Raw genomic sequence first — 114515 nt, forward strand, 5'->3', positions numbered from 1 at the left:
CTGAGCTTCGCGGCGAAGGCGTGGCCGGCGGGGGTGACAGTGGTGGAGCCGGCCGCGGCGGGTGCCGCCGCGGTGGCGGGGGCGGTAACGGCCAGGCACAGCGCGCCCGTGGCCGCGATGCCGGTGCCGGCGGCGAGCAGGGTGCGGGCGGAGGTGCGGCGGGGCGTGCCGGGTCTGAGGTGGTGTCTCATCGGGGGAGCTCCTTCACGGGTGCCGTTGCGGGTGAACGTGCGGTTACCGGTGCGGAGGTGCGGGGGGTGGGTCGGGGGCCGCGTCAGCGGCGGCGGGCAGCGGCTGCCACGCGAACATCAGGGCGCCGCCGAGGATGCCGAGCACGGTGCCGATCAGGAAGCCGCCGAGGTTGGACATGACCAGCGCGGCGGCCGCCAGCAGGACGGTCAGTACGCCTGCCAGCCCGCGGTACTGCGGCGCGATCCAGACGGCCAGGCCCAGCACGATCATCACCAGCCCCAGCAGCACGGACGGGATGCCGGCGATGCCCTGCTGCAGCATGATCTTCAGCGGGGCGAGCGGGATCACGCAGATCTCGGCGCCCGCCAGGACGGTGGCCAGGCCGCCCCAGAAGGGGCGCCCCTTGCGCCAGCGCCACCAGGCGGACCGCGGGCGTGCCGGGTCGTCGGCCGACTGCCGGGCCGGCGACCGCCGGGCCGCCGGTCGCCGGGTCAGAAGCATTCCTTCTTGCCCTTGCTGATCTTCATGCTCAGGCCGGAGAGCTTGAAGGTGCCCGCGTTGGTCGCCCACGCGGTCTGCTTCAGATCGGTGATGTGCACGTCATCGGCCTGCTGGGAGAAGGCGTCCTGCATGCCCTGCGCGTCGGCCGGCCCCTTGTCCAGCGTCGAGGCGTCGCGGCCGATCTCGATGTTGTGGAAGGCCGCGTTGCCGGAGAGCTGGGTGGCGTCCACGTAGAGGTTCTCGGCCTCGACGGGCTTGCCGCCTGTGCCTGCGGTCAGATTGAGCGAGATGTTGCCCAGTACGGGCAGCTTGGTGACCACCGACTGGCAGAGGTTGTTCAGTTCCGCCTTCTTGATGGCGGTCACCGCGACCGGCAGCAGCTCGCCGCGGGCGTTCGCGTCCACGCCGCCGTACTGGGCGAAGCCGTCCCCGTCGAGGCTGCTCGCCGAGACCTTGAACTGCTGGCCCGATACGGCGAAGGACGCCGCCAGCGCCCCGTTGGCCAGGGCGATGGCCAGGGCCGCCGTGCCCGCGAAGGCCGGGACGGCGAGCACGGCGAACTTCCGCGCGCTGACGCGTCCCGTGACCGGTCTGCCGTGTGCGTCTTTCATGGCATATATCCCCTTCGATGCGTGCGTGATCGATGAGTGGGGGGAGAGAAGAACGAGGCGCGTGGGGAGGAAGGCGGTCGCGGCGGGTCAGGCCGCGAGCCTGGTGTTACCGCCGGTGTTACCGGCGAGTTGAGTTGAATGTAAGTGCGCCAGTAAGCGTTGGCAAGGTTGCGCGGCAGACGGTTTTCCGCCAAAAGGCAGCATCAATGAGCACCGGAAGAAAAAGCGGTGGCCACCGGGCTCCGGTGGCCACCGCCCTTACAGGGGAAGGGAGTTGCTTGTACCGACAGGGCGCGGGAGTCACCCGTAACTGACCCGCAGCTCCTTGACGCCGTTCAGCCATGCCGAGCGCAGCCGCCGCGGGTCACCGGTCAGCGCGATGTCCGGCAGGGCGTCGGCGATGGCGCGGAAGATCAGGTCGATCTCCAGGACCGCGAGGGACTTGCCGAGGCAGAAGTGCGGGCCGCCGCCACCGAAGCCCAGGTGCGGATTGGGGTCGCGGGTGATGTCGAAGACCTCCGGCCGGTCGAACACCTCGGGGTCGTTGTTGGCCGACGCGTAGAAGATGCCGACCCGCTGGCCCTCCTTGATGTCCGCGCCGCCCAGCTCGGTGTCCTGGGTGGCGGTGCGCTGGAAGGAGACCACCGGGGTCGCCCAGCGCACGATCTCCTCGGCGGTGGTCGACGGCCGCTCCCTCTTGTACAGCTCCCACTGCTCGGGATGGGTGAGGAAGGCGTGCATGCCGTGGGTGATGGCGTTGCGGGTGGTCTCATTGCCGGCCACGGCCAGCAGCAGCACGAAGAAGCCGAACTCGTCGCTGCCGAGATTGCCCTCGTCCTCCGCCGCGACCAGTTGGCTGACGATGTCCTTCGCCGGGCACTCCTTGCGCGCCGCCGCGAGGTTCATCGCGTACGAGATCAGCTCCATCGCCGCGTTGGTGCCGACCTCTTCGGTGATCGCCAGCTCGGGATCGTCGTACGCGATCATCTTGTTCGACCAGTCGAAGATGCGGGAGCGGTCCTCCTGGGGAATGCCGATCAGCTCGGCGATGGCCTGGAGCGGCAGCTCGCAGGCGATGTCGGTGACGAAGTCGCCGCGGCCGCCCTTCTTCGCCTCCGCGACGATCCGGGTGGCGCGCTCGCGCAGCGCGTCCTCCAGGGCGCGGATGGAGCGGGGGGTGAAGCCGCGCTGGACGATCTGCCGGACCCGGGTGTGCTCGGGCGGGTCCATGTTCAGCATGATCAGCTTCTGGACGTCGATCTGGTCGCGGGTCATCGACTCGTTGAAGCGGATGATCGAGGTATTGCGGTTCGCCGAGAAGACGTCCGGCCGGGTGGAGACCTCCTTGACGTCCGCGTGCCGGGTCACCACCCAGTAGCCGTCGTCCTCGAAGCCCGCGATGTTGTGCGGCTGGGCGTTCCACCACACGGGCGCGGTCCGCCGCAGCCGGGCGAATTCGGGGAGGGGCACGCGTTCCTCGTAGACGTCGGGATCGGTGAAGTCGAACCCGTCGGGCAGCGCGGGGCAGGGCATCGGCGACTCCAGGTCCGGGTTGGGTCCGGCTTGCCTGCTTATTCTGATGGGCTCACCGGCTCACGAGCTCGTCCTGACGAGCCATCAGAATCTGCCGCGAAGGTAGTAACGAGTTCTACAACTGGCAAGGCTCATACGGGAAATGCTCGCGAGTGCGGCCGACGCGGCACCCTTGCGCGGGCGCGTGTGGCTCGTGAGACTGGGCGCGGAACTAGAACGCGTACTAGTTCTGCCCGGGTGCCGGGCCGCCCGGACAGCCAGGAGAGGACGAGTCATGGCCGCTGAACCCGTCATCGTCGAAGCCGTCCGCACGCCGATCGGCAAGCGCGGGGGCGCGCTCGCCAATCTCCACCCCGCCTACCTACTGGGCGAAACGTACCGCGAAGTCCTGGAGAGAACGGCCATCCAGCCGGACTGCGTCGAGCAGATCGTCGGCGGGACGGTCACCCACGCCGGCGAGCAGTCCATGAACCCGGCCCGGAACGCCTGGCTGGCCGTGGGCCTGCCGTACGAGACCGCCGCGACCACCGTGGACTGCCAGTGCGGCTCCTCCCAGCAGGCCAACCACATGGTCGCCAACATGATCGCGGCGGGCGTCATCGACGTGGGCATCGGCTGCGGCGTCGAGGCGATGTCCCGGGTGCCGCTCGGCAGCGGCTCCAAGCACGGCCCCGGCAAGCCCTTCCCCGACGAGTGGCACGTCGACCTGCCCAACCAGTTCGAGGCGGCCGAACGCATCGCCCGTAAGCGCGGCCTCACCCGGGAGAACGTCGACGCGCTCGGGCTGATGTCGCAGGAACGGGCCGCCCGGGCATGGGCCGAGGAGCGCTTCAAACGCGAGACGTACGCGGTCCAGGTGCCCACCACCGAGGAGGAGCAGGCGGCCGGGCAGGGCATGTGGCGGCTGGTCGACCACGACGAAGGGCTGCGCGATACGAGCATGGAGGCGCTCGCCGGGCTCAAGCCCGTCATGCCCACGGCTGTCCATACGGCGGGCAACTCCTCGCAGATCTCCGACGGGGCCGCCGCCGTGATGTGGGCGTCCAAGCGGATGGCCCGGGCGCTCAAGCTGAGGCCCCGGGCACGCATCGTCGCCCAGGCGCTGGTCGGCGCCGACCCGCACTTCCATCTGGACGGTCCGGTCGACGCGACCCGGGCCGTCCTGGGCAAGGCCGGCATGTCCCTCAAGGACATCGACCTCGTCGAGATCAACGAGGCGTTCGCGTCCGTCGTCCTGTCCTGGGCGCAGGTCTTCGAACAGGACCTGGAGAAGGTGAACGTCAACGGCGGAGCGATCGCCCTCGGCCATCCGGTGGGCGCGACCGGGGCCCGCCTCATCGCCACCGCACTGCACGAACTGGAGCGCGCCGACAAGGAATTCGCCCTGATCACGATGTGCGCGGGCGGCGCGCTGGCGACCGGGACGATCATCCAGCGGCTGTGACGATCGGCCGGCGGCTGTGCCGTCGGCGCCCCGCGCTCGCGGCCCGGCGGCCATTGTCAGTGGCGCTGTCAGTGGCGCCTGTCACACTCCTGGCATGACGACAGAACCGACGGGTTCGGCAGACCCGACAGGACCACCGAAGATCCCCACGGACAACATGCCGCCGGTCTGGGCGGGGGAGGAGGAGCGCCCGGCCCCGCCCCTCGTCGGTGACGAGCGCGAGATCCTCACCTCGTTCCTCGACTGGCATCGCAGGACCTTCGAGCTGAAGTGCACCGGGCTGCCGCCCGAGCGCCTCTCCGACAAGAGCGTCCCGCCGTCCGGGCTGAGCCTGCACGGCCTGATCCGGCACCTCGCCGGCGTCGAGCACTGGTGGCTGCGCGTGCAGTTCGCGGGCGAGCGGGACGACTTCCCGTACTACTCCGACGACCATCCCGACCAGGACTTCGAGATGCTCGAGGGGGATGTCGAGGAAGAGCTGGCGTTCTGGCGCGCCGAGTGCGCGCACTCCCGCAAGCTCGTCGCCGCCGCGCCCTCGCTGGACGCGACGGGCACCCATGCGGCGAGCGGACAGCCGGTCTCGCTCCGCCGCATCCTGGTGCACCTCATCGCCGAGTACGCCCGGCACAACGGCCACGCGGACCTGCTGCGCGAACGCCTCGACGGCGCGACCGGGGTCTAGGACCCGGGTCGCGCCGTCGGAGGGAAAAGGGGGAAGCGGTTCAGGGGGAGCCGCTCGTGCTCAGTACCAGTTGTGGGACTGCCAGAAGGACCAGGCGCCGCAGGGGCTGCCATAGCGCTCGTTCATGTAGTTCAGGCCCCACTTGACCTGGGTGGCGGGGTTGGTCTTCCAGTCCGTGCCGGCCGAGGCCATCTTCGAGCCGGGCAGCGCCTGGACGAGGCCGTACGCGCCGGAGGAGGCGTTGGTGGCCTGCGGGTTCCAGCCGCTCTCGCGCTCCACGATGTTGCTGAAGCACTGGAACTGCCGCGCGTCCGGGATCTGCTGGTGCGCCGCGGCCTGCGCCTCGCTCGCGCCCGCCCGCTCGGCGGCCTGCGCCGGGGTCGTGGCGAAGGCGGCCGTGGCGGCGCCGAGCGCCACGGCACCGACGGCGGCGGCGCCTGCGACCCGCTTGCGGGAGACGGTGGGGGAAGCGGTGCGGCCGGCGGGCGAGGACACGGGGGACAGCACGGAGGAAAGACCTTCCGACGGGGTACGGGGGAGGCGTCGCCGGGCGCGGTGAGGTTTGCGGACCCGGCGACCACTTCACCGTGGGAGATGGCTCGGGGTGCGGGCAAGCACCGTTGTTACGTAGCTGCCTCGTACCCGGCTGTGGGAACAGGGCCGGAAGCCGGGGCCGGGCCCGCGCCGGCTCCTGCTACCGGGCCTCGTATGTGACCAAGGTCCTTGTGCGGGGCTTCACAAGGGGAGCCCGCCCCGGCCGCCGTTCTCCGGAGCCGGAGCCGGCGCCGGCTCCGGCGACGTAGCCGTCGGGGCCGGGGCGAAGGCCACCGGGGCGTCGAAGGCCGCGCGGCGGGTGGCGCGACGGAGGGCCTTCAGGACGGTGGGGCCGACGGTGAGGGTGAGGACGATCGTGATCAGGGCGCGGGGGAGGTCCCAGCCGAGGGAGGTGGCCAGGCAGTAAGCGAGGAAGCGGGCGAGGTTGTCGGGGAGCGGGTCGCCCGGGACGAAGGAGACGCCGGAGGCGAGGCCCGCGATGTACGGCCAGCCCTGGAGGTTCATGACCAGGCCGTAGAGGAGGGAGGAGAGCGTGCCGTAGACCGCCAGCAGCAGCATCTCGCGGCGGCCGCGGAGCCGGTCGGGCCCCGGGAGCAGGCCCGCGCCCATCGACACCCAGCCCATCGACAGCATCTGGAACGGCATCCAGGGGCCGACACCGCCGGTGAGCAGGGCGGAGGCGAACATCGAGACCGCGCCGAGCACGAAGCCGAAGCCGGGGCCCAGGACCCGGCCGGACAGGACCATCAGGAAGAACATCGGCTCGATACCGGCCGTGCCCGCGCCGAGAGGGCGCAGCGCCGCGCCGGCCGCGGCGAGTACGCCGAGCATCGCGATGGCCTTGGCATCCAGGCCGACGTCGGCGATGGTCGCCACGACCACGGCGAGGAGGAGGGGGAGCAGGGCGGCGAAGAGCCAGGGGGCGTCCTTGGAGTGCGCGAGGCCGGACGCCGAGTCGGCCAGCAGGGGCCAGCCGAAGGCCATCACGCCGACGGCCGAGACCAGCACGAGCGCGGCCACCGACCGCGGCCCGAGCCGGACGGCCCGCACCCGCCTGCCCGTCCATGGGCTCATGCAGTGTGCCCTGGTCATGCCGTGTGCTCCAGCTCGGCCAGGGCGTGGGTGACCTGAGGGACGGTGAGCCAGGGGAGCGGCGCGAGGACTTTGGCGACCTGCGGGGCGAAGGCCGGGGAGGCGACCACGACCTCGGCGGTCGGGCCGTCCGCGACGATCTCGCCGTCGGCGAGGATGACGACGCGGTGGGCGAGCTCCGCGGCCAGTTCGACGTCGTGGGTGGCGAGGACGATCGCGTGGCCCTCGGCGGCGAGGCCGCGCAACACCTCCACCAGGCGGGCCTTGGCCGCGTAGTCCAGGCCGCGGGTCGGCTCGTCGAGGAGGAGCAGCGGCGGCCGCGCGGTGAGGACCACGGCGAGCGCGAGGGCGAGGCGCTGGCCCTCGGAGAGGTCGCGCGGGTGGGTGCCGTCCGGGACGTCCGGCAGCAGCCGGGTGACCAGCGCCCGGCAACTGCCCGGCGCCGCGCCCGCGTCGGCGTCCGCCGCCGCGCACTCGGCGCCGACGGTGTCCGCGTACAGCAGGTCGCGCGGCTCCTGCGGTACGAGCCCGACCCGGCGCAGCAGGTCGCGCGGCCCGGTGCGGTGCGGCACCGCGCCGCTCACCCGTACCGAGCCGGCGGCCGGCTCGTGCATTCCGACCAGCGTGTTCAGCAGCGTGGATTTGCCCGCGCCGTTGCGGCCCATCAGGGCCACGGTCTCGCCGGGGCGTACGGCCAGGCCGACGCGGTGCAGCGCGTCGATGCGGCCGCGGCGTACGGAGAGGCCGGTGGCCTCGGCGACCGGAGCGGCGGCTTCCCCGGGAGCGGGCGGCGCGCCGGCCGCGGCGTCCGGTGCGGCCGGGGACCGCCCCGCCAGCCGCTCGCGCAGCGCACCGGCCTTGCGGCGGGCGTCCCGTACGGTCAGCGGCAGTGGCGACCAGCCCGCCGCGCGGCCGAGGGCGACGACCGGCGGGTGGACCGGGGAGATGGCCATGATCTCGGCGGGCTCGCCGATGACGGGCGCGGCGCCGGGCGCCGGCAGCAGGATGACCTGGTCCGCGTACTGGACGACGCGTTCCAGCCGGTGCTCGGCCAGCAGGACCGTCGTGCCGAGGTCGTGGACCAGGCGCTGGAGCATGGCCAGTACCTCTTCGGCGGCGGCCGGGTCCAGCGCGGAGGTCGGCTCGTCCAGGACGAGGACCTTGGGGTGCGTGGTGAGGACGGACCCGATGGCGACGCGCTGCTGCTGGCCGCCGGAGAGGGTGGTGATGGCGCGGTCGCGGAGGCCCGCGAGGCCGAGGAGGTCGAGGGTCTCCTCGACGCGGCGGCGCATCACGTCGGGGGCGAGGCCGAGCGATTCCATGCCGTACGCCAGCTCGTCCTCGACGGTGTCGGTGACGAAGTGGGAGAGCGGGTCCTGGCCCACCGTGCCGACCACGTCGGCCAGTTCGCGCGGCCGGTGGGTGCGGGTGTCGCGGCCGTCGACGGTGACCCGGCCGTGCAGGGTGCCGCCGGTGAAGTGCGGTACCAGGCCGGAGATGGCGTTCAGCACGGTCGACTTGCCGACGCCGGACGGGCCGACCAGCAGGCAGAGTTCGCCCTCGGGGACGGTCAGGTCGACCCCTTGGACGGCGGGCGCGCCGGCGTCCCCGTAGGTGACCGACACCTGCTCGAACCGGATCACGTCGTCCTCTCCTTCGGGTTCTTCGTACGCCGCTCGGCGGTTGCCGCCGGGGCACTCGCCGGTACTGGAGCGACGAACGCCGGCACCAGCCCGATCAGCACCGAGAGCGCGGGCCAGAGCGGGAGCTCCGGTGCCGTCAGCGGTACGGCCGGCGGGTGCAGGGCCGCGGGCGCGTACGAGCCCGCCCAGATCATCAGTGCCGCCACCGCCACGCCGGAGCCCGCGACCAGCCAGGCGCGCGGGCCCCAGCGGTCGGGCCGGTAGCGGGTGCGGACCGAGCGGCGGCCGCCCAGCCACAGCCCGGCGAGCGCCGCGGCGAGTCCGGCGGCCAGCACCGGCAGCCCGTACCCGGCGCCCTGGGCCGCGAGCAGTCCGTACGTACCGGCGCAGATGCCGAGGAGGCCGCCGAGCGTGAGGGCCGTGGTGGTGTGGCGGACGGCGCGCGGCACCTGCGCGGTGCGCCCGTACCCGCGGGCGTCCATCGCCGCGGCGAGCGCCACCGAACGCTCCAACGCGCCTTCCAGCACCGGCAGTCCGACCTGGAGCAGCGCCTTGACGCCGCAGTCGGGGCGGCCGCGCAGCCGGCGTGCGGCGCGCAGCCGCTGGACGTCCGCGACCAGGTTCGGGGCGAAGGTCATCGCCACGACGACGGCCACGCCCGCTTCGTAGAGCGCGCCCGGCAGGGACTTCAGCAGGCGGGCCGGGTTGGCGAGCGCGTTGGCGGCGCCCACGCAGATCAGCAGCGTGGCCAGCTTCAGCCCGTCGTACAGCGCGAAGAGCATGCCCTCGGCGGTGACCCGGCCGCCGATCCGCACGCCACGAGCCCAGTCGGGCAGCGGCACTTCGGGGAGCGTGACCAGGATGTGCGTACCGGGGACGGGCGAGCCGAGCACGAAGGCGAAGACCAGCCGGATGGCGAGCACGACCAGACCGAGCTTGACGAACGCACCGTAGGAACGGGCCCAGGGCGCGTCCGAGCGGCGGGCCGCGACGACGTATCCGGCGACGCCGATGAGCAGGCCGAGGAGGAGCGGGTTGGTGGTACGGGACGCGGCCGTCGCCAGGCCCAGCGCCCACAGCCACCACGCGCCGGCGTGCAGCGCGCGCCCCCGCGTGGCGAGGGGAGCACGCAGCCGGGCGGGGGCGCCCAGCCGGTCAGGGGCGCGGGTGCCGGTCATCCGCGCCGGCGCCGGGCCTGCCACACCGCGGCGGCGCCGAGGACGGCGACCGCGGCGATGCCGCCGATCAGTCCGGCGGAGGGCCCGCCGGCACCAGTGTGCTCGTCGGACGCGCCGACATCAGGCGCCGCGGACTCGGTGGAGCGCTCGCGTTCCGACGCGCCGCCCGCCTGCTCCGCGCACCCCGTCTTCGGATAGCCCGATATCGCGCACAGCAGCGCACTGGAGTCGTACCGCAGCGGCGCCGCGACCGCGGCTAGCGCATCGCCCGCGCTCGCGTCCTCAGGGACCCGCGCGCACTCCGTACGGGCCGCGGGCGGCGTCTCGCCCTTCGGGGCGTCCGCCGCCGTGCCGAAGTCGAGGACGACGGCGACCCGTTTGCGGCCGTCCGCCGCCTTCGTACCGCCGCAGACCGCGTCGAAATCGGCGGCCGCGCGCGGCTTCGCGGCGCGCGCGGAATCGGCGCTGACGGTGAAGCGGAAGCCGGCCACGCCGCCGTCGGCGGGGCGCGCCGTCGACGGCCCCTCGGTGGCGTACGTCCAGCCGCCGCCCCCGTGGGTCGCCGTGTCCGCGGTCCAGAAGGACCAGTAGCGGTACTCCTCGGCGTGCGCGGGCGCGGCGGCCAGGCCCGTGGCCGCCCCGGCCAGGGCCAGCGCGCCGAGGCCGCGCGCGATACGGACGGCGCTGCTCACAGCTCGTTCTGCTTCCTGCGGCCGCTCAGCAGGAAGCCGATGCCGGCGCCCGCCGCCAGGCCGACGACCACGACCCACCACACGGAGATGCCGCCCTCGTCCTGCTGCTCCTTGTCGGCCCGCTGGTCCGAGGCGGCGGACGCGGGCTTCGGGCCGGTCGCGTTCAGCTTCGTCACCAGGTCCGTGCCGCCGAAGTCGCGCGGGTCGCCGCCGGTGGCGTGCGCGGCGAGGATGAGCTGCGCGTACGCGGCCGGGCCGCTCTGCTTCGCCCAGGCCGCCGAGTGCCCGCGCAGCCAGCCCAGCGACTGCTTCGCCGCGTCGGCACGCCCCGCGGCGGCCAGCGCGACGACGGCGTCGGCGGTGTTGCCGACGTCCGGCTGCGACTCGGCGCCGGGCATGGCGGACATCAGGTGGTGGCCGTGCGCGTCCAGGACGGAGACGAGCTGGTCAGCGGCGTCGCCGGCGGCGCCGCGCGCGTCCTTGGCCGCTTCCCCGCACGACGTCTTCGCCGGGGCGTGCGCGCCCGGCTCGACGACGAAGCCCTTGCCGAGCGCCCCCGGCACCGCGGCGGCCGTCGCGTCCTCGTTGGCGGCGAGCTTCCCCTCCTTGGCCTGGAAGGCGAACGCGCCGCGGTCCTTCTCCTCGACGTCGCAGCCGAGGCGGAAGGCGAGCAGCCCCTCGTACGGCGTCTTGCCGCCCTTCTTGGCGGTCACCGACTCCGGTTTCGTGCCTGTGGCGGCCAGCGCACCGATCACCACCGAGGTGGAGTTGGCGTCGCTCGGGGCGCCGGCGGCGGAGCCCCAGCCGCCGTCGTCGTTCTGCGCGGACTTCAGCCAGGAGACGCCCTCGCGCACCGCGTCCGCGTGCCCGCCGACCGCGGCCAGCGCCTGCACGGCGGCGGCCGTCTGGTTGGTGTCCCGCATCGTCTTCGCGTCGCACGGCTGCTTCGGGTCGGCGCGGTACGCGGTGAACGCGCCGTCGGCGCACTGCTGTCCGGCGAGCCAGTCCACCGCCGAGTCCGCCGGGCGCACGCCCGCGGTGTCCTGCGCCAGCAGCGCCAGCGACTGCCGCCAGACGCCGTCGTACTTCGGGTCCGTGCTGCCGTACAAGCCCTTCGGGAGCTTCGGGGACGCGGCGGGCGCGGGGTCGTCGGCGAACGCGGCGGGGGCAGCGGCCGCGCACAGCACGACGGCGGCCAGGGCCGCGGCGCAGCGGCGCGCCGGGGCGGCGAGGGAGCGGGCCGTGATGGCCATGGGGTCGGTGCCTCTCGGTCGGTTCGCGGGGTGCGCGAGGTGGGAGGTCACGCAGCCGTACTCCGCCGCACCACGGCCGCGGGGCGCGCGGGCGCGGTGGCACCGGGCTCAGCTCCGTATACCTCGACGGTGCCGCGCGCCGGGCGGCCGATGAAGGGCGGCCGTACGGTACGCGGGAGCCTTGGGTGTGCCCCGCCGGGCGTTCCGGCTCGCTCCGGCGCACGGGTGCGCGCCAGCGCTCACGGCTGCGGGTCAGCGCCGGTTTTCCACCGGCTTCCCCCGGTCGGGCACGAATGAACTTGTCCGGACCACTTTAACCGGCGGGTAGCGACCGGTCCCCGGCACGTACGCCGTCGCCCACGGGCAGGAAGTACCTCACACCGCCCGGTACGCCACCGGCTCCGAGCCCGGCACCGGCTCCACCAGTCCCGTCTTCACCAGGCGCCGCAGATGTGCCTCGGCCTCCGAGACGGCGATGGTGCGCGAGCCGTACGGAATCTCCGCCCACGGGCGGTTCCACGTCATGGTCTCGGCGAGCTGCCACGGGGTGAGCGGGGCGGCGAGCAGGGTACGCAGGCCGCCGAGCCGTTCCTCGTGGTGCGTGACGAGCTCCGCCACCCGCTCGGCGGCGCCGGTGAAGGCGTGCTGATGCGCGGGCAGTACCTCGGCGACGCCCAGCCGCCCGATCCGCTCCAGGGAGTCCAGGTAGTCGCCGAGGGGATCGGTGACCGTCGCGTCGTCCGGGTCCTCGTACAGGCCGACGTGCGGGGAGATGCCCGGCAGCAGGTGGTCGCCGGAGAAGAGGCGCCCGTTGCCGGGGCGCGCCGCCGGGTGCGCCTCCTCAAGGTGCAGGCACACATGGCCCGGTGTGTGGCCGGGCGTCCAGATCGCGCGCAGCCGCCGCCCCGCGAGGTCCAGCAGCTCGCCGGGGACGATCTCGCGGTCCGGGAGCGCGGGACGTTCGTCGGGGAGCCCGCGCGTGCGCCCCTCGGCGCGGGCCGCGTACAGCGGCGCGAGGTGCTCCTCGGGCGCGCCCGCCGCGGCCAGTTTCCCGATGAGGTACGTCAGCCAGGTGCCCGGCTCGGCCTCACGGGTGCGGCGGACGACCTCCGTGTCGGCGGCGTGCATCGCGATCCACGCGCCGGACGCCTCCCGTACTCGGGCGGAGAGGCCGTGGTGGTCGGGGTGGTGGTGGGTGACGAGTACGCCGTGGATTTCGGTGACGTCGGTGCCGCAGGCGGTGAGCCCGGCGGCGAGGGCGTCCCAGGACGCCGGATCGTCCCAGCCGGTGTCGATCAGCACTGGGCCGCGGTCGGTCTCCAGGAGGTGCACGAGGGTGTGCCCGAGCGGGTTGTCCGGTATGGGGACGGCGATACTCCGGACCCCGCCCCGGTGGTCGATCACATGCGGCATGCCACGCCCCTCTCGGCCCGCACGCCGTCGCGTGCATTGTCCAGCATAACTAGAACTGGTATCAGTTCTGATGCAGCGTCAGCTAATGCGTCGGGCAAGACGCCGGGTAACGCGACCGCAGGAGGCGGAATCGATGACTGGCCTGATCGAGCACGGACAGCTCTACATAGGCGGCGCGTGGGCCGATCCCGCCGGCCGGGACACCATCGAGGTCGTCTCCCCGCACACCGAGCAGGTCATCGGCCGGGTGCCGCACGCCTCGCGGGCCGATGTGGACCGCGCCGTCACGGCCGCCCGCGCGTCCTTCGACTCCGGCGTCTGGGCGGAGGCGCCGCTCGCCGACCGGATCGCGGTCATCACGCGCATCAAGGACGCGTTCGCCGTACGGAGCGAGGAGTTCGCGCGGCTCATCAGCGCGCAGAACGGCACCCCGTACACCGCGGGCGTCATGGTGCAGTCGCTGGCCGCGATGATGGCGTGGGACGCGGCGATCACGGTCGCACGCGACTTCGAGTACGAGGAGCGGCGGCAGGGCGTCCTCGGGCCACTGTTGATCCGCCGCGAGCCGGTCGGGGTGGTCGCGGCCGTGGTGCCGTGGAACGTCCCGCAGTTCACCGCCGCCGCCAAGCTCGCCCCCGCTCTGCTGGCCGGGTGCTCGGCGGTGCTGAAGGTGTCGCCGGAGACGCCCCTGGACGCGTACCTCCTCGCGGAGATCGCCACCGAGGCGGGGCTGCCCGAGGGCGTGCTCTCCATCCTCCCGGCCGACCGGGAGGTCAGCGAGTACCTGGTCGGGCACCCGGGCGTGGACAAGGTGTCCTTCACCGGGTCGGTCGCGGCCGGCAAGCGCGTCATGGAGGTGGCCGCGCGCCATCTCACCCGCGTCACCCTGGAGTTGGGCGGCAAGTCGGCCGCGGTGATCCTGCCGGACGCGGACCTGGACGCGGCGGTCGCCGGGATCACCCCCTTCGCGTGGATGATCAACGGGCAGGCGTGCGTGGCGCAGACCCGTATCCTCGCGCCGCGTTCGCACTACGACGAGGTCGCCGAGCGGTTCGCCGCGGCGGCCACCGCCCTGAAGGTCGGCGACCCGCTGGACCCGGCCACCGAGGTCGGCCCGCTGGTCGCCGAGCGGCAGCGCCGCCGCTCGCTGGAGTACATCGCGGCCGGGCAGCAGGAGGGCGCCAAGGTGCTGGCCGGCGGCGGCCGTCCGGCGGACCAGGGCACCGGCTGGTACGTCGAGCCGACCCTCTTCGGCGAGGTCGCTCCCAGTATGCGGATCGCCCGTGAGGAGATCTTCGGCCCGGTCATCTGCCTGCTGCCCTACGAGGACGAGGCGGAGGCGGTACGGATCGCGAACGACTCCGACTACGGGCTGTCGGGCTCGGTGTGGACGGCGGACACCGAGCGCGGCATCGAGGTGGCGCGCCGGGTGCGCACCGGCACGTACTCCGTGAACACCTTCAGCCTGGACATGCTCGGGCCGTTCGGCGGCTACAAGAACAGCGGTATTGGGCGGGAGTTCGGCCCCGAGGGGTACGGCGCGTATCTGGAGCACAAGATGATCCACCTGCCGGCGGGGGCGTGAGCATGGGTGACCGCTGGCAGGTGGAGGTGGACCGCGGGGTCTGCATCGGCTCGGGGCTGTGCGTGAGCACGGCGCCCGGGGACTTCCGGCTGGACTCCGCGCGGCAGTCGCACCCGGTGGCGGGTGTGACGGACGCCCGGGAGGCCGTGCTGGCGGCCGCCGAGGGATGTCCGGTCGAGGCGATCCTGATTACGGAGGCGGACTCCGGGGAATCAGTCTTCCCGCCGGAGGGGTAGCGCCCCGGCCCGCGCTCTGTCGAACAGGCGTGCGACCTGCTGGTTCGTACTTAGAGTTACTTGTGCGTTCCTCACGGTGACCTCATGACGTCTGTGACTGTCCGTCCCTCCCCTTGCGTGGAAATCTCTATTCCACGCCGCCGAGGGGGGAGACGATGGACAAGCGGTACGAGGTGTACTGCCTGGCTGACAGGTATTTCTATGAAACCCCGGACCGTTTGTCCGTCGGGGAAAGTGCCGCTGCTGACGACAGTGCGGTGTACGAAGCGGCGCAACGCGCAGTCCCCGAAGGGTGGCGTTGTTTCCTCTCCGGGGACTGGCTCCACGTGAATCCCGTGGACAGCGAGGGGAACCCGCGTCCGGGCAGGCCGAAGCAGGGGTGGAAGATACATGTGTCGGCCTGCCCGGACAATGCGGAGAAGATAGCGTCCAAGGTCTGGGACTACTGCGTGGCCCGGGCGATTCCCTTCAAATTCGTGCCGGGTCCGCGTCCGCTGCACCTGCGGAATTCCAAGTACGCGGACCGGGCCGCCAGCGGCAAATTCGCCACCATTTACCCGCTGGACGAAGCGGAATGCCACCGCGTTCTGGAGGAGCTGGGTTCCCTGCTGGACGGCGAGGCGGGCCCGTACATCCTGAGCGACCTGCGGTGGAACGACGGGCCGCTGTACGTGCGGTACGGCGGCTTCGCCCGGAGGTACTGCGTCGACGGCACCGGGGCGCTCGTGCCCGCCATCGAGAACGCCGACGGGCGGCTGGTGCCCGACCGCCGTGAGCCCGCCTTCCGGCCCCCGGAGTGGGTCCCGCTGCCCGGCTTCCTGGCCCCGCAGCTCGCGGCACGCAACGCCACGACCGTCGCCGACCTGCCGTACGCCATCGAGTCGGCGCTGCACTTCTCCAACGGGGGCGGCGTCTACGTCGGCCGGGACCGGAGCACCGGAGAGAGGGTGGTCCTGAAGGAGGCGAGGCCGCATGCCGGCCTCGCCGCCGACCGCGCCGACGCGGTCACCCGGCTGGAGCGCGAACGCGCCGCGCTGCAACGGCTGTCGGGCCTCGGCGTGGCCCCCGAGGTCCGCGACGTCCGCACCGTCGGCGACCACCGCTTCCTCGTCCTGGAGCACATCCCCGGCAAGCCGCTGAACTCCTTCTTCGCCGAGCGCCACCCGCTGCTCACCGCCGACCCCGACCCGGAGGCGCTCACCTCGTACACCGAGTGGGCGCTGGGCATGCACGCCGCCGTCCAGCAGGCCGTCGCCGCGGTGCACCGCCGCGGCCTGGTCCACAACGACCTGCACATGTTCAACATCATGGTCGCGCCCGACGAACAGAGCGTCACCCTGCTGGACTTCGAGGCCGCCACCGACGCCGACGACAGGACCCGGCAGTCCCTCGCCCACCCCGGCTTCGTCGCCCCGCGCGACCTCACCGGCTACGACGTCGACCGCTACGCGCTGGCCTGCCTGCGCCTCGCCCTCTTCCTGCCGATGACCACGCTGCTGGCCATCGAGCGGGACAAGGCGGCGGACCTGGCCGAGATCGTCGTCCGCGAATTCCCGGGCGTGCCGGCCGGGTTCCTGGAGGAGGCCGTGCGGACGATCTGCGCGCACCGGCCCGCCAGGCCGCGCATCCGGCGCCCCGCGCAGGCCCGCCACCTCGTCGCGGTCGACACCCGCGAACCGTACGTCTGCGACCCGGCCGACTGGCCGCGCAGCCGCGAGTCCATGGTCCGGGGCATCCTCGCCTCGGCCACGCCCGAGCGCACGGACCGCCTGTTCCCCGGCGACATCGCCCAGTTCGCCGACGGCGGCGGACTCGGCATCGCCCACGGGGCGGCCGGTGTCCTGTACGCGCTCCACGAGACGGGTGCCGAGGGGTTCGAGGAGGGCGAGGAGTGGTTACTGCGGCAGACCGCTCCGCCTCCCCTCGGCACCCCCCTCGGGTGCTACGACGGACTCGCCGGCGTCGCCTACGTACTGGACCGGCTCGGCCACCGCGAACGGGCCGACGAGCTGATCGAGCGGGTGCTCGCCGAGAAGTGGTACCGGCTCGCGCCCGACCTGTACGGCGGGCTGGCCGGCATCGGCCTCACCCTGGACCACCTGGCGCGACAGCGCGGCGAACGCGAGCTGCGCGACCGGGCACTGGAGGCGGCGGGACACGCCGCCGACCGGCTGGAGAGCTGCGCGAACCGGGCCGGGCTGCTGCGCGGCGCGAGCGGCCCCGCACTGCTCTTCCTGCGGCTGTACGAAGGCACCGGCGACCCCGGGCTGCTCGATCTCGCGGCCCAGGCGCTGCGCAGCGACCTCGCCCGGTGCGTCCGCAACGAACGCGGCACGCTGCTGGTCGACGAGGGCTGGCGCACCATGCCGTACCTCGGCGCGGGCTCGGCGGGCATCGCGATGGTGCTCGACGACTACCTGACGCACCGCGCCGACCCGGAGTTCGAGGAGGCGCGGGCCGCGATCCTGCCGGCCACCCAGGCCCGCTTCTACGCGCAGCCCGGCCTCTTCCGGGGCCGCGCCGGCATGGTGCTGCACCTGGCCCGCACGACGACGCCCGACCCCGACGTCGAGGCCGCGCTCGCCGCGCAGATCGCCGACCTGAGCTGGTACGCCATGCCCTATCGCGGCGAACTGGCCTTCCCCGGCGACCAGATGATGCGGCTCTCCATGGACCTGTCCACGGGCACGGCCGGCTGCCTGCTGGCCCTGGGCTCGGCCCTGCACGAGGAACCGGTACAACTGCCGTTCCTCCCGCCGCTGCCGGAGCCCGACGGGCTGCGGATCTGAAGGCCGCGACATGACACGACCCGAGGCACGACCCGAGAGGACGCGAGACGTGGCACTGCTCGATCTGCAGATGCTGGAGGCACCGGAGGACGGTGGCGGTGAGGACAGCATCCTCAGCCTCGGGTGCGACAGCACCCTGAGCCTCCTCCTCTGCTAGCGAGTCATCCCCGCGGTGGTCCGGCGCTGTCCGGCCCGCCGCCCCCGATCAGGTTCGTTCCGGTACGCGTCGACCGCGGACCGGGAGGTGATACAGGCCGATCGCGGTACGGGAGGTGACCGTGCCCGGCCCGGATCGTGAGGTCCGATCCGGTCCGGCACGGCACACCGCCCGCACCGCCCGGCCTGCTCCGGTGGCCGACGCCGGGACGAACCGGTGTGCGTGCGGCTCCTGGGGGAGCCGCACGCACACCATCCCCACCCCTCGCTTCTTCGCCTGTCAGGTACAGCTCACCGCACACACCTCGTCCGCGAGACCCCGTCTGGGAGGAAGAACCCGTGACCGCCAAACCCGCCGACCGGCTGCTGCTCGGCGCACTGCGCCACAGCGCCCCCCGGGCCTCGGCAGTCCTGCTGCTCACGACCGGCGGTGCCGCGGTCGGTCTCGCCCTCCCGGCCACCCTCGGCCACACGCTCGACCTGCTGCTCGACGGCGGCCCCGCGCCGTGGCCCTGGCTGTTCGCCTGCGCCGGGCTCACCGCCCTGCTCGTCCTCATCGGCGCGCTGGACGGGCTGCTCACCGGCACGACGGACGCCCGCGCCACCGCCTGGCTGCGGCGCCGGGCGCTGCGCGGCGTACTGGCCGCGGGCCCCACGGCGACCGAACGGCACGAGCCCGGCGACCTGGTGTCGCGCATCGTCGGCAACGCCGGCACGGCCGGCACCGCGCCCACCGCGCTCGCCGCCACCGCGGCGACGGCGCTCACCCCGGTCGGCGCGCTGGTGGCACTGGCCCTGCTCGACCTGTGGACCGCGGCCGCCTTCGTCATCGGACTGCCGCTGCTGGCGCTGCTGATGCGCGCCTTCGTCCGCGACACCGGGGACTGCGTGGCGCAGTACCAGCGGATCCAGGGCGACATCGCGGGGCGCCTCCTCGAAGCGATCGGCGGCGCCCGCACCATCGCGGCCGCCGGCAGCTACGAGCGCGAGGCCGCCCGCATCCTCACGCCGCTGCCGGCCCTCTCCCGCCAGGGCCACCGCATGTGGCGGGTGCAGGGCCGGTCCACCGCTCAGGCCGCCGCGCTGATCCCGCTGCTGCAGATCGCCGTGCTCGCCGTCGGCGGGCTGCGGCTGCTCAGCGGCGCCCTCAGCGTGGGCGACCTGCTCGCCGCCTCCCGGTACGCCGTGCTCGCGGCCGGCGTCGGCATGCTCGTCGGCCACCTCAACGGCCTGGTGCACAGCCGCGCCGCGGCCCGCCGGCTCACCGAGCTCCAGGACCTGCCCGCCATCGAGTACGGCGACCAGGAGGCGGAGGAGGCCGTACCGGAGAAGGCGGACGCCGGTACGGAAGCAGGCGCGGATACGGAAGCGGGCGCCGGGGCGTGCGCGGGTGCGCTTGAACTGCGCGGCATCACCGTACGGAAGGCCGGGCACAGGGTCCTGGACGAGCTCAACCTGAGCGTGCCCGGCGGCTGCACAATGGCGATCGTCGGCCGCTCCGGCACCGGCAAGTCCGTGCTCGCCGCGGTCGCCGGGCGGCTGATCGAACCGGACGAGGGCGAGGTCCTGCTGGACGGCGAGCCGCTGCGCCGCCTCAGCCACTACGCGCTGCGCCGCTCGATCGGCTACGCCTTCGAACGGCCCGCGCTGCTGGGGGACACGGTCCACGACACCGTGGCGTACGGGGTGTACGAGCCGGGTCCCGGCGATGTGGAGGCCGCGGCCCACGCGGCGGGCGCCGCCTCCTTCATCCGGCGGCTGCCCGAGGGGTACGCCACGCCCTGCGCCGATGTGCCGCTGTCCGGCGGGGAGGTGCAACGCCTGGGCCTGGCCCGCGCGTTCGCGCACGCCGAGCGGCTGCTGATCCTCGACGACGCGACGTCCAGCCTCGACACGGTCACCGAACTCCGCGTCGGCCGCGCCCTGCTGCGCGACGTGCGCGCCGGCACCCGCCTGATCATCGCGCACCGGGCCGCCACCGCGGCCCGCGCCGACCTGGTCGCCTGGCTCGACGCGGGCTTCATCCGGGCGTTGGCGCCGCACGCCACGCTCTGGGAGGACCCGCGCTACCGGGCCCTCTTCGGCACGGACGAGGAGGCACCGGAGGCGGGGGGCCGCGGGGACGACCGGCCGGCGGAGCAGCCGGCGGACGGTCCGGCGATCTGGCGGGAGCGGCCGACGGGGAAGCCGGCCGTGGGAGAACTGCCGGTGCGGGTGCCGGCAGTGGCGGGTGAGCTGCCGGCGGGGGCGTCGGCAGCGGGGGAACCGTCGGCCGGAGCGGGTGCCGCGCGGCCGCGGCGGGCGATCGGCCACGGGCCGCGCCAGGAGGGGACGCGGCCGGAGCGGGCGCGGGCCGAGGGGGAACGCCCGGGGGCGGGACGGCCGGAGGGGCTGACGCCCGTGGCGGCGCCGCGGCTGCCGTCGCCCCCCGCCGGGAGCGTCCCGAGCTGGGCCCACGGCCAGGGCGCGGGGCAGCTCGCCGGCGCCGGGCAGGACGGGTTCGCGCCGGGAGAGCGCGGGGGCGTGCCGGAGAGGATTCCGGTACCGCAGGGGATGCCCGTCACGCAGCGCCGCCGGCGCGCGCTGGCCGACCTCCTCGTGCGGGGTGAGCAGGCGGCCCGTGCGGAGGGCGGGCCGGCTGCGGAGGCCCCTTCGGAGGAGACCGCCGGAGCCCGGCGGGGTGCCGAGTGAGGCCGGAGGGGATGCGGGCCGCTCAGGGGGAGTGGCCCGCGGCGGCAGGCGGACGGACGACGGTGACCGGCGGGAACGGGAGCGGGAGCGGCATGAGCGGGAGAGAGGGCAGAGTGCGGGAGGGGGCGGCCATCGAGGGGCAGCCGCGGCTGCGGGACGGGGCCCGGCGGTTCCTGGGGCGGCGGCGCGTCGTCGTGGCGCGGCTGGCCGCCTGGTCCGTGGCCGAGGCCGCCCAGACGTTCCTGCTCGGCTTCGCGCTGGCCCGGGCGATCGACGACGGGTTCCTCGCGGACCGGGTCGCCGTGGGCCTGGGCTGGCTGGCCGCGGCCGCGCTGGCCGTCGCGGTCGGCTCGTACGGCACGGGCCGGGTCTACCGCTCCGTCGCCGACCTGGTCGAGCCACTCCGCGACGAGCTGCTCCGGCGGGTCGTCACCCGCGCGTTGCGGGAGGCCGACGACAGCGCGGTCTCGCGCGCCGCGCACCAAGTGGAGATCGCCCGCGACACCTTCGGCGGGCTGGTGATGGTGTCGCGGGGGTTCGTCTTCACGGCCGCCGGTGCGCTGGTTGGTCTCTGCTCGCTCGCCCCGGTACTGCTGCTCGTCGTCCTGCCGCCGCTCGTCCTCGGCCTCGCCCTCTTCGCGGTGACGCTGCGTCCGATGGCGCGCAGCCAGGAGACGTACCTGGCGGCCGACGAGGCCATCGCGCGCGGGGTCGGCGTGGCGGTCGGCGGGCTGCGCGACGTGACGGCCGGCGGCGCCGAGGAGCGGGTGGCGCGCGAGGTGGGGGAGCGCTTCGACGCGGAGTGGCGCGCGTCGCGCACGCTCGCGCGATGGGGCGTCTGCCGGGACGTGGCGCTCGGCGTGGGCGGGCGGCTGCCGGTGGTCCTGCTGCTGGTCACCGCGCCGTGGCTGCTGGGGAATGGGGTGACGCCGGGCGCGCTGGTCGGCGCGCTGGCCTACCTCACGCAGTCGATGCTGCCCGCGCTGCAGGCCCTGATGCACGGCCTGGGCACGTCCGGCACCCGGCTGGGCGTCGTCCTGCGCCGGCTGACGGGGGCCGGAGGGGGCGTCGGGAGCGCCGCGGACGCCGCGGTCTCCGCGACGGACGCGCCGGGCCCGGCGGACACGGAAGCGGCAGGCGCCGGGACGGCGCCCGAGCTCACCGTGCCCGCCGGGCCCGCCCTCCCCGGTCCCGCGGACGCCTCGGGAAGGACCGGTTCCACCGGCGCCCCGGGAAGGCCCGCGCTGCCCGCCGTGCCCGAACTGCCGGCGCTGCCGGCGGGTACCCCGGCCGCTCCGGCCACCTCTGCCGCGTCGGCTTCCGCGCCCGGGATGGCGGGCCGTGGCAGCGGAGCGCGGCACGCCAAGCGGCCGCGGCACGCGCTGCCGCCCAAGCGGCTGACACTTCCCGGGGGCATCGCCGTACCGGGGCGTGCGCCGGGCGGCCGGTACGCGCAGGACTCGGGCGCGTACGCCGGAGATGACGCCGACAACGCGCCGGCCGAGGCACCCCTGCCCGCGTGGGCGACGCCGCCCGCCGGCAGCGGGCTGGCCCTGGAGGCGCGGGGGGTGTCCTTCGCGTACGGGGAACATGCGACGCCCGTGGTGCAGGCGCTGGAGCTGACCCTGCCGATCGGCGGGCACCTGGCCGTCGTCGGGCCGAGCGGCATCGGAAAGTCGACGCTCGCGGCGCTGCTCGCGGGCGTGCTGGTCCCCGATCGCGGAGAGATCCGGCTGGGCGGGAACGGCGCGGGGTCCAGGCGCGTTCTCGTACCGCAGCAGGCCTACGTGTTCTCCGGGACGCTCCGGGAGAACATGCTGTACCTCTGCCCGCGCCCCGAGGAGGTGCCGGACACAGCGCTGCGCGCCTCGGCCGTGGCCGTCGGCGCGGCGGACCTGGTGCGGCAGCTCGGCGGGTTCGGCGCGCGGGTCACGCCCGGCACACTCTCCGCCGGCGAGCGCCAGCTCATCGCCCTTGCCCGCGCCCATCTCGCGCCGGCGCCGCTCGCCATCCTCGACGAGGCCGGCTGCCATCTGGACGCGACGGCGGAAGCCCGCGCGGAGCGGGCCTTCGCGGCCCGGCCGGGCGGCTCACTGATCGTCGTCGCGCACCGCATCAGTTCGGCGCTCCGTGCGGACCGCATCCTGGTGATGGACGGTACGTACGCCCTGTGCGGGCGCCATCGCGACCTGCTGCGGCGCTCCGCGCTCTACCGCGACCTCGTGGGGGAGTGGGCGGACGCCGGAGCGGAGCCGGCCCTCGCGCCGTGAGCGCGGCGCGGCCGGGGCCGCGGCCCGAACGCTCTCCCCGGCCGGGCCCGCTGCCGGGACGCTCTCCCGGTGCGTGGGTCACAGCCAGCCCTCGCCCTGGGAGATGCGGATGGCATCGACCCTGTTGCGGGCGCCCGTCTTGCGGGTGATCGCCGACATGTAGTTGCGCACCGTCCCGTTGGACAGGTGCAGCGTGCCGGCGATCTCGGCGACCGAGGCGCCCTCGGCGGCGAGCGTCAGGACGCTCAGCTCCCGCTGGGTGAGCGGCATTTCGGCGGCCTGCAGGAAGCCGAAGCCCAGCGAGCCGTCGACGAAGCGCCGGCCCGCGGCGACCTGCCGTATGCCGACGGCGAGCTGCCCGGGGGAGCCCTCCTTGTCGACGAACCCGAGCGCGTCGGCCTCGAAGGCTCTGCGCAGCGGGCCCGGCCGGTGGGCCGAGCCGAGGACCAGCAGGGCAGGCCCCTTCGCCGGCCCGGCCGCACCCTCCCGGCCGCCGCCCGCTCCGGGTTCCGCGCCGCACGGCCCCGCCTCCGCCGCGCTGCTCATCGGGAGCTCCCGGCATCTGTTGACCTGCTGCGGGATGTGCGCGATAGGGCCGCGCGCGGGCGTGCCGCGGCCCGGGACGGCGTGCCCGGCGCTGCCGTGCGCCTCCGTCCTCGTCTGCATACCGCCCGCGGGGGTACTTCTCGCTGCGGCGCCGACACCGCTCACCACGGCACCGTGCGCCCCGGCCGCTCTCGGCGCCCAGCCGCTCCGGTAACCGTCGGTATTCCGATACGCACCGTCACTCCATCCCGCTTCCTCTCTCACGGAAGTACCGTCGGCATGTGCCGCGGGCGCGGCACCACTGTCCGATAGCTTTCGCAACGTACTCAGTCCGATAGGCATTGCGGAGTCCACATCCACCACACAGACGTCCGGCTGCAGCGCGCGCACCCGGCCCGCCGCGCCTTCCGGCGTGGACACCGCCACCTCTATGTCGTTTTCCCTGCTGAGCACCTCGGCCAACGCCCATCGAAACAGGCAGACGTCGTGCACCAGCAGCACCCGGATCACTGCAGTCCCCCTCCAGACCCCCGTGTACCGGCCTTATTTGGCAACCACCCCGAATTCATACCTGTAAAGGGCGCGCCGTGGGGCCGCAGATCAGGCCAAGAGGGGGCAAGGGGGCGCACGGGTGCACGGCGAGATGCATGTATGCACGCTGTGACGACGCCAAACCGGCACCAAACCGGGGGCGCGAAAAGGAATTCCGGCGCGAAAGCTGGCTATTCCGGGCGCTGCGGGCCGGTCAGCTCGATGAGCCGGCAGACGGTCTCGATGTCGATCTTCACTTGCGCAATCGAGGCCCGGCCCGAGAGCCAGGTGATGAGTGCCGAGTGCCAGGTGTGCTCGATGACCCGCACGGCCGAGAGCTGCTCCGGAGTAGCGGCGGAATCCAGCCCCATGGCGTCCAGAATGATCGCCGTCGTCAGCCGGGAGACGGTGTCCACCTCGGGGCTCACCGACCGGTCGGCGAAGGTCAGCGCGCGCACCATCGCGTCCGCCAGGTGCGGCTCGCGCTGCATCGCACGGAACGCCCGCATCAGCGTCTGGGCCACCCGCGCCCCGGGGTCACTCTCCGTCGGCGGCCGTTTGCGCAACGTCGTGTGCATGTGCTGAAGCTGGTCCTGCATGGTCGCCACCAGCAGATGGATCTTGGAGGGGAAGTAGCGGTACAGCGTGCCCAGGGCGACGTTCGACAACTCCGCGACCTCGCGCATCTGCACGGCATCGAAGCCGCCGCGCCCGGCGAGCTGCGCGCTGGCGTGCAGGATGCGGCGGCGGCGCGCTTCCTGGCGCTCGGTCAGCGGAGGGGTGGCGGGAAGCGCCGGCCGGTGTTCGGAAGTCATGTGTCCCATTCCGTGGCGGTCCGTCCGTGCTGCGGGGTCTGTCGATCTGCTGATCGGCTCAGCATGGCAGGGGGTCAGTCGTGGCGCGAATCACCTGGTGCGGCTCTTTTCGCCGTTGTCCCGACCGGTAGATTCGAGCCTGGTGAACTCGTCGGTAACCGATCGGTTCTGTAACTTGTTCTAGATTAGCGCCAGCGGTTACGCTCCGGCGAAAGTCCAGTGAGAGAGGGGCCGAGAGTGTCCGCTGAGGCCGTCCAGGCAGCCGCCGCTCGCCCCGCCGAGGCCACCGGCGACCGCCCCTTGCGGATCGCCCTGCTCACGTACAAAGGGAACCCGTTCTGCGGCGGTCAGGGCGTCTACGTACGCCACCTCTCGCGCGAACTGGCCGGGCTCGGCCACTCCGTGGAGGTCATCGGCGCCCAGCCCTACCCCGTGCTCGACGGGGGCGTCCCGCTGACCGAGCTGCCCAGCCTGGATCTGTACCGGCAGCCGGACCCGTTCCGCACGCCGAAGCGCGGTGAGTACCGGGACTGGATCGACGCTCTTGAGGTCGGCACGATGTGGACCGGCGGCTTCCCCGAGCCGCTCACCTTCTCCCTGCGGGCGCGCCGTCATCTGGCCGCGCGCCGCGGCGACTTCGACGTTATCCACGACAACCAGACGCTCGGCTACGGCCTGCTCGGCGACCTCGGCGCGCCGCTGGTCACCACGATCCACCACCCCATCACCGTCGACCGGCAGCTGGACCTGGCCGCCGCCGACGGCTGGCGGCGGCGCGCCTCGGTCCGCCGCTGGTACGGCTTCACGCGCATGCAGAAGCGGGTCGCCCGCCGGCTGCCGTCCGTCCTCACCGTCTCCGGCTCCTCGGCGCAGGAGATCACCGACCACCTGGGCGTCCGTCAGGACCGCATCCACGTCGTGCACATCGGCGCCGACACCGACCTCTTCTCGCCGGATCCCGCGGTCCCCGAGGTCCCCGGCCGTATCGTCACGACCTCCAGCGCGGACGTGCCGCTCAAGGGCCTGATCCACCTCGTCGAGGCGCTCGCCAAGGTCCGTACGGAGAACCCGGAGGCGCACCTCGTCGTGGTCGGCAAGCGCGCCGACGACGGCCCCGTCGCCGCCGCCATCGAGCGGTACGGGCTCGGCAACGCCATCGAGTTCGTCAAGGGCATCAGCGACGCCGAGCTGGTCGACCTGGTCCGCAGCGCCCAAGTGGCCTGTGTGCCCTCCCTCTACGAAGGCTTCTCCCTCCCCGCCGCCGAGGCCATGGCCACCGGTACACCGCTGCTGGCCACCACCGGCGGCGCCATCCCCGAGGTCGCCGGGCCCGACGGCGAGACCTGTCTCGCGGTGCCGCCGGGCGACGCGGGCGCGCTCGCCGCGGGCCTGAACCGGCTGCTCGGCGACGCGGAGCTGCGCCGCCGGCTCGGCACGGCGGGCCGCGCCCGCGTCCTCGCCCGCTTCACCTGGCGGCAGGCGGCCATCGGCACCGCCGAGCGCTACCGCGAGGCCATCGCGGCCCGCGCCGCACACCGGCCCGCCGCGGCCGCCACCACGCCGGCGACGGCTCCCGCGTCGGCCGCCCCCTGACCTGACGAACACCGCTCCCGGCCGGCCTCCGCGGCCGGGGACACCCCAGGACGAAAGCTGAGAGGCCGTGCTGACCGTCGACTTTTCCCGATTCCCGCTCGCACCGGGTGACCGCGTACTCGATCTGGGGTGCGGCGCGGGCCGGCACGCCTTCGAGTGCTACCGGCGCGGCGCGCACGTCGTGGCCCTCGACCAGAACGCCGAGGAGATCCGCGAGGTCGCCAAGTGGTTCGCCGCCATGGAGGAGGCCGGCGAGGCTCCGGCGGGCGCCACCGCCACCGCCATGGAGGGCGACGCGCTCGCGCTGCCCTTCCCCGACGACTCCTTCGACGTCGTGATCATCTCCGAGGTCATGGAGCACATCCCCGACGACAAGGGCGTGCTCGCCGAGATGGTCCGGGTCCTCAAGCCCGGCGGCCGGATCGCGGTGACCGTGCCGCGCTACGGCCCCGAGAAGGTCTGCTGGGCGCTGAGCGACGCGTACCACGAGGTCGAGGGCGGCCACATCCGCATCTACAAGGCCGACGAACTGCTCGGCAAGATGCGCGAGGCGGGCCTGCGCCCCTACGGCACGCACCACGCGCACGCGCTGCACTCCCCGTACTGGTGGCTCAAGTGCGCGTTCGGCGTGGACAACGACAAGGCGCTGCCGGTCAAGGCGTACCACAAGCTCCTGGTCTGGGACATCATGAAGAAGCCGCTGGCCACGCGGGTCGCGGAGAACGCCCTCAACCCGCTCATCGGCAAGAGCTTCGTCGCGTACGCCACCAAGCCGCACGAGCCGAAGGCGCACGCCGCCGGGACGCAGAACGACACGCACGACGAGCCCGCGCGAGCCGCCCTGTGACGAGCCCCGGGCGCACCGAACGACTCGTCCTGCCCGGAGTGCTCACCGCGGAGCAGGCCGCCCGCACCGTCGCCGGCATCCTCGCGACCCAGCGCGCGGACGGCGCCATCCCGTGGTTCCGGGGCCACCACCTCGACCCCTGGGACCACACCGAGGCCGCGATGGCCCTGGACGCGGCCGGCGAGCACGCCCGCGCCGAGGCCGCGTACCAGTGGCTCGCCGACCACCAGCTCCCCGACGGCTCCTGGTACGCCGCGTACGCCGACGGGGACGCGGACCGGCCCACCGACCGCGGCCGCGAGACCAACTTCTGCGCGTACCTCGCGGTCGGCGTCTGGCACCACTACCTCTCCACCGGCGACGACACCTTCCTCGACCGCATGTGGCCCGCCGTGTACGCCGCGATCGAGTTCGTGCTCGCCCTGCAGCAGCCCGGCGGCGAGATCGGCTGGAAGCGCGAGGACGACGGCACACCCGTCAAGGACGCGCTGCTCACCGGCTCCTCCTCCGTCTACCAGGCGCTGCGCTGCGCCCTCGCGATCGCCGACCAGCGGGACGAGCCCCAGCCCGACTGGGAACTGGCGGTCGGCGCCCTCGGCCACGCGATCACCCACCACCCCGAGCGCTTCCTCGACAAGTCCCGCTACTCGATGGACTGGTACTACCCGGTGCTCGGCGGCGCGGTACGCGGCCAGGCCGCCAAAGAACGCATCGAGTCCCAGTGGGACGACTTCGTCGTGCCCGGCCTCGGCGTGCGCTGTGTGCTGCCGAACCCCTGGGTCACCGGCGGCGAGAGCGCCGAACTGGCGCTGGCCCTCTGGGCGATGGGCGAGTCCGACCGCGCGGTGGACATCCTCCGCTCGATCCGGCACCTGCGCGCCGAGGACGGCATGTACTGGACCGGCTATGTCTTCGACGACGAGGTGGTCTGGCCGCGCGAGCTGACGTCGTGGACGGCGGGCTCGCTGCTGCTGGCGGTGGCCGCGCTCGGCGGCGACGAGGCCACCACGGCCGTCTTCGGCGGCGAACGCCTTCCGTTGGGGCTGGACCCGGACTGCTGCCGTTGATGTCATCCGCTTCCGCGGAAACCGGAGGCGGGGGCCCGGGGAAGCGCTCTAGTGTGCCGATATGACACGCCTTGGGCATGAGAGGTATTGCGAAGAAATACTGGTGCAGACCGGACTGTTCCGGGAAGTGCTGCGGGGGGCGGACCTGACGGCGAAGGTTCCCACTTGCCCGGAGTGGACGGTCGGGGAGCTGACCCGGCATGTGGGCGAAGCGCTCCGCTGGATGGGGACGACCGTACGGACCCGGGCGCGGGAGGCCGTGCCCGAGGAGGATGTGCCGGGGTTCGGCGGGCCGAGGTGCAGCGACCCGGCGTCGCTTGACGCCTGGCTGAAAGAGGGCGCGGAGCTGACGGCGGCGGCGCTGCGGGAAGCCGGGCCGGACACGCGGGTGTGGACCTGGACCGGCGACCAGAAGGCGGGGTTCTGGGCGCGGCGGGCGGTGCACGAGACCGTAATCCACCGGGCGGACCTGGCGATCGCGGCACGGGCTCCGTACGTGCTCGCTCCGGAGGTCGCCGCCGACACCCTGGAGGAGTGGCTGGAGATCGGCAGCCTGCCGCAGACGATGGAGCGGCGGCCGGAGCTCGCGGGGCTGCTGGGCCCGGGACGCACGCTCTGTCTGCACGCCACCGACACCGGGCCGGCCGGCACCCGCTGGCTGATCGACCTGACCGGCGACCGGATCGCCTGGCGGCGGGGCGGCCAGGACGAGCGGGCCGCCGCCACGCTCAGCGGCCCGCTGACGGACGTCCTGCTGGTCTTCTACCGGCGCCTGCCGGCGGACACCTCGACGGTCACCGTCCAGGGCGACCGCGGCCTGTTCGACGAGTGGCTCGGCCTGGTGAGCTTCGGCTAGCAGCCGGAAGGGACGTGCGCGGCTAGGAGTTGAGCTCGGCGAGGACGCGCAGGGTGTGCGGGTCGGGCGCGGTGACCAGGAGGTCGGTGACCGGGCCCGCACGCCACAACTCCAGCCGCTCGGCGATCCTTTCGCGCGGACCGACAAGGGAGATCTCGTCGGCGAAGGCGTCGGGGACGGCGCGCACGGCATCCTCCCTGCGCCCCTCCAGGAAGAGGTGCTGAATCCGCCGCGCCGCCTCCTCGTACCCCATCCGCGCCATCAGGTCCGCGTGGAAGTTCCTGGTCGCGTGCCCCATCCCGCCGATGTAGAAGCCGAGCATCGCCTTCACCGGCAGCAGCCCCTCCGCGACGTCGTCGCAGATCGCCGCGCGGACCATGGGGGCGACGCGGAAGCCCTCCGGGGCGTCGGCCAGCGCCGCCCGGTATACGGAGGTGCGCGTCGGCGACCAGTACAGCGGCAGCCAGCCGTCGGCGATGCGGGCGGTCTGCGCGATGTTCTTCGGGCCCTCCGCGGCGAGGAACAGGGGAAGTCCGGCGCGGAGGGGATGGGTGATCGGCTTGAGCGGCCGGCCGAGGCCGGTGCCGTCCGGGCCGCGGTACGGGTGGGCGTGGAAGCGGCCGTCCAACGTGACCGGCCCTTCGCGGCGCAGCACTTGGCGTACCACGTCGACGTACTCCCGGGTCGCGGTCAGCGGGCTCTTGGGGAACGGCCTGCCGTACCAGCCCTCCACGACCTGCGGCCCGGACAGGCCCAGCCCCAGCGTCATCCGGCCGCCGCTCAGGTGGTCCAGGGTGAGCGCGTGCATCGCGGTGGCGGTGGGCGTGCGGGCCGCCATCTGCGCGATGCCGGTGCCCAGCCCGATCCGCGAGGTGTGGGCGGCGATCCAGGTGAGCGCGGTGAAGGCGTCCGAGCCCCAGGACTCCGCCGTCCACACCGAGTCGTACCCCAATGCCTCGGCCTCGCGGGCGAGTTCGAGGTGGCGGGGGTCGGGGCCGCGGCCCCAGTAGCCGAGCGCCAGTCCGAGCCGCATACCGATGCCTCCCGACCTACTCCTGACGTACCGTCAGTTCGGTGCGGTGACTGTACGGGGCGCGGCGGGGGAAGGCAACGGCCCCCCGCCCAAGGGGGCGAGGGGCCGGGAGCGCGGGTAGTGTCTGTCAGCCGCGCTGGATGCCGGTGGTGTCCTGCAGGACGCCGCGGCGGCCGTCCTGGGTCTGCGCGATCAGCGCCTGGCCGCGCTGCTCGACCGCGAGGTACCAGGTGCCGGGCGCCAGTTCGGCGATCGGCGACGGGCTGCCGTCCTCGCCGTACAGCGGGCGGGCGACCGGAACCGCGAACCAGAACGGCGCGAATGTGTCGGCCGGCGCGGCGGTCTGCTGGTCGGCCGCCTGCGGCTGCCCGGCCTGGCCGCCCTGCACGGGCTGCGGCTGGCCGCCGTACGAGGGCTGGCCGCCCTGCTGCTGCGCGCCCGGGTAGCCGTAGCCCTGGCCCGGTACCTGCTGCGCGCCCGGGTAGCCGTAACCGGCGTTGGCGCCCGTGGGGTACGCGGCCGGGGTGGCGGCGGGGGCGGTGATGAGCTGGGCCTGCAGCGCCGGGACGAGCGGCGAGGCGACGGCCGCGCCCGCGAGGATCAGCGTGGCGATGAAGCCGATGATGATGCCGGGGCCCGCGCTGCCGACACCGATGATCGTCCAGAACGCGGTCCACGCGGCGAAGATGGTGATCGCGACACCGAACTGTCCCAGCTCGAGGCCGGCGATCTTGCGAGGCTGCGGCGTCATGCGGTGGACGACGACCAGTGCCGCACCGATGACACCCGCCAGATAGATGCTCATGACGACCGGAAGCATGTCCCAGGCGTTGAAGCTCTCCAAGCCGCCGGAGTAATCGAGGAACGAGGCGATGAACAGCAACACCGCTGCTCCGATCACCACGCCGTCGCCTCGTGTGAGGGATCGGATGTTCACGTAAGAAGTCCTTTGCCGTGTTTCGTCATGGGTCGTGCTGTCGCCGATTGCGCACGGTGCGAGGCGCGGGGGTGGCCCCATCGTAAGGGGGAACCTACCGCCCGATCCGCTGGGTCGTCTCGTCCGTATATGGGGCCGGGATCCTCGATATATGGGGCGCGGCCGGCACCTGTGGGCGGCGGCTGCCGTGGGCTCTCAGCCCCGCGGCAAGCCTGCTCAGCTCCGGAGGAAGCCCGTGATGCCCTCGGTGATGCCGACGGCCGCCTTCTGGCGCCAGGCGGGGTCGGTGAGGCGCGCCGCGTCCTGCGCGTCGCGCATGTTGCCGCACTCCAGGAAGACCTTCGGCACCCGGGAGAGGTTGAGTCCGCCCAGATCGGTACGGGTGTCCAAGCCCTTGCCGTCGCCGATGTAGTTGGCCGGCGCGCTGCCGGTCGCCGCGACGAACCGGCCCACGAGGTGGTCGGCGAGGTCCCGCGACGGGCCGGTGATCTTCCGGGTGTCCGCGCCGCCGCTGTGCACCACGCCGGGGCGGATCACATGGAAGCCGCGGTTGCCGGCCCCGGCGCCGTCCGCATGGATCGAGAGCGCGGCATCCGCGTGCGCCGCGTTGCCGATCTCGGCGCGCTCGTCCACGCACGGGCCGTAGGGGCGGTCGCCGTCCTGGGTGAAGACGACCTTCACGCCTTCCTTCTGCAGCAGCGTGCGGGCGCGGCGCGCCACGTCGAGCGTGAAGGACGCCTCCGGGTACCCGGCGTTGGTGGAGGTGCCGGTGGTGTCGCACTCCTTGCGGGCGTTACCGACGTCGACCTGGCGCGCGATCTCCGCGGCGTGGTCGCGGTTGGTCGGGTTGTGACCGGGGTCGATCAGGACGACCTTGCCCTGAAGCGGGCCGCCTCGCTTCTTGTCACCCTTGTCCCGGTCGCTGTTGTCCCCGTGGGTCCGGCCCCCGTGGCTCTTGTCTCCGTCGCTCCCGTCCCCGTGGCTCTTGTCCCCGTCGTTCGGGCTCTGGCCGGCGGGGGTGTGCGACCCGGCCGCCGCGGGCCGCTCCGGGCCCGGCCTGGCCTGGGACGCCGTGCCCTGGCCGGCGGCGCCGCAGCCGGCGCAGCAGAGTGCTGCCAGTACCGCCGGCACGGCCAGCAGCGTGCGGGCGGGACGGCGGGAGGTGGGGGGAGTACTGCCGTTCGACACAGCGCGATCGTAACGTCCAGCGGCCGGAAGCCGGTGTTCCCGCGGGTGGCGCGTCCCTGGGGTGCCGTCCGTCCTGAGCCCCCGCCCGTCCCTCAGATTCCGTCGCCGGTGCGCCGCAGGACGCGCAGCGACCGGTGGGCCGACACCTCCGTGAACGCGCCGGACTCCAGCGCGCGCAGGTAGATGCGGTACGGGGCCTGGCCCGTCCACTCGTCCACCGGATCGGGGAAGACGTCGTGGATCACCAGCAGGCCGCCCGGGGCGACGTGCGGGGCCCAGCCCTCGTAGTCCGCCGTGGCGTGCTCGTCGGTGTGCCCGCCGTCGATGAAGACGAGGCCGGCCGGGGCCCGCCACAGGGCCGCGGCCTGCGGGGAGCGCCCGACGAGCGCGAGCACGTGTTCCTCCAGCCCCGCCGCGTGCAGCGTGCGGCGGAAGGCGGGCAGCGTGTCCATCCGCCCGACCTCGGGGTCGACGACCTCCGTGTCGTGGTACTCCCAGCCCGGCTGCTGCTCCTCGCTGCCGCGGTGGTGGTCCACCGTGACGGCCGTGACCCCGGCGGCCCGCGCCGCGTCTGCCAGCAGCAGCGTGGAGCGCCCGCAGTACGTCCCGATCTCGATCAGCGGCAGCCCGAGCGCACCCGCCTCGACAGCCGCCGCGTACAGCGCGAGCCCCTCGTCGACGGGCATGAACCCCTTGGCGGCCTCGAAGGCGGCGAGGATGTCCGGCTTGGGTGCGGCGACGGCAGCGGCGGCCATGGGTGCCTCCTGGGCGTACTCGGAAGTAGGTGCCCCATGCTGCCGTACGCCGCAGGCGGCCACAGTGGCGGGCCTCACCTGCTGTGATGCGGCCGGTACCGGCTTCGGCGGTCCTGACTTCGGCCGACCCCGGCTTCGGTGGGTCAGCTGATGAGGTCCTGGACGCGGAGGTGACCTGCGGGGCGCTCGTGCTCGCCGAACCAGCGGTCGCCCGCGTGGCTGCGGGCGGCGGCGACCACTGCGGAGCCGTAGTGGCGGGTGGCGAACACCGGGACGCCTATGCGGTAGCGCTGCTCGGGCAGGTGCGCAGGGCGCGACGGGTCCTGGTCCCGGGCGATGAGCGGGGCCAGCACCGGTTCGTCCGCGTCCACCCCGCCGGTCGGGAACAGTTCCAGGCTCATCAGACGGGGACCCGGCCGGCTCTCCGTGCCCTTCTGCTTGGGGTCCGTCTTCCGGGCCTGCCCCTGTGGTTCCGGGCGCTGCGCGCACCGGATCAGCCCCGCCGCGTCCAGCGAGGCCCACGGTATGACGCCGTTCACCCGCGCCTTCCGGTCGTGCAGCCACCAGACACCCGTCGCGTCAAAGGCCAGATAGGCGTGCCGGTCCACCCACCCCACCCGGATCATCCATGCCCCGGCCGCGCCGAGCGCGAGGAACCAGAGGACCGTGAAGATCCACGCACCCACGCCGTACCCGCGCACGACGCCGGCTATCGGCAGCGCGATGGCGAGGAGGACGGCCGGGATGCCGCCTCGGAGCGTGGCGCGGTTTCGCTGCTTGCCGAAGGGGAAGACGGCGGCGTCCGGGGCGGGAGCGGCGGACAGGGGTCCTTGGGTCATGCGAAGAAGTCTACGGACCGGCACTGACAACGGCCGCTGACCAGCGGAGACAGCAAGCGGCACGGACAAGGCGATGACAAGCGGCGCGGACAACGGGCCGGGCTGGAGCCGTACCTGACCTTCCGTCAGGTTGGAACGTGTTCTAGCCATGCCCCGCATGGGGATCGGGATCACGCGGGAGCAGCGGGAGTTGGCGGACGCGGTACGGGGCTGGGCGGCGCGCGCCGTGCCGCCCGAGGACCGGCGCAAGGTGCTCGACGCCGCGCCGGGACCGGCCGGGCGGCCCGCCTGGTGGCCCGAACTGACCGCCCAGGGCCTGCTCGGCCCGCAGCTTCCGGAGGAGTACGGCGGGGGCGGCGGCGAACTGCTGGACCTGGCTGTCGTCCTGGAGGAGACGGGCCGCGCCGGGCTGCCGGGCCCGTACCTCCCCAGCGCCCTGGCCGCCGAGCTGCTGCACCGCGGTGGGCGGCCGGACCTGGTGCGGGCCGTGGCCACGGGCGAGCGCATCGCCGCCGTCGCGCTGGAGGCCGGCGGATTGACGGCGGTCGAGGGTGCCGAGGGGTACGTCCTGGACGGCACGGCCCCGCCCGTGCTCGGCGGCGGGGATGCCGATCTGTTTTTGCTGGCCGCCGGGACCGCCACCGGCACGGTCTGGCTGGCCGTCGACGCCGGGACGGCCGGGCTGACGGTCCGCGTGCCGCGCGGCGCCGATCCGACGCGCCCCGCCGCCGAGGTCACCGCGTCCGGCGCGCTGGTCCCCGCCGACCGCCTGGTCACCGTCGACGCGGCGCTCGTACGGGACCTGGCCGGGACGCTCTTCGCGGCCGAGGCGTGCGGCACCGCCGCCTGGGCGCTGCACACCGCGGCCGAGTACGCCGCCGTACGCGAGCAGTTCGGGCGGCCCATCGGACAGTTCCAGGCGGTCAAGCACCTGTGCGCGGAAATGCTCGTCCGGCTCGAACAGGCGCGGGCGCTCGCCTGGGACGCGGCCCGGTCCATGGACGAGGCGCCGGAGGTGCGCGGCCTGGTGTCCGCGCTGGCCACCGCGACCGCCTTGGAGGCCGCGTTCACCTGTGCCAAGGACTGCATTCAGATACTGGGCGGCATCGGCTTCACCTGGGAGCACGACGCGCACCTGTACCTGCGCCGGGCGACCGTGGCCCGGCAGTTGCTGGGCGGCCCGGCCGGGCACCGGCAGCGCGCGGCCCGGTACGGCGCGGCGGGTGCCCGGCGCGAGCTGGGACTGGAACTGCCGGCCGAGGCGGAGCCGTACCGGGCCGCGGCCCGCACGGCGATCGCCGACGCCAAGGGGCTCGACCCTGCCGCCGCGCGCCGGGCGCTCGCACCCACCGGCTACGCCGCGCCACACCTCCCCGCGGCGTGGGGACTGGACGCCGGGCCCCTCCAGCAGCTCGCCGTACAAGAGGAACTGCGCGCCGCCGGGGTGAAGGTGAGCGACCTGGGGATCGCGACCTGGGTGGTGCCCTCACTGATCACGTACGGCACCCCGGAACAGCGGGAACGCCACCTGCCGACCACCCTGAGCGGCGAGCGGCTGTGGTGCCAGCTCTTCTCCGAGCCGGAGGCCGGGTCCGACCTGGCGTCGCTGCGGACCCGGGCCGAGCGGACCGGGGACGGCGGCTGGCGGATCAACGGGCAGAAGGTGTGGACGTCGGCGGCGCAGTGGTCGCGGTACGGCATCCTGCTGGCCCGTACCGACCCGGACGCGCCCAAGCACAAGGGCCTCACCTTCTTCCTTGTCGACATGGAGACACCGGGCATCGAAGTCCGGCCGCTGAAGGAGATCACCGGGGACGCCCTCTTCAACGAGGTGTACTTCGACGACGTCCTGCTGCCCGCCGACGCGGTCGTGGGCGAGCCCGGGAACGGCTGGAAGGTCGCCCGCCACACGCTCGGCAACGAACGCGTCCACATGGCCGACCAGATGACCTTCGACACCGGCCTCGAAGCGCTGATCGAGCGGGCCGGTGCGGCGGACGCGGACGGGGCCCTGCAGGACCGCGTGGGCGCGCTGGCCGCCGAAGAACACGCGCTGGGCTGCATCGGGCTGCGCACCACCCTCCAGCAGGTCTCCGGGCTGGAGCCGGGCGCGGGCGCCAGTATCCGCAAGCTCGTCCAGACGCGTCACCAGCAGGCCGTCGCCGAGCTGGCGCTCGAACTCCTCGGCCCGGCGGGCGCGGTGCCCGAGGGTGCGGGGGAGCGGGCGCTGCACGGCTTCCTGATGTCCCGCTGCCTGACCATCGCCGGCGGCACCACCCAGGTACAGCTCAACGTCGTCGCGGAGCGGCTGCTCGGCCTCCCCAGGGACCCCGAGCCGCGCCCCCTCATCTGAACCTGACGGCGAGGACGGCGGGGACCTGTGGCCGGGCGGTCCTAGGCCCTCCGGCCCGGGGCCGCTGGGCCGATAATCCGATGCCCGAGGCACCTGTCGGATGACACGATGGCCATCATGCCCCCGCTCACGACCACCGATCAGCAGCCGTCCGGAACGACCGCCCGCAAGGCGCCTCCCGCCTGGGCGGTGATGCTTGCGGTCTGTGCGGGGCAGTTCCTCGTGGTGCTCGACGTGTCCGTGGTGAACGTCGCGATGCCGTCGATGCGGGCCTCGCTCGGGCTGAGCGAGCTGGGGCTGCAGTGGGTGGTCAACGCTTACGTGATCACCTTCGCCGGGTTCCTGATGCTCGGCGGGCGTGCCGCTGATCTCTTCGGACGCAAGCGGGTCTTCCTCATCGGGCTCGGGCTGTTCACCGCCGCCAGTCTGGGCGGCGGGCTCGCCCAGGAGCCCTGGCAGCTCATCGCCGCCCGTACGGTGCAGGGCGTCGGCGCCGCCGTGCTCGCCCCGGCCACCCTCACCATCCTCACCACCTCCTTTCCGCAGGGCCCGGCCCGTACCCGTGCCGTGGCCACCTGGACCGCGGTCGGCGCGGGCGGTGGCGCCGCGGGCGGCCTGGTCGGCGGGCTGCTCACGCAGTTCCTGTCCTGGCGCTGGGTGCTGCTGATCAACGTGCCGATCGGTGCGCTGGTACTGGTCGGCGCCGCGCTCTGTCTGAGCGAGAGCCGGCAGGACGGGCGGCGCCGCCTGGACATACCCGGCGCGCTGCTGGTCACCGGCGGGCTCGCGCTCGTCGCGTACGGCATCGTGCAGACCGGCGAGCGCGGCTGGACCGCCGCGGGCGCGCTGCTGCCGCTGCTCGCCGGGCTCGTCGTGCTGGGTGCGTTCGTGGCGGTCGAGGCCCGTTCCGCGGCGCCGCTGATGCCGCTGGGTGTCTTCCGGCCGCGGTCGGTGTGGGCGACGACCTCGGCGATGGTGGTGGTCGGCGCCGGCATGTTCTCCATGTGGTACTTCCTCTCGCTCTACACGCAGAACGTCCTCGGCTACACCGCCCTCCAGGCGGGCCTCTCCTTCCTCCCGCACTCCCTCTCGATCGTGATCGGCTCCAAGGCGGCGCCCCGGCTGATGGCCCTGCCCCGGCTCGGCGCGAAGACCGTGGCCGTGGCGGGTGTGCTGCTCGCGGCCATCGGCATGGCCTGGCAGTCCACGATGGACGCGCACGGCACGTACCTCGGCACGATCCTGGGCCCGGGCGTCACGATGGCGCTCGGCGCGGGCCTGTCGGCCACCCCGATCGCCGCGATCTGCACGTCGGGCGCGGCTGCGGGCGATGCCGGGCTGGTGTCCGGCCTGATCAACACCTCGCGGCAGATGGGCGGCGCGCTCGGCCTGTCGGTCCTTTCCACGGTCGCGGCCGGGGTCATGGGCAGCGGCCGGGTGGCGCTCGCCGACGGCTACGCGCTCGCCTTCCGGGTCGGCGCCGTGGTCCTGCTGGCGGGCGTGCTGCTGATGCTGTTCTCCTTGCCCGGGCGCGAGAAGGACGAGGCTCCGCACGCCGCCTGAACGGCCGGGGCGGTGGCGGCACTCGGCGTGCGACCGCACTTCGGCGAGCGGCTGACGGGCCAGGGGCTGCCGGGCCAGCGGCTGGCGGGCGTGCGCTACCGGGCCTGCGCTGGCGGGCGCGCGTTACCGGGGCTGCGCTGGCGGACCTGTCGTTGCCCGGCCTGTCGTTGCCTGGCCCGTCGAGGGGCGGCTCGCCGCGAGAGGGTGCGGGTGTGGCTGGCAGGATGCGGGCATGGCTGACACCGCTGCTGCCCCTGTTCCTCCGCCGTTTCCCGCCTTTCCCGCCGACGGCCGCCGCGTGCTGGTCAGCGGCGCCTCGCGCGGCCTGGGCCGGGCCCTCGCGCACGCCTTCGCGGCGAACGGCGACCGGGTCGCCGTGCACTACGGCACGCGCCGGGCGGACGCCGAGGACACCCTCGCCTCGCTGCCCGGCGACGGCCACGTACTGCTCCACGCGGACATCGCCGACCCGCAGGGCGCCGCCGGCCTGATCGCCGCGGCCGACGCGGCGCTCGGCGGCATCGACGTCCTGGTCAACAATGCCGCGGTCAACACCCCGCACCCGCCCGCCACCACCTCCTACGCCGACTGGACCGACGCCTGGCAGCAGCACGTCGCGGTCAACCTGCTCGGCACCGCGCACCTCAGCCACGGCGCGGCCCAGCGCATGATCGCGCAGGGCGGCGGCGGACGGATCGTCAACGTCGGCTCGCGCGGCGCCTTCCGCGGCGAGCCGGACCACCCCGCGTACGGCGCGACCAAGGCCGCGGTGCACGCACTCGGCCAGTCCCTCGCGGTCGCGCTCGCGCAGTACGGCATCGCGGTGGCATCCGTGGCGCCCGGCTTCATCGACACCGAACGGGTCGGCCACCGGCTGGCCGGTGAACAGGGCGCCGCGATCCGCGCGCAGAGCCCGTTCGGCCGGGTGGCCGAGCCGGCCGAGATCGCGGCGGCGGTCCGCTGGCTGGCCTCCCCGGAGGCCCAGTGGAGCTCGGGCACGGTACTGGACGTCAACGGCGCGTCGTATCTCCGTACTTGAGTGTCGTACCTCCGTACCTGAGCGTCGTCCCTCGTGTGCGACGTGCGCGTCGTACCTCCGTACCTGAGGCCCGCCGATGGCGTCGGGGAGCCCGGTTTCCGCCTTGTCGGCCCGCTCGCGGCGGTGCCACCGTCATCCGCATGGCGAACTTCCCCGAGGACCTGTCGTACAGCAAGGACCACGAGTGGCTCCGCCTGGACGGCGACCGGGCCACGATCGGCATCACGGACCACGCCCAGCGGCAGCTCGGCGACGTCGTCTATGTCGAACTGCCCAAAGAAGGCGAGCGGTTCGATGCCGATGAACCCTTCGGCTCCGTGGAGTCGGTCAAGGCCGTCAGCGAGGTCTGTCTGCCGGTCGCCGGCACCGTGCTGACGGTCAACGCCTCGCTCACCGAAGAGCCGGAACAGATCAACACCGACCCCTACGGCGACGGCTGGCTCCTCACGATCCAGGTCTCCGGCAGCACGAACGCCCTGCTCACCGCCGCGCAGTACGAGGAGTACCTCCGCGAGGGGACGTCCGACTGAGCCAGCGGCCACCCGGGCGGCACGGCCACCGGCCCCGGCTCCTGCCGCCACCGGCCGTTGCCGCGCCCCCGCGAGCCCGCTCCTACAGCCAGCCGTTGCGCCGCGCGGCCCGTACCGCCTCCATGCGGTTGCGCGTGCCCAGGGCCGCGCCCGTCCCGCACGCTCCCCGCCAGCCCCGTCGTCCCCATTTTCCCCGTTGTCGTCGTCATGCTCAGTCATGGGTGGGGTGACCGGGCTTGCTGCGCCATGTAACTGACGGGCCGTCAGGGGTCTTCCGGGTCTGCCCGGGATGGGCTATACATGCCCCATCGGTAGAACGCGTTCTAGTGCACAGCGGCGACCGTGCCGGCCGCGCCGCGCACCGCCGCGTCACCGATCGCTGACGACCCCGGCCGGCCGACGGTGCGGACGGCCGGCCGGGGTCCTGCCGACTCCCGACCCGCCACCCGCACCGCACGGCGAAGGAGCCCCGCCCCATGCCCATCGACGCCGCCAAGGCCATCGCCGCCGAGCCGCGTATCTCCGACATCGCCTGGGACCGCAAGGACATCCAGCTCTACCACCTCGGCATCGGCGCGGGCGCGGCCACCGAGGAGCGGCCCGGCGCCGCCACCGACCCCGACGAGCTGCGCTACACCCTGGAGAGCAGGCTGCACGTGCTGCCCAGCTTCGCCACCGTCGCGGGCGCCGGCATGGCCGTCGTCGGCGGGCTCTCGGCCCCCGGCATCGACGTGGACCTCGCGGCCGTCCTGCACGGCGCCCAGAAGATCACCCTGCACCGGCCGATCCCGCTGCAGGGCACCGCCCGGCAGACCGCGACCATCCCCGCCGTCCACGACAAGGGCAAGGCCGCGGTCATCGTGCTGCGTTCGGAGACCGCCGACGCGGACGGGCCGCTCTGGACCAGCGACACCCAGATCTTCGTCCGGGGCGAGGGCGGCTGGGGCGGCGAGCGCGGGCCTTCGAACCGGCTGGACCTGCCCGAACGGGCGCCGGACCGCACGGTGACCCGGCTGATCCGGGCCGACCAGGCGCTGCTGTACCGGCTCTCCGGCGACTGGAACCCGCTGCACGCCGATCCCGAGTTCGCCAAGCTCGCGGGCTTCGACAAGCCGATCCTGCACGGGCTCTGCTCGTACGGCGTGACGCTCAAGGCGGTCGTCGACACGCTGCTGGGCGGCGACGTGGCACGCGTCCGGTCGTACGCGACGCGGTTCGCGGGGGTGGTCTTCCCGGGGGAGACGCTGCGGATCCGGATGTGGCAGACCGCGCAGGACCGTATTCAGGTCGTGGTGACGGCCGCCGACCGGGAGGACGCACCGGTGCTGGCGGACACGGTGGTGGAGCACAACCAGGACACGCCCTAGAGGAGGAGCCACAGATGCGCGCAGCCGTACAGCACGAGACAGGGCAGGACAAGCTCGACGTCCTCGACGACGTGGAGGCCGTGGGGTTCGGGCCGGGAACGGTACGGATACGGATCAGGGCCGCCGGACTGTGCCACTCCGACCTCTCCGCGATGAGCGGTGTGCTGCCGCAGCCCGCGCCGTTCGTCCCCGGGCACGAGGGCGCGGGCGAGATCCTCGATGTCGGGGACGGCGTCACGGGGCTGAGCACCGGCGACCGGGTGCTGATGTGCTGGCTGCCCGCCTGCGGAAGCTGTCCGTCCTGCCGGCGCGGCCAGACCCACCTGTGCCTGACCGGCTTCATGAGCGCCGGCACCCCCAACTTCCGGCGCCCCGGCGGGGACGTCTTCGGGTTCGCCGGCACCGGCACCTTCGCCGAGGAGGTCGTGGTCGCCGCCCACTGCGCGGTGCCGATCCCGGACGACGTGCCGTACGACATCGCCGCGCTCATCGGATGCGGCGTGACCACCGGGCTCGGCGCGGCCCTGAACACCGCGAAGGTCGAGGCCGGTTCGTCGGTCGCGGTCATCGGGTGCGGCGGGGTCGGCATCTCCACCATCCAGGGCGCGCGGGCGAGCGGCGCCGCGCAGATCGTCGCCGTGGACCCCGTGGAGTCGCGGCGCGAGGCCGCGCTGCGCTTCGGGGCGACGGAGGCGGTGGCCCCCGGGGAGCTGGCCGACGCCAAGCAGCGGATCACCGCGGGCGAGGGCTTCGACTACGTCTTCGAGGTCGTCGGCAAGTCCGCCACCGCCCGCACCGCCTATGAGACGACGCGGCGCGGCGGCACCCTGTGCGTCGTCGGCGCGGGCGCGATGGACGACTTCTTCCAGGTCAACATGTTCGAGCTGTTCTTCGACGAGAAGCGGATCCTGCCGTCGCTGTACGGGGGCGGCGACGTCGTGCGGTCCTACGAGCGAGCCATCGCCCTGTGGCGGGCCGGGCGGATCGACCTGGAGAACCTCATCACCCACCGGGTGCCGCTCGCCGGCATCAACGACGCGCTGGACCAGATGCGGACCGGCACCTCGCTGCGTACCTGTATCGAGCTCTGAAGCCACGACGACCAGGAGGCGTACGGATGACAGGAGGGGCGGATGGCTCTGCACGGTAGGACGGCCGTCGTCACCGGGGCCGGCCGCGGCCTGGGCCGGGCCGAGGCGCTCGAACTGGCCCGCCTCGGCGCGAACGTGATCGTCAACGACTACGGGCAGCCCGGACGGGACGGCTCCGGTACGGCGTCCGCGGCGCCCGCCGAGGCCGTGGCCGCCGAGATCCGGGCCGCGGGCGGGCAGGCCACGGCGCACCTCGGGGACGTCGCCGACTTCGAGACGGCGCGCGGCCTGGTGGAGCTGGCCGTGGACACCTACGGAGCGCTGGACATCCTGGTCAACAACGCGGGCATCCTGCGGGACCGGATGGTCTTCTCGATGACCGAGGGCGAGTGGGACTCGGTGCTCCGCGTCCACCTCAAGGGGCACTTCAACACGACGCGCTTCGCCGCCGCGCACTGGCGCGAGCGGTCCAAGGCGACCGGCGCCCCCGTGTACGGCCGGATCGTCAACACGTCCTCGGAGGCGTTCCTCGCCGGTTCCGCGGGCCAGCCGAACTACGCGGCGGCCAAGGGCGGCATCGTGGGCCTGACGACCTCCACGGCGGCGGCGCTGGGCAAGTACGGCGTGACCGCCAACGCGATCTGTCCGCGGGCCCGCACCCGTATGACCGAGGACGTCTTCGGCGCCTTCGCGGTACCGGGCGAGGGCGAGCTGGACGCGCTGGCGCCCGAGCATGTGTCGCCCCTGGTGGGCTATCTCGCGGGGCCCGCGGCGGCACGCGTCAACGGGCAGGTCTTCGTCGTGCACGGCGGCATGGTCGCGCTCGTCGACCGGCCCCGGGTGGCCGCGCAGTTCGACACGGCCAAGGACGTCTTCACGTACGAGGAACTGGATGCGGCGCTCACGCCGTACTTCGAGGGCCGCGCCCCGCACGAGAACTTCGCGGCGACGGAGATCCTGGCCCTCAAGAAGAGCTGAGCCGCGCAGCGAAGGGCTGCGCCCCGCACGCCCCGAATGCGCACCCCGCATACACGACGGCCGTGGCCGCCACGAGAGACGTCTCTCGTGGCGGCCACGGCCGACTCGGGATGGCCGGTGTCGCTCAGGCTTCCCGGGAGTTCTTGGGCCGGCGGTGCCGCCCGGCGCTGGACGCGGCCGCGTCCTCGCTCGCTGCCGGGCCACGGTGCTTGCCGGAGCCTGCGGCCGTGGCGGCCTGGGCGGAGGCCCCTTGCGGGCGCGCCTCGGTCGTGTCGGTTCGGGCTTCGGACATGGAAAGTGTCACTCCGTCAGATCGCTTACAGGTGTACGCGTCGGGACCTCTCCGGCTCCGCCGGGGACACCCCCAGGCATCACCGTCGGTGGCCGGGTCAACCGGCTGCGTAGCCCCTTGCAAATTCTAACGGGGCGTACTTTTTCGCTCTACCGGGCCTCCCGGGCCGCCAGCGGCGCCTGCTGCAGGGGTACTGGCCTGCACGGTTGGGGATGCGCCCGGTCCGCGCGTGGTTCCCCCGCGGCCGGGTCCGGTTGTGCGGATGTTGTGCAGCCGTTCGGATACCCGGCGGGGGTTGTGCGGATTCCGGAAGTCGGCGGCAAAGCGGACGAGGTGTCCCAGGGAAGGCGTGTCAGGCGTTGCGAATGCGACGCGGGGGCCGGTGCCGGTACCGGTACCAGGAGGGCGGACGACGGTGGCGCGGCGTCCGTAGGGCCAGCGTCCACCGCGTCCCTCGGGACGGTCACCCGTGCCACGCCGCAGGGGGTGGCCGGCGTCGTGTACGGCAGCCGGAGTTCGCCGTCCGGTGTCCAGCGGCCCGTACCGGCGAGCCAGCCCGCGGGGGCGGCCTGCCTGCCCAACCGTTTCGCCGCGGGCCGCCACGTGGCGAGCCAGGTGCCGGCCGCCGCGTCCACCCGGAAGGCCACCGCGCAGCTCTCCGGGGCCAGCGCCTGTCCCGGCTGCACGGCGAAGGGGGTCAGCGCGGCGTCCGCCGGGCGCAGCGCTTCGGGGAACCGCACCGGCAGCGTGCTGCCCAGTACGCCCCAGCCCATCCGGTCGTACCCGGGGGCGTCCGACCGCAGCAGGATCAGCCCGCTGTCCGGGTCGGCCAGCAGCAGCCGGTCGTTGCTCCGCTCCGTGATCTGCAGCAGCGGGCTGACCTCGCCGCCCCGGCCGAGGTCGACCACGACGGTCTTGGTGAGGCCGTCCAGTTCGCGGTCCAGGGCCAGCAGCCGGCCTTCGCGGTCCAGCCAGGCGCCGCCGGTGCAGCGGCCCGGCACCAGGGCGATTCGCCGCGGGCCCTCGGCCCCGCCGTGCAGCAGCCAGACCGCGGTGGCCCGGCGCGCACCCTCGCCGCCCACGGGGGCGAGGGCATGGACCGTCGTGCCGCAGGGGGCGGGCGGCAGCAGCGTCAGTTCCTCGGTCTCCACCGCGCCCAGCGGGAGTTCACCGGTGCCCGGACCCGTGGGGTACAGGAGGGCGACCGTGCAGTGGCCTTCCGCGCGGCGCAGGATCAGCACCCGGCCGTCGGTGAGCGGCAGCAGCGCGCTGTCCGGCCGCTCCGGGAGGCGGCCGGGGAGCGGCACCGCGTACGGCTCGCAGCCGTCCAGCGTCCAGCGCTCGGGGTACCAGCCGCCGCCCGGCCCCTGGGTGAGCCGCGCGGCGTACGACCCGTCGGCGGCGAGCGTCAGCGCGGCGGGGCGGCGGGGCAGTCCGGCGAGCTCCCGCAGTCCGGTGAGCCCCCGGAGTTCCGGGGGTCCGGCAGCGGCGGTTTCCGTGACGTCCTCGGTGTTCCCGTCGGTTCCAACGCCTTCGATGGCACAGGCAGTCATGGAATGGTCACCTCCAGTCACGACCGAAGCTAGTTTTCGCACTTCGTGTCGATCAACGAGTGATGGGCCACTTCACGCGTATGAGTGGCTGTTGTCCGATTCGCCTGCGAGTGGTGCGACGGATGTGGCAGCCGGGTCGGTCCGTACCGGGTCCGCGCGGCCTCCGGCGGCGGTCCGCCGGGCACCCGCCGCAGGTGCGCGGTATTCCGTGGCCACCGCGGCTGGGCGTTCCGCCGGGGCTGGGAGGTAACCTTCCACCCGTGCCCGCACTGTCTGAAGTCCTCTCCGCCCTCGACGCCCTGTGGCCCGCCGAGCGGGCAGAGGCGTGGGACGCCGTCGGCACCGTCTGCGGCGACCCCGAAGCGCCCGTACAGCGCGTGCTCTTCGCCGTCGACCCCGTACAGGAGATCGTCGACGAAGCCGTGAAGATCGGCGCCGACCTGCTCGTCACCCACCACCCGCTCTACCTGCGCGGAACGACGACGGTCGCGGCGTCCACCTTCAAGGGCAAGGTCGTCCACACGCTGATCAAGAACGACATCGCCCTGCACGTCGCGCACACCAACGCCGACACCGCCGATCCCGGCGTCTCCGACGCCCTTGCCGGCGCCCTCGACCTGCGCGTGCTGCGCCCCCTGGTGCCGGACGCGAGCGACCCGGCGGGCCGCCGCGGCCTCGGCCGGGTGTGCGAGCTCGACCACCCGATGACCCTCGCGGAGTTCGCCCGGTACGCCGCCGAGCGGCTGCCGGCCACCGCGCAGGGCATCCGCGCCGCCGGCGACCCGGACCGCACCGTCCGTACGGTCGCGGTGTCCGGCGGCTCCGGCGACAGCCTCTTCGACGACGTGCGCGCGGCGGGCGTGGACGCTTTCCTCACCGCCGACCTGCGCCACCACCCGGCCTCCGAGGCCACCCAGAAGAGCCCGCTCGGGCTGCTGGACGCCGCGCACTGGGCCACCGAGTGGCCGTGGTGCGAGCAGGCGGCCGCGCAGCTCGACGAGATCTCCGACCGGCACGGCTGGGACCTGCGTACGCACGTCTCCCGTACGGTCACCGACCCCTGGACCGCCCACGCGGCGTCCTCCCCGACCCCCGACTCACCAGGAGCCCCCAACTGAACGCCGCGCCCGCAGACCAGATCCGCCTTCTGAACGTCCAGTCCCTGGACCTCCGGCTCACCCAGCTGGCGCACAAGCGCAACAACCTCCCCGAGCTGGCCGAGCTCCAGACCCTGGAGGCCGACCTCATCCAGCAGCGCGACCTGCTCGTCGCCGCGCAGACCGAGGAGAGCGACACCGCCCGCGAGCAGACCAAGGCCGAGCAGGACGTGGACCAGGTGCGCCAGCGCGCCGTCCGCGACCAGCAGCGGCTGGACTCCGGCGCGATCACCTCGCCCAAGGACCTGGAGAACCTCCAGCGCGAGATCGCCTCGCTCGCCAAGCGCCAGGGCGACCTGGAAGAGGTCGTCCTGGAGGTCATGGAGCGCCGCGAGTCCGCGCAGGAGCGCGTCACCGAGCTGACCGAGCGGGTGGAGGCCATCCAGGCCAAGGTCGCCGACGCGGTGAGCCGCCGGGACGCCGCCTTCGCCGAGATCGACGACGAGGCCGGCACGGTCACCAAGGAGCGCGAGCTCACCGCCGCCGACATCCCCGCCGACCTGCTCAAGCTGTACGACCGGCTGCGCGAGAAGCAGGGCGGCGTCGGCGCGGCCCGGCTCTTCCAGCGCCGCTGCGAGGGCTGCCGCCTGGAGCTGGACATCACCGAAATGAACGACGTGCGCGCCGCGGCGCCCGACCAGGTCGTGCGCTGCGAGAACTGCAGCCGCATCCTGGTCCGCACGCCGGACTCGGGCCTGTAAGCCCGATGCAGCGGACGTTCATCGTCGAGGCGGACGGCGGGTCGCGGGGCAATCCCGGACCCGCCGGGTACGGCGCCGTTGTCATCGACTCCGAGACCGGCGAGACGCTGGCCGAGGCCGCCGAGTACCTCGGTACGGCCACGAACAACGTCGCCGAGTACCGGGGTCTGGTGGCCGGACTGCGGGCCGCGCACGCGCTCGACCCGGAGGCGGAGATCAGAGTCCGGATGGACTCCAAGCTCGTCGTCGAGCAGATGTCCGGGCGCTGGAAGATCAAGCACCCGGACATGCAGCCGCTCGCGGCCACCGCCAAGGCGGTCTTCCCGCCCGACCGGGTCACGTACGAGTGGATTCCGCGCGCGCAGAACAAGCACGCCGACCGGCTCGCCAACGAGGCGATGGACGCGGGCGCGGCGGGTCGCCAGTGGGAGCCGGGCGCGTCCCGCGCGGCGCTGGCGGCGGAGGTGCGCGAGCCCTCCGGGGCGACCGCGACCGCCACCGCCACCCCGCCGTCCGGCTGGGCCGCGCCCGCCGACCTCGGGGCGCCGACCACCTTCGTACTGCTGCGGCACGGTGAGACCGCACTGACCCCGGAGAAGCGGTTCTCCGGGAGCGGCGGCTCGGATCCCGAACTCTCCGAAGCGGGGCGCCTGCAGGCCCGTGAGGCCGCCGCCGCGCTCGCCGTACGGGGCACGGTCCAGGCGATCGTCAGCTCCCCGCTGCGCCGCTGCCGGGAGACCGCCGAGGTGATCGCGGCCCGGCTCGGCCTGGACGTCCGCATCGAGGACGGCCTGCGCGAAACGGACTTCGGTGCGTGGGAGGGTCTGACCTTCTCCGAGGTGCGCGAGCGCTACCCGGAGGACCTGAACGCCTGGCTCGCCTCCGCCAAGGCCGAACCGACCGGCGGCGGCGAGTCGTTCGCGGCCGTGGCGCGGCGGGTCGCGCAGGCGCGGGACCGGCTGCAGGCGCGGTACGCCGGGAAAACGGTCCTGCTCGTCACGCATGTGACGCCGGTCAAGACGCTGGTCCGGCTCGCGCTCGGCGCACCGCCGGAGTCGCTGTTCCGCATGGAGCTCTCCGCGGCGTCGCTGTCGGCGATTGCGTACTACGCGGATGGCAACGCGTCACTGCGACTGCTGAACGACACGTCGCACTTGCGGTAGGCGGCGCAGCCGCCAGGGGCGCGGGGAACTGCGCGACCAGCCACGACGGTGCCGCGCCCGGCAACGTCCCGTCAGGCCAGCGCGGCCGCGCCCCGTGCCAGTCGCTCGACGCGCGCCCAGTCCTTGGCGCGCACCGCGTCCGCCGGAAGCATCCACGTGCCGCCCACGCAGGCGACGTTCGGCAGTGCCAGGTACGACGGGGCCTTCTCCTCCGTGATGCCGCCCGTCGGGCAGAAGCGGGCCTGGGGGAGCGGCGAGGCCAGCGACTTCAGGTACGCCGTGCCGCCCGCCGCCTCCGCGGGGAAGAACTTCATCTCCGTGACGCCCTCGCCCAGCAGCGTCACGACCTCCGACGTCGTCGAGACGCCGGGCAGGAACGGTACGCCGGAGTCCTTCATCGCGCTCAGCAGCGGCGCCGACCACCCCGGGCTCACCAGGAAGCGGGCGCCCGCCGCGACGGTCTCCGTGACCTGCCCGGGAGTGATCACCGTGCCGGCGCCGACCACCGCGTCCGGGACCTCGGCCGCGATCGCCCGGATCGCGTCCAGTGCCGCCGGGGTACGCAGCGTCACCTCGATCGCGGGCAGGCCGCCCGCGACGAGCGCGCGGGCGAGCGGTACGGCGTCGGCGGCGTCCTCGATGACGACGACCGGGATGACGGGGGCGAGCCCGAGGACGGAGCCCTCGGGGGAAGCGGCAGCGGAGGCAGAGGCAGCACTAGTCACGCGTTCATAGTGCGCCTCGGCCGCATTCTTCGCAACGAGCGTTGCGCATGCTGCAATAACTCGAATACGGGTGTGCGGGAAACCGGTATGCGGAGTGGGGACCGGTCAGAGTTCGGTAACGATCACGTCCAGGGCCCACGGCTTGCCGGGCTTGGCCGGAGCCTGCGCCTCGACCGTGTAACCCAGCTCGCCGAGCGCCTCCACGAGCTCCGCGGGCCCGGCCGGTTCCAGCCCCGCCGAGAGCAGGTCACGGACCATCCGGCCCTTCGTCGCCTTGTTGAAGTGGCTGACGACGGACCGCTTCTCGACGCCGTTCACGATCTTCGACTGGAGCACGCGCACGGTCGCGGTCCGCTCGGCGACCTCGCCCTTCGGCTTCCACGCGGTCGCGTACGCCGCCGAGCGCAGGTCCAGTACAAGGCCGCCCGCCCGTCGCCCACCACCGCCCTTGCCGGAGGCGCTTCGCGCCGCCCCTTCTGATGCCGCCTCCGGCATGACCTCCGCCATCGGCCCGCGCCAGTACGCGCCGAGCGCCCCGAGGGCCGGCAGCTTCACTCCCATGGAGCAGCGGTACGAAGGGATCCGGTCGGCGATGCCCACCGCGCCCCACAAACCGGAGAAGACGAGCAGCGAGCGCTCGGCGAGTGCGCGCGCCTCCGTGTCCAGCGTCGCGAGGCCCAGCGCGTCGTACAGGACGCCGGTGTAGATCTCCCCGGCCGGGCGCGCGCCGGCCGTCCGCAGCGCGGCGTTCTTCGCGACCTCGCCCTTGAGTCCCTCGCTCAGGCCGAGTACCTCCTGGGCCTTGCCCGCATCGGCCGCGCACAGCTCGACGAGCTCCGTCAGCACGGTCTCGCGCGCGGCGGCGAGGCCCGGCAGCGACAGCGCGGCCACGTCCAGCGGCTCCCCGGCCTGGCCTGCGGCCTTCCCTTCGGACGGCGGCAGCAGAACGAGCACGGCGGTCTCCTCAACGGTCGTAGCGGTACGGGATGCGGCCCCGGTGCACCCTATCCGCCGCGCCTACGGGCATCCGCCGCGCATTCGGGACCGTGCGCACCCCTGCCCGCGCGCATCCGTGCCAGGCCGCCCCGCCGGGAGTAGCTTCGGCCCACGACGCCGTTCCTGAGATCGGGAGAGCGCAGCATGCAGAAGATCACGACGTGTCTGTGGTTCGACAACCAGGCCGAGGAGGCGGTGAACCACTACCTCTCCGTCTTCGACGGCGGCAGCATCCTGGACCTGCAGCGGTACGGAGCGAGCGGCCCGGGCCCCGAGGGCTCGGTCATGGTCATCCGCTTCGAGATCGCGGGTCAGGAACTGCTCGCGCTCAACGGCGGCCCGGCCTTCACCTTCTCCGAAGCGGTCTCGCTCTCGGTCGACTGCGCGACGCAGGAGGAGGTCGACGAGCTCTGGGCCCGGCTGACCGAGGGCGGCGAGGAGGGCCAGTGCGGCTGGCTCAAGGACAAGTACGGCCTGTCCTGGCAGATCGTGCCGCGGGCGCTCCCCGAGCTGCTGGGCGGGCCCGACGCCGAGGGCGCGCAGCGGGTCATGCGGGCCATGATGGAGATGAAGAAGATCGACGTCGCCCGCCTGGAGGCCGCGTACAAGGGCTGACGGGGTACAAGGGCTGACGGGCGTACGAGAGCCGACGGGCGGTCCCGGCTTTTTCCGCGTGCGCCGCCCCGCTCCACCGGGCCCGTCCCGCCCCGCCGTCCTAACCTCGAACCATGCCCCGTCGCCCGATGCGAGTGACCGACAAGGACGAGGCCCTGCTGCGCGGTGCGCTGCGGGAGCTGCGGACGCGCATGGAGGTCCCGGCGGACTTCCCGCCCGAGGTGCGGGAGGAGGCGGCGCGCGTGGCGCGCGGCCCCCGTATGCCGGCCGAGGACGCCACCGACCTGCCGCTCTTCACGATCGACCCGCCCGGCTCCGCCGACCTGGACCAGGCGATGTACCTCGCGCGCCGCGCGCCCGGCGGCTTCCGCGTGTACTACGCCATCGCCGACGTCGCCGCTTTCGTCGCGCCCGGCGGCGCGCTGGACGCCGAGGCCCACCGGCGCGTGATGACCCTGTACTTCCCCGACGACCGGGTCCCGCTGCATCCGCCCGTACTCGGCGAGGGCGCCGCCAGTCTGCTGCCCGACCAGGACCGGCCGGCGGTCCTGTGGCAGCTCGACCTCGACGAGTACGGTGCGCTGGTCGCGGCGGACGTGCGGCGGGCCGTCGTCCGCTCCCGGGCCCGGCTCGACTACGAGGGCGTACAGCGGACCATCGACTCCGGCACCGCCGAGGAGCCGCTGTCCCTGCTGCGCGACATCGGGCTGCTGCGGGAGGAGCGCGAGCGGGCCCGCGGCGGGATCTCCCTGGACGTACCCGAGCAGGAGATCGTCGTCGAGGACGGCCGGTACCGCCTCGCGTACCGGGCACCGCTCCCCGCCGACGGGTGGAACGCGCAGCTCTCCCTGCTCACCGGCATGGCCGCGGCCGACCTGATGCTCGACTGCGGCACCGGCATCCTGCGCACTCTCCCGGCGGCCCCGGACGGCGCGGTCGGCCGCCTCCACTACTGCGCCCGCGCGCTGGGCATCGACTGGCCGCACCACACCTCGTACGCGGAGCTGATCCGCGGCCTGGACCCGCGGCGCGGCACCCACGCCGCGTTCCTCCAGGAGTGCACGGCGCTGCTGCGCGGCGCGGGGTACACCGTCTTCGACGGTGAGGCGCCCGCGCCCGGGGACGCGCTGCACGCCGCGGTCGCCGCGCCCTACACGCACGCCACCGCGCCCATCCGCCGCCTGGTGGACCGGTACGTCTCCGAGGTGTGCCTGGCCGCGGCGGCGGGGGAGCCGGTACCGGAGTGGGTACGGGCGGCGCTGCCCGCGCTGCCCGAGGAGATGGCGGCGGGCGGGCGGCGTGCGCACCAGGTAGAGCGGGAGTCCGTCGACCTGGTCGAGGCGGCGGTGCTGCGGGACCGGGTCGGCGAGTCCTTCGACGCGTACGTCGTGGACCGTCGGGAGGACCGGCCGCAGCAGGGCACGGTCCACCTCTGCGAACCGGCCGTCGTCGGCCGCGTCGACGCGGGCCCGGACGGCTCTCCGCTCCCGCTCGGCCACCCCCTCCGGGTCCGCCTCACCGCCGCGGCGCCGGGCCGGGACCCGGTCCGCTTCGTCCCGGCGTACGGGTAGCATGGTCAGTACGGCGGACGAGCCGGCCGGGCGGTCGCGTGGGGGTCTTCGGACCTCCCCGAGGAACGTCCGGGCTCCACAGGGCAGGGTGGTGGGTAACGCCCACCCGGGGTGACCCGCGGGACAGTGCCACAGAAAGCAGACCGCCGGTGCCGCAAGGCGCCGGTAAGGGTGAAACGGTGGTGTAAGAGACCACCAGCCTCCGAGGTGACTCGGAGGGCTAGGTAAACCCCACCCGGAGCAAGGTCAAAAGGGGCCGTCGGCTGACGGCCCTGCGCGGATGATCGAGGGCTGCCCGCCCGAGTCCGCGGGTGGACCGCACGAGGCTGCCGGCAACGGCAGTCCTAGATGGATGGCCGCCTCCCCGCGGCCCGCAAGGGCCCCGGGAGACAAAACCCGGCGTACAGGCCGACTCGTCCGCCTTTTCTTCTTCTTCCCGTTTCCTGCGGCTGTGCCGCGCCTCAGCGTGTACGTCCGCGGCGTGCACGCCGGATCGCCGTGCCCGAGCCCGTGCGCGAACTGCCGCAGCTTCCGCGAGTTGTAAAGGAATTGGAGAGGAAATGGAGAAATGCCGGGCGGGCGGTGTGACGGTCCGTCCGACTATTGCGTTCCTCACATCCTGCCGCAGAGAGCAGAAAAGGGGTGAGGGCAGTGTCGGCCAATCCGGGCCAACACCGCCCCCACCCCCGTGCGCTGTGCGCAGGTGAACTCAACTGCGGCAGTTGCCGACTTACTTGCCGAGCTCGCTGTCGAGGTTCTCGAAGGAGTCCGCAGCCTTCTCCAGGTACTGCGCCAGGCCGTCGAGACCCTCGTTGGTCTTCGACATACCCTGCTTGAACTCCTCGAAGTCCTGGCCGAACTTCTTCGACGCAGACCGGGTGACGAAGCCGTTCTCGAGCAGGCCGTCGATGTAGGTCTTCAGGTCGTGGAGCTTCTCTTCGATGCGCTCCTTCTCGCGGTTCATCTTCTTCGCGGCGGCCCGCATGTCCTCATATGTGACATCAAGGTCTTTAGCCATGACGCTCCCCATTCCCTCCGTTTGACGACCGCGAGGTCCCCCTCCCGGCATACGCGTGGCGCGCACCGGCTTACGAGGCACACGCCGTTGGGCACCTTAGTCGCTCACCGTCACAGGCGCACATAAGCGCAGTCCGCAGCGCCCATTAACTCCCCTGAAAACGGGACATTGTTGAGGTATGCCGCAGGTGCGCGACCAAGCTTCCGGGACGATATTCTCTCTCTCCTAGAGAGGCATTTCGAGGAGGAGCTAAGTGCGTTTGAAGCTGACCGTCGTCGACCCCTATACGCACGCCAGCAAAGACCTCGTCCTCGATGCCGACCCGGAGACCCGCATCGACGCCGTCGCCCGGGAGTTGGCAGCCCGGGTGCGGGGCGGAGTCGCGCCCGGCGCGTACGCAGGGCAGCCCGGTCCCGTGCTCTACGTCGACCAGCACCCCGTGGACCCCGCCCACACCGTCACCAGCTCCCCGCTGCGCGACGGCGCGGTGGTGAGCCTGGACGACCCCTCGGGCACGCTGCCCGGCGAGCAGGCCGGCGTCATCGAGGTCCGGGTGGCCGGCGGGCCCGACGCCGGCGCCGTGTACCGGCTCGGTATCGGCCGGTACGACATCGGCTCCGGGCAGAACTGCCAACTGTTCATCAACGACCCGGAGATGCCCCAGCGCGCGCTGACGCTCTACGTGGTCTCCGCGGACGACCTCCGGCTGGCCGTGCACGGCAGCGGGCAGGGCGCCGAGGGGCCGGGACAGCAGCCGGGCGGGCAGCCCGGCCTGCCGGGTGCGGCACCCGAGGCCAAGGAGCCCACGCCCGACCAGGTGCTCGTCGACGGCAAGCCGTTCGAAGGGCAGCAGTTGCCCGTCGGCTCCCAGCTCGCCCTCGGCAACACCCTGCTCGACGTGGACCGTTACACGCCGCCGGACGCGGCCCTGAAGTGGTCCGACGACGGCTCGGCGCTCGACTACAACCGCCCGCCGCGGCTGCGCCCCCCGGAGCGCACCACCAGATTCCGTCTGCCGTCGCCTCCGAAGGAGTACGAGGCGCGGCCGCTGCCCTGGCTGATGGCGGCGTCCCCGCTCGTCATGGCCGTCACCATGGCGATGGTGATGGGGCGCACGACGTACCTGCTGATGGCGGTCTTCAGCCCGCTGATCATGATCGGCAACTACTTCTGGGACAAGAAGCACGGCCGCAAGTCCCACGCCAAGCAGGTCGAGGAGTACGAGGAGCACAAGGCCCGGATCGAGCGCGACGCGCAGGAGGCGCTGGTCCTCGAGCGCGGTGACCGCAGCCTCGACCACCCGGACCCCGGCACCATCTGGGCCAACGCCACCGGCCCCCGCACCCGCCTGTGGGAGCGCCGCCGCAGCGACGCCGACCACCTGCTGCTGCGGGTGGGCACCGGTCGGCTGCCCTCCGCCGTCGTCCTCGACGACCCCGAGCAGGACGACCACCGCCGCCAGGTCACCTGGGACATCGCCGACACCCCCGTCGCCCTGCACCTGGGCCAGCTCGGCGTGATCGGCTTCGCGGGCCCCGGCGAGACCGCGCGCAGCCTGGCGCGGTGGACCGTGACGCAGGCGGCCGCCCTGCACAGCCCGCTGGACGTGCAGTTCTACGTCCTCACCGAGGCGAACGCGCAGGCCGGCTGGGACTGGGTCCGCTGGCTGCCGCACGCCCGCCCGACGGCGCAGGACGCCAACGTCCTCATCGGGAACGACGCCGAGACCGTCGGCGCCCGTATCGGTGAACTCACCCAGATCCTCGAGGCCAGGCAGAAGGCCGCCCAGCAGAACCGCGGTCAGGCGGGCTTCGCCGACCCCGACATCGTCGTCGTCTGGGACGGCTCGCGCCGGCTGCGCTCGATGCCCGGCGTCGTACGGCTGCTGCAGGAAGGCCCGGCCGTATCGATGTACGCGATCTGCCTGGACGCCGAGGAGCGGTTCCTGCCGGGCGAGTGCAAGGGCATCGTGATCGCGGAGCCGCGCAACGCCCGGCACGCCAGGCATGAGCGGCAGGCCGGCGGCGGCGCGAGCGAGGCTCTCGAAGTGCTGCAGCGGGCCTACGAGGAGGAGCGGCGGAAGAAGGCGGCGGCCGAGGGCGGCAGGTCGCGCCGCAAGAAGAAGAAGCGGAAGAAGTCCGACGCGCCCGCCAACCCGGCGCTGACCAACACCGCCGCCGTGATGCTCTCCCTCGACAACCAGGGCGGCGCCCCCGCGCCCGCGGCGCCGGCGGCCGCGGAGCAGTTCGACCCCAACGTGCTGCGGCTGCGCGTGCAGCAGGAGGGCCAGGCCAAGATCCTGGGCGTACGGCCCGACTTCGTCTCGCCGGCCTGGTGCGCCCGGGTGGCCCGGGCGCTCGCCCCGCTGCGCGACATCAGCGGCGAGGCGACGGACAGTGCGCTGCCGGACTCCAGCCGGCTCCTCGACGTCCTCCAGATGGAGCCGCCGACGGCCGGCGCGGTGGTCGCCCGCTGGCAGACCGGCGGGCAGTCCACGCTGGCGATGGTCGGTGAGTCGTACGACGGTCCGTTCGGCATCGACATCCGCAAGGACGGGCCGCACGGCCTCATCGCGGGTACGACCGGCTCCGGTAAGTCCGAGCTGCTGCAGACGATCGTCGCCGCGCTCGCGGTGGCGAACACGCCGGAGAACATGACCTTCGTGCTCGTCGACTACAAGGGCGGCAGCGCGTTCAAGGACTGTGTCCACCTGCCGCACACCGTCGGCATGGTCACCGACCTCGACGCCCACCTCGTCGAGCGCGCCCTGGAGTCGCTCGGCGCCGAACTGCACCGCCGCGAGCACATCCTGGCCCAGGTCGGGGCGAAGGACATCGAGGACTACCAGGACCTGGTACGCCGTAACCCCGGTATGGCGCCGCTGCCCCGACTGCTGCTGGTCATCGACGAGTTCGCGTCCATGGTCCGCGACCTGCCGGACTTCGTCACCGGCCTGGTCAACATCGCCCAGCGCGGCCGCTCCCTCGGCATCCACCTGATGCTGGCCACCCAGCGGCCGTCCGGCGTGGTCTCGCCGGAGATCCGGGCCAACACCAACCTCCGTATCGCCCTGCGGGTCACCGACGGCGGCGAGTCGTCGGACGTCATCGACTCGCCCGAGGCCGGCAACATCTCCAAGAACAACCCGGGCCGCGCCTACGTGCGTACCGGCGCTGCCTCCCTCATCCCCTTCCAGTCCGGCCGCGTCGGCGGCCGCCGCCCCGGCACCGTGGACCCGATGGCCATCGCCCCGTGGACCGGGGAGCTGGACTGGGCCGACCTGGGCCGCGCCGCGCTGGCGAAGCCCGCGGCCGCCAAGAGCGAGGAAGAGGAGATCACCGACCTGAAGGTGCTGGTCGACGCCGTCCGCGAGGCCAACGCGCACCTGCAGATCGCGCAGCCGCACAGCCCGTGGCTGCCGGCCCTCGCGGAGACCCTGCTGCCCGAGGACCTGCCGCCGGTGCAGGGCATGGGCGCGCTGCCTCCGGCGCCGTACGGCATCGAGGACCTGCCGTCGAGCCAGGCCCGCCGCGCGGTCACGGTCGACTTCGCGACCTTCGGCCACCTGCTCATCGCGGGCGCGCCGCGCAGCGGCCGCTCCCAGGTGCTGCGGACGATCGCGGGCTCCCTGGCCCGCACCCTCTCCTGCGCCGACGTCCACCTGTACGGCATCGACTGCGGCAACGGTGCGCTGAACGCGCTGACCAAGCTGCCGCACTGCGGCGCGGTGGTGGGCCGCAACCAGAGCGAGCGGGCCGTCCGCCTGGTCCGCCGGCTGTCGGCGGAGGCGAGCAAGCGGCAGGAGCTCCTCGCCGAGTACGGCTTCGCGGACATCGGCGAGCAGCGCGCGGCGACGCCGGAGGACCGGCGGCTGCCGCACATCGTGCTGCTCCTCGACCGCTGGGAGGGCTGGATGTCCTCCCTGGGTGAGCTGGAGCACGGCGAGCTGACCGACGAGCTGCTGACCCTGATGCGCGAGGGCGCGAGCGTCGGCATCCACCTGGTGATCACGGGCGACAGGCAGCTCCTGACCGGCCGGATCGCCTCGCTGACGGAGGACAAGCTCGGCCTGCGCCTTGCGGACCGTACCGACTTCTCGATGCTGGGCATCAATAGCCGCAAGGTGCCGGACGAGATCCCGCCGGGCCGCGCGTTCCGCAACGAGACGGGTACGGAGATCCAGTTCGCGCTGCTGAGCGAGGACTCCACCGGGCAGGGGCAGAACGCGGCCCTCGCGGCCATCGGTGAGGGCGCGACCCGCCGGGACGCGGCGGTGCCGCGGGCCCTGCGGCCGTTCCGGGTGGACTCGCTGCCCAGCCGCATCACCTTCGACCAGGCGTGGCAGCACATCGACCCGGCGGCGTCCGCCTCGCGGATGTGGGGCCTGGTGGGCGTCGGCGGCGACGACCTGATGGCCTTCGGCCCGGACCTGGCACAGGGCACGCCCGGCTTCGTGATCGCGGGCCCGGCGAAGTCGGGCCGCTCGACGGTGCTGATGAACCTGGCGCGTACGTTCGTGGGCCGCGGCGCCCGCCTCGTCGTCTGCGCCCCGCGGACCTCCCCGCTGCGCGAACTGAAGGGTCTTCAGGGCGTCGTGGCGGTCTTCACGGGCAGCGACATCGAAGAGGACGAGCTGCAGGAGGCCGTCGCGACGGCCTCACCGGAGCACCCGATCGTCATCCTGATCGACGACGGCGAACTCCTTGAAGACTGCGACGCGGAGGACGAGTTCAAGCGGCTGATCTCGACGGGCTCCGACCGAGGCATCGGCATCGTCATCGCCGGCGACGAGGACGACGTCTGCTCGGGCTTCAGCGGCTGGCAGGTCGACCTGAAGAAGTCCAAGCGCGGCCTGCTGCTGTCCCCGCAGGACACCTCGAGCGGCGAACTGATCGGCGTCCGCCTGAACCGCAGCACGGTAGGCGGCCCGGTGAACCCGGGCAAGGGCCTGCTGCACCTGGGGAACGGGGAGGCGTTCACGGTGACTGTGCCGGTGGGCTGAGCGGCGACGTGAAGCTGTTGGCTACGTAAGAGCAAAGGGGGAGGCGCCATATGGGCGGCCACGATCGGCTGGTTGTCGACTACACGCTGCTTGAGTCCTCGAAGAGCAATCTTCAGGAGATCAAGAAGGTCATGGATGACATCGATGATCACAGTGAAGACATACAGGACATCTGGGGTCACGACAGCATCGCCGAAAAGATGGACGAGTTCGTCTCCAACTGGGACAACTATCGAGAGAAGTTGGTGGACAGCGTCAAGGAGTTGGGGGAGCACGTAGAGGGTGCCCTCAAGAACTTCAAGAAGCAGGATCTCGACCTGAAGAACGCAACCGAGAAGCACGGGAAAAACGGGGGAAAGTAAGCGATGGGAAAAGGTAGGGGCAGGCGCCGGCCGGTCGACTGGCATCCGCTGGCGGAGAAGGACCCGATCCCCGGTGACCCGGAGGACATCCGGCACGAGGTCACGGAGATGAAGAACCTCGCCAAGACACTCCGCGATCAGGCCCGAATTCTGCGCAAGGCCGAGGACGGCGATGCGCTGAAGGGGGCGTACGCCGACAAGATCCGTGAGAAGGCCGGCGAGCTGGAAAAGCACTTCCGTGAGACGGCGGGCCGTTACGAGCGCGTGGTCGGTGACCTGGGCAAGTGGGCCAACGAACTGGAGGGCTTCCAGGAGCGGGCGGACGGGATCCTCAAGGCCGCGAAGAGCGCCGATGAGCACCACACTGCCGAGGTGAAGAAGAAGGAAGCCGAGGCGAAGAGGGACGGCAAGGACAAGCCGGAGGACTCTGACCCCGACAGTCACCTGGCGTCGTACCGCAAGCAGCTGAACGACGTCATCTCCGAACGCGACACCCGCGCCCAGCACTTCGCCAACAACATCGGTGACGACATTTCGGACGTCATCAAGGACAGTACCTGGGAAAACTTCGCGCAGGGGCTCGATACGGCGCTCGAAGTGATCGGCTATCTCGGGACCGCGCTCGCTCTGGTCGCCATCTTCTGCACCCCGGTGGGTTGGGTCGCGGCACTCGCCACCGCCCTGACGTTCGCGAGCCTGGCCGGCCACCTGGTGTTGGCAATCACCGGCGAGGGTTCGTGGACAGACGTCGCGTTCGACGCGCTCGCCGTGGTGACGATGGGGTTCGGCTCGGCAGCCATGAAGGGCCTCAAAGCCAGCCGAGCCTTGACCAAGACCGCTTCCAAGGCTGCCGCCAGCACCCAGAAGGCTCGCCAGCAGTTCGATCGTTACAAGAACATGCGCAAACTCCTCGACAAGAACATCACCCGCTACGGACCCAATTCAGAGCGTGGACAGATGGCGTTGAGGGCCAAGCAGCGGCTGCGTGCGCAGGGCGCCGGTGAGATGCGTGCAGCGAAGCAGGCGGAGGCCAATGCGCCCATGCCGCAGGTAGGCCGGGGATTCGGGGAGAAGGAAGGCCGGGAACTCGCCGCGGACGCCAAGCGTATGCAGTCGGCTTACGCCGGTGACGGCGCAGTTGAGGCAGGCGCGAAGGAGGCGCTGTCGCAGCATAGGAAGTTCCAGATCTATTGGGGTGTAGGAACGGGTGCCGACGTTGGCGACAAGGTGATTGATAACGCCTCGACGCTCGTCGGGTACGACGGCTACGGGGACCTCAAGGACGCCCCGACTATTGAAGTGGGGAGCGGATGGTGAGCAATTTTGGTCAAGGGAATGCAGGAGGTAGCATGATGTCATCCGGTAACGGCGAATCCAGGGGCCTGTTCGCGGTTCGAGTGATTGTGCTCGTCCCCCTCCTCTGGTTTCTTCTGGCAGGACTTATCGGAAAGTTTGCGGGGAGGGACTGGGTGCCGATCGAAGCCTGGGCCTGGCCCATGATGATCGCGCCCTTCGCTTTGACTGTGGTCTTCGTCATGTTCCGCCGGATTATCCAGGACCCTGAGCACGTGGGCAGCTTGCCGACCATGTCCAAGGTGGCGGCAGGGCTGCTTCTTGTCGCAAATGGCGCGCTGATCATCTACTCGTGGGTGGCAGTGGTTCCGGCAGTGCTGTGTCTGGCGATCCTGCTGAGTGGACTGATCAAGAAGCCAGCCAAGGAGACCCCGTGAGCTCCAGCGGGACGGTCGAAGCGACACCTACCGGATACACGCTCATCATCCCGCCTGGCTGGGCTCGGATTCCCCTCCGCGAGGGAACCAAAGAGGCTCTCGAGCAGATCTTCTTCACGCATCTGGACAAGGTCCCGGACGGGGTCGCGCGCGACGACGCGATGCGTCTTCGGCTCGAACTGCGCCGGCAGTTGGAGAAGAAGGCTCGCGCGGCACGGCGTAACGGCGGCCTGGACCTTTACCTACCGGTAAGCCCACGTAAGGGCACCGTCGTAGCCGCATCGTTCATCGTGTCCGAGCTGCCCATCGGGGGCGCCGGGCAGGCCCAGGCCAAACATGTCCTCAAGCGGCTCGCAGCCAACTCCGCCGGTCCTGGCGTGACCACCAGGGAACTATCCGGCAGTACAGCCGTACGGCGGGAGGACCGGGTAGCGGCAGAGCCCGGCCGGGAGCTCGATGTTGATACCCGCCGGGTCGAATACGTCATGCCGGTGGCCGGTAACTCAGGGAACTGGCTTTCGATCAGTTTTTCCACCCCAGGGGACGGAAACCTCGACAGCGATTTCACCGATGTGTTGATCGAGCTGTTCGACGCAGTCGTGGGTACGTTCAAGTGGAGATATGAATGAGCTGGCTCAACGTCAAGCACGCGACGTACCTCGACCCCTGGATCCGCGTTCCGCTCATGTGGCCCGAGCCGGGGCTTGAGGACGTAGAGGCTGCGCAGAGCCCCCAGGCATGGGCGCGCATCTTTGCTGAGGCGTGGTGGGAAGATTTCGCGACCGAGAAGCCCCGGCCGGGCGAGGTCGAGCTGCTGACCGACATCTTGGTGATGCACGCGAACAGGGCACCCGCCATCTGCCCGGGATTCGATGTCTTCTTGCACTTGCCGCACCCGAGAGACATTCCGATTACCGTGTTCGTGGACCTGCTCGAGATCGAGGAAGAAGACTGCGACACTGCGCTGCGCGAACTGACGCACGCTGATGCGGACTACGCCATCGAGCCTCCGATCGTCGAGAAATTCGACTCTCCGCACCTCGGCACCGGTCTGCGTGTGCTGCGCTACTTCCAGGACGAGGACAGCAACGAGGTGCACGCCGGCCTCCGTTATGCCTGGCGCTACGAGAGCGGCTCGGAAGCCGCAGATGTCCTCATCCTCCTGTCCCACCCGGAACCGGGCCGGATTATCCGCGCATTCCCCGACATCGACGAATTCGCTCGCACCATCCGTATTAGCCCGGATGAGGAAGCGGATACCTGGAAGTCTGCATGATCTGACTGAGTGCGACGCGGACTACTGGCTCCCATGCTTCTGCTTTTCGCTGGAAGGGCGACGAGGGGCAAACATTTACGCCATGACCACCTTCCGATGGAGCGCAGCATGAGCATTTCGTACGCACTCGACTTCACCGAAGGCGCAGTCCCGGATGGGTGGATTCCTCTCCCCATCCTTGAGGGGTGGGGTGCTGACCGGAAGCGGCGGAAGTGGGTGAAGAGGTGCGCTGAGTTGCATTGGGAGCTTCACGATGGTGACCCCCGTGACAAGGCGCAGGTGAAAGAGCTCGCGGGCATGCTCGAGGGCATCGCCGAGCAGTTTCCGCAGAAGATCCCCATGCAGTACTTGTTCGCGTACGTTCCGGATCTTCGCAGGGAGCCCTTGCCGTTCTTCTTCTATGCGGCCGCGTCGGAAGGGCCGATGGAGCAGGTTTTGGACACGCTGGTACAACGCAACCAGCCCGGAGCCGTCCAGGATCCCCAGATCGTGGACTTCACCACCGACAACCTCGGCAAGGGGCTGCGCTCCGTCCGCCGCTTCGTGCCGAGGGGCGGCGAAGCTCTCGCCATTTCGGTCAACTACGGGTGGCGCGTCGACTCTCATGGCATCGACCTGTCCATGCGCACCGTCAGCGACGACATCGGCTGGGTGTCCGCGAATGTCGATGCGTTCGACGCATTCGCCCGCAGCATGAAGGTGGTGCACCCGGACGACATCACCGTCGATTGACCGTGCCGCGAGACGTAGGGGACGCCGTGCCGGTGCCGCGGCCGGACATCCCTGTCTGTAGCGGCGCCTCAGAGCGGCAGAAAGACAGCATGAGACACCCCGCCGATCGTTCCGCTCCCCACGAAACCAGCGCTATGCAGTCTTCCGCCACCGGTGACACTGCCTGGCAGCACTCGGCCACCCGTCGTGCCTGGAAGGCGGGGCTCGCGCTACATCTGCTGGTCGTTCCTTTCGGAGTTGTGGCCGGCGGGTTCGCCGTAGCCCGCCTGCCCATTCCAACGTGGTTGCGCTGCACCCTGGCCGTGCTGCTCGTCATCGCCGGAATCTACGGGGTCTGCCGCCAAGTCTCCCGAGTCAGGCAGATGTTCCGGCTGCGTCGCATTCTGCGCATCTATCCTTGGCAGGTCTATGAGAGCGGTCTTCCGCACTCGGCCGGTGTGCGCTCCGCCCATGGGAGCAGGGCCTGGTTCAAGGTTCCGAGTCCGGACAACCCGAATTCCTGGGAACAGTGCTATGTGTACCGAACTCGGCGCAGCCGTTGGTGGTTGGAGCGGATGCCCCCGCAGGCCGGTCGCGAGGCCAAGGCGGACATCCGGACGCTGTGGGTCGTCGGCGATCCGCGCTTCCGTGCCGTCCTCGCGGTGCCGGGCAAGTGCGGGCCGCGCCGCATGTTGGAGCTCCCAGCAGGGGGCTCACGGGCCGAGCATCTTGCCAATGCCTCTCCCGAAGCACTGATCAGAGCCGTCAAGGCGGGTGTTCGCCTGCCGGAGCTCGCCATCCCGGCCATGGAATCGGACCGTGGTCCGGTGGTGCCGGCTCCTGAGCCGCCATCGGGAGCGGCCTGGGCCTTTCCGGCCACGCGTTGGTCGATGCGGCTACGGCTGCTGCGCGGGGCGGCTGTGCTGGCGGCTGCGCCGGTTCCTTTTCTCTGGCTTTTCTCGCTCGGGCCTTGGCATGCGAGCAGCGCCAAGGGCCTTGTCTTTGTGTTGGCCGGCACCGTGATTCCGGCTTTTCGGCGTTTGCGGAGCAGCTTCATCCTGCGTCGGACATTGCGCAGCAGAGGTACCCCCTGGCGGACGCTGGATGTGGAGATACGGCATCGGGGGCGTGCTCTCGTGTTGGTCACCGGTAATGAGGCTCTGCGTACGCAGCTTGCTCTTCGTCGGCTGCCGGCCGGGCGGGCGCAGGTCTGGTACGTGGGCGATATCTATGGTGCCGGCGTGGTTTCGCTGCGTGGTGACGGTGCCGTTATGCCCGTGCGGTGTACGGAGCACGGGCGTCCCGTTGCGAAACCGAAGGCCGCGGCTAGCGAAGAGCGCCCCCGTGTCCGCCGGTGGGGGCCCGTCGGCTGAGCGCATGGGGGACGGGGGCCGCGGTAGCCCGTACCGTGGCGCCTCGCCTTTCGGCACATCCCCACCCGATCTCCTGCACAAAGCCGCCTCCACAACTGCACGAAAAGTCTGGGGTGAGGGTGGCCTCAGAGGAGGAAGGGAGTGGTGAGGCCGAGGGCGATCATGCCGGTGCACAGGAGCCAGAAGCTGATGCGGGTGCGGCCGCGGCGGCTGAGTTCGGCGGAGACGGCGCAGAGGGCGATCAGGGCCAGATACGCGGCGACCGTGCGGGCCGAGGTGTGGGCGTCGACGTGTTCTATGAGGGCGCCGATGCCACCGGCCAGGAAGAGCAGGGAGACGACGAGCTGGGTGAGGCGGGCGTCGCGGGGGCTCGACGGGCGGTGGCGCCGGCGGCGCAGTACCGCGCGGCGCTCCCGCGGCGTGGCGGACTCCATGAGGAGTGCGATGCCCTGGTCATCCAGGTCGTTGTGGGGAGGCATGCGCGGGATCGTACCGAGGGTGGTGGCGATCTGGGATGGGGCGCGAAAGCGCTGGTGGAGGCCGGTGGAGGAGGTCGGGGCAGGGTGTGGGGGTGATGTGACGGGTGTGTGATCACTCGTCACCACGGAGAGGGAGAGGGAGTCCCCGTCGCGCCCGCCTCGACACCCCCTCAGCCCCGCCTCAGCCCCGTCCGATGTACGGCATCCCCGTAGCCATCACCGTGGCGAACTGGACGTTCGCCTCCAGGGGGAGGGCGGCCATGTGGACGACCGTGCGGGCGACGTCCGCCGCGTCCATGACCGGCTCCACCGCCAGCTCGCCGTTGGCCTGGAGGATGCCGGTCTGCATGCGGCCCGTCATTTCCGTCGCCGCGTTGCCGATGTCGAGCTGGCCGCAGGCGATGTTGTACGGACGGCCGTCCAGGGAGAGGGACTTGGTGAGGCCGGTCATGGCGTGCTTGGTCGCGGTGTACGCGATGGAGTGCGGGCGCGGTACGTGCGCGGAGATCGAGCCGTTGTTGATGATGCGGCCGCCCTGCGGTGACTGGTCCTTCATCGCCCGGAAGGCTGCCTGGGCGCAGAGGAACGCGCCGTTGAGGTTGACGTCCACGACCGATCGCCAGTCCTCGTAAGCGAGGCCCTCCAGCGGGCCCGGCGCGCCGAACGTACCGGCGTTGTTGAAGAGCAGGTCGACCCGGCCGAAGCGGTCGCGGGCGGCGGAGAAGAGCGCCGCGACGTCGGCGGGGTCGGTGACGTCGGTGGGGACGGCGAGGAGGCCGGAGCCGCCGCCGGCCAGCGCGCCGTCACCGACCAGTGCCCGGTTGCCCGCCAGCGCGCCGGCACCAGCCAGTGCGCCGTCACCGACAAGCTCACGGTCACCGTCCCCGGCCAAGGCGCCGTCACCAGCCAGCCCCCCGCCCCCCGCCAGCCTCACCGTCTCCTCCAGGGCCTCCGCGCGCCGGCCCGCCAGCGCCACCGACCAGCCCGCGGCGGCCAGCTCCAGTGCGACCGCGCGGCCGATGCCGGAGCCCGCGCCGGTCACCACGGCCACCTTTGGATTCTCCGTGTCAGTCATGGCGGCAGCGTAGGCGGCGCGGCTGCGCGCTGCCGTCGCGGGGCCGGGAAGTTCCCGCGAGTGCCGCAGCCATCGACTTCTGTTCGTCCTCAAACTCCCCCAGCTACCGCTGGGAGGTGCCCCCAGACGGGCTGGAATTGTCCGTTGCAGCCCCACTCCTCATCCCGCCGTCATCGTTGCGTCGTACATCCGACAGCACTCCGCCGCCCCCGGCCTCTGCAATCGCTGCAGACAACCAGAACTCCCGGATCACAGCAGCCAGGGCAGGGGCAGATGACTCAGCATTCCCAGCAGGATCAGCAGTTGCGGGCCGCCGCCGAGCACCTCGGGCGCCGCCGCTTCCTCACCGTCGCCGGGGCCGCCGCGACGCTCGCCTTCGCGACCAATCTGCCGGGCACCGGCGCGGCCTACGCTGCCGAGGTGGACGCGAAGCAGCTCTCCGAGAACCCCTTCACGCTCGGTGTCGCCTCCGGTGACCCGCTGCCCGGCTCGGTCGTCCTGTGGACCCGGCTGGCGCCCCGCCCGTACGAGCCGGGGAATGGAATGCCCGAGGCGCGGGTCTCCGTCCGCTGGGAGATCGCGCATGATGAGAAGTTCGCCCGTATTGCAGGACAGGGGAAGGCCGAGGCGCATCCGGAGTTCAATCACTCCATACACATCGAGGCGACCGGTCTCGGCCCGGACCGGGTGTACTACTACCGCTTCCGCGCCGGCGACTGGATCAGCCCGGTCGGCCGCACCCGCACCGCCCCCGCCCGCGGCGCGAGCCTCCAGAGCCTGCGCCTGGGGGCCGTCTCCTGCCAGGCGTACCACGACGGTTACTTCACCGCCCACCGGCACCTGGCGGAGGAGGACCTGGACGTCGTCTTCCACCTCGGGGACTACCTCTACGAGTACCCGGTGAATGCCGTCGGCGGCGCCCGTAATTACACGGACCGGACGCTGCCCGCGCTCTTCAACAAGGAGACGGTCACGCTGGAGGACTACCGGCTGCGGTACGCGCTGTACAAGTCCGACCCGGACCTGCAGGCCGCACACGCGGCGCACCCCTTCGTCGTCACCTGGGACGACCACGAGGTGGAGAACAACTACGCCTCCGCCATCAGCGAGGACAACCTGCCGCCGGCCGAGTTCCTGGCCCGCCGCGCCGCCGGCTACCGCGCGTACTGGGAGAACCAGCCGCTGCGCCGCCCGCAGCGGCCCAGCGGCTCCGACATGCAGCTCTACCGCCGGATGCAGTACGGCACGCTCGCCCAGTTCGACATCCTCGACACCCGCCAGTACCGCTCCGACCAGGCGTACGGCGACGGCTGGCACGCCCCCGGCCCCGAGTCCACGGACAAGAACCGCACCCTGACCGGCGCCACGCAGGAGCGCTGGCTGACCGACGGCTGGCGCGGCTCCACCGCGCTGTGGAACGTCGTGCCGCAGCAGGTCACCTTCTCCGAGCGGCGCTCCACCACCGCGGCGGACTACAAGGTCAGCATGGACTCCTGGGACGGCTACAGCGCCTCCCGGGACCGCGTGCTGGCCGGCGCGGAGGCGGCGGGTGTGGACAACCTCGTGGTCCTCACGGGTGATGTGCATGTGCACTACGCCTTCGACATCAAGAAGGATTTCGGGGACCCCGGGTCGCGCACGCAGGGCGTGGAGTTCGTGACGACCTCCATCGCGAGTGGCAAGGACGGCGCGGACAAGCCGCCCAACTGGGACGCCTACATGACGGCCAACCCGCACATGAAGTTCTACAACGGCCGCCGCGGCTATGTGACGGTCGAGCTGGACCAGGAGAAGGTGCGCGCGGACTACCGGACCGTGTCCGCGGTGACCACGCAGGGCGCGCCGGTCGCCACCGCCGCGTCCTTCGTGTCCGAGGCGGGCGACCCGGGTCTGAAGCCCGCCTGATCCAGCCGCCGGGGGGTAAAAAACAGGCCGGGGTCCGCCAGTACATGACACCATGGTGCGTACATCTACAAATCATGGAGACACTCATGTCGGACCCCGGCCCCGTCACGGCCGAGAGCCATCAGAGCAGCACCGGTCCCCGAATACCCGCCACGGCCGCAGGCCCCGCGCCGACTCCCGCGGCACGTCGCACGAGCCTCCTGGTCACCCTCATCCTGGGCGGCCTGACCGCTGTCCCGCCGCTCTCCATGGACATGTACCTCCCGGCCCTGCCGGCGGTCACCCGGTCCCTGCACAGCCCCGCCGCCACCGTCCAGCTCACCCTCACCACCTGCCTCGCCGGCATGGCGCTCGGCCAGATGGTGGTCGGGCCGATGAGCGACAAGTGGGGGCGCCGCCGCCCGCTCCTCATCGGCATGGTCGTCTACGTCCTGGCCACCGCCCTGTGCGCGCTCTCCACCAACGCCGAGTTCCTCATCGGCGCGCGGCTGATCCAGGGCCTGGCCGGCGCGGCCGGCATCGTCATCGCCCGGGCCGTGGTCCGCGACATGTACGACGGCGTGGCGATGGCCCGCTTCTTCTCCACCCTGATGCTGATCTCCGGCGTCGCGCCGGTCGTCGCCCCGCTGATCGGGGGGCAGATCCTGCGCATCACCGACTGGCGCGGCGTCTTCGTCGTGCTCACCGTGATCGGCGTGCTGCTCACCCTCGTCGTCTGGCGGAAGCTGCACGAGACGCTGCCGCCGGAGCGCCGGCACGCGGGCGGCCTCGGCGCCGCGCTGCAGACCATGCGCGGGCTGATCACCGACCGGGTCTTCGCCGGGTACCTGCTCGTCAGCGCCTTCGCCTTCGCGGCGCTCTTCGCGTACATCAGCGCCTCGCCGTTCGTGATCCAGGAGATCTACGGCGCCTCGGCGCAGACCTACAGCCTGCTCTTCGGCGTCAACTCCATCGGGCTGGTCCTGCTGGGCCAGATCAATGGAAAGGTGCTGGTCGGCCGGGTCTCGCTGGACAAGGTGCTGGGGGTCGGACTGGGCCTGATCACGGTCGCGGCCGCCGCGCTGCTGCTGATGTCCACCGGCGTCTTCGGGCACGTCGGGCTCGCGCCGATGGCCGCCGGGCTGTTCGTCCTGATGGCCTCGATGGGCCTGGTCATGCCGAGCACCAACACCCAGGCGCTGCTGCGCACCTCGCACGCGGCGGGCTCCGCCTCGGCGCTGCTGGGCACCTCCACGTTCCTGATGGGCGCCGTGGCCTCCCCGCTGGTGGGCATCGCGGGCGAGCGGACGGCCGTCCCGATGGCCGTCGTACAGGGTTCCTGTGCACTTCTGGCGCTCGCGTGCTTCCTGGGACTGTGCCGTCCGTGGCAGCGTAGGGAGGAGTCCACGGAGGACGGCACGACCGGCGAAGGGAACCGGCTCTGAACGCACCCGCATCACTGCGCCACGGCACCCCCCTTCAGGCGGGGCTCGATCCGGCATGGACCCAGCGGCTCGTCGCGGAGATCCGCGCGCTGCCCGAAGGTCCCGCGCCCTGCTGCGCGGGTGTCGTGGCGCTGGCGGGGCGCGGGCCCGTCGTCGCGGTCGAGGAGGCCGCGGGGTGGGCACTGCGGTACGGCTCGTACGACGTGGCCCGTGGGCGCGGGGTGCCGCTGGCCCGGGAGCGCTGGGAGCCGGTGCGGGCCGGCACGGTCTTCGACCTGGCGTCGCTGTCGAAGCTGTTCACGGCGATCGCGGTGCTGCAGCGGGTGGAGCGCGGGACGCTCGGGCTGGATGATCCGGTGGCCCGCCACCTGCCGGACTTCGCGCCCGCCGTAACGATTCGCCACCTGCTCACCCACACCTCGGGGCTGGCCGCCGAGCTGCCGTTGTACGACGGCGCTGCCGGCCCGGGAAGCGACCGGCTCGGGCCGCTGTGGACCGCGGCCGCGGCCGCCGTGCCGGGCCCCTTCTGCTACTCCGACCTCGGCTTCATCGCCCTCCAGCGGCTGCTGGAGACGGTCGGGGGTGAGCCGCTCGACGTCCTCGTCAGGGACGGCATCACCGGCCCGCTCGGCATGCTCTCCACCTCGTACGGACCGCTGGCCCCGGCCGGGGTGGCCGCCACCGAGGCCGAGGTACTGCTCAAGGCGCGGCGGCCGTCCTGTACGGGCGGTGTGGTGCGCGGCGAGGTGCACGACGAGAACGCCTACGCGCTGGGCGGAGTCGCCGGGCAGGCGGGGCTCTTCGCCACGGCACAGGACCTCGCGGTGCTGTGCCGGGCGCTGCTCACCGGCGGCGGGCCGGTGCTGCGCCCGGAGACCGTCGAGCTGATGCTCACCCCGCCCGGCCTGGGCTTCCGCGTCGCACAGCCCGGCTTCATGGGCGAGCTGGCCGGAAACGGCGCTGCCGGGCACACCGGCTTCACGGGGACGAGCCTGGTGCTCGACCCGGTGTCCGACACGTTTTTCGTGCTGCTCACGAACGCGGTGCACCCGCGCCGGGGCGGCGAGCCGGTGCCGCGGGCGCGGCTGGCGACGTATCTGGCGCGGGCGGCGTCCGCCGGCTGACCCTCAGTCCGCCGGCTGATCCTCAGGAGCCGCTGCTCCCCTTGTCGGTCCAGCGGGAGTCGTTCTCCCACTCCGAGTTCCTCTCACGCGCGGTCTCCATCGCGTGCGCGGCCTCCTCGCGGGTGCCGTACGGCCCCATGCGGTCGGCCGCCCGGCACTCCGGGCCCTCCTCGACCTTGGCGTGCTTGAGGCAGTAGTACCACTCGCCGGGCTTCCCTGCCGTACCCCGCTTGAACAGTGCCATCCCGGCCTCCTCCGCCTTGGGCGCCTTGCCTGACGCCATCCTGCCCGATGGCTCGCGGATACACTCGCTGGCATGTCTGGCCAGTCTCTCCTTGTCCCGGGGACCATCTCCCCGCAGCGCCCCGTCCCCGCCTCCATCCCGCGCCCCGAGTACGTCGGCAAGGACGCGCCGACCCCGTATACGGGCCCCGAGGTGCAGGACGCCGACACGATCGAGCGGATGCGCATCGCGGGCCGGATCGCGGCCCAGGCGATGGAGGAGGCGGCCAAGCTCATCGAGCCGGGTGTGACCACCGATGAGCTGGACCGGGTCGCGCACGAGTACATGTGCGACCACGGCGCCTACCCCTCCACGCTCGGCTACCGCGGCTTCCCCAAGTCCCTGTGCTCCTCGCTCAACGAGGTCATCTGCCACGGGATCCCGGACTCCACCGTCCTGCAGGACGGCGACATCGTGAACCTCGACGTCACCGCGTTCATCCACGGCGTGCACGGCGACAACAACGCCACCTACCTCTGCGGCAACGTCGACGAGGAGTCCAAGCTCCTGGTCGAGCGGACCCGCGAGTCGCTGAACCGCGCCATCAAGGCCGTGAAGCCGGGCCGGCAGATCAACATCATCGGCCGGGTCATCGAGTCCTACGCCAAGCGCTTCGGCTACGGCGTCGTCCGCGACTTCACCGGCCACGGCGTGAACACGTCCTTCCACTCCGGCCTGATCGTGCCGCACTACGACAGCCCGCACCACACGACCGAGATCAAGCCCGGCATGACCTTCACGATCGAGCCGATGCTGACGCTGGGCACGTACGAGTACGACATGTGGGAGGACGGCTGGACGGTGGTGACGAAGGACCGCAAGCGCACCGCGCAGTTCGAGCACACCCTCGTCGTCACGGAGACCGGGGCGGAGATCCTCACGCTTCCCTGAGCGCTTCCCCGAGCGCATGCGCGGGTAGGCTTTTACCGACAGGCTGTCGGGAACTGATTGACTTAGGTAAGCCTAAGTTGCCACAATCGGTTCCCGGCCGCTACCGCTCGGTCCCTGGAGGCCCGCCTTGGACGCGCACAGCCCCGCCCTCTCCACGCCGTTCTCCGCGCTGATCCGGACGGCGTCCAGCGAAGCGCATACCGAGGTGCAGCACACCTCCTTCATGGACGACATGCTCGGCGGCCGCCTCGGCGTCGCCGCTTACCGCCGCTATACCGAGCAGCTCTGGTTCGTCTACCGCGCCCTGGAGGGGAGTACCGAAGCCCTCGCCCAGGACCCGGTCACGGGCCCCTTCCTGCGGCCCGAGCTGACCCGCATGCCCGAGCTGGAGCGCGACCTCGCGCACCTGGGCGGCGCCGGCTGGCGCGACGGCATCCGGCCGCTGCCCGCCACGGAGGCGTACGCGGCACGGATCGCCGAGTGTGCGCGCGAGTGGCCGGCGGGGTACGTCGCCCACCACTACACCCGTTATCTCGGCGACCTCTCCGGCGGCCAGATAGTCCGCGGCACGGCAGAGAAGGCGTGGGGCTTCGCGCGCAAGGGCGACGGCGTCCGCTTCTACGTCTTCGAGGGGATCGGCAATCCCGCCGCCTTCAAGCGCGAGTACCGCGCGCTGCTGGACGCGCTGCCCGTGGACGACCTGGAGAAGCAGCGGGTGGTCGAGGAGTGCAGGCGCGCGTACGCGCTGAACGTCGCGGTGCTGAGCGAACTGTCGGCGGAGTTCGGCGGGGACGGGCGCAGCCCCTTGAGCGCCTGAACGCGCAGGGCCTAGCCGCACGGCTTACCTGAGCTGCCGTACCTCGCTCTGTGCGACCCGGCCTCCGAGGTCGATCCAGCCGCCGGGCCGCGGCCGCGTGGCGATCTGCGAGCCGCGGCCCTGCCGGATGTCCAGTGCCCTGCCCAGCGCGTGCGTGAGCTGCAGGGCCGCGGCCCCGGTCGCCTCGTCCTCGGTGATGTTGTCGTCGCGCCGCGGGAACCCCCGCGCCCGTACCCGCCCCGCGGGCTCGTCCTCCCACGCCCATGCGTACAGCCAGCCCTCGCCCGGGGGCGGCGCGGGGAGCGCGTCCACCTCGGCGACCGCGGCGTATTGATGCGGAGTGCGGCCCGTCGCCCACTCTGCGCGCCCCTGTACCCAGGTGAACTCCCCGTCGTGACGCACGGGCGCCTCACCGGCCGGCGGCCGCAGCGTGTCCACCGGCTCCCCGAGGTGCCGCAGCAGCCAGGCCGTGCCGACCAGCGGGTGCCCGGCGAACGGCAGCCGCAGCGTCGGCGTGTAGATGTCGACCGCGCCGCGACCTGCGTCGTCGACGAACACCGTTTCGCTGAAGCCCAGTTCACGGGCGAGCGCCTGCCGTTCCCCAAGTCCGGAAAATGCGGACCCGTCCGGTACGACACCGAGGGGGTTTCCGCCGTCGCCGGCCGGGCCGCAGAACACCCGCAGCACGTGAAGTTCCGTCATGACGGCATTGAACACCGGTGACAGATCAACAGGGCTGCGGGGTCTTACCTTGGCCGGAGCATTGCCAGGTCATTGCCGGGCATTAGGCGGTCTGTTATGGCTTCGTAGCCGGTGAGAGAGGGATCACTGGACGGGCGGGCGGGAATCAGGTAAGCCTCGGATAAGTTAGGTCCGCCTTAGTTCGCCGTAGTCCGAAAGAAGCATGGAGCCCGTATGCGAGCCCTCCGCTCCGCAACCGCCGCCGCGATCACCGTGGCCGCCGCACTGACCGCAGCCGCGTGCACGGCCAAGAGCGACGTGGCGGGTGACGCCGGGAAAGCCGGCGCCGTGCAGGTGACCGCCTCCGACGACGCGTGCAAGGTGTCGAAGAAGGAGTTCCCGGCCGGGCACGTGAAGCTCGCGGTCGAGAACAAGGGCAGCAAGGTCACCGAGGTGTACGTCTACGCCCCCGGCGACCGCATCGTCACCGAGCGGGAGAACATCGGCCCGGGCACCAGGGCCGCCATCACCGCCGAGGTGAAGGCCGGTTCGTACGAGATCGCCTGCAAGCCCGGCATGAAGGGCGACGGCATCCGGCAGAAGGTCACCGCGACCGGCAAGGGCGCCGCGGCGAAGCGGGACCCGAAGCTGGACGCGGCGGTGGCCGAGTACCGCAAGTACGTGCAGCAGCAGGCCGACGAGACGCTGCCGAAGGCGAAGGAGTTCGCCGAGGCCGTCAAGAGCGGTGACCTGGAGGCCGCGAAGAAGGCGTACGCGCCGTCCCGCATCGGCTGGGAGCGTACCGAGCCGGTCGCGGAGTCCTTCGGCGACATCGACCCCAAGGTCGATGTGCGCGAGGACGGCCTGGAGGACGGCCAGAAGTGGACCGGCTGGCACAAGCTGGAGCAGTCCCTGTGGAAGACCAAGAAGATCTCCGGGGACGACAAGAAGCTCGCCGACCGGCTGATCACCGACCTGAAGGACTGGCAGCAGCGGGTCGGTAAGGCGGAGATCACCCCGACCAGCATGGCCAACGGCGCCAAGGAGCTGCTGGACGAGGTCTACACCGGCAAGGTCACCGGTGAGGAGGAGCGCTACAGCCACACCGACCTGGTCGACTTCCAGGCCAACGTCGAGGGTGCGCAGAAGGCGTACGAGCTGCTGAAGCCGGTCGCGAAGAAGAACGACCCGGCGCTGGTCAGGGAGCTGGACCGGCAGTTCGAGGCCATCGGGAAGCAGCTTGACGAGTACCGCGAGGGCGACGGCTTCGTCGCGTACGACACCGTCTCCAAGAGCGACCGCAAGACGCTGTCGGACGGCGTCAGCGCGCTGGCCGAGCCGCTGTCGAAGCTCGCCGCCGCCGTCGCCCAGTAGGGAGGGCTCCATGGCAGTCGAATCCGAAGACCTGGCGCGGACCGCCGAGGACGGGACGGACGCGGCAGCGCGTACCCCCTCCCGCCGCGCGCTGATCGGCTGGGGCGGTGCCGGGCTCGCGCTCGGCGCGGTCGCGGCCGGCGGCACCGCCGCGGCGCTGACCGCCGGTGACGACCCCGCGCCGGCCGCCGACTCCGGCGGTGCCGTGCCCTTCCACGGCGCGCACCAGGCCGGTATCGCCACCGCCGTCCAGGACCGTCTGCACTTCGCCGCGTTCGACGTCACCACCGACGACCGGGAAGCGCTGATCGATCTCCTCAAGGAGTGGACGGCCGCCGCCGCGCGGATGACGGCGGGGCGGCCGGTCGGCGAGGGCGCGGTCGGCGGGCTCGCCGAGGCGCCGCCGGACGACACCGGCGAGGCGCTGGACCTCAAGCCCTCCCGGCTCACCCTGACCTTCGGGATCGGGCCCACGCTCTTCGAGAAGAAGGGCGAGGACCGCTTCGGGATCAAGGACCGGCGGCCCGAGGCGCTGATCGACCTGCCGAAGTTCCCCGGCGACAACCTGGAGGCGGCCCGCAGCGGCGGCGACCTGTGCGTCCAGGCGTGCGCCGATGACCCGCAGGTCGCCGTGCACGCGATCCGCAACCTCGCCCGCATCGGCTTCGGCAAGGTCGCCGTGCGCTGGTCGCAGCTCGGCTTCGGGAAGACCTCCTCCACGACGCCGGACGCGCACACCCCGCGCAACATGTTCGGCTTCAAGGACGGCACCCGGAACATCGCCGGCAGCGATGGCGCGGCGCTCGACAAGCACGTGTGGGTGGGGGAGCAGGACGAGAAGGGGGCCGGGGGCTGGATGGCCGGCGGCTCGTACCTCGTCGCGCGCCGCATCCGGATGCACATCGAGACCTGGGACCGCACCTCGCTCAAGGAGCAGGAGGACGTCTTCGGGCGCAGCAAGGGCGAGGGCGCGGCGGTCGGCCGCCAGAAGGAGTTCGACGCGCCGCACCTGAAGTCGATGCTGCCGACCGCACACGTGCGGCTCGCGCACCCCGACTCCAACAGCGGCATCCGCATCCTGCGCCGCGGCTACTCCTTCACCGACGGCACGGACGGCCTGGGCCGGCTGGACGCGGGGCTGTTCTTCCTCGCGTACCAGCGGGACGTACGGGACGGCTTCGTGCCGCTGCAGAAGAACCTGGCGCGCCACGACGCGCTCAACGAATACATCCAGCACGTGGGTTCGGCCGTGTTCGCCGTCCCGCCGGGCGTCCGCGGCAAGGACGACTGGTGGGGCCGGGCGCTGTTCGCCTGACTTCCGTCGGAAATGAGAGGGAACCGACGTGTTCGGTAACTATCTGATCGGCCTGCGCGAAGGGCTGGAGGCCAGCCTGGTCGTCTGCATCCTCATCGCGTACCTGGTCAAGACCGACCGCCGTGACGCGCTGAAGCCCATCTGGCTCGGCATCGCGGTCGCCGTCCTGCTCGCGCTCGGCTTCGGTTGCGTGCTCCAATTCGGGTCGCAGACGCTGACGTTCGAGGCGCAGGAAGCACTCGGCGGGTCGCTGTCCATCGTCGCGGTGGGCCTGGTGACGTGGATGGTCTTCTGGATGCGGCGCACCGCGCGGCACCTGAAGGCGGAGCTGCACGGCAAGCTGGACGCGGCGCTCGCCATGGGTACCGCCGCGCTCGTCCTCACCGCGTTCCTCGCGGTGGGCCGCGAGGGCCTGGAGACCGCGTTGTTCGTCTGGGCCGCCGTGCAGGCGAGTTCGGACGGTACGCCCAAGCCGCTCATCGGCGTGGTGCTCGGTCTGCTCACCGCCGTGCTGCTGGGCTGGCTGTTCTACCGCGGCGCGCTGAAGATCAACCTGGCGAAGTTCTTCACCTGGACCGGCGGGATGCTTGTCGTGGTCGCCGCCGGCGTCCTCGCGTACGGCGTCCACGACCTGCAGGAGGCCCGCTTCCTCCCGGGCCTGGGCAGCAAGGCGTTCGACATCAGCGAGCAGGTTCCGGCCGACAGCTGGTACGGCACGCTGCTGAAGGGCGTCTTCAACTTCCAGCCCGACCCGACAGTTGTCCAGGCCGTGGTCTGGTGCCTCTACCTGATCCCCACGCTCCTCTTCTTCTTCGCCCCCGGTAGGGTGGCGCAGAATCGAGCCACCCCGGCGGCCGCAGAGTCCGCCCCGGTCGCCCAGAAGGAGCCCGAGCCCCATGACACGCAGGTCGCCGTTCCGGGTGCCCGTCGCGATGATGACCGCGAGCGCAGCACTGCTGACGCTGAGCGGGTGCATGACGGTGCACGGCGAACGGGAGAAGATCCCGGCGCTGTCGAAGGCTGAGGCCGGCAAGGTCCTGAAGCAGTTCGTCGCCGGGTACAACAAGGCCAACACGACCTTGGACCCGGCGGTGAACGCCACCTATGAGACCGGCGCGCTGCACGACATCGACGAGGCCATCACCAAGGGCGGCCGCCAGGTCAGCCCGAACGGCAACCCGGGCTTCAAACCCCTGGAGCTGAGCGACGCCCGGTTCGCGATACCCAAGCAGGCGGGCTGGCCGAAGTTCTTCGTCGCCGACACGGTCAGCAACCGCAACAACGGCCACTGGTTCGTCGCCTTCACCCGCAACGGGATCGGCGAGAAGTGGAAGGCCGCCTACCTCCTGCTGCTGGACGAGGACGAGGTGCCGGAGTTCGCCACCGACAAGGACGGCCACGCCGAGGTGGTACCGGCCAAGGGCTCCGGCCTGACGGTGGACCCGGGCAAGCTGGGGAAGACGTACGCCAAGTACCTCAAGACCGGTGAGGGCAACACCTTCGCGCCGGGCGTGGACACCGACGGCTGGCGCGCACAGCGACAGGCCGCGGCCGACCGGCCGGGCCAGCACACCGAGACCGTGGACGAGCCGTACAAGGCCCCGGCGATGGCGCTGCGCACGAAGGACGGCGGCGCGCTGGCCTTCTTTGCTACGTACCACTTCCAGCACCGGACGCTGCCCGCCGGCCACTCCTTCGCGCTCAAGCCGGCGGTGGAGGCGGTGCGCGAGGGGCCGCGGAAGAAGACCAACAAGATGACCTTCACGACCGTGTCCGAGCAGGTCGTGAAGGTACCGGCCAAGGACGCCGGTGGCGGGGTGGTCTTCCTCAACCGGCAGGGCCGGACGACGGAGGCGAAGGCCGACTAGCCCCGCCCGACGTGCGGGCCCGGTCGTCCGGGCCCGCTCAGCGGCCGATCGGCCAGGCCGCCGACTCGTGCTCGTTGTCCTCGCGCGCGAACGCGGCGCAGGCGTCGGTCAGCGTCTCCAGGAGGGAGAGCGGGTCCGGCAGCGGGCGCTCCGGGCCGCGCAGCCACCGCACCGGCGGCTGTTCGCCGGGCAGCCGGGAGGGCGGCAGCAGGACGTAGCTGCCGCGGCAGTGCCAGCGCAGCCCGGGGTGCTCGTCCATGGTCTCGGGGTGGCAGTCCAGCTCGCAGGGCCACCACTCGTCCTCGTCGTCCGGGGTGCCGCGGGTGGCCGTGAAGAACAGCATCCGGCCTTCCCGGGGTCCCGTGCCGCTCAGCACGACCGGGCCGACCTCCACGCCCTCGGCGTCCAGCCGCGCCAGCGCGCTGCGGCCCGCTTCGAGGGGAACGTCCAGCACGTCGTGGGCGATGCCGGTGGCGGTGACGAAATTGGCCTGCGGATGTTTTCGCAGCCACTGGGTGACCTTCTCGCGGTCGGTCGTGGCGACGGTCTGCCAGCCGAACGAGATGGGATGCCGGCCGGGGGTCGGACAGCCGATGCGCTCACAGGAACAGCCGTAGCCGGAGGGGTGCGCCGCCGGGGCCAGCGGGAAACCCGCGTCGGCCGCTGCCAGCAGCAGGTCCTCGCGGCCGCCCTGGGCCGCGGATGATCCCGTGTCCGTATCGACGCCGTCCGAACCGCTCCTCGGCCGGCGCAGCCACTGGGAGAACCTGCTCTTGCGTTCCATCTATCCCCTCACTTCGAGCGGTGGTCTGGGATCAATGCTGCCACCATCCTCCTCCTTGGGTGACCGGAGCGGAGATTCGGGGTGTACGGGACGCGTTGTACGGGGGCGCATCGGCGGCGCACAGGGGGCGCAGACGGAGCTCCGCGAGCGCCCGTGCCACCCCGGAAGCGCCGGGTCCGGCCCCCTTGCCCCGGCTCCCTCGTCCGGCTACTCCTCGCCCGATACGGTGCCGCCCCAGGAGGCGTCCCGTGCGGCGCGGTAGACGGCTCCCTGCCGCTTGGTGACCGTACGGCGCTGCAGGCCGTCCTCCGCCGTGCACACGTCCAGCAGCACCTGGCCCTTGCGCAGCAGCGGCTTGCGGACGATGCGGGCCGGGGCCGGGCGGGCCTCGACGCGGGTCGCCGCGACATACGCGTACTTCTCGTCCTCGTACGGCAGCGAGCCGCCCTTGACCTGGCGGTGCAGCGAGGAGCGGTTCACCCGGGCCGCGAAGTGGCACCAGTCCTCGCCCGGGACGATCGGGCAGGCCGCGCTGTGCGGGCACGGCGCGACGACCCGCAGCCCGGCGGCCACGAGCTGGTCGCGGGCCGCGCGGATGCGTGCGTACCCGTCCGGGGTACCCGGCTCGATCAGTACGGCCGTCCGCGCCCGGGCCGCCGCCGCGACGACTGCCTCCCGGTCGGCGCCGGTCAGCTCGCCGAGCACATACGAGACGGTGACCAGGTCGGTGTCCTCGGGGACGGTCAGCCCTTCGCCGATCACCTGGCGCTGCCAGCGGATGCCGGGAAGAGTGCCGGCGGCCAGCTCGCGGCCGAGCGCGAGGGCCGGCTCCGCCCAGTCCAGGACGGTCGTGTGCAGCTTCGGCCAGACATCGGCCGCGGCCCAGGCGGCCGCGCCCGTGCCGCCGCCGATGTCGAGATGCGCAGTCGGCTGCCAGTCCGGCAGCCGTTCGCCGGCCGCGGCCAGCGCGGACCGTACGGCTTCGAACGTCGCGGGCATCCTGTACGCGGCGTACGCGGCGACGTCGGCGCGGTCCCTGAGCACCGGAGCGTCCGTCGGCGTGCGCCCGCGGTAGTTGGCGATCAGCCGCTCGACGGCGGCCGCGGCCTGCTTGGGCGGCAGCCCGTCGAGGACCCCGGCGAGGGCCCCGCGCAGTTCTTCGTGCATTCGAGCAATTCTACGGGGCGGTGCCGGGAGCCCGGCCGCGTCCGCGACCGGGCGCAGGGCCGCCACCGGGCGGGGTCACCAGCGCGGCGGCGGGGGCGCCGTGAGCTGGTCGGCGAGGCGGGAGAGGCGGTCGCGGAAGCGGCGGTGGCGGCGCGGGGCGGGCAGGCTGTTCTCTCCGGCGGCCGCGCTGACCAGGTGCTGCACGGTGTCGAGGTCCAGGTCGGCAGCCCCGGCCACCGCGCCCTCCGTCGAAACCGCCGGCCCCGGCACCGTCAGCGCATCGTGCGCCAGCGTCCCCAGATCCCGGTCGCCCGCGTCCAGCGCCAGTACCGTCGCGCCGTTCCGCCGGGCGTCGTGCACCCGCTCCAGCAGGCAGGGCCCGGGCGCGTCCGGCGCCACGACCAGCAGCGTCTCGCCCCGCCGCGCCGTCTCCAGCCGCCCGAGGCCCACCGAGAGGTGCGCCGGGACGCCCAGCGGGACGCGGTGCCGCACCAGCGTCGGGGAGAGCTCCGGCAGGCCCGACCACGCGGCCTCGTCGTCGAGGTGCGCCGCCAGGTGCCAGGGCTCGTACTCCGCGCTGCCGACCAGCAGCAGCCCGCCGCCGTGCGGCGCCACGGACGCGCGCAGCGACCCGGCGAAGCGGCGGGTGGCCTGGATCCATTCGGTACCGGCGAGGACTTCGCGCAGCAGCGCGACGCGTACGGCATCCATGGCCCCGCATCCTGCCGCGGCACGCGCGCCGCCGGAGCGCCCTTCGAACGGCGTCACTCGTACGAGTAATGGCTGTTCGGTGGGGTGTCGCGGACCTTCTACGCCTCCTGCTGCACGCGCGCGGCCGGTCCCGCGCCCGCCACCGCGGACTCCTCGGCAGCCAGGTGGTCGCGGGGCGCGTCCGGGTCGAGCAACCGGTTCAGCCGGGCCGGCACGTCGAAGCCGACCAGCAGCACGACCAGGACCGTACCGGCGAAGGTCAGCAGCGCCAGCGAGCTGCCCAGCGACCGGCCCTCGGCGAGGCTCGCGCCCAGTACCGGCGCCACCGCGCCGCCCAGCGCCCCCACGTTGTAGGTGAAGCCCAGGCTCGCGGCCCGGTTCTCGGTCGGGAAGTGGCCGCCGATGTACCGCGGCAGCAGCCCGGAGATGCCGAAGCTGAGGGCCTGCAGGACGAACAGCAGGACGCCGAGGACCAGCAGGTTGTCACGCGCGGCGAAGACGGGGAAGACGAAGACCAGCGAGGCGAGCAGGGTGAACGCGTACGCCTTCTGCGCGCCGATCCAGTCGCCGACGAAGCCCGCCAGCCAGCAGCCGGCCATGGTGCCGAAGCCGGCGAAGAACAGGACGTTGGTGACCTGGCCGGGGGAGTAGTGCAGCTCGGTCTTCAGATACGTCGGCAGCAGTGCCTGGATCGGCCAGGTGTAGAGGAAGGCGACGAAGACCGTCACGATCAGCGCGAGGTACAGCAGCCAGCCGCGGCGGCCGCCGAGCTGGACGGCGAGCGCGGCCAGGGTGACGCCGGAGAGGACGGAGAGCAGCGGGACGGCGCCCGCGCCGACCGGCGTGAAGACGCCGAAGAGGGACAGCGTGGCCACGACCGTCAGCACGGTGTTGACGCTTGCGCGGAGCGGTGTGGCGAACAGTGGGCGGAAGGGATTGGGCCTGGTCTCCTGCCCAGCCACAACAGCGCTCCACTCCTCGGCCTCGGGCAGCGAGCGCCGTACCCACAGCGCGATCACGATCGGGGCCAGGCCGATGTAGAACATCCAGCGCCAGCCGAGCGCGGGCACGACCCACTTGTAGCACTCGGCGGCCAGCACCGAGCCCATCGAGAAACCGGAGATCAGGAAGCCGCTGGCCCGGCCGCGGACCCGGGCCGGCCAGCTCTCCAGTACGTAGGTGGCGCTGGCGCTGTACTCGCCGGCCATGCCCATGCCGATCAGCAGCCGGGCCACGAAGAGGCTGGTGTAGTCCCAGGCGAAGCCGCAGGCGAAGGTGCCGAGGGAGTAGAGCAGGATGCTCGCCACCATGGACGCCTTGCGGCCGAAGCGGTCGCCGAGCGCGCCGAGGACCGCGCCGCCGAGCCAGCGGGTGATGAACGCGCCGGAGATCAGGCTCGCGCCCTGCACCGTGCTCAGCTCGAACTCGGCGCTGATCTCCGTCAGAACCAGGGTGATCAGCACGAAGTCGAAGCCGTCGAGGACATAGCCGATCCAGGCGGCGAAGAACGACTTCCATTGGGTGGGGCTCACCTCCCGGTACCAGGGGAGGGCGGCCTTGCGCGCCGGGCGCGCGGTGCCGGTCAACGGACCGGCTCCAGGCCCGCGGCGGTCAGGTGCCGGGCGACCTCGGCCACGGACTCCGGGCCCAGCGGGAGCTGCGGTGCCGCGGTGGCCGGGTGGCCGATGACGCCGAGCAGGTGCAGCGCGGCCTTGAAGGAGCCCAGCGCCGAGGAGCTGCGGCCCATCTCCGCCTCCGGGCCCGCGTCGACCATGCCGAAGAGCGCGACCAGCCGCTCCTGCTCGGCCGCGGCGCCCGCCCAGTCGCCCGCGCGGCACGCGTCGTACAGCCGGACGTAGGCGGCCGGGTCGACGTTGCCGATGCCCGGGACCACGCCGTCCGCGCCGGCGAGCAGCGCGGCGTCCACGGTCAGCTCGGAGCCGGTGAGGACCGCGAAGTCCGGGGCCGGGCCGATGCGGCGGCCGTCCCTGCCGCCCAGCTCGACGAGGAGCCGGCGCAGCCCGCCCTCGTCGCCGCTGCTGTCCTTGAGCCCGGCCAGCGTGCCGTCCTCGGCCAGCTCCCGCACCAGCGCGCCGGGGAGCTTGCTGTGCACGGCGACCGGGATGTCGTATGCGAAGAGCGGCAGGTCGACGGCGGCCCGGATCGCGCGGAAGTGCCCGGCGATCTCCTTCGGGTGCGTACGGGTGTAGAACGGCGCGGTGGCCACGAGCGCGTCGGCGCCCAGCGCCTGCGCGGTGCGGGCGTGGTCGAGCACCCGGGCGGTGGTGGTGTCGATGACGCCCGCCAGCACCGGCACCCGGCCGTCCGCCGCCTTGAGCACGGCCTCCAGCGCGGTGGCCCGCTGCGCGTCGGTGAGATAGGCGACCTCGCTGGTGGAGCCGAGGGCGAAGAGACCGTGCACCCCGCCGGTGACCAGGTGCTCGACCAGCCGCCCGAGCGAGCCGGTGTCGACCTCGCCGCGCGGGTCGAGGGGGGTGCAGACCGGCGGTACGACGCCGGTCAGCGGGGTGGGCAGTGCCATGACGGGCTCCCGAGCGGCCAGAGATCGGATGTAGGACATGGGATGTCCTATGTCTGGGTCACAATAGACCCGGCCCGGAGCGGCCGGTCAAGAGGTCGCCGGCCGGATCATCCGGATCCACCCCGGCGAGACGGAGAGGCAGACACATGGCGCGCGGCACGATGTCCGAGGACGTCCAGGCGCAGATCAAGCGGCTCATCCTGCGGCGCAAGCTGGTGCCCGGCGACCCGCTGCCCACCGAGGCCGAGCTGGTCGAGCTGCTCGACGTCAGCCGCAACTCCGTCCGCGAGGCGCTCAAGGCGCTGCAGGCCATGCGCATCGTCGAGATCCGGCACGGCTTCGGCACCTACGTCGGGTCGCTCACCCTGGACCCCTTCGTGGAGGGCGTCGCCTTCCGGGCCGCGGTCCGCCACCACCAGGGCGAGGCCAGCCTGTACGAGCTGATGGAGGTCCGCGAGGCGCTGGAGGCCGGGCTCGTCGGGGCGGTCGCGCGCAGCCTGCCGGCGGAGGACCTGACCGTACTGCGCGACTTGGTCGACCGGATGGAGAAGGAGGCGGCGGCCGGCCGGGTGGAGAGCGGCACCGACCGCGCCTTCCATCTCGCGCTGTACCGCTCGCTCGGCAACCACCTGCTCAGCGAGGTGCTGGACGCCTTCTGGGACGCGCTGCGCCGGGTCCGCAAGGACCTGGACGACAGCAGCCAGGACCCGGAGGTGACCTGGCGTCAGCACGCGGAGATCGTCACCGCGCTGGAGACCGGCGACGGTGACCGCGCGGTCGAGGCGATGCACCGGCACTTCGACGGCATCCGGGAGCGGCTGAAGGGCGTCGTGTAACGGGCCAGGGGGCGAGGTCCTCCAGGAAGCCCGCCGCGCCCGTACCCCTTGCGTACAGCCGCAGTTCACCCGCAGTTCCGTTGCCTGTGGCATTCGCGCGAGGCGAGCGACACGGGTCATGTCGGGTGCCTTGACGCCCCGTTGGGCGCTCCCTATGGTCGCCGCAGGACAAGGGACGTCCTACGTCCGGTCGTTAGGGGCTGCCCGTGCCGTACGAGACTTCGCAACCCTTCAGAGCCGGGACCGGCGGCTACGCCAGTTTCCGCATCCCGGCTGTCGTCGTGACCGGGGCCGGCACCCTGCTGGCCTTCGCCGAGGGCCGCGTCGCCTCGGCGTCCGACACCGGCGACATCGACCTCGTGCTCAAGCGCTCCACCGACGGCGGCCGCACCTGGGGCCCGCTCACCGTCGTCGACAACAACGGCACCGGCACCGCCGGCAACCCTGCCCCCGTCGTCCTGCACACCGGCCCGCACCGCGGCCGCGTCGTGCTCGTCCACGTACGCAACGCGGGCAGCGCCACCGAGAGCGCCATCCTGCGGGGCGAGGTCTCCGCCGCCGACGGCCGCCGCGTGTGGCTCCAGTACAGCGACGACGACGGGCTGACCTGGAGCACCCCGCGCGAGATCACCGCACAGGTCAAACGGTCGAACTGGCGCTGGTACGCCACCACCCCCGGCCACGCGCTCCAGGTCCGCGAGGGCCCGTACGCCGGCCGGCTGGTGGTCCCCGCCAACCACTCCATCGCGCCCACCGTGCCCGGCGACACCGGCGCCGAGGGCCGCTACAACGGCGGCCACGTCCTGCTCAGCGACGACTCCGGCGCGACCTGGCGGATCGGCTACACCGACTCCAACCCCAACGGCTACATCAACACCAACGAGACCACCGCCGCCGAACTCCCCGGCGGCCGCCTCTACTTCAACGCCCGCAACGACTCCAACGCGCCCGGCACCCGCGTCGACGCCTACTCCGCCGACGGCGGCGCGCACCTGGAGAAGCCCTTCCGCTCCCAGGCCGGACTCGCCGCGCCCGTCGTCCAGGGCAGCGTGCTGCACCTCGGCACCCCGGACGTGCTGCTCTTCTCGGCCCCCGCCGACCGCGCCTCCCGCGCCCTGATGACCGTACGCGCCAGCCGCGACCAGGGCCTGACCTGGTACGACGCACACGCCGTCGACGGCCTCCCGGCCGCCTACTCCGACCTCGTACGGACCGACCCCGACACCGTCGGACTGCTCTACGAAACCGGCGACTTCAGCGCCTACTCAACGATCACCTTCCGCCGCATCCCCGTGGAGGAGCTGGCATGAGGACGTACGACACGAGTTTTCCGGGCGGCGCGCGCCGCAGAGCCGTGCTGGGCGGGGCCGCGGCCGTGGCCGCCGGCTTCGCGCTGGCCGGGTGCGGTGACGGCGGCGAGGACAAGAAGGCCGCGCCCAAGGAGCGCAAGAAGGGACAGAAGATCACGCTGACCTTCTGGTCCTGGGTGCCCGGCATCGACAAGCCCGTCGACCTGTGGAACAGCGAGCACCCCGAGGTCCAGGTCAAGGTCGAGAAGGTCTCGGCCGTCAACGGCGCCCAGTACGCCAAGATGCACGCCGCGATCAAGGCGGGCAACCCGCCCGACCTCGGCCAGATCGAGTTCCCCGTCGTGCCGAGCTTCCTGCTGGACAACGGGCTGCTGGACCTGACCACCGTCGGCGGCGAGAAGTACAAGAGCAGGTTCGTGGGCTGGCAGTGGCAGCAGTCCGTCTTCGGGAAGGGCGTCTACGCCATCCCGCAGGCGTCCGGGCCGATGGGCCTCTTCGTGCGCCAGGACCTCTTCGAGAAGTGGGACATCGAGCCGCCCGCCACCTGGGACGAGTACGAGGCCGCGGCCAAGAAGATCCGCAAGAAGGGCGCCTGGATCGAGACCTTCGCGCCCACCAACGGCAACCGCTTCGCGGGCTACGCCTGGCAGGCCGGCGCCAAGTGGTACGCCGTCGAGGGCGACAACTGGACCGTCGCCCTCGACGACGAGCCCACCCGCAAGGTCGCCGACTACTGGGAGGGACTGGTCAAGCAGAAGCTGGTCAAGACCATCCCGGACCGGCAGAACGCCTGGTACAAGGACATCCAGACCGGCGCCATCCCCGCCTGGCTCGGCGCGAGCTGGGGCGATGCGCTGCTGGTCGGCAACGCGCCGGACACCAAGGGCAAGTGGCGCGCCGTGCCACTGCCGCAGTGGACCAAGGGCGCCGACGCCCAGGCCAACTGGGGCGGCTCCACCACCGCCGTCTTCGCGGGCGCCACCTACCCCAAGGACGCCCTCGACTTCGCCGTCTGGCTCAACACCGACCCCGAAGCGATCAAGCTGCTCATCGAGGGCGGTTACGGGTTCCCCAGCGCGAAGACCGGCTACGAGACCAGCGACCTGGACGTCCACAAGGACTTCTTCGGCGGACAGGCGTACAGCCAGGTCTTCCGGAAGGCCGGTGACCACGTCGACACGAGCTGGCAGTGGGGACCCGGCGTCGACACCCTCTACCAACGCCTGGGCGACGCCTTCACCGAGGCGCTGAGCAGCGGCGACTCCTTCCGCTCGGTGCTGAAGAAGGTCCAGGCGCAGACCGTGAGCGACCTCAAGGGCAAGGGCCTGAAGGTGGAGAGCGGCGGGTGAGACGGCCGACCCGTACGGAAGCCCGCAACGCGCGCGCCGCCGCGGGCTTCCTGCTGCCCTTCCTCGCCCTGTTCCTGCTGTGCTTCATCGCGCCCATCCTGTACGCGGTCTGGCAGAGCCTGCACAAGACCGAGCGCACCGGGCCGCTCGGCCTCGGCGGCGCGGAGACCGAGGTCTTCGCCGGACTGGCCAACTACGCGCAGGCGCTCGCCGACGACCGCTTCCTCTCCGGCTTCGGCCGGGTGCTGCTCTTCGGCGCCGTACAGATCCCCCTCATGATCATCCTGGCGACCGTCCTCGCGCTGCTCCTGGAGAGCGCCAGCGCCCGCTGGGTGACCTTCTTCCGCAGCGCGTTCTTCCTGCCGTACGGCGTGCCCGGCGTGATCGCCTCGATCCTGTGGGGCTTCCTCTACGTCCCCGGCATCAGCCCGCTGGTGAAGATGGCCCAGGAGGTGGGCTGGGACGTGGACTTCCTCTCCCGCGGCACGGTCCTGTGGTCCATCGCCAACATCGTCACCTGGCAGTTCACCGGCTACAACATGCTCGTCCTGATCTCCCAGCTCAAGGCCGTACCGCAGGAGCTGTACGAGGCGGCGCGCATCGACGGCGCGAACGCACGCCAGGTCGCCCTGCACATCAAGATCCCGCTGATCCGCCCGGCCCTCGTCCTGACCTGCGTCTTCTCCATCATCGGCACGCTCCAGCTCTTCGCCGAGCCGATGGTGCTGCGGCCGCTCGCCTCCTCCATCGACTCCGGCTACACCCCCAACCTGCACGCCTACAGCGAGGCGTTCGTCGGCAACAACCAGCACCTCGCGGCGGCCGAGGCGGTCCTGCTGGCGCTGGTCGCCTGCGTCCTGTCGTTCGGCTTCCTGCGGCTGGTCGGACAGCGCGGGAAGGAGGACGGCCGGTGACCCCCGTACAGCTCCGCTACCGCATCCTCACCTGCACCCTGCTGACCGTCGCCGCCGTCTACTTCCTCGTACCGGTGTACTGGCTCGTGGTCTCCGCCACGAAGAGCAGCGGCGACCTCTTCGGCAGCTTCGGCTTCTGGTTCGCGAACCCGCGCCCGCTCCAGTACCTCGGCGAGGTGCTGACGTACGACCACGGCATCTACGTCCGCTGGTTCGCCAACTCCCTGCTGTACGCGGGCGTCGGCGCGCTCGCCGCGACGCTGCTGTCCGCTGCGGCCGGCTACGCGCTCGCGAAGTTCCCCTTCCCGGGCCGGGAAGGGATCTTCAACGTCATCCTGGCCGGAGTGCTGATCCCCGGCACGGCGCTCGCGCTGCCGCTGTACTTCCTCTTCAGCGGCTTCGGGATGTCCAACACCTATTGGTCCGTGCTCATCCCCAGCGTGGTCAGCCCCTTCGGTGTCTACCTCTGCCGGATCTACGCGGCCGCCGCCGTGCCCGACTCGCTGCTGGAGGCGGCGCGGATCGACGGCGCGGGGGAGTGGCGGATCTTCTCCGGCCTCGGGCTGCGGCTGATGATCCCCGCGCTGGTCACCGTCTTCCTCTTCCAGTTCGTGCACATCTGGAACAACTACTTCCTGCCGCTGGTGATGCTCTCCGACTCCGACCTGTATCCGATCCAGCTGGGGCTGACCTCCTGGACCGGTTACGCCGACCGGCAGCCGGAGCTGTACCAGTACACCGTCGGCGGCGCGTTCCTCTCCGTCCTGCCGCTGATGATCCTGATGACCGTGCTGCAGCGGTACTGGCGTACGGGGCTCACCGAGGGCAGCGTGAAGGCGTGATCACCGGCACGTCGCGCCCGGCTGCCCTGGCCGGACGGGGCGTGCCAGTATCGCTGGCATGACTACTCCTGACGATGCGAAGCCCACGACTCCCGTGAATGTCGCGACCGAAGCCAAGAAGGCGCTCAAGAGGGACCCCTGGGATCTGCCGGACGTCTCCGGGCTGGTCGTGGGCGTGCTCGGCGGCACCGGTGACCAGGGCCGCGGCCTGGCGTACCGGTTCGCCCGGGCGGGCCAGAAGGTGATCATCGGCTCGCGCGCGGCGGAGCGGGCGCAGGCCGCGGCGGACGAGCTCGGCCTCGGCGTCGAGGGCGCGGACAACGCCGAGTGCGCCCGCCGCTCGGACGTGGTGATCGTGGCCGTGCCGTGGGAGGGCCACGCCAAGACCCTCGAAGCGCTGCGCGAGGAGCTGGCCGGCAAGCTCGTCGTGGACTGCGTGAACCCGCTCGGCTTCGACAAGAAGGGCGCCTACGCGCTGAAGCCCGAGGAGGGCAGCGCCGCCGAGCAGGCCGCCGCACTGCTCCCGGAGTCACGCGTCACGGCCGCCTTCCACCACCTCTCCGCCGTGCTCCTGCAGGACCCGGAGGTCGCGGAGATCGACACGGACGTGATGGTGCTCGGCGAGAAGCGGGCCGACACCGACGTGGTCCAGGCGCTGGCCGGCCGCATCCCCGGCATGCGCGGCACCTTCGCCGGCCGGCTGCGCAACGCGCACCAGGTCGAGTCCCTGGTCGCCAACCTGATCTCGGTCAACCGGCGGTACAAGGCACATGCGGGGCTGCGGGTCACGGACGTCTGACGGGGCTGCGCGTCACGAGGCGTGACCGGCTGCGCGTCACGACGTGTGACGGGCGCGGCGCCGCCGGGGCCGGGGCGGGCTCGCGGTCCGGTCCAGCGGTGAGCGGTGAGCGGCGGGCCGGAGTCGGGCGGAGCCGGGCATGGGGGACACTGGAGGGGACCGCATACGCAGTACCCCGACAGGAGCCCCCTCCCATGCCCGCCCTGCCCCCGTCCGGCCCGGCCCGGCGTCTCGCCGTCTTCGCCCTCGTCGTCTGCGTCCTGGCGGTCGTCGCGGCCGTCGTCTCCTTCGCGGCGGGCAACCTCATCGGCATCGCCTGGGTCCTGATGGCCGGCGTCTCCAGCAACATGGCGTGGTTCTACCTGCGCCGGGCCAAGCTGGAGCGGGCGGCCGCGGAGGAGCGGGAGCAGGCCGAGGCCCAGGGCCAGGCCCAGGGCTAGAGACCCGCTAGAACGTCTGCGGCTCGCCCTGCCAGAAGCGGAAGAACTCCTGCCCGAGGTAGGTGTCGATCTGGGAGACGCCCAGTACCCGCAGGATCGCGTCCACCACCTCGAAGAACGCCTGGTTCACGCCCGGCGCCCACAGCAGCCCGAAGACCGCGAGCAGGCCGAACGGCGCGAACGGCTCCACCTGCCGCCGCAGCTTGTGCGACAGCCACGGCTCGATCACGCCGTACCCGTCCAGCCCCGGCACCGGGACGAAGTTCAGGATCGCGGCCGTCACCTGCAGTAGTGCCAGGAACGCGAGCGCGTACCGGAACGGCTGCGGCACGCCGTCCATCGCGCCCAGCCAGAACGGCGCGGTGACCACGGCCGCGAACAGGATGTTCGTCAGCGGGCCCGCCGCCGAGATCAGGCTGTGCCGCCAGCGGCCCCTGATCCGGCCGCGCTCGATGAACACCGCGCCGCCCGGCAGCCCGATCCCGCCCATGATCACGAAGATCACCGGCAGCACGATGCTGAGCAGCGCGTGAGTGTACTTCAGCGGGTTGAGCGTCAGATAGCCCTTCGCGCCGATCGAGATGTCGCCGCTGTGCAGCGCGGTGCGGGCGTGTGCGTACTCGTGCAGGCACAGCGAGACGATCCACCCCGAGACCACGAACAGGAACACGGCGACGCCGGTGTTCGTGGCGAGCTGGTCCGTCCACACGTACCAGCCCGACGCCGCCATGACGGCGACGAGCGCGAGAAAGACGGGACTGACGCGGCGGTCCGCGCGCCGTACTGCGGTGGTCATCGTGCGGTGCTCCTGAGGGATGGGCGGGGTGTGCGGGGCGGGTCCTGCGCGGCGGGGGCCGGTGGCGGGTGGGCGGGCGGCGGATCGTACAACGGAAAACGAGGAGCGGTATGCCGTGGTTCCAGGCAGGCTGGATCCATGACCGGACCCGGCTCGAACGTCTCTCCCCAGAACGCCGCCGACGACGCCGCCGCCGGCGTCCGCCGGGTGTTCTACGCGGACTGGGAAATGGGCTGCTGCGGCACCCCCTTCTCGGTCGGCGACGAGGTCAGCTGGACGGTGGAGCGCACGGTGGACGAGATGTGGGACTGGGAGCGGAACAACCACGGCCCGGACCCCGACGACCCGGCGCCGGTCACCGGCCGGGTGCGCGCGATCCACATCGTCAGCCAGGGCTACCGTCGCCGCCCGGGCTGCCGTACATACGAGCCGGTGCCCGGCGAGCGCAGCCTGCGCCCCGTCCGCACCTGTCCGAAGTGGTTCGCCGACGGCCCGGACGACGACCGGCACCACTACGTGGCGGAGTGCGGCGCCCTGGTGGAGCTGGAGGTACTGCCGGCGGACCGCACCGCCCAGGGGGCGCCCGAGGGGACCTGAGCCGTCGGGGCGGGAGCAGGTGACGGACGGGGACAACGGGGGATGAGGGGAAGCGGGCGGTGATGGGGGACGGCCAGGCCGTACGGGCTGTGGAGGACAATGGGCCGGTGCGTTACGGAATCCTCGGGACGACCCAGGCATGCCGGGACGACGGGAGTGCCGTCGCCCTCGGCGGCGCCCGCCTGCGCGCACTCCTCGCCGCGCTCGCGCGCACGCCGGGGCGCCCCCATACGCCCGACACGCTGATCGCGGAGGTCTGGGGCCCCGGCTCGGAGCCGCGGGACGCGGGCGCCGCGCTCCAGGCGCTCGTCGGCCGGCTGCGGCGGGCCCTCGGCCATGCCGCGGTCGTCTCCGTGACCGGCGGTTACTACCTGGCCGCCGACCCCGACGACGTCGACCTGCACCGCTTCGAGCGGCTGGCGGCCGAGGGCGAGCGGGCGCTGGCGGACGGCGACCCGGCGAAGGCCGCCGCGCTGCTGGACGACGCGCTCGCGCTGTGGCGCGGGCCCGCCCTCGCCGACCTCCCGGACGCGGTCGCGGAGGCGGCCGGGATCGAACGGCTGCACCTGGACGCGCGGCGCACCCGCCTCGCCGCCGATCTCGCGCTCGGCCGCGCGGACGAGGCGCTGCCGGCCCTCACCGCGCTGTGCCGCCGGCACCCTCTCGACGAGCCGCTCCAGCTCCTGCGGCTGCGCGCCCTGCGCGCCACGGACCGCACGGCCGAGGCGCTGGCCGCGTACGCGGCCCTCAGCGCCGACCTCGCCGACCGCCTCGGCACGGACCCGTCGCCGCCGCTGCGCGCTCTGCACGCGGAGCTTTTGGAGACGGCAGCCGCGTCCGACTCGGATTCGACGCCCGGTCCGGGTTCGACGCCCGGTTCGACGCCTAGCCCGGGTTCGACGCCCGGTCCGCCCGGCTCGGCTCTGGCGCCCGGCTCGGCTCTGGCGCCCGGCTCGGCTCCGGCCCCCGGCCCGGCGCCGCGGCCCGCCGGGAATTTGCGGGCGCGGCTGACCTCGTTCGTCGGGCGCGAGGCGGAGCTCGACGCGCTCCGCGCCGACCTGGCCGCGTACCGCCTGGTGACGCTGCTCGGGCCCGGTGGCGCCGGGAAGACGCGGCTGTCGCAGGAGGGGGCGGAGGCCGCGGCGGCCGGCGCGCCCGGGGCCTGGCCGGACGGCGTGTGGTTCGCCGAGCTGGGCCCCGTCGCGGACCCCGGCACGGTGCCGGAAGCCGTGCTCACCGCGCTCGGCGCCCGCGAGACCGTGGTCCGCGGCAGCGCCGCCGAGGGGCTGCGGGCGGCCGCCGACCCGCTCGCCTTCGACCCGCTCGCGCAGCTCGCCGAGCACTGCGCGGGCCGCCGGATGCTGCTCGTACTGGACAACTGCGAGCACGTCGTCGACGCGGCGGCCCGGCTCGCGGAACGGCTGCTGGCCGAGTGCCCGGGCGTGAGCGTGCTGGCCACCAGCCGGGAGCCGCTCGCCGTACCGGGCGAGCTGGTCAGGCCCGTGGAGCCGCTGCCCGACCCCGTCGCGCTGCGGCTGCTCGCCGACCGGGGCGCCGCGGCCCGGCCCGGCTTCCGTATCGAGGACGACCCGGAGGCGTGCGCCGAGATCTGCCGCCGCCTGGACGGCCTGCCGCTGGCCGTCGAGCTGGCCGCCGCCCGGCTGCGGTCGCTCGCGCCGCGCCAGATCGCGGACCGTCTGGACGACCGCTTCCGGCTGCTGACCAGCGGCAGCCGTACGGTACTGCCGCGCCAGCAGACCCTCCGCGCGGTCGTCGACTGGTCCTGGGACCTGCTCGACGCGCCCGAACGCGCGGTCCTCCGCCGCCTCTCCGTCTTCTCCGGCGGCACGGACCTCGCCGCGGCGGAATCGGTCTGCGCGGACGCCCCGGAGACCACGCCGCCCACACCCACCGCCGAACCGGCCGCCTCGGGTCCGGTCGCTTCGGGGTCCGGCGTCTCCGGTCCGGTCGCCTCTGGGCCCACCGCATCCGAGCCTGGCGCCTCGGGGTCCGGCGCCGCCGGTGCGTCCGGGGTCGGCGCCTCGGGTCCGGCCGTCTCGGGTCCGGTCGCCTCCGGGCCCGTCGCGTCCGGGCCCGTCGCGTCCGGGCCCGTGGCCTCGGGGCCCGTGGCCTCTGGGCCCGGCACCTCGGGGCCTGTTGCGTCCGCGCCCGTCGTCTCCGGGTCCGGCGCCTCGGGGCCCGTCGCCTCCCGGCCCGAGACCTCCGGGCCCGTCGCCTCCAGGCCCGACGCCCCCGGACTCGGCGCCCCCGTACCCGTCGCCCCAGTCGCCCCCGGCGACATCGCCCCGTTGCTCGGGTCGCTTGTCGACAAGTCGCTCGTCGTGGCCGTGCCGTCGGCCGGTGGGGAGATGCGGTACCGGCTGCTGGAGACCGTCGGGGAGTATGCCGGGGAGCGGCTGGACGAGGCGGGGGAGCGGGCCGTGGTCGAGCGCCGCCACCTCGTCGCGTACCGCGAACTCGCCCGCGCCGCCGACCCCCTGCTCCGCGGCCCCGAGCAGCGCCACTGGCTGGACCGGCTGGAGCGGGAGCACGACAACCTCCGCACCGCCCTGCGCCGCGCCGTCGCCGCGCGCGACGAGCACGAGGCGCTCTGCCTCGTCCTGTCCCTGCAGTGGTTCTGGACGCTGCGCGACCACCGCGGCGACGCCCGTACCTGGTCGACGGCGGCCGCCGCGCTCGGCCCGAACCCCTTCCTGCCGCCGGTCACCCCGGCCCCGCCGCTGTCCGCCCGGCCGATCGACGCCCCGCCCCCGATGCCGCCCGAGCAGCTCCTCGAAGCCCGCCGGGAGGTCCGGCTGGTCGCGCTGGCCAGCGTGGACGGCGACATGGAGGCGCTGCAGCGCTTCGAGCAGCAGGAGGAGCTGCGGGGCATCATCAGCGCCTACCGCGGCGGGCTGCCGCAGACCTGCCGGGTGCCGGGCGTGATGTGGTTCTACGCCGTCATGCTGACCGGCCGCTTCGCGGACCTGGTCGAGCTGGTCGACGACACCGTGCGCGGCTGCCGGGAGTTCGGTTACGACTGGGAGCTGGCGTTCATCCTCCAGCTCCGGGCGAAGATCCAGAACGACCGGCCCGGCGGCCTGCCCCAGGCGACGCGCGACGCCGGCGAGGCGCTGGAGATCTTCCGCCGGATCGGCGACGCCTGGGGAGTCGCCGAGGCGCTGGCCGGACGCGGCGAATCCCGCGAAGGACACGGCGAGTACGGCTCCGCTGCCGACGACTACCGCGCCGCGATGCGGTACGCGGCGGACCTCGGCGCGCACGGCCAGCTCCCGCTGCTCAAGACCCGGCTGGGCGGCGCGCTGATCGAGTCGGGCGACGTCGAGCAGGGCGAGCGGCTGCTGCACGAGGTGCTGGACGAAAGCCGGCACAGCCGCGACGCCGTCCCCTACGCCCGCATCCAGCTCGCCACCTGGCTGGCGACCGCCGGCCGGACCGACGAGTCCCGGCACCACCTCCTGCTCGTACGGGAGGAGTTCCTCGAGCGGTCGGCGCCGGAGATGTTCCTCGGCATGGTCGAGGGGGCGTTGGCCGCGCTGGACGCGGACGAGGGGCGCTACGACGGCGTACTGGAGGCCGTGCGCGGGGCTGTCGCGAAGATGCGCTCCCCGCTCACCCATGCCGTCACCCCCGATCTGCCGCTGTCCCAACTGCCCCTCGCCGCCCGGGTGCTGGCCGTGACCGGCGGCCCGGACGGCGCGGCGGACGGGGCCCGGCTGCTGGGCGCCTTCGACGCGCTGCGCGCACCCCGGCAGCACACGCCGCGCATCCTCCGCATCTCCCGCGCGGCGGCCGAAGCGGCCGTACGCGCCGTCCTCGGCGCGGCGGACTACGCGTCCGCCCACGCCGAGGGCGCCGCTCTCCCCCTCGACGAGGCCCTCGACCTCATCTGACCCCCGTTCCCGACGAACCGACCGGGACCTCAGATCTTCGGCCTTTCCCGATTCAGGTCGAAGACCTGCCTCGCGTCAGGTCTTCGACCTGAACTTCCTGACCGCCAGCGGCATCGCGACGGCCGTGATGGCTATCGCCCAGGCCAGCGTGATCAGGGCCGGGTGGGCTATCGGGCCCTCGCCGGCGATGAGGTGGCGGGCCGCGTCGGCGAGGTTCGAGAGGGGGTTGATCTTTGTGAACCCCTCCAGCCAGCCCGGCATCGATGCGGTCGGCGCGAAGATCGACGAGCCGAACTGCAGCGGCATCAGTACCAGGAACGCCATGCCCTGGACCGCCTGCGGCGTCTTCAGGGCCAGGCCCAGCAGGATGAAGATCCACATCACGGCGGCACCGAAGACGGTCGACAGCGCGATGGCCCCGACGAACTCCAGCGGCGAGCCCTTGATCTCCAGGCCCAGCAGGAAGCCCATGCCGAGCAGGATCGCGGTGGCGACCAGCATCCGGCCGACCTCGACGACGATCTTGGCTATCAGGACCGAGGAGCGCGCGATGGGCATCGTGCGGAAGCGGTCCATCACGCCCTTGCGGAAGTCCTCGTTGACGCCCGAGCCGACCGCCATGGCGATGTTCATGCCCATCATCGCCATCATGCCGGGAACCAGATACTGGACGTACTGCTGCTGATTGCCCTTGCCGGCGATGGCGCCGCCGAAGACGTACACGAACAGCAGGATGAAGACGACGGGCATCAGCAGGGCGTCGAACATCGACTCCGGGTCCTGCTTGATCTGCAGGGCGTTCCGCCGGACCAGCGCGCCGATGTGGCGAAGATTGGCCCGCAGGCCGATCCGGCCCTCGGCGGCCCCGGGCTTCGCGGCCGGCGCCGTGATCGTTGCGGCGCTCATGCCGCGACCTCCTCGTACTGGGCGTCCGCCGGCTCGGCGGCCGCGTCGGCCTCGGACGTCTTCTGGCCGGTGATGGCCAGGAAGACCTCGTCCAGGCTGGGCAGATGGGTGTTGATGCCGGCGAGCGCGAAGCCGCGCTCGCCGAGGACGTTGACCACCGCGGTGAGCTGCTCGTCGCTGATGATGGGGACGTTCACCACGCCGTCCTCGGGGTCCGCCGTGGCGCCCGCTATGCCGTCCAGGCCGGCCTGCGCGATCGCGCCGACCATGCGGTCCAGCTCGCCGCGGACCGCCGGGCGGATCTGCAGCGTGCGCCCGCCGACCTTGGCCTTCAGCTCTTCCACCCGGCCCTCGGCGATCACCCGGCCGCGGTCGACGACGGTCAGCTCGTCGGCCAGCCGCTCGGCCTCTTCCATGTACTGCGTGGTCAGCAGCACCGTCGCGCCGTCGCGGACCATGTTGTTGACCTCGTCCCAGACCTCATTGCGCGTGCGCGGGTCGAGGCCGGTCGTCGGCTCGTCCAGATACAGCACGGCGGGCTTGCCGATCATCGAGGCGGCCAGGTCCAGGCGGCGGCGCATGCCGCCCGAGTACTTCCCGGCGGGGCGCTTGGCGGCCTCGGTGAGCGAGAACCGCTCCAGCAGCTCGTCCGCGCGTGCCCGGGCGTCCTTGCGGGAGAGGTCGAGCAGCCGCCCGATCATGTAGAGATTCTCCCGGCCGGAGAGCTTCTCGTCGACGGAGGCGTACTGCCCCGTCAGGCCGATCGTGCGGCGCAGGGCGCGGGGCTGGCGCACGACGTCGTACCCGGCCACGACCGCCGTGCCGGCGTCGGGGACGAGGAGCGTGGACAGGCAGCGCACGAGCGTGGTCTTGCCCGCGCCGTTCGGCCCGAGCACGCCCATGACCGTGCCTTCCCGCACGTCCAGGTCCACTCCGTCGACGGCCTTGACATCGCCGAAGTGCTTGACCAGGCCACGGACTTGGACGGCCGCGCGGCCGTCGGCGGAGTGTGTCTTCTGCGTCATGGATCCACAGTGACAGGCACCACTGACAACGCCCCGACAGAGCGCCGACAGCCCAGGCCGGGCGCCGACGGGCCACCGATAAACCACCGACAGACATGCGTGGGGCGCTGCCGGATCATCGGCAGCGCCCACGGACCATCGGGCCGGGCCCGGCCCTCAGTGGAAGGTGTGCTCCTCCGCCGGGAACGTGCCGCCCACCACGTCCTCGGCGAACGCCTTCGCCGCGCCGCCCAGCGCCTCGCGGAGCTGCGCGTACTGCTTCACGAACCGCGGCACCCGGCCCTTCGTCATCCCGGCCATGTCCGTCCAGACCAGGACCTGCGCGTCGCACTCCAGGCCCGCGCCGATGCCGATGGTGGGGATGTGCAGCGAGCGGGTGACCTCGGCGGCCAGCTCGGCCGGTACCGCCTCCAGTACCACCGAGAACGCGCCCGCGTCCTGCACCGCCTTGGCGTCCCGCAGCAACTGCTGGGCCGCCTCCTCGCCACGGCCCTGGACGGGGTAGCCGCCGAAGGCGTTGACGGACTGCGGGGTCAGCCCGATGTGGGCCATGACCGGGATGCCGGCGTCGACCAGCAGCTTGATCTGCTCCGCCGAGCGCTCGCCGCCCTCCAGCTTCACCGCGCCCACGCCGGCCTCCTTGACCAGCCGGGTGGCGTTGCGCAGCGCCTGGACGGGCCCTTCCTGGTACGCGCCGAAGGGCAGGTCGGCGACGACGAGGGCGCGCTCGGTGCCGCGTACGACGGCGGCGGACAGCAGCGTCATCTCGTCCATCGTGACCGGGACGGTCGACTCGTACCCGAGGTGGCAGTTGCCCATCGAGTCGCCGACGAGCAGGACGGGGATGCCCGCCTCGTCGAAGACGGAAGCGGTCATCGCGTCGTACGCGGTGAGCATGGGCCACTTGTCGCTGCGGGCCTTGGCGGCGGCGATGTCACGGACGGTGACGCGGCGGGACCGCTTGCCGCCGTACAGCGACTTGTCCGCCGACTTGTCGGCTGCTGACTTGCCGGGTGCGGCGCCGGTCTTCGGGTCCTGTGTCTGGGCAGGCGAAATCTGCGTCATGACGACGGCTCCTGTTCAGGTCATCTCGAGGCGCCCTGACGGCGTCCCCGGACTCACCTCCCATGCTGACACGCCCGCGCGCGGCGGTGGAAGAGGAGCGGGCAGCGATGCCTGCCACGTGCAACAAAAATACGGAACGGTGCCGTATCGAAAAGCGGCGTACGCTGGCCCGTATGGCACGTTCTTCCGATTCCTCGCCCGGCGCCGGTGGCATAGCCGCAGCTCCGGCCGTCGCCGAGCACATCCACCGCCGCCGGTGGGCGATCCTCGGCGTGCTGATGCTGAGCCTGCTGATCGTGGTCCTGGACAACAGCATCCTGAACGTGGCGATGAAGACGATCGCCACCCCGGCCCCCACCGGCCTCGGCGCCAGCCAGAGCCAGCTCGAGTGGGCGATCAACTCCTACACGCTGGTCTTCGCGGGCCTGCTGTTCACCGCGGGGCTCCTCGGCGACCGGCTGGGCCGGAAGAAGGTCCTGCTGACCGGTCTGGTGATCTTCGGTCTCGGATCCGTACTGGCCGCCGTCTCCGGCTCGCCCGGCCAGCTCATCGCCTTCCGCGCCGTGATGGGCCTGGGCGGCGCGCTGGTCATGCCGGCCACCCTCGCCATCCTCATGAACGTCTTCGAGCGCGACGAGCAGCCCAAGGCCATCGGCATCTGGGCCGGCGGCGTCGGCCTCGCCATCGCCATCGGCCCGATCGCCGGCGGGCTGCTCCTGGCCCACTTCTGGTGGGGCTCGGTCTTCCTGGTCAACGTGCCGATCGTGCTGATCGCACTGGCCGCGATGGTGCTCCTGGTCCCGGACAGCAAGGACCCCCGGCCCGGCAGGCTGGACCCGGTGGGCGTGCTGCTGTCCGTCGTCGGCCTCGTGCTCCTGGTGTACGGGATCATCAAGGGCGGCCAGCTCGCCGACTTCACCGACCCGCAGGTGATCGGCACGGTCCTCGCCGGGCTGCTCGTCCTGGCCGGCTTCGTCCTGTACGAGAAGCGCATCGACCACCCGTCGATCGACATCAGCTACTTCCGCAAGCCCGCCTTCTCCGCGGCCGTGGCCGCGATCGCGCTGGTCTTCTTCGCGCTGATGGGCGTCACGTTCTTCATGGTGTTCTACATCCAGAGCGTGCGCGGCTACACCCCGCTCCAGGCGGGCCTGCTGATCCTGCCGCTGGCCGCCGCCCAGATGATCTTCGCGCCGCGGGCCCGGCACGTCGTCGACCGCTTCGGCGCGAAGGCCGTCTGTACGGTTGGCATGCTGCTGGTCGCCCTCACGATGTCCGGCTTCCTGCTCATGGACACCGACACCCCGATCTTCGTGCTGGAGGTGCTCTTCTTCCTCCAGGGCACCGGCATGGCGCACATCATGCCGCCGGTCACGGTCTCGATCATGCAGTCCCTGCCACGCGAGAAGGCCGGCTCCGGCTCGGCGCTGAACAACACGTTCCGGCAGGTCGGCGGCACGCTCGGGGTCGCCGTACTGGGCTCGCTGCTGTCCGCGAGCTACCGCGACGGCATCCAGAGCGCGCTGGACTCCGTACCGGGACTGCCGGCGGGCGCGCGGCACGCGGCGGGCGAGTCCATCGAGGCCACGCTCGGCGTCGCGGAGAAGCTGGGGCCCGCGGGCCGGGAGCTGGCCGCCGCCGCCAATGACGCGTTCGTGCACGCCATGCACGTCACCGCGCTCGGCTCCGCCACCGTCGCGGTCGTCGGCGCGCTGGTCGTCGGGTTCTTCCTGCCGGGGAAGACGGACGACCGGGCTGCCGGCCGGGGCCGGGAGACGCCACGAGAGACTTCTCCCGCGGGGAAGCCGTAACGGCGCACGGCGCTCCGGGCAGTACGGAACGAGAGGCGGACCAGGCGTGACGCGCGCGAAACGGGGCGGGACACCGGCCGATGATGCGGCACGGACCGAGGCGAAGCCGTCCGCGGCACCCGAGTCCCCGTGTGCCGCGGCCACCCGCAGGCCCGGACGGCCGCGCAACGAAGCGCTGGAATCCACGATCATCGAGAGCGTCCTGGACCTGCTGGAGCACGACGTCCCGCTCGCCGACCTGTCGATGGAACGCATCGCCAAAGAGGCGGGCGTCGGCAAGGCCACGGTGTACCGGCGCTGGTCCGGCAAGGCCGGCCTGATGCTCGACGTGATGCGCTCGCTGGAGGAGGAGAACCCCGAGCTGCCCGGCGAGTCGGTCCGCGACGACCTGGTACTGCTGCTGGAGTTCCTGCGCCGGCGCGGCCTGGCCAAGCGCAACTCCGCCCTGCTGCGGACGGTGATCACCCAGGTCAAGGCGCAGCCCGAGCTCTGGCGCGAGTACCACGACACGGTCGTCCAGGCGCGCCGCGACGCGCTGCTGGCCGTCCTGCGGCGCGGCATCGGGAGCGGCGAGATACGCGGGGACTGCGACATCGACGTCCTCGCCGACCTCTTCGTGGCGCCGATGCTCTCCCGGGCGCTGCTGCACGAGTGGAAGGAACTGCCCGAGGGCCTCGCCGAGCAGATCGTCGACACGGTCCTGGACGGCGTCCGGCCGCGTACGTGAGCGTCGGCACGCGGCCGCGCCCCGTATGAGCGGCGTTTGCCGGTCCTCCCGGACAGCAGGCAGAATGATCTTCCCGCCGCTCGTTCCCGGCTGCTCGTTCCCGGCTGCTCGGGCTCGGGTGCGGCGCGGCCAAGCCGCTCGTTTCCGACCGCTCGATGAGCGATTCATGCCCGTTCTGTCACAGCACCTGTCGGCGCGGGCACCGGCGGAACCCTGGCCATTCGCGCTTCGTCCCCAGGGGAGACAGCACAGGCTGAGCATCGCCTATGGTCAAGGCCCTAGGGTCGGGAGCCAGGCGGGGCGCACGAGCACGGCAGTGAGGGCATCGGGATGACGCAGGCGTACATGTCGGAGGCGGGTCGGGGCGCGGGCCCCGGCGGGACCGGCCGCCGGACGGGCCGCCTGACCGGGCGGTGGCGGCGCGAGGGCATGTGGCGGCGCGGCCTCGTGCTCGCCGTACTGGCCGTGGCGCTGGGCCTGCTGATGGTCCTGCACGCCGACGTACCGAACTCCATCGGCAACCTCGGCAGCCTGCTGGAGACCTTCCTGCCGTGGCTGGGCATCATCGGCATCCCGCTGCTGCTCATCGCCGCGCTGCTGCGCAGGTCGGCGAGCGCGCTGGTCGCGCTGGTGCTGCCGGCGATCGTCTGGGCCAACCTCTTCGGCGGGCAGCTCACGGACAAGTCCGGTGCCCGCGGCGATCTCACCGTCGCCACGCACAATGTCAACGCCGAGAACCCCGACCCGGTCGGCACCGCGAAGAAGGTCGCCGACTCGGGCGCCGACGTGGTCGCGCTGGAGGAGCTGACCGCCAAGGCGCTGCCCACGTACCGCGAGGCGCTCGCCGCGAAGTACCCGTACCGCACGGTGGAGGGCACGGTCGGGGTGTGGAGCAAGTACCCCCTCTCCGACGCCCGCCCGGTGGACATCAAGATGGGCTGGACGCGGGCGCTGCGCGCCACGGTCACCGCCCCCGACGGGCAGCGGGTCGCGGTCTACGCGGCGCACCTGCCCTCGGTACGGGTGAAGGTCAAGGCCGGTTTCACGGCGAACCAGCGGGACAACAGCGCCGAGGCGCTGGGCGAGGCCATCACCGCCGAGAAGCTGTCCAAGGTCGTGCTGCTCGGCGATCTGAACGGCACGATGAACGACCGGTCGCTGGCGCCGGTCACCGCGCAGATGCGGTCGGCGCAGGGCGCGGCCGGTGACGGCTTCGGCTTCAGCTGGCCCGCCGCGTTCCCGATGGCCCGGATCGACCAGATCATGGTCAAGGGCGTGGACCCGGCCTCGGCGTGGAGCCTGCCGTCGACCGGCAGCGACCATCTCCCGCTGGCGGCGTCCTTCAAGATCTAGCGCGTACGGCGAGCTTCAGCGCGTACAGCCGCGCACGGCGGTGGCCCGGGTCGTTTCTGTGACCCGGGCCACCGCCGTTTCCGTCATTTTCCCCTCAACGGGGCGCTGACTTCTGTCCGTAACGCGCAGTTCGCGCGGCGGAATGAATTACCTGAGAGACTTTGTTCCCGTAGAGAACTTAAGGCTGTCCTGTCTCGGCGCGCCGCTACGGGCGCGCTCCCCTTTGATCCTGAAAGGTCACTCATGCCCTTGGCTCTGCTCGCGCTCGCGATCTCGGCCTTCGGTATCGGCACCACTGAGTTCGTGATGATGGGCCTGCTGCCCAACGTCGCGAACGACCTGGGCACCAGCGTGCCCACCGCCGGCTACCTCGTCTCCGCCTACGCCCTCGGCGTCGTCATCGGCGCCCCGCTGCTGACCGCGCTCGGTTCGCGCATCCCCCGCAAGCGGATGCTGCTGCTGATGATGGCGGTCTTCACGGCCGGCAACCTCGCGTCCGCGCTCGCCCCGAACTTCGGCCTGCTCATCGCGGGCCGGCTGCTGGCCGGCCTGCCGCACGGCGCGTTCTTCGGCGTCGGCGCGGTCGTCGCCGCCCGGCTGGTCAAGGAAGGCCGGCAGGCCCGCGCGGTCGCCACGATGTTCCTCGGTCTGACCGTCGCCAACATCGTCGGCGTGCCCGCCGCGACCCTGCTCGGCCAGCACCTCGGCTGGCGCGCGACCTTCCTGGTCGTCGCCGCCATTGGCCTGCTCGCCATGGCCTCGCTGGCCAAGCTCGTCCCGCACATGCCGCGCGACGAGCAGAACGGCGTCAAGCAGGAGATCCGGGCACTGGGCAACCGCCAGGTGCTGCTCGGCCTGCTCACCGCGGTCTTCGGTTTCGCGGGCGTCTTCGCCGTCTACAGCTACCTCGCGTCGATGATGACCAAGGTCACCGGCTTCACCGAGTCGACCGTCCCGGTGGTACTCGCCCTCTTCGGCATCGGCATGACCCTCGGCGCGCTCGCCGCGGGCCCGCTGACCGACCGGGCGCTGCGCCCGACCCTGTACGGCTCGCTCGGCGCGCTGGCCGTCACGCTCGTCGTCTTCGACTTCACCGTGCACGTGAAGTGGGCGGCGCTGGCCACCGTCGTCGTCCTGGGCGCGGTCGGCTTCATGACCACCACGCCCCTGCAGATGCTGGTGATGCGCAAGGCCGAGCACGCACCGACGCTCGCCTCCGCCTCCAACCACTCCGCGTTCAACCTCGCGAACGCGGGCGGTGCCTGGCTCGGCGGCGTCGCGATCGCCGCGCACTGGGGCTGGACCTCCCCGACCCTCGTCGGCGCGGTCCTGGCCGTCGTCGGCCTGGCGATCGCGATCACCGCGGGCCTGATGGACCGCACGCCGACCCACTCCCGCATCGTGGCGACGAGCGAGGCGGGTGCGACGGCCCAGGAACGGACACACGCGGGCTGAGCTGTACGCGCGACGGCAGGGGCACGCACCGGCAGAGCCGGCGCGTGTCGGCCCCTGCTTCCCCCTCAGCCGTACCGTCCCGCCGTACCGTTTCGCCCCCCTCTTCCCCCATGGGGGGGACAAAAAGGTCCCCTGCTCAACACAGTAGCGGGCAGCACTGACAGCGAGGCTCCCCGCACGGGCGGCACCGACAGCGAGGCTTCCCGCACGGGCGGCACCGACAACGAGGCCGCCCGCTCGGTCCGCTCAGTCGCCCTCCCGCCATTGGTCAGTCGCCCTCCCGCCACCGGTTCGTGGTCGGGAGGCGGCGGTCCTTGCCGAAGCCCTTTGCGGAGATCTTGGTGCCCGGGGGGTACTGGCGGCGCTTGTACTCGGCGGTGTCGACCAAGCGGAGGACGCGGGTGACCAGCTCCGGGTCGAAGCCGCGGGCGAGGATCTCCGCGTGGCCGAGATCGCGGTCGACGTAGAGGTCCAGGATCGCGTCGAGGGTGGGGTAGTCGGGGAGCGAGTCGGTGTCGACCTGGCCGGGACGGAGCTCCGCGCTGGGCGGCTTGGTGATCGAGTTCTCCGGGATGGGCGGGGTCTCGCCGCGGTCCGCGGCCGCCCGGTTGCGCCACTCCGCTAGCTGGAAGACGACCGTTTTGTAGACGTCCTTGATCGGGCCGAACGCGCCCACGGAGTCGCCGTAGAGGGTCGAATAGCCGCACGCCAGCTCGGACTTGTTGCCGGGGGCGAGGACCAGGTGGCCCTCCTGGTTGGAGATCGCCATCAGCGTCGTGCCGCGGATGCGGGACTGGAGGTTCTCCTCGGCCAGCCCCGTGAGCGGGAGGGCTCCCATGTACGCGTCGAACATGGGCCCGATGGGGACCGTGCGGTAGTGCAGTCCGGTACGGCGGGCCAGTTCGGCGGCGTCGTCCTTGGAGTGCTCGGAGGAGTACCGGGACGGCATGGAGACGCCGTGCACGTTGTCCGGGCCCAGCGCGTCCACGGCGATCGCGGCGACCAGCGCCGAGTCGATGCCCCCGGAGAGGCCGATCACCACGCTGCGGAAGTTGTTCTTGGTGATGTACGCGCGCAGGCCCATCACCAGCGCGCCGTAGATCTCCTCGGAGGCGTCCAGCCGGGGGGCCGGTGCGGGCAGCGGCAGCCGGTCGTAGGGCGCGAGCGGGCCCTCGGAGAGGGTGACGTGGTCGACGCGGAGGCCGTCGTCGACGACACCGGACGGCGGCTCGGGCGCGGCGGCCGGCAGCTCCAGGTCGAGGAGGAGGCACTGCTCGGTGAACTGCGGGGCGCGGGTGAGCACGTCGCCGGCCGCGTCCACGACGATCGAGTCGCCGTCGAATACCAGGTCGTCCTGGCCACCGGTCATCGCCAGGTACGCCGTCGTGCAGCCCGCCTCCTGGGCGCGCTTGCGGACCAGCTCCAGCCGGGTGTCGTCCTTGTCCCGCTCGTACGGGGAGGCGTTGATGGACAGCAGCAGTCCGGCGCCGGCCGTACGGGCGGCGGGCACCCGGCCGCCGTCCTGCCACAGGTCCTCGCAGATGGCGAGGGCGATGTCGACGCCGTGCACCCGGACGACGGGGAGCGTGTCGCCGGGCACGAAGTAGCGGTACTCGTCGAAGACGCCGTAGTTCGGCAGGTGGTGCTTGGCGAAGGTGAGCGCGACCCGGCCGCGGTGCAGCACGGCGGCGGCGTTCTGCGGGGCGCCGGCGGGCCGCCCGTACCGCGGCTGGTCGCGCTCGCAGCGGTCGAGGTAGCCGGTGACGACGGCGGTCTCGCCGAGGCCCTCGTCGGCCAGCCGGGCGGCCAGGTCGCGCAGCGCGCCGCGGCTCGCCTCGACGAAGGAGGGCCGCAGCGCGAGGTCCTCGACGGGATAGCCGGTCAGCGCCATCTCGGGGAAGGCCGCCAGATGCGCGCCCTGCCCGGCTGCCTCCCGGGTACGGCGCACGATCGTCTCGGCGTTCCGGGCGATGTCGCCCACACAGAAATCGGTCTGATGCAGAGCCAGGCGAAGTCGATGCACGCGGCCGAGTGTAATCGTCGTACTGACGTTATGTGGGGCGGTCGGGTTTCGGGGGTGTTGCGGGGGCGGGTCCCGGGGCCCGGGCCCCGGGACCCGCTGCGGAGGGCTCAGCTGCCCTGCGCCTCGTTGTACAGATTCTTCGCATCGGCGCCGAAGTACGGGCCGAACATCGTGTTGGGCAGGAAGGTGTAGCCGAAGCTGTTCACCGAGGACTGCAGCCCGGTGCCGGTCTTCTCGTCGAACTTGGTGAACCACGGCCCGCCGCTGGAGCCGCCGGTCATGTTGCAGGCCATCCCGTGGTCCTTGGAGAACAGCGAATCCTTGATGGTGACGCCGCTGCAGTAGATGAGTTTGCTGCCGTCGTAGGGGGCCGCGGCCGGGTAGCCGAAGGCGTACATCTTCTTGTTGTAGCCGGTGTTGAAGGCGACGCCCTGGCCGCCGACCGCGTCGGTGAGGCGCTTCCCGTCCACCGGCGGGACGACCGCCGCGCCGACGTCGTAGTTGATGTCCTCCTTCGCCTTCCACTGCGGGGTGGTGAGGGTCTTGCTCGCGGCCCACTTGCCGTGCGGGGCCTGGCCGTCGTGGTAGCCGGGCACGAAGATCCAGTTGGTGTGCCAGGCGCCGTCCAGCTTCACGCAGTGCCCCGCGGTGAGCACCGTACTGCCGTTCTTGCTGGTCACCGCGTCGCCGGAGCAGGACGCCTGGCGGCCCTGGTAGGTGAAGAAGACCCGGCCCGCGGTGCTGGTGACCTTGCCGCCGCCGGTCCATGGTCCGCCGGGCTGCGGGAAAGTTTTCAGGGCGGGCGACGGCAAGGACGGCAGGGTGGGCGGCACGGCCGCTTTCTTACCGCGTGGCACGGTGTGCGCGGCCGGGGCGGCCGCCGCGCGGGCGGCCGCGGCGGTGAGTTTCTTCCGGGCGACGGACAGCAGGTCGAGTGGCTTCGCGGCGCGCATCCGGTCCGCCGTCCAGAAGGCGGCCGCCTTCTTGGCGTTCTGCTCGGCGGCGGCGCCGGGCGGTTCGGCGGCGCCGGCCGCGGGGGCCTGCAGCGCCGTGGCGCAGAGGGTGCCGGCGGCGAGCAGCGCCGCGGCGGTGACACGGGCGGACGCCCGGCCGGATATCCCGGATAACGCGGCGCCGGACGTGCGGGAGCGGTGGCGCCGGACGGTGCCGGTGCCCTGGACGGTCTGTCTCACGCGTACCCCTTGGTGCGGTGGTCCCGCGGGTGCGCGGGCCACGACGTACGGGCCGCCGGCCGGCGGCCCGGAGCGGAGTGGACGTACAGCGATGTGCAGAGGCAGCGTCCCACCGCCCCGGGACCGCTGTCAGGGGCGCGTCAAGGGTTTGGCCGGAACCGCCGGGGAACGCGAAACCCCGTACGGCCCCCGGGCCTGCCCGAAGGGGCCGTGACAACGTAATGTGACGGTAACCCCCGCACGCGATACTGGCGTGCCGCGCCCCGTCAAGGGCGATGGGCGTGGACAGGCCGTTCGACCTGCAAGGATTGGTGAACATGGACAAGCAGCAGGAGTTCGTGCTCCGCACGCTGGAGGAGCGCGACATCCGCTTCGTACGGCTGTGGTTCACCGATGTGCTCGGTTTCCTGAAGTCGGTCGCGGTGGCCCCCGCCGAGCTGGAGCAGGCCTTCGACGAGGGCATCGGCTTCGACGGCTCGGCGATCGAGGGCTTCGCGCGGGTCTACGAGTCCGACATGATCGCCAAGCCGGACCCCGGGACCTTCCAGATCCTGCCGTGGCGCGCCGAGGCCCCCGGCACCGCCCGGATGTTCTGCGACATCCTGATGCCGGACGGCTCCCCGTCCTACGCCGACCCGCGCTATGTCCTCAAGCGCATTCTGGCCAAGACCTCCGACCTCGGGTTCACCTTCTACACCCACCCCGAGATCGAGTTCTTCCTGCTCAAGGACAAGCCGGTGGACGGCGGCCGGCCGACCCCCGCCGACTCCTCCGGCTACTTCGACCACACCCCGCAGAACGTGGGCATGGACTTCCGGCGCCAGGCGATCACGATGCTGGAGTCGATGGGCATCTCGGTGGAGTTCAGCCACCACGAGGGCGCCCCGGGCCAGCAGGAGATCGACCTCCGGTACGCCGACGCGCTGTCGACCGCCGACAACATCATGACCTTCCGCCTGGTCATGAAGCAGGTCGCGCTGGAGCAGGGCGTACAGGCGACCTTCATGCCGAAGCCGTTCTCGGAGTTCCCCGGCTCCGGCATGCACACCCACCTCTCGCTCTTCGAGGGCGACCGCAACGCCTTCCACGAGTCGGGCGCCGAGTACCAGCTCTCCAAGGTCGGCCGGTCCTTCATCGCGGGCCTGCTGCGGCACGCGGCGGAGACCTCCGCGATCACCAACCAGTGGGTGAATTCCTACAAGCGGATCTGGGGCGGCGCCAACCGCCCGGCGGGCGCCGGCGGCGAGGCCCCCTCGTACATCTGCTGGGGCCACAACAACCGCTCGGCGCTGATCCGGGTCCCCATGTACAAGCCCGGCAAGATGGGCTCGACGCGGGTCGAGGTGCGCTCCATCGACTCCGGCGCCAACCCGTATCTGACGTACGCGGTTCTGCTGGCCGCCGGGCTCAAGGGCATCGAGGAGGGGTACGAACTCCCCGCAGGCGCCGACGACGACGTGTGGGCCCTGTCGGATGCCGAGCGGCGCGCGATGGGCATCGAGCCGCTCCCGCAGAACCTCGGCGAGGCCATCTCCCTCATGGAGCGCAGCGAACTGCTCGCGGAGACCCTGGGCGAGCACGTCTTCGACTTCTTCCTCCGCAACAAGAAGCAGGAGTGGGAGGAGTACCGCTCCGAGGTCACCGCCTTCGAGCTGCGCAAGATGCTGCCGGTGCTCTAGCGGCACGGCACACTCGACAATCCGAAAAACCGATCCGGCAGGTTCTCCGAGAGGCCCCCGCCCGATGGCACTTCCCGCTCCGCAGGGACGGCGGAGCAGCACGTTCACCCGGATGCTGCGGCACGGTTTCACCGATCCGCAGGCATCCGGGAAGCTGCTGGACGCCCCCGCACTGTCCTCCGTACGGTCCGACTCGGTGCTCCTCGAAGCGCTCGGGGGCACCGCCGATCCGGACCAGGCGCTCGTGGGCCTGGTCCGGCTGGCCGAGGTGCAGTCGGAGGAGGACCGGCAGCGGCTGCTGTCCACGCTGGTCACCGCCAAGCCGCTGCGGGACCGGCTGCTGGGCGTGCTGGGGGCCTCGGAGGCGCTCGCCGACCACCTCGTGCGGCATCCCAAGGACTGGGAGTCGCTGGCCACTTACGAGTCGGTCGACCTGCACCCCACCACCCCCGAGTTCGAGCAGGCGCTCGCCGAGGGCATCTGGGGCGAGCGGGGCGCCCGGCTGTCCCGCGAGGACGCGCTGCGCGCCGCGTACCGGCGCGCGCTGCTGGGCATCGCGGCACGGGACGTGTGCGGCACGACGGACGTGGCGCAGACCGCCGCGGAGCTGGCGGACCTGGCCACCGCCACGCTGCGCGCCGCGCTGGAGATCGCCTCCGAGGAGCAGCCCGGGGACGCGGCCGTCAGCCGGCTCGCCGTCATCGGCATGGGCAAGTGCGGTGGCCACGAGCTGAACTACGTCTCCGACGTGGACGTCATCTTCGTCGCCGAGCCCAAGGACGGCGTCGAGGAGTCCGACGCGCTGCAGGCCGCGACCCGGCTCGCGGCGCGCATGATGCGCGTCTGCTCCGACGTCACCCCCGAGGGCACGATCTGGCCCGTCGACGCCAACCTCCGCCCCGAGGGCCGCAACGGCCCCCTCGTCCGGACGCTGAGCAGCCACCTCGCGTACTACCAGCGCTGGGCCAAGACCTGGGAGTTCCAGGCGCTGCTGAAGGCCCGCACGGTGGCCGGCGACCCCACCCTCGGGCAGGAGTACGTCGACGCCGTCACCCCGCTGGTCTGGCAGGCCGCCGAGCGCGAGAACTTCATCGTCGACGTCCGCCAGATGCGCCGCCGGGTCGTCGCCAACATCCCGGCGGCCCAGGTCGACCGCGAGCTCAAGCTCGGCCCCGGCGGCCTGCGGGACGTCGAATTCGCCGTCCAGCTCCTGCAGTTGGTGCACGGCCGCAGCGACGCCACGCTGCGCAGCGCCACCACCCTCGACGCGCTGAAGGCGCTCGCCGCCGGCGGCTACGTCGGCCGCCAGGACGCCACCGCGCTGGACGCCGCGTACCGCTTCCTGCGCACGCTCGAACACCGCATCCAGCTCTACAAGCTGCGCCGCACGCATCTGATGCCGGAGGACGAGCAGGACCTGCGCCGGCTCGCCCGCTCGCTCGGCATGCGCACCGAGCCGGTCGACACCCTCCGCAAGGAGTGGAAGTGGCACGCGCGCGAGGTGCGCCGGATCCACGAGAAGCTGTTCTACCGCCCGCTGCTGGACGCCGTCGCCGTCCTGGAGCCGGGCGAGATCCGGCTCTCCGCCAAGGCCGCCGGGCAGCGCCTGGAAGCGCTCGGCTACGAGGACCCGGTCGGCGCGCTGCGCCACCTGGAGGCGCTGGCCTCCGGCGTCTCCCGCAAGGCCGCCATCCAGCGGACGCTGCTGCCGGTGCTGCTGGGCTGGTTCGCGGACTCCGCCGACCCGGACGCCGGGCTGCTGGGCTTCCGCAAGGTCTCCGACGCGCTCGGCAAGACGCCCTGGTATCTGCGGCTGCTGCGCGACGAGGGCGCGGCCGCCGAGAACCTGGCCCGGGTGCTGTCGGCCGGCCGGCTCGCCCCCGACCTGCTGCTGCGCGCCCCCGAGGCGGTCGCGCTGCTCGGCGCGCCCGACGGGCTGAAGCCGCGCGCCCGGGCCGCGCTGGAGCAGGAGGTGCTGGCCGCGGTCGGCCGCGCGGACGGCGCGGAGCAGGCGGTGGCGGCGGCCCGCGGGGTGCGCCGCCGCGAGCTGTTCCGCACCGCGGCCGCCGACCTGATCGGCGCGTACGGCACGGAGGCCAGTCCCGCCGAGGAGGACCACGGGCAGGCCGTGGACGCGGTGGGCTCGGCGCTCTCCGACCTGAACGCCGCGACGGTCGCGGGCGCGCTGCGGGCCGCGGTACGCGAGCAGTGGGGCGACACCCTGCCGACCCGCTTCACGGTGATCGGCATGGGCCGCTTCGGCGGCCACGAGCTGAACTACGGCTCGGACGCGGACGTGCTCTTCGTGCACGAGCCGCGCGAGGGAGCCGACGAGCAGGAGGCCGCCAAGGCCGCGTTCGCGGTGGCCAACGAGATGCGCCGGCTGCTCCAGCTCCCCTCCTCCGACCCGCCGCTGATGATCGACGCGGATCTGCGCCCCGAGGGCAAGACCGGCCCGCTGGTGCGCTCGCTCGCCTCGTACGCCGCGTACTATCGCCGCTGGTCGCTGACCTGGGAGGCGCAGGCGCTGCTGCGTGCCGAGCCGGTCGCGGGCGACGAGGAGGTCGGGCGGCGGTTCATCGAGCTGGTGGACCCGCTGCGGTATCCCCGTGAGGGGCTGGGCGAGGACGCGGTACGCGACATCCGTCGGCTCAAGGCGCGGATGGAGTCCGAGCGGCTGCCGCGCGGCGCCGATCCGACGATGCACACGAAGCTGGGGCGCGGCGGCCTGAGCGACGTGGAGTGGACCGTACAGCTCCTCCAGATGCGGCACGGCCACGCGGAGCCGGCGCTGCGGACGACCCGGACCCGCGCGGCGCTGGCCGCGGCGCGGGACGCCGGGCTGATCGGCGCGGAGGACGCGAAGACGCTGGACGAGGCGTGGGTGCTGGCGACGCGGGTGCGCAACGCGGTGATGCTGGTGCGGGGTCGCCCGGGCGACACGTTTCCGGGTGATGCCCGGGAGCTGGCCGCGGTCGGGCGCTACCTCGGGTACGAGGAGGGGCACGTCGGGGAGATGCTGGACGACTACCGGCGGATCACGCGGCGGGCGCGATCTGTGGTCGAGGAGCTCTTTTACGGGGGCTGATGTGCCCCGGTTGCGCTGTGCCCGTCCGCGGCGCCGCTGTGGTTGCTCGCGCAGTTCCCCGCGCCCCTTACGGGGCCTGATGCGGGCCGGTTCTCAGCAGGTCTCGGCAGTGACCCAGGAACCCCGCCAGCGTCAGGTCGAAGGCCTGGTCTGCGCGGGAAGGGCTCGTTGCGGCCTGGGCGGCGGCCAGCCGGGGTGCCTCGGCACCCTCGCTGACCTCCCACATGGTGTCCGGCGCCGACATGTCCAGGGCCGAGCCCAGGACGATGTTGTCCAGGCCGGTGATGACCGGCAGGACGAGGGACGGGGCGAAGCCCGCCTCCGAGAGCAGCCCGGCCACGGACTCGTACTGCGCGAGCACCCGCGGCGCGCGGATCGGTGACGTCATCAGCATCGGGATCGTCCGCGGGTGGGCGGCGAAGGCGGCGCGGTAGGAGCGGGCCCAGCGCTCCAGGGCGGTGTCCCAGGGGACGTCGCTCAGCGTGCCCGGGTCGATCGCGTCGGTGATCCGCTCCCGCAACAGTTCGATCACGCCGGCCCGGCCGTCCACATGGTGGTACACCGAGGCGGTCTGCACGCCGAGTCTGCGGGCCACCTCCGGCACGCTGAAGTCGCCCTTTTCATCGACGAGTTCGAGCGCCGTCGCACCGATGCGCTCCCGGTCCAGCAGGGCCTTCCGCGGCCGCCCCATGTTCGTTTCTCCTGCCCGTGAGGTCTTCCCGAATCGTACGGCGGCGACTACATTGCCGAAAACCGAAAGGCTTTAGGTTTTCGCCGCGGTCATGCTGCCGTTCCACCCGTGTACGTCTCAGGCCGCCCCACCCTCTTCCGCAGCAGAAGGGCAAGAGCGCATGGCCGTAGAGTCCGGGACCCGCGACGGGTCGCCACAGCACGACACCGCACCACCCGGCGAGGGCACCCCCGCCCTCCGCAAGGGCACCCTCGGCGTCGCCGACATCGCCTTCTTCGTGGTCTCCGCCGCGGCGCCGCTCACCGTCATGGCGGGCGTCGCGCCGCTCGCCATCGGCATCGGCGGCATCGGCGCCCCCGTCGGCTACCTCCTCGCCGGCGCCACCCTCGCCCTCTTCGCGGTCGGCTTCACCGCCATGACCCGGCACGTGAAGCACGGCGGCGGCTTCTACGCGTTCATCACCCGGGGTCTGGGCCGCCCGGCCGGCTTCGGCGCCGCCACGCTGGCCCTGCTCGCGTACAACGGCATGCAGATCGGCGTGTACGGACTGCTCGCCACCGGCACCCAGGACGCGCTGGAGGCGCTCTGGGGCATCCACGTGCCCTGGCCGCCGATCGCCCTCGGCGGCGTCTTCGTCATCTGGTACCTGGGCTACCGCTCCATCGACTTCGGCGCCAAGGTCCTCGGCGTCCTGCTGGTCGCCGAGACCGGCATCCTCGTGCTGCTGGCCGGCGGGGTGCTGCTGGACGGCGGCGCCGAGGGCCTGGCACTGGACTCCTTCACCCCCGGCAATGTGCTGGTCCCCGGCACCGGCGCGGTCCTGGCCTTCGCCTTCGCCGCCTTCACCGGCTTCGAGTCCACCGCCATCTACCGCCGCGAGGCCCGCGACCCCGGCCGCACCATCCCGCGCGCCACCTACATCGCCGTCGGCTTCCTCGGCCTCTTCTACGCCTTCAGCGTCTGGGTCGTCATCCAGGCGTTCGGCGGTACCAAGGTCCTCAAGGCGGTCGCCACCGACCCCGCCGGGCTCTTCTTCACCGCCACCACGCACTACGTCGGGGCCTGGGCCGCCGATCTGATGCACGTCTTCATCGTCACCAGCATCCTCGCCTCGCAGCTCGCCTTCCACAACGCGATCAACCGTTACGGGCTGGCGCTCGCGCAGGAGGGCGTGCTGCCCAAGGCACTCGGCAAGGTGCACCCCAAGCACCGCTCCCCGTACATCGCCGGAGTACTCCAGAGCGTGCTGGCGCTGCTCGTCGTCGCGGGCTTCGCGCTCGCCGGCGCCGACCCGTACCAGCAACTGCTGCTGTGGATGAACACCCCTGGAATGCTGGGCCTGTTGACCCTCCAGGGGATCACCGCGGTCGCCATCCCGTTCTTCTTCCGCCGCATCCGCCACCAGGAGGGCCGCTGGCGCACGGTCATCGCGCCGATCGCCGCCACCGTGCTGATGGCCGGCGCGCTCTGGCTGGTCATCGCCAAGATCGGGCTGATGACCGCGGCCCCCCTCGCGACGAATACCGTCCTCGTCCTCACCGTCCCCGCCGCCTTCGCCGTCGGCGTCCTGCTCGCCGTGCGCTTCCGCCGCAGCCGCCCCGCGGTGTACGCGGAGTTCGCCGCCGAGCCCGCCGACTGACCACGACGGCCGTACCGCCGCAACCCCCCACCCGTTTCGCAAGGAGATCCGAAGCAGTGTCCGAGCCCCGCAGCACCGCCGCCGACACCGTCCTGACCGGCGCCCGCATCCGCACCCTGGACCCCGGCCGGCCCTGGGCGAGCGCCGTCGCCGTCAAGGACGGCCGGATCGCCGCCGTCGGCGAGGAGCACGACGTACGGGACTGGCGCGGCCCGGACACCGAGGTGATCGACCTGGCCGGGGCCACCCTCACCCCCGGACTCGTCGACGGCCACAGCCACCCCGTCTGGGGCGGCGAGATGGCCACCGGGCTGGACCTCTCCGGCTGCCGGGACCTGGACGGGCTGCGGGACGCGCTGGCCGGCGCGGCGCGCGCGGCCGGCCGCGGCGCGTGGGTCATGGGGTACGGGCTGGACCACAACACCTTCGGCGGCCGGCCCGTCCACCGCGACCTGATAGAACCGGCCCTCGGCGGCGTGCCCGCCTTCCTCCGCCTCTACGACGGGCACTCCGCGCTGGCCACGGGCCCCGCGCTGGCCGCCGCCGGTATCGACGGGCCGCGCGCCTTCGACCAGCGGGCCGAGATCGTGTGCGACGCGGACGGCCGGCTCACCGGGCACCTCGTCGAGCACGCCGCGATGGACCTCATGCTGCCCGTGGTGCCCCGCCCCAGCGCCGCCGAGCGGCGCGCCCGGCTGCTCACCCTGCTGGGCGAGATGGCCGCGACCGGCCTGACCGGCGCGCACGTCATGGACCTGGAGGGCCAGGACGTACTGGACGTGCTGACCGGCATCGAGGCCGACGCCGAACTGCCGGTACGGCTGCGGATCGCGCCCTGGTGCATGCCGGGGGTGGACACGGCGGGCCTGGACCACCTGATCGGGCTTCAGCAGCGGGGCGGCCGGCACTGGCGGGTGGGCGGCGTGAAGTTCTTCATGGACGGCACGGTCGAGGGCGGCACGGCCTGGCTGGAGCACGCCGACTGCCACGGCCAGGGCACCGAGGCGTTCTGGCCGGATCCCGCCGCGTACACCCGCGCCGTGCACCACCTCGCGAAGGCCGGTGTACGGACCGCCACGCACGCCATCGGGGACGCGGCCGTCCGGCACGTCCTGGACACCGTCGAGGCGCTGGGCGATGCGGCGCAGCGCGGGATGCACCGCATCGAGCACATCGAGACCGTGCCGAGCGAGCAGCTCCCGCGGTTCGCCGCGCTCGGGGTGGCCGCCTCGATGCAGCCCACCCACACCGCCTACACCCGCGCCGACCACACCGACGAGTGGTCCAAGCGGGTCGGTGAGGAGCGGGCCGCGCGGGCGTGGCGCTGCCGCGACCTGCGGGACGCGGGCGCCGTACTGGTCCTCGGCTCCGACTGGCCGATCGCGCACTACGACCCGCGGGGCGTGCTCGCGACCGCCCGGCTGCGCCGCCCGGCGGGGGCGCCCGAGACCGCGCCGGTCACCGTCGAGCAGGCGCTGACGGGGGAGATGGCGCTGGAGGGCCTCACCTCGCACGCCGCGCTGGCGGTGGGCGAGGAGTCGTACGCGGGGCGCGTTGCGCCCGGGTTCCGGGCGGACCTCACCGCGCTGGGCGTGGATCCCGTTTCCGCGCCGGCCGACGAGGTGGGCGAGGCGCCCGTGGCTCTCACCATGACCGGTGGTGTTGTTGTGCACCGCAGCGTCGCCTGAGCTGCTGATGTCCTCAAGCGCCGGACGGGCTTGATTTGACGCGCCCTCACGCCCCCGAAGGGCTCGGTTCCGACGGACGGGTCGGGGCCGGGCCCGGCCGGGGCAGGCGGGGGAGGCGGGAGAGGGACGTGCCGTACCAGAGGCGGGCCACCGCGAAGGCGAACGCCAGGCAGAGCACGCCGCCCACCGCGTCCAGCCAGAAGTGGTTGGCGGTGGAGACGATCACCACCAGGGTCAGCACCGGATACAGCGCGCCCAGCACCCGTACCCAGACGTGCCGCGCCAGCAGCGCGAGGGTGAGGCCGCACCACAGCGACCAGCCGATGTGCATCGAGGGCATCGCCGCGTACTGGTTCGACATGCTCGCCAGGTTGCCCGAGGCCATCGAGCCCCAGGTGTCGTGGACCATGACCGTGTCGATGAAATGGCCGCCCGGCATCAGCCGGGGCGGCGCGAGGGGGAAGAAGTAGTAACCCAGCAGGGCGACCGCGGTGGTGAGGAAGAGGACCAGTCGCGAGGCGGCGTAGCGGCCGGGGTGCCGGCGGTAGAGCCAGACGAGGACGCCGACGGTGACGATGAAGTGCAGGGTGGCGTAGTAGTAGTTCATCGCGACGATCAGCCAGGTCACGGCGTTCATCGCATGATTGACGGTGTGTTCGACGGCGATGCCGATGCTGTGCTCGGCCCGCCAGACCCAGTCGGCGTTTCTCAGCGCCTGCGTCTTCTGCTCCGGCACGGCGTTGCGGATCAGGGAGTACGTCCAGTAGCTGACCGCGATCAGCAGGATCTCGAACCACAGGCGAGGTCTCGCCACGCCACGCACCGAGGCGGCGGACGCCCGTCCGCGAGGCGGCCCGGAACGCTGTGGTGGGGGTGTCGGTGCGCTCGTCCGGCCGTCAAGGATCCTCGCGTTGGCATCACCCATAGCCCGACAGTCTGCCAGAAATCGGGGTAGACCCGATCATCCTGGAGTCGGGTCCTGGACAGCCTTTCTCGCCCCGGAGGGGGACGCTGTACCCCCACCGCCGTCGGGGTCCGGGCGCCGCGCCGAGGCCGTCGAACCGCGCACCACGAGCTCCGGATGGAAGACGAACTCGGTACGCAGCGGGGCCCGCGAGGACTCCGGCGGCCCCTCCGGCAGGCTGCCGCCGACCTCCTCCAGCAGGGCCCGCACCGCCGCCTGGCCCATGGCCTGCACCGGCTGCCGGATGGTGGTCAGCGGCGGGTCGGTGAACGCGATCAGCGG

99 protein-coding genes, 1 other RNA gene and 1 riboswitch (2 of these 101 only partly in view) are annotated in these 114515 nt (G+C 72.4%); of the genes, 59 read left to right on the forward strand and 41 right to left on the reverse strand.

Annotation, left to right across the window (positions count from 1 at the left end; genetic code table 11):
- From IG84_RS41130 to IG84_RS0112925, 4 genes are all read right to left on the reverse strand, one after another.
- On the reverse strand, positions 1-191 hold the start of the coding sequence (locus IG84_RS41130; protein ID WP_031055249.1) for a hypothetical protein. It extends 502 nt beyond the left edge of the window; only the first 191 of its 693 coding nucleotides appear in the window; its start codon is at positions 189-191; its stop codon lies beyond the left edge, outside the window.
- A gap of 43 nt (positions 192-234) precedes the next feature.
- On the reverse strand, positions 235-693 hold the full coding sequence (locus tag IG84_RS41565; protein ID WP_245659333.1) for a DUF6114 domain-containing protein: 459 nt from the start codon (positions 691-693) through the stop codon (positions 235-237).
- A complete protein-coding gene (locus IG84_RS0112920; RefSeq protein ID WP_031055255.1) occupies positions 684-1304 on the reverse strand; it encodes a DUF6230 family protein in 621 nt (206 codons plus the stop codon). The genes IG84_RS41565 and IG84_RS0112920 overlap by 10 nt, the downstream gene beginning before the upstream one ends.
- A gap of 300 nt (positions 1305-1604) precedes the next feature.
- The gene (locus IG84_RS0112925) at positions 1605-2837 is read right to left on the reverse strand and encodes a cytochrome P450 (RefSeq protein WP_031055257.1); all 1233 of its coding nucleotides are present in this window, start codon (positions 2835-2837) and stop codon (positions 1605-1607) included.
- Positions 2838-3111: 274 nt separating this feature from the next.
- On the opposite strand from IG84_RS0112925, the gene IG84_RS0112930 reads away from it, so the two are divergent.
- Positions 3112-4281 (forward strand): steroid 3-ketoacyl-CoA thiolase, encoded by a 1170-nt coding sequence (locus tag IG84_RS0112930; RefSeq protein ID WP_031055262.1) that lies wholly within the window; start codon positions 3112-3114, stop codon positions 4279-4281.
- 157 nt (positions 4282-4438) lie between these two features.
- Positions 4439-4963 carry a DinB family protein gene (locus tag IG84_RS0112935; protein ID WP_031055263.1) on the forward strand — a complete coding sequence of 175 codons (525 nt, stop codon included), beginning with the start codon at positions 4439-4441 and terminating at the stop codon, positions 4961-4963.
- A 60-nt stretch (positions 4964-5023) separates the two neighbouring features.
- On the opposite strand, the gene IG84_RS0112940 is transcribed toward IG84_RS0112935, so the two are convergent.
- The 7 genes from IG84_RS0112940 to IG84_RS0112970 form a co-directional block, all read right to left on the reverse strand.
- Positions 5024-5470 carry an aggregation-promoting factor C-terminal-like domain-containing protein gene (locus IG84_RS0112940; RefSeq protein ID WP_382467346.1) on the reverse strand — a complete coding sequence of 149 codons (447 nt, stop codon included), beginning with the start codon at positions 5468-5470 and terminating at the stop codon, positions 5024-5026.
- 228 nt (positions 5471-5698) lie between these two features.
- A complete protein-coding gene (locus tag IG84_RS0112945; protein ID WP_245659334.1) occupies positions 5699-6610 on the reverse strand; it encodes an ECF transporter S component in 912 nt (303 codons plus the stop codon).
- Positions 6607-8253: an ABC transporter ATP-binding protein gene (locus IG84_RS0112950; RefSeq protein WP_031055273.1), complete on the reverse strand. Its 1647-nt coding sequence runs from the start codon at positions 8251-8253 to the stop codon at positions 6607-6609. Before IG84_RS0112950 ends, IG84_RS0112945 begins: the two co-directional genes overlap by 4 nt.
- Positions 8250-9431 carry a CbiQ family ECF transporter T component gene (locus IG84_RS0112955; RefSeq protein WP_051861683.1) on the reverse strand — a complete coding sequence of 394 codons (1182 nt, stop codon included), beginning with the start codon at positions 9429-9431 and terminating at the stop codon, positions 8250-8252. The genes IG84_RS0112950 and IG84_RS0112955 overlap by 4 nt, the downstream gene beginning before the upstream one ends.
- The gene (locus IG84_RS0112960; RefSeq protein WP_078648793.1) at positions 9428-10123 is read right to left on the reverse strand and encodes an SCO2322 family protein; all 696 of its coding nucleotides are present in this window, start codon (positions 10121-10123) and stop codon (positions 9428-9430) included. The genes IG84_RS0112955 and IG84_RS0112960 overlap by 4 nt, the downstream gene beginning before the upstream one ends.
- Positions 10120-11376 (reverse strand): SCO2321 family membrane protein, encoded by a 1257-nt coding sequence (locus IG84_RS0112965; RefSeq protein ID WP_051861663.1) that lies wholly within the window; start codon positions 11374-11376, stop codon positions 10120-10122. The genes IG84_RS0112960 and IG84_RS0112965 overlap by 4 nt, the downstream gene beginning before the upstream one ends.
- Positions 11377-11553: 177 nt before the next feature.
- Positions 11554-11693, reverse strand: a riboswitch (cobalamin riboswitch).
- A gap of 58 nt (positions 11694-11751) precedes the next feature.
- On the reverse strand, positions 11752-12789 hold the full coding sequence (locus IG84_RS0112970; RefSeq protein WP_031055279.1) for a Strvi_7410 family MBL fold metallo-hydrolase: 1038 nt from the start codon (positions 12787-12789) through the stop codon (positions 11752-11754).
- A gap of 133 nt (positions 12790-12922) precedes the next feature.
- Between IG84_RS0112970 and IG84_RS0112975 the strand changes: the two genes are divergently transcribed.
- The 6 genes from IG84_RS0112975 (at position 12923) to IG84_RS37940 (ending at position 22516) form a co-directional block, all read left to right on the forward strand.
- Positions 12923-14374 carry an aldehyde dehydrogenase gene (locus IG84_RS0112975; protein ID WP_031055280.1) on the forward strand — a complete coding sequence of 484 codons (1452 nt, stop codon included), beginning with the start codon at positions 12923-12925 and terminating at the stop codon, positions 14372-14374.
- Between the two features lie 2 nt (positions 14375-14376).
- Entirely contained in the window at positions 14377-14610 is a 234-nt protein-coding gene (locus IG84_RS0112980; protein WP_031055281.1) for a ferredoxin, read from the forward strand.
- Positions 14611-14765: 155 nt separating this feature from the next.
- On the forward strand, positions 14766-17399 hold the full coding sequence (gene lanKC, locus IG84_RS0112985) for a class III lanthionine synthetase LanKC (protein WP_031055283.1): 2634 nt from the start codon (positions 14766-14768) through the stop codon (positions 17397-17399).
- Between the two features lie 49 nt (positions 17400-17448).
- Positions 17449-17556 (forward strand): SapB/AmfS family lanthipeptide, encoded by a 108-nt coding sequence (locus IG84_RS40600; protein ID WP_107053865.1) that lies wholly within the window; start codon positions 17449-17451, stop codon positions 17554-17556.
- A 338-nt stretch (positions 17557-17894) separates the two neighbouring features.
- Positions 17895-20246: an ATP-binding cassette domain-containing protein gene (locus tag IG84_RS0112995; protein WP_063761785.1), complete on the forward strand. Its 2352-nt coding sequence runs from the start codon at positions 17895-17897 to the stop codon at positions 20244-20246.
- A gap of 92 nt (positions 20247-20338) precedes the next feature.
- Complete coding sequence (locus tag IG84_RS37940; protein WP_078648794.1) at positions 20339-22516, forward strand: ATP-binding cassette domain-containing protein; 2178 nt, start codon at positions 20339-20341, stop codon at positions 22514-22516.
- A gap of 78 nt (positions 22517-22594) precedes the next feature.
- Here IG84_RS37940 and IG84_RS0113010 read toward each other — a convergent pair whose 3' ends face one another.
- Positions 22595-23182: a helix-turn-helix transcriptional regulator gene (locus IG84_RS0113010; RefSeq protein WP_245659335.1), complete on the reverse strand. Its 588-nt coding sequence runs from the start codon at positions 23180-23182 to the stop codon at positions 22595-22597.
- A 602-nt stretch (positions 23183-23784) separates the two neighbouring features.
- Entirely contained in the window at positions 23785-24408 is a 624-nt protein-coding gene (locus tag IG84_RS0113015; RefSeq protein ID WP_031055293.1) for a TetR family transcriptional regulator, read from the reverse strand.
- Positions 24409-24645: 237 nt separating this feature from the next.
- Between IG84_RS0113015 and IG84_RS0113020 the strand changes: the two genes are divergently transcribed.
- The 4 genes from IG84_RS0113020 to IG84_RS0113035 all read left to right on the forward strand — a co-directional run bounded on the left by IG84_RS0113020 (position 24646) and on the right by IG84_RS0113035 (position 28771).
- Positions 24646-26001 carry a glycosyltransferase family 4 protein gene (locus tag IG84_RS0113020; RefSeq protein ID WP_037800112.1) on the forward strand — a complete coding sequence of 452 codons (1356 nt, stop codon included), beginning with the start codon at positions 24646-24648 and terminating at the stop codon, positions 25999-26001.
- 67 nt (positions 26002-26068) lie between these two features.
- Positions 26069-26848 carry a class I SAM-dependent methyltransferase gene (locus tag IG84_RS0113025; RefSeq protein WP_031055296.1) on the forward strand — a complete coding sequence of 260 codons (780 nt, stop codon included), beginning with the start codon at positions 26069-26071 and terminating at the stop codon, positions 26846-26848.
- Positions 26845-27915 (forward strand): prenyltransferase, encoded by a 1071-nt coding sequence (locus IG84_RS0113030; RefSeq protein ID WP_031055298.1) that lies wholly within the window; start codon positions 26845-26847, stop codon positions 27913-27915. The genes IG84_RS0113025 and IG84_RS0113030 overlap by 4 nt, the downstream gene beginning before the upstream one ends.
- Before the next feature lie 61 nt (positions 27916-27976).
- Positions 27977-28771 (forward strand): maleylpyruvate isomerase family mycothiol-dependent enzyme, encoded by a 795-nt coding sequence (locus IG84_RS0113035; RefSeq protein ID WP_031055301.1) that lies wholly within the window; start codon positions 27977-27979, stop codon positions 28769-28771.
- A gap of 22 nt (positions 28772-28793) precedes the next feature.
- Here IG84_RS0113035 and IG84_RS0113040 read toward each other — a convergent pair whose 3' ends face one another.
- From IG84_RS0113040 to IG84_RS38880, 5 genes are all read right to left on the reverse strand, one after another.
- Entirely contained in the window at positions 28794-29804 is a 1011-nt protein-coding gene (locus IG84_RS0113040) for an LLM class F420-dependent oxidoreductase (protein WP_031055304.1), read from the reverse strand.
- Between the two features lie 127 nt (positions 29805-29931).
- Positions 29932-30741, reverse strand: a complete 810-nt coding sequence (locus IG84_RS0113045) for a DUF5336 domain-containing protein (RefSeq protein WP_031055306.1) — start codon at positions 30739-30741, stop codon at positions 29932-29934.
- Positions 30742-30957: 216 nt separating this feature from the next.
- Entirely contained in the window at positions 30958-31929 is a 972-nt protein-coding gene (locus IG84_RS0113050) for an N-acetylmuramoyl-L-alanine amidase (protein ID WP_031055308.1), read from the reverse strand.
- Between the two features lie 92 nt (positions 31930-32021).
- Positions 32022-32684, reverse strand: a complete 663-nt coding sequence (locus tag IG84_RS0113055; protein WP_031055311.1) for a class I SAM-dependent methyltransferase — start codon at positions 32682-32684, stop codon at positions 32022-32024.
- A gap of 143 nt (positions 32685-32827) precedes the next feature.
- The gene (locus IG84_RS38880; RefSeq protein ID WP_031055313.1) at positions 32828-33523 is read right to left on the reverse strand and encodes a hypothetical protein; all 696 of its coding nucleotides are present in this window, start codon (positions 33521-33523) and stop codon (positions 32828-32830) included.
- Positions 33524-33680: 157 nt separating this feature from the next.
- Here IG84_RS38880 and IG84_RS0113065 point away from each other — a divergent pair, with 157 nt between their 5' ends.
- The 7 genes from IG84_RS0113065 (at position 33681) to IG84_RS0113095 (ending at position 42444) form a co-directional block, all read left to right on the forward strand.
- Positions 33681-35876 (forward strand): acyl-CoA dehydrogenase family protein, encoded by a 2196-nt coding sequence (locus IG84_RS0113065; protein WP_031055315.1) that lies wholly within the window; start codon positions 33681-33683, stop codon positions 35874-35876.
- 108 nt (positions 35877-35984) lie between these two features.
- Complete coding sequence (locus IG84_RS0113070) at positions 35985-37439, forward strand: MFS transporter (RefSeq protein ID WP_051861665.1); 1455 nt, start codon at positions 35985-35987, stop codon at positions 37437-37439.
- 232 nt (positions 37440-37671) lie between these two features.
- Positions 37672-38478, forward strand: coding sequence for an SDR family NAD(P)-dependent oxidoreductase (locus tag IG84_RS0113075; protein ID WP_051861666.1), 807 nt, complete (start codon positions 37672-37674; stop codon positions 38476-38478).
- Positions 38479-38618: 140 nt separating this feature from the next.
- Positions 38619-39008: a glycine cleavage system protein GcvH gene (gcvH, locus tag IG84_RS0113080; protein ID WP_031055323.1), complete on the forward strand. Its 390-nt coding sequence runs from the start codon at positions 38619-38621 to the stop codon at positions 39006-39008.
- A gap of 476 nt (positions 39009-39484) precedes the next feature.
- The gene (locus IG84_RS0113085; protein WP_031055327.1) at positions 39485-40375 is read left to right on the forward strand and encodes a MaoC/PaaZ C-terminal domain-containing protein; all 891 of its coding nucleotides are present in this window, start codon (positions 39485-39487) and stop codon (positions 40373-40375) included.
- Positions 40376-40389: 14 nt separating this feature from the next.
- Positions 40390-41466, forward strand: a complete 1077-nt coding sequence (locus IG84_RS0113090) for a Zn-dependent alcohol dehydrogenase (protein WP_031055328.1) — start codon at positions 40390-40392, stop codon at positions 41464-41466.
- 42 nt (positions 41467-41508) lie between these two features.
- Positions 41509-42444 (forward strand): 3-oxoacyl-ACP reductase, encoded by a 936-nt coding sequence (locus IG84_RS0113095; RefSeq protein WP_031055330.1) that lies wholly within the window; start codon positions 41509-41511, stop codon positions 42442-42444.
- A 124-nt stretch (positions 42445-42568) separates the two neighbouring features.
- Here IG84_RS0113095 and IG84_RS41570 read toward each other — a convergent pair whose 3' ends face one another.
- Together IG84_RS41570 and IG84_RS0113105 are read right to left on the reverse strand one after the other, a co-directional pair.
- On the reverse strand, positions 42569-42736 hold the full coding sequence (locus IG84_RS41570) for a hypothetical protein (protein WP_169749873.1): 168 nt from the start codon (positions 42734-42736) through the stop codon (positions 42569-42571).
- 149 nt (positions 42737-42885) lie between these two features.
- Positions 42886-44289, reverse strand: coding sequence for a hypothetical protein (locus IG84_RS0113105; RefSeq protein WP_245659336.1), 1404 nt, complete (start codon positions 44287-44289; stop codon positions 42886-42888).
- Between the two features lie 260 nt (positions 44290-44549).
- On the opposite strand from IG84_RS0113105, the gene IG84_RS0113110 reads away from it, so the two are divergent.
- Genes IG84_RS0113110 through IG84_RS0113120 form a run of 3 tightly spaced genes read left to right on the forward strand, consistent with a single transcriptional unit; the run spans position 44550 to position 47310 of the window.
- A complete protein-coding gene (locus IG84_RS0113110; RefSeq protein WP_031055336.1) occupies positions 44550-45407 on the forward strand; it encodes a Nif3-like dinuclear metal center hexameric protein in 858 nt (285 codons plus the stop codon).
- On the forward strand, positions 45404-46147 hold the full coding sequence (locus tag IG84_RS0113115) for a zinc ribbon domain-containing protein (protein ID WP_211266459.1): 744 nt from the start codon (positions 45404-45406) through the stop codon (positions 46145-46147). The genes IG84_RS0113110 and IG84_RS0113115 overlap by 4 nt, the downstream gene beginning before the upstream one ends.
- Positions 46148-46152: 5 nt before the next feature.
- Entirely contained in the window at positions 46153-47310 is a 1158-nt protein-coding gene (locus tag IG84_RS0113120) for a bifunctional RNase H/acid phosphatase (RefSeq protein ID WP_031055340.1), read from the forward strand.
- Positions 47311-47381: 71 nt separating this feature from the next.
- Here IG84_RS0113120 and eda read toward each other — a convergent pair whose 3' ends face one another.
- Positions 47382-48035 (reverse strand): bifunctional 4-hydroxy-2-oxoglutarate aldolase/2-dehydro-3-deoxy-phosphogluconate aldolase, encoded by a 654-nt coding sequence (gene eda / locus IG84_RS0113125; RefSeq protein ID WP_031055342.1) that lies wholly within the window; start codon positions 48033-48035, stop codon positions 47382-47384.
- Between the two features lie 105 nt (positions 48036-48140).
- Complete coding sequence (locus IG84_RS0113130; RefSeq protein ID WP_031055343.1) at positions 48141-48989, reverse strand: YaaA family protein; 849 nt, start codon at positions 48987-48989, stop codon at positions 48141-48143.
- 186 nt (positions 48990-49175) lie between these two features.
- On the opposite strand from IG84_RS0113130, the gene IG84_RS0113135 reads away from it, so the two are divergent.
- The 3 genes from IG84_RS0113135 (at position 49176) to rnpB (ending at position 51637) form a co-directional block, all read left to right on the forward strand.
- Positions 49176-49646 (forward strand): VOC family protein, encoded by a 471-nt coding sequence (locus IG84_RS0113135; RefSeq protein WP_031055347.1) that lies wholly within the window; start codon positions 49176-49178, stop codon positions 49644-49646.
- A gap of 113 nt (positions 49647-49759) precedes the next feature.
- Positions 49760-51217, forward strand: coding sequence for an RNB domain-containing ribonuclease (locus IG84_RS0113140; protein ID WP_031055349.1), 1458 nt, complete (start codon positions 49760-49762; stop codon positions 51215-51217).
- Positions 51218-51235: 18 nt separating this feature from the next.
- An RNA gene (gene rnpB / locus IG84_RS38895) (RNase P RNA component class A) lies at positions 51236-51637 on the forward strand.
- Between the two features lie 310 nt (positions 51638-51947).
- On the opposite strand, the gene IG84_RS0113145 is transcribed toward rnpB, so the two are convergent.
- Positions 51948-52235, reverse strand: coding sequence for a WXG100 family type VII secretion target (locus IG84_RS0113145; RefSeq protein ID WP_031055351.1), 288 nt, complete (start codon positions 52233-52235; stop codon positions 51948-51950).
- 253 nt (positions 52236-52488) lie between these two features.
- Between IG84_RS0113145 and IG84_RS39285 the strand changes: the two genes are divergently transcribed.
- From IG84_RS39285 to IG84_RS41135, 8 genes are all read left to right on the forward strand, one after another.
- Positions 52489-57237 carry an FtsK/SpoIIIE domain-containing protein gene (locus IG84_RS39285; protein WP_031055353.1) on the forward strand — a complete coding sequence of 1583 codons (4749 nt, stop codon included), beginning with the start codon at positions 52489-52491 and terminating at the stop codon, positions 57235-57237.
- A gap of 50 nt (positions 57238-57287) precedes the next feature.
- The gene (locus IG84_RS0113155) at positions 57288-57599 is read left to right on the forward strand and encodes a hypothetical protein (protein WP_031055355.1); all 312 of its coding nucleotides are present in this window, start codon (positions 57288-57290) and stop codon (positions 57597-57599) included.
- Positions 57600-57602: 3 nt separating this feature from the next.
- A complete protein-coding gene (locus tag IG84_RS0113160; protein ID WP_031055358.1) occupies positions 57603-58916 on the forward strand; it encodes a putative T7SS-secreted protein in 1314 nt (437 codons plus the stop codon).
- A 32-nt stretch (positions 58917-58948) separates the two neighbouring features.
- Positions 58949-59329 carry a hypothetical protein gene (locus tag IG84_RS0113165; RefSeq protein WP_031055362.1) on the forward strand — a complete coding sequence of 127 codons (381 nt, stop codon included), beginning with the start codon at positions 58949-58951 and terminating at the stop codon, positions 59327-59329.
- Positions 59326-59958: a hypothetical protein gene (locus IG84_RS0113170; protein WP_031055364.1), complete on the forward strand. Its 633-nt coding sequence runs from the start codon at positions 59326-59328 to the stop codon at positions 59956-59958. The genes IG84_RS0113165 and IG84_RS0113170 overlap by 4 nt, the downstream gene beginning before the upstream one ends.
- Entirely contained in the window at positions 59955-60605 is a 651-nt protein-coding gene (locus IG84_RS0113175) for a hypothetical protein (protein WP_051861667.1), read from the forward strand. Before IG84_RS0113170 ends, IG84_RS0113175 begins: the two co-directional genes overlap by 4 nt.
- A gap of 108 nt (positions 60606-60713) precedes the next feature.
- Positions 60714-61337 carry a hypothetical protein gene (locus IG84_RS0113180; RefSeq protein ID WP_157848865.1) on the forward strand — a complete coding sequence of 208 codons (624 nt, stop codon included), beginning with the start codon at positions 60714-60716 and terminating at the stop codon, positions 61335-61337.
- A gap of 134 nt (positions 61338-61471) precedes the next feature.
- On the forward strand, positions 61472-62689 hold the full coding sequence (locus tag IG84_RS41135; protein ID WP_157848866.1) for a hypothetical protein: 1218 nt from the start codon (positions 61472-61474) through the stop codon (positions 62687-62689).
- A 125-nt stretch (positions 62690-62814) separates the two neighbouring features.
- On the opposite strand, the gene IG84_RS38885 is transcribed toward IG84_RS41135, so the two are convergent.
- A complete protein-coding gene (locus IG84_RS38885) occupies positions 62815-63168 on the reverse strand; it encodes a hypothetical protein (protein WP_051861668.1) in 354 nt (117 codons plus the stop codon).
- Positions 63169-63349: 181 nt separating this feature from the next.
- On the reverse strand, positions 63350-64243 hold the full coding sequence (locus IG84_RS0113190; RefSeq protein ID WP_037800115.1) for an SDR family oxidoreductase: 894 nt from the start codon (positions 64241-64243) through the stop codon (positions 63350-63352).
- A gap of 273 nt (positions 64244-64516) precedes the next feature.
- Here IG84_RS0113190 and IG84_RS0113195 point away from each other — a divergent pair, with 273 nt between their 5' ends.
- The 3 genes from IG84_RS0113195 (at position 64517) to IG84_RS0113205 (ending at position 68696) form a co-directional block, all read left to right on the forward strand.
- Complete coding sequence (locus IG84_RS0113195) at positions 64517-66148, forward strand: alkaline phosphatase D family protein (RefSeq protein ID WP_031055378.1); 1632 nt, start codon at positions 64517-64519, stop codon at positions 66146-66148.
- An 86-nt stretch (positions 66149-66234) separates the two neighbouring features.
- The gene (locus IG84_RS0113200; RefSeq protein ID WP_037800116.1) at positions 66235-67572 is read left to right on the forward strand and encodes a multidrug effflux MFS transporter; all 1338 of its coding nucleotides are present in this window, start codon (positions 66235-66237) and stop codon (positions 67570-67572) included.
- Between the two features lie 14 nt (positions 67573-67586).
- The gene (locus IG84_RS0113205; RefSeq protein ID WP_169749875.1) at positions 67587-68696 is read left to right on the forward strand and encodes a serine hydrolase domain-containing protein; all 1110 of its coding nucleotides are present in this window, start codon (positions 67587-67589) and stop codon (positions 68694-68696) included.
- Positions 68697-68718: 22 nt separating this feature from the next.
- Here the strand turns inward: IG84_RS0113205 and IG84_RS0113210 are convergent, their stop codons facing one another.
- Positions 68719-68940, reverse strand: a complete 222-nt coding sequence (locus IG84_RS0113210) for a hypothetical protein (RefSeq protein ID WP_031055387.1) — start codon at positions 68938-68940, stop codon at positions 68719-68721.
- A gap of 72 nt (positions 68941-69012) precedes the next feature.
- Here IG84_RS0113210 and map point away from each other — a divergent pair, with 72 nt between their 5' ends.
- Positions 69013-69870 (forward strand): type I methionyl aminopeptidase, encoded by an 858-nt coding sequence (map, locus tag IG84_RS0113215; RefSeq protein WP_031055390.1) that lies wholly within the window; start codon positions 69013-69015, stop codon positions 69868-69870.
- 127 nt (positions 69871-69997) lie between these two features.
- On the forward strand, positions 69998-70687 hold the full coding sequence (locus IG84_RS0113220) for a biliverdin-producing heme oxygenase (RefSeq protein ID WP_031055393.1): 690 nt from the start codon (positions 69998-70000) through the stop codon (positions 70685-70687).
- 24 nt (positions 70688-70711) lie between these two features.
- On the opposite strand, the gene IG84_RS0113225 is transcribed toward IG84_RS0113220, so the two are convergent.
- Positions 70712-71389: a PhzF family phenazine biosynthesis protein gene (locus IG84_RS0113225; RefSeq protein WP_031055396.1), complete on the reverse strand. Its 678-nt coding sequence runs from the start codon at positions 71387-71389 to the stop codon at positions 70712-70714.
- 213 nt (positions 71390-71602) lie between these two features.
- On the opposite strand from IG84_RS0113225, the gene efeO reads away from it, so the two are divergent.
- Genes efeO through IG84_RS0113245 form a run of 4 tightly spaced genes read left to right on the forward strand, consistent with a single transcriptional unit; the run spans position 71603 to position 75925 of the window.
- Positions 71603-72742, forward strand: a complete 1140-nt coding sequence (efeO, locus tag IG84_RS0113230) for an iron uptake system protein EfeO (RefSeq protein WP_031055398.1) — start codon at positions 71603-71605, stop codon at positions 72740-72742.
- A 10-nt stretch (positions 72743-72752) separates the two neighbouring features.
- On the forward strand, positions 72753-74057 hold the full coding sequence (gene efeB / locus IG84_RS0113235; RefSeq protein ID WP_078648796.1) for an iron uptake transporter deferrochelatase/peroxidase subunit: 1305 nt from the start codon (positions 72753-72755) through the stop codon (positions 74055-74057).
- A 28-nt stretch (positions 74058-74085) separates the two neighbouring features.
- A complete protein-coding gene (gene efeU, locus IG84_RS0113240; protein ID WP_031055404.1) occupies positions 74086-75081 on the forward strand; it encodes an iron uptake transporter permease EfeU in 996 nt (331 codons plus the stop codon).
- A complete protein-coding gene (locus IG84_RS0113245) occupies positions 74990-75925 on the forward strand; it encodes an SCO2278 family lipoprotein (protein WP_465270437.1) in 936 nt (311 codons plus the stop codon). The genes efeU and IG84_RS0113245 overlap by 92 nt, the downstream gene beginning before the upstream one ends.
- A 37-nt stretch (positions 75926-75962) precedes the next feature.
- On the opposite strand, the gene IG84_RS0113250 is transcribed toward IG84_RS0113245, so the two are convergent.
- The 5 genes from IG84_RS0113250 to IG84_RS0113270 form a co-directional block, all read right to left on the reverse strand.
- A complete protein-coding gene (locus IG84_RS0113250) occupies positions 75963-76709 on the reverse strand; it encodes a bifunctional DNA primase/polymerase (RefSeq protein ID WP_031055409.1) in 747 nt (248 codons plus the stop codon).
- 207 nt (positions 76710-76916) lie between these two features.
- Complete coding sequence (locus IG84_RS0113255) at positions 76917-77876, reverse strand: small ribosomal subunit Rsm22 family protein (protein WP_031055412.1); 960 nt, start codon at positions 77874-77876, stop codon at positions 76917-76919.
- 75 nt (positions 77877-77951) lie between these two features.
- The gene (locus tag IG84_RS0113260; protein ID WP_031055415.1) at positions 77952-78587 is read right to left on the reverse strand and encodes a hypothetical protein; all 636 of its coding nucleotides are present in this window, start codon (positions 78585-78587) and stop codon (positions 77952-77954) included.
- Between the two features lie 98 nt (positions 78588-78685).
- Positions 78686-80173 carry a sialate:H+ symport family MFS transporter gene (locus IG84_RS0113265; protein WP_037800119.1) on the reverse strand — a complete coding sequence of 496 codons (1488 nt, stop codon included), beginning with the start codon at positions 80171-80173 and terminating at the stop codon, positions 78686-78688.
- Positions 80170-81129: a dihydrodipicolinate synthase family protein gene (locus IG84_RS0113270; protein ID WP_031055421.1), complete on the reverse strand. Its 960-nt coding sequence runs from the start codon at positions 81127-81129 to the stop codon at positions 80170-80172. Before IG84_RS0113270 ends, IG84_RS0113265 begins: the two co-directional genes overlap by 4 nt.
- 146 nt (positions 81130-81275) lie before the next feature.
- Here IG84_RS0113270 and IG84_RS0113275 point away from each other — a divergent pair, with 146 nt between their 5' ends.
- The 7 genes from IG84_RS0113275 to IG84_RS0113305 all read left to right on the forward strand — a co-directional run bounded on the left by IG84_RS0113275 (position 81276) and on the right by IG84_RS0113305 (position 87619).
- Positions 81276-81965, forward strand: a complete 690-nt coding sequence (locus IG84_RS0113275) for a FadR/GntR family transcriptional regulator (protein ID WP_031055424.1) — start codon at positions 81276-81278, stop codon at positions 81963-81965.
- 206 nt (positions 81966-82171) lie between these two features.
- Positions 82172-83275: a sialidase family protein gene (locus tag IG84_RS0113280; protein ID WP_031055428.1), complete on the forward strand. Its 1104-nt coding sequence runs from the start codon at positions 82172-82174 to the stop codon at positions 83273-83275.
- A complete protein-coding gene (locus IG84_RS0113285) occupies positions 83272-84624 on the forward strand; it encodes an ABC transporter substrate-binding protein (protein WP_031055431.1) in 1353 nt (450 codons plus the stop codon). The genes IG84_RS0113280 and IG84_RS0113285 overlap by 4 nt, the downstream gene beginning before the upstream one ends.
- Complete coding sequence (locus tag IG84_RS0113290; RefSeq protein WP_031055434.1) at positions 84621-85538, forward strand: carbohydrate ABC transporter permease; 918 nt, start codon at positions 84621-84623, stop codon at positions 85536-85538. Before IG84_RS0113285 ends, IG84_RS0113290 begins: the two co-directional genes overlap by 4 nt.
- Positions 85535-86380: a carbohydrate ABC transporter permease gene (locus IG84_RS0113295; RefSeq protein WP_031055436.1), complete on the forward strand. Its 846-nt coding sequence runs from the start codon at positions 85535-85537 to the stop codon at positions 86378-86380. Before IG84_RS0113290 ends, IG84_RS0113295 begins: the two co-directional genes overlap by 4 nt.
- Before the next feature lie 58 nt (positions 86381-86438).
- Positions 86439-87179, forward strand: a complete 741-nt coding sequence (gene npdG, locus IG84_RS0113300; protein ID WP_031055437.1) for an NADPH-dependent F420 reductase — start codon at positions 86439-86441, stop codon at positions 87177-87179.
- A gap of 194 nt (positions 87180-87373) precedes the next feature.
- Positions 87374-87619 carry a hypothetical protein gene (locus IG84_RS0113305; protein WP_031055438.1) on the forward strand — a complete coding sequence of 82 codons (246 nt, stop codon included), beginning with the start codon at positions 87374-87376 and terminating at the stop codon, positions 87617-87619.
- Positions 87620-87626: 7 nt separating this feature from the next.
- Here IG84_RS0113305 and IG84_RS0113310 read toward each other — a convergent pair whose 3' ends face one another.
- Positions 87627-88415, reverse strand: coding sequence for a site-2 protease family protein (locus tag IG84_RS0113310; protein ID WP_031055439.1), 789 nt, complete (start codon positions 88413-88415; stop codon positions 87627-87629).
- A 138-nt stretch (positions 88416-88553) separates the two neighbouring features.
- Here IG84_RS0113310 and IG84_RS0113315 point away from each other — a divergent pair, with 138 nt between their 5' ends.
- Positions 88554-89012: a DUF6578 domain-containing protein gene (locus tag IG84_RS0113315; RefSeq protein WP_031055440.1), complete on the forward strand. Its 459-nt coding sequence runs from the start codon at positions 88554-88556 to the stop codon at positions 89010-89012.
- A 62-nt stretch (positions 89013-89074) separates the two neighbouring features.
- On the forward strand, positions 89075-92926 hold the full coding sequence (locus IG84_RS42210; protein WP_245659338.1) for an AfsR/SARP family transcriptional regulator: 3852 nt from the start codon (positions 89075-89077) through the stop codon (positions 92924-92926).
- 75 nt (positions 92927-93001) lie between these two features.
- Here IG84_RS42210 and IG84_RS0113330 read toward each other — a convergent pair whose 3' ends face one another.
- The 3 genes from IG84_RS0113330 to panB form a co-directional block, all read right to left on the reverse strand.
- A complete protein-coding gene (locus IG84_RS0113330; RefSeq protein ID WP_031055442.1) occupies positions 93002-93832 on the reverse strand; it encodes an ABC transporter permease in 831 nt (276 codons plus the stop codon).
- Positions 93829-94857 (reverse strand): ATP-binding cassette domain-containing protein, encoded by a 1029-nt coding sequence (locus tag IG84_RS0113335; protein WP_031055444.1) that lies wholly within the window; start codon positions 94855-94857, stop codon positions 93829-93831. The genes IG84_RS0113330 and IG84_RS0113335 overlap by 4 nt, the downstream gene beginning before the upstream one ends.
- Before the next feature lie 156 nt (positions 94858-95013).
- Positions 95014-95922 carry a 3-methyl-2-oxobutanoate hydroxymethyltransferase gene (gene panB / locus IG84_RS0113340; protein ID WP_031055446.1) on the reverse strand — a complete coding sequence of 303 codons (909 nt, stop codon included), beginning with the start codon at positions 95920-95922 and terminating at the stop codon, positions 95014-95016.
- Positions 95923-96095: 173 nt separating this feature from the next.
- Here panB and IG84_RS0113345 point away from each other — a divergent pair, with 173 nt between their 5' ends.
- The 4 genes from IG84_RS0113345 to IG84_RS0113360 all read left to right on the forward strand — a co-directional run bounded on the left by IG84_RS0113345 (position 96096) and on the right by IG84_RS0113360 (position 101268).
- Positions 96096-97733, forward strand: a complete 1638-nt coding sequence (locus IG84_RS0113345) for an MFS transporter (protein WP_031055449.1) — start codon at positions 96096-96098, stop codon at positions 97731-97733.
- 46 nt (positions 97734-97779) lie between these two features.
- The gene (locus IG84_RS0113350; RefSeq protein WP_051861669.1) at positions 97780-98460 is read left to right on the forward strand and encodes a TetR/AcrR family transcriptional regulator; all 681 of its coding nucleotides are present in this window, start codon (positions 97780-97782) and stop codon (positions 98458-98460) included.
- Positions 98461-98889: 429 nt separating this feature from the next.
- Positions 98890-99813 (forward strand): endonuclease/exonuclease/phosphatase family protein, encoded by a 924-nt coding sequence (locus IG84_RS0113355; RefSeq protein ID WP_063761792.1) that lies wholly within the window; start codon positions 98890-98892, stop codon positions 99811-99813.
- A 243-nt stretch (positions 99814-100056) separates the two neighbouring features.
- A complete protein-coding gene (locus tag IG84_RS0113360) occupies positions 100057-101268 on the forward strand; it encodes an MFS transporter (RefSeq protein ID WP_031055459.1) in 1212 nt (403 codons plus the stop codon).
- A 268-nt stretch (positions 101269-101536) separates the two neighbouring features.
- Here the strand turns inward: IG84_RS0113360 and IG84_RS0113365 are convergent, their stop codons facing one another.
- Together IG84_RS0113365 and IG84_RS0113370 are read right to left on the reverse strand one after the other, a co-directional pair.
- Complete coding sequence (locus tag IG84_RS0113365) at positions 101537-103291, reverse strand: NAD+ synthase (RefSeq protein ID WP_031055462.1); 1755 nt, start codon at positions 103289-103291, stop codon at positions 101537-101539.
- Between the two features lie 107 nt (positions 103292-103398).
- Positions 103399-104409 (reverse strand): trypsin-like serine peptidase, encoded by a 1011-nt coding sequence (locus IG84_RS0113370; protein ID WP_051861686.1) that lies wholly within the window; start codon positions 104407-104409, stop codon positions 103399-103401.
- 392 nt (positions 104410-104801) lie between these two features.
- On the opposite strand from IG84_RS0113370, the gene glnA reads away from it, so the two are divergent.
- Together glnA and IG84_RS0113380 are read left to right on the forward strand one after the other, a co-directional pair.
- Positions 104802-106163 carry a type I glutamate--ammonia ligase gene (glnA, locus tag IG84_RS0113375; protein WP_030256929.1) on the forward strand — a complete coding sequence of 454 codons (1362 nt, stop codon included), beginning with the start codon at positions 104802-104804 and terminating at the stop codon, positions 106161-106163.
- 64 nt (positions 106164-106227) lie between these two features.
- Positions 106228-109251, forward strand: coding sequence for a bifunctional [glutamine synthetase] adenylyltransferase/[glutamine synthetase]-adenylyl-L-tyrosine phosphorylase (locus IG84_RS0113380; RefSeq protein WP_031055468.1), 3024 nt, complete (start codon positions 106228-106230; stop codon positions 109249-109251).
- 67 nt (positions 109252-109318) lie between these two features.
- On the opposite strand, the gene IG84_RS0113385 is transcribed toward IG84_RS0113380, so the two are convergent.
- On the reverse strand, positions 109319-109942 hold the full coding sequence (locus IG84_RS0113385) for a TetR/AcrR family transcriptional regulator (RefSeq protein WP_031055470.1): 624 nt from the start codon (positions 109940-109942) through the stop codon (positions 109319-109321).
- Between the two features lie 160 nt (positions 109943-110102).
- On the opposite strand from IG84_RS0113385, the gene IG84_RS0113390 reads away from it, so the two are divergent.
- Entirely contained in the window at positions 110103-111581 is a 1479-nt protein-coding gene (locus IG84_RS0113390; protein WP_031055471.1) for an APC family permease, read from the forward strand.
- A gap of 56 nt (positions 111582-111637) precedes the next feature.
- Complete coding sequence (locus IG84_RS0113395; protein WP_031055473.1) at positions 111638-113269, forward strand: amidohydrolase; 1632 nt, start codon at positions 111638-111640, stop codon at positions 113267-113269.
- 46 nt (positions 113270-113315) lie between these two features.
- On the opposite strand, the gene IG84_RS0113400 is transcribed toward IG84_RS0113395, so the two are convergent.
- Together IG84_RS0113400 and IG84_RS0113405 are read right to left on the reverse strand one after the other, a co-directional pair.
- Positions 113316-114194: a phosphatase PAP2 family protein gene (locus IG84_RS0113400; RefSeq protein WP_031055478.1), complete on the reverse strand. Its 879-nt coding sequence runs from the start codon at positions 114192-114194 to the stop codon at positions 113316-113318.
- 36 nt (positions 114195-114230) lie between these two features.
- Positions 114231-114515: the 3' portion of a LacI family DNA-binding transcriptional regulator gene (locus tag IG84_RS0113405; protein ID WP_063761786.1), read on the reverse strand. 837 nt of this gene lie beyond the right edge of the window; 285 of the gene's 1122 nt are visible here — the last part of the coding sequence; its start codon lies beyond the right edge, outside the window; it ends in the stop codon at positions 114231-114233.

This window comes from Streptomyces ochraceiscleroticus, assembly GCF_000720485.1.
In the GTDB taxonomy this organism is placed as follows: domain Bacteria; phylum Actinomycetota; class Actinomycetes; order Streptomycetales; family Streptomycetaceae; genus Streptomyces; species Streptomyces ochraceiscleroticus.

Coding starts and splice junctions, on each gene's coding strand:
- IG84_RS41565 (WP_245659333.1), bottom strand. CDS start 693: ATGCTTCTGACCCGGCGACCGGCGGCCCGGCGGTCGCCGGCCCGGCAG.
- IG84_RS0112920 (WP_031055255.1), bottom strand. CDS start 1,304: ATGAAAGACGCACACGGCAGACCGGTCACGGGACGCGTCAGCGCGCGG.
- IG84_RS0112925 (WP_031055257.1), bottom strand. CDS start 2,837: ATGCCCTGCCCCGCGCTGCCCGACGGGTTCGACTTCACCGATCCCGAC.
- IG84_RS0112930 (WP_031055262.1), top strand. CDS start 3,112: ATGGCCGCTGAACCCGTCATCGTCGAAGCCGTCCGCACGCCGATCGGC.
- IG84_RS0112935 (WP_031055263.1), top strand. CDS start 4,439: ATGCCGCCGGTCTGGGCGGGGGAGGAGGAGCGCCCGGCCCCGCCCCTC.
- IG84_RS0112945 (WP_245659334.1), bottom strand. CDS start 6,610: ATGACCAGGGCACACTGCATGAGCCCATGGACGGGCAGGCGGGTGCGG.
- IG84_RS0112955 (WP_051861683.1), bottom strand. CDS start 9,431: ATGACCGGCACCCGCGCCCCTGACCGGCTGGGCGCCCCCGCCCGGCTG.
- IG84_RS0112965 (WP_051861663.1), bottom strand. CDS start 11,376: ATGGCCATCACGGCCCGCTCCCTCGCCGCCCCGGCGCGCCGCTGCGCC.
- IG84_RS0112970 (WP_031055279.1), bottom strand. CDS start 12,789: ATGCCGCATGTGATCGACCACCGGGGCGGGGTCCGGAGTATCGCCGTC.
- IG84_RS0112975 (WP_031055280.1), top strand. CDS start 12,923: ATGACTGGCCTGATCGAGCACGGACAGCTCTACATAGGCGGCGCGTGG.
- IG84_RS0112980 (WP_031055281.1), top strand. CDS start 14,377: ATGGGTGACCGCTGGCAGGTGGAGGTGGACCGCGGGGTCTGCATCGGC.
- lanKC (WP_031055283.1), top strand. CDS start 14,766: ATGGACAAGCGGTACGAGGTGTACTGCCTGGCTGACAGGTATTTCTAT.
- IG84_RS37940 (WP_078648794.1), top strand. CDS start 20,339: ATGAGCGGGAGAGAGGGCAGAGTGCGGGAGGGGGCGGCCATCGAGGGG.
- IG84_RS0113010 (WP_245659335.1), bottom strand. CDS start 23,182: ATGCAGACGAGGACGGAGGCGCACGGCAGCGCCGGGCACGCCGTCCCG.
- IG84_RS0113015 (WP_031055293.1), bottom strand. CDS start 24,408: ATGACTTCCGAACACCGGCCGGCGCTTCCCGCCACCCCTCCGCTGACC.
- IG84_RS0113035 (WP_031055301.1), top strand. CDS start 27,977: ATGACACGCCTTGGGCATGAGAGGTATTGCGAAGAAATACTGGTGCAG.
- IG84_RS0113040 (WP_031055304.1), bottom strand. CDS start 29,804: ATGCGGCTCGGACTGGCGCTCGGCTACTGGGGCCGCGGCCCCGACCCC.
- IG84_RS0113055 (WP_031055311.1), bottom strand. CDS start 32,684: ATGGCCGCCGCTGCCGTCGCCGCACCCAAGCCGGACATCCTCGCCGCC.
- IG84_RS38880 (WP_031055313.1), bottom strand. CDS start 33,523: ATGACCCAAGGACCCCTGTCCGCCGCTCCCGCCCCGGACGCCGCCGTC.
- IG84_RS0113065 (WP_031055315.1), top strand. CDS start 33,681: ATGGGGATCGGGATCACGCGGGAGCAGCGGGAGTTGGCGGACGCGGTA.
- IG84_RS0113070 (WP_051861665.1), top strand. CDS start 35,985: ATGGCCATCATGCCCCCGCTCACGACCACCGATCAGCAGCCGTCCGGA.
- IG84_RS0113075 (WP_051861666.1), top strand. CDS start 37,672: ATGGCTGACACCGCTGCTGCCCCTGTTCCTCCGCCGTTTCCCGCCTTT.
- gcvH (WP_031055323.1), top strand. CDS start 38,619: ATGGCGAACTTCCCCGAGGACCTGTCGTACAGCAAGGACCACGAGTGG.
- IG84_RS0113085 (WP_031055327.1), top strand. CDS start 39,485: ATGCCCATCGACGCCGCCAAGGCCATCGCCGCCGAGCCGCGTATCTCC.
- IG84_RS0113090 (WP_031055328.1), top strand. CDS start 40,390: ATGCGCGCAGCCGTACAGCACGAGACAGGGCAGGACAAGCTCGACGTC.
- IG84_RS0113095 (WP_031055330.1), top strand. CDS start 41,509: ATGGCTCTGCACGGTAGGACGGCCGTCGTCACCGGGGCCGGCCGCGGC.
- IG84_RS41570 (WP_169749873.1), bottom strand. CDS start 42,736: ATGTCCGAAGCCCGAACCGACACGACCGAGGCGCGCCCGCAAGGGGCC.
- IG84_RS0113105 (WP_245659336.1), bottom strand. CDS start 44,289: ATGACTGCCTGTGCCATCGAAGGCGTTGGAACCGACGGGAACACCGAG.
- IG84_RS0113120 (WP_031055340.1), top strand. CDS start 46,153: ATGCAGCGGACGTTCATCGTCGAGGCGGACGGCGGGTCGCGGGGCAAT.
- IG84_RS0113135 (WP_031055347.1), top strand. CDS start 49,176: ATGCAGAAGATCACGACGTGTCTGTGGTTCGACAACCAGGCCGAGGAG.
- IG84_RS0113140 (WP_031055349.1), top strand. CDS start 49,760: ATGCCCCGTCGCCCGATGCGAGTGACCGACAAGGACGAGGCCCTGCTG.
- IG84_RS0113145 (WP_031055351.1), bottom strand. CDS start 52,235: ATGGCTAAAGACCTTGATGTCACATATGAGGACATGCGGGCCGCCGCG.
- IG84_RS0113155 (WP_031055355.1), top strand. CDS start 57,288: ATGGGCGGCCACGATCGGCTGGTTGTCGACTACACGCTGCTTGAGTCC.
- IG84_RS0113160 (WP_031055358.1), top strand. CDS start 57,603: ATGGGAAAAGGTAGGGGCAGGCGCCGGCCGGTCGACTGGCATCCGCTG.
- IG84_RS0113165 (WP_031055362.1), top strand. CDS start 58,949: ATGATGTCATCCGGTAACGGCGAATCCAGGGGCCTGTTCGCGGTTCGA.
- IG84_RS0113175 (WP_051861667.1), top strand. CDS start 59,955: ATGAGCTGGCTCAACGTCAAGCACGCGACGTACCTCGACCCCTGGATC.
- IG84_RS0113180 (WP_157848865.1), top strand. CDS start 60,714: ATGAGCATTTCGTACGCACTCGACTTCACCGAAGGCGCAGTCCCGGAT.
- IG84_RS41135 (WP_157848866.1), top strand. CDS start 61,472: ATGCAGTCTTCCGCCACCGGTGACACTGCCTGGCAGCACTCGGCCACC.
- IG84_RS38885 (WP_051861668.1), bottom strand. CDS start 63,168: ATGCCTCCCCACAACGACCTGGATGACCAGGGCATCGCACTCCTCATG.
- IG84_RS0113190 (WP_037800115.1), bottom strand. CDS start 64,243: ATGACTGACACGGAGAATCCAAAGGTGGCCGTGGTGACCGGCGCGGGC.
- IG84_RS0113195 (WP_031055378.1), top strand. CDS start 64,517: ATGACTCAGCATTCCCAGCAGGATCAGCAGTTGCGGGCCGCCGCCGAG.
- IG84_RS0113200 (WP_037800116.1), top strand. CDS start 66,235: ATGTCGGACCCCGGCCCCGTCACGGCCGAGAGCCATCAGAGCAGCACC.
- IG84_RS0113210 (WP_031055387.1), bottom strand. CDS start 68,940: ATGGCACTGTTCAAGCGGGGTACGGCAGGGAAGCCCGGCGAGTGGTAC.
- map (WP_031055390.1), top strand. CDS start 69,013: ATGTCTGGCCAGTCTCTCCTTGTCCCGGGGACCATCTCCCCGCAGCGC.
- IG84_RS0113225 (WP_031055396.1), bottom strand. CDS start 71,389: ATGACGGAACTTCACGTGCTGCGGGTGTTCTGCGGCCCGGCCGGCGAC.
- efeO (WP_031055398.1), top strand. CDS start 71,603: ATGCGAGCCCTCCGCTCCGCAACCGCCGCCGCGATCACCGTGGCCGCC.
- efeB (WP_078648796.1), top strand. CDS start 72,753: ATGGCAGTCGAATCCGAAGACCTGGCGCGGACCGCCGAGGACGGGACG.
- IG84_RS0113245 (WP_465270437.1), top strand. CDS start 74,990: ATGATGACCGCGAGCGCAGCACTGCTGACGCTGAGCGGGTGCATGACG.
- IG84_RS0113250 (WP_031055409.1), bottom strand. CDS start 76,709: ATGGAACGCAAGAGCAGGTTCTCCCAGTGGCTGCGCCGGCCGAGGAGC.
- IG84_RS0113255 (WP_031055412.1), bottom strand. CDS start 77,876: ATGCACGAAGAACTGCGCGGGGCCCTCGCCGGGGTCCTCGACGGGCTG.
- IG84_RS0113260 (WP_031055415.1), bottom strand. CDS start 78,587: ATGGATGCCGTACGCGTCGCGCTGCTGCGCGAAGTCCTCGCCGGTACC.
- IG84_RS0113270 (WP_031055421.1), bottom strand. CDS start 81,129: ATGGCACTGCCCACCCCGCTGACCGGCGTCGTACCGCCGGTCTGCACC.
- IG84_RS0113275 (WP_031055424.1), top strand. CDS start 81,276: ATGGCGCGCGGCACGATGTCCGAGGACGTCCAGGCGCAGATCAAGCGG.
- IG84_RS0113285 (WP_031055431.1), top strand. CDS start 83,272: ATGAGGACGTACGACACGAGTTTTCCGGGCGGCGCGCGCCGCAGAGCC.
- npdG (WP_031055437.1), top strand. CDS start 86,439: ATGACTACTCCTGACGATGCGAAGCCCACGACTCCCGTGAATGTCGCG.
- IG84_RS0113305 (WP_031055438.1), top strand. CDS start 87,374: ATGCCCGCCCTGCCCCCGTCCGGCCCGGCCCGGCGTCTCGCCGTCTTC.
- IG84_RS0113310 (WP_031055439.1), bottom strand. CDS start 88,415: ATGACCACCGCAGTACGGCGCGCGGACCGCCGCGTCAGTCCCGTCTTT.
- IG84_RS0113315 (WP_031055440.1), top strand. CDS start 88,554: ATGACCGGACCCGGCTCGAACGTCTCTCCCCAGAACGCCGCCGACGAC.
- IG84_RS42210 (WP_245659338.1), top strand. CDS start 89,075: ATGGGGGACGGCCAGGCCGTACGGGCTGTGGAGGACAATGGGCCGGTG.
- IG84_RS0113330 (WP_031055442.1), bottom strand. CDS start 93,832: ATGAGCGCCGCAACGATCACGGCGCCGGCCGCGAAGCCCGGGGCCGCC.
- IG84_RS0113335 (WP_031055444.1), bottom strand. CDS start 94,857: ATGACGCAGAAGACACACTCCGCCGACGGCCGCGCGGCCGTCCAAGTC.
- panB (WP_031055446.1), bottom strand. CDS start 95,922: ATGACGCAGATTTCGCCTGCCCAGACACAGGACCCGAAGACCGGCGCC.
- IG84_RS0113345 (WP_031055449.1), top strand. CDS start 96,096: ATGGCACGTTCTTCCGATTCCTCGCCCGGCGCCGGTGGCATAGCCGCA.
- IG84_RS0113355 (WP_063761792.1), top strand. CDS start 98,890: ATGTGGCGGCGCGGCCTCGTGCTCGCCGTACTGGCCGTGGCGCTGGGC.
- IG84_RS0113360 (WP_031055459.1), top strand. CDS start 100,057: ATGCCCTTGGCTCTGCTCGCGCTCGCGATCTCGGCCTTCGGTATCGGC.
- glnA (WP_030256929.1), top strand. CDS start 104,802: ATGGACAAGCAGCAGGAGTTCGTGCTCCGCACGCTGGAGGAGCGCGAC.
- IG84_RS0113380 (WP_031055468.1), top strand. CDS start 106,228: ATGGCACTTCCCGCTCCGCAGGGACGGCGGAGCAGCACGTTCACCCGG.
- IG84_RS0113385 (WP_031055470.1), bottom strand. CDS start 109,942: ATGGGGCGGCCGCGGAAGGCCCTGCTGGACCGGGAGCGCATCGGTGCG.
- IG84_RS0113390 (WP_031055471.1), top strand. CDS start 110,103: ATGGCCGTAGAGTCCGGGACCCGCGACGGGTCGCCACAGCACGACACC.
- IG84_RS0113400 (WP_031055478.1), bottom strand. CDS start 114,194: ATGGGTGATGCCAACGCGAGGATCCTTGACGGCCGGACGAGCGCACCG.